The organism is Pseudomonas mucoides (assembly GCF_015461845.1).
Taxonomy (GTDB): domain Bacteria; phylum Pseudomonadota; class Gammaproteobacteria; order Pseudomonadales; family Pseudomonadaceae; genus Aquipseudomonas; species Aquipseudomonas mucoides.
The window spans coordinates 115343-230685 of sequence record NZ_JACOPW010000002.1 but is presented as its reverse complement, the minus strand read 5'-3'; the positions used below and the strand labels follow the sequence as shown (position 1 = coordinate 230685).

Genomic DNA, 115343 nt, shown 5'->3' with positions numbered 1-115343 from the left:
TGACCGCTGCGAAAACCGTCGGCTTGCCCGTGTAGCCAGGAAGCGCGGTGTTGCGCACGCAGTCGGGTCAAGCCATGACCGAAGAACCGGGCGGCCAGGCGCTTGAGCAACGGCATCTCGGCCAAGGGACGAAGTTCGGGTGGAAGATCGGGGGTGTGTTGCGGCACGCGGGCTGACTCCAGGGTGTGAGGCTGTTGCGGGCTATGGTGTCTGCATTTGCCTTTGAGTTCTAGTGAAATGCTTACAGGTCATTGGCTTATGCGATGAAGTGAAGGCTGGATGAGAAACTTTCGAGGTTATTTCACATCAATCAATTCGATGGTAATGCAGCACTTTTTACGCTTTTTATCGATGAGTGCCTGATAGATGATGCTCGCCATTAACCCCCCTTTCAGGAGACGATCATGCTCGAACTCAGACCCTTCAACTCCCTGGGCGGTGCCCATCATGGCTGGTTGGATGCTCATCACCACTTTTCGTTCGCCGAGTACCATGACCCCAAGCGCATGAACTGGGGCAATTTGCGGGTCTGGAACGATGACGTGATTGCCTCCGGCACCGGGTTTCCAAAACACCCGCACCGGGACATGGAAATCATTACCTACGTCCGTGAAGGTGCGATTACTCACGAAGACAACCTGGGCAACAAGGGCCGCACCGAAGCCGGCGACGTTCAGGTCATGAGTGCCGGCACCGGCATCGCCCACAGCGAGTACAACCTGGAAGCGACACCCACCAAGATCTTCCAGATCTGGATCATCCCCAACGAATCCGGGCTTGCGCCGTCCTGGGGAGCCAAGCCATTCCCCAAAGGTGATCGTGAAGGTTTCGTCACGTTGGCCAGCGGCAAGTCCGGCGATGATCAGAGCCTGCGCATCCGTGCTGATGCGCGGCTGGTAGCGGCGAACCTGAAGGCTGGGGAATCTGCCGAGTATCATCTGGACAATGGGCGTCGCGCCTACCTGGTTCCGGCCACGGGTGTGATTGAAGTCAATGGCTTACGTGCGCAAGCTCGAGACGGGGTTGCGGTGGCCGATGAGCAGGTGTTGCGAGTGACGGCGATTGAGGACAGCGAAATTGTCCTGGTAGACCTCGCGTGATTCAGTAAACGCCAGGCACAAAAAAGGGGCGACCGTGATGGTCGCCCCTTTTTACTGTCTGGATTACTTGGCTGCGATGGCGCCATCCACCAGCGTTTGAGCCTCTGCCACCAACTGCTTGAGGTGGTCATCGCTCACAAAGCTTTCAGCGTAGATCTTGTAGATGTCTTCAGTGCCCGACGGACGAGCCGCGAACCAGCCATTTTCGGTCATGACCTTCAGGCCGCCAATCGCCTGATCATTGCCGGGTGCGTGGCTGAGGATGCTCTGGATCGCTTCGCCCGCCAGTTGAGTCGAGGTGACCTGGTCTGGCGACAGCTTGCTCAGCAAGGCTTTCTGTTCAGGGTTGGCCTTGGCATCCACGCGCACCGAGAACGGTTCGCCGAGTTCATCGGTCAACGCGCGAAAGGCCTGGCTTGGGTCGCGACCGGTGCGAGCGGTCATTTCTGCGGCCAGCAATGCCGGGATCAGGCCGTCCTTGTCGGTACTCCAGACGCCGCCGTCCTTGCGCAGGAACGAGGCACCAGCGCTTTCTTCACCGCCAAAGCCCAGGGAACCGTCGAACAAGCCGTCGGCAAACCATTTGAAGCCCACCGGCACTTCATACAGACGACGGCCCAGACGCTTGGCCACGCGATCAATCAAGCCGCTGCTGACCACGGTTTTGCCCACGGCAGCGTCGGCGCGCCAATGCGGACGGTTCTGGAACAGGTAGTCAATCGATACCGCGAGGTAGTTGTTCGGTGCCAACAAACCACCGGACGGCGTAACGATGCCGTGACGGTCGTGATCCGGGTCGCAGCCAAACGCGACGTCGTAGCGATCTTTCAGACCGATCAAGCCTTGCATCGCGTGGGTGGACGATGGGTCCATGCGGATCTGACCATCCCAGTCGACGGTCATAAAGCGGAACGTCGGATCGACCTGTGTATTGACCACGTCGAGGTCCAGACGGTAATGCTCGGCAATCGCCGACCAGTAGCGCACCCCTGCTCCGCCCAATGGATCAACGCCCAGACGCAGCTTGGCGTCACGGATGGCGTCGAAGTCGATCACGTTGATCAGATCGGCCACGTAAGTGTTGAGGTAATCGTGGCGATGGGTTGTGCTGGCTTTCAGCGCCTGCTCGTAGCTGATGCGTTTGACGCCAGCGAGTTTGGCCGCCAGCAGCTCGTTGGCCTTGGCTTCGATCCACTTGGTGATGTGGGTATCGGCCGGACCGCCGTTGGTAGGGTTGTATTTGTAGCCACCGCTTTGCGGCGGGTTGTGCGACGGCGTAATGACGACACCGTCCGCCAGACCCGAAGTACGGCCACGGTTGTAGCAAAGGATTGCGTGGGAAATGGCCGGGGTCGGTGTGTATTCGTCCCCTTCGGCAATCATCACCGTGACGCCGTTGGCGGCCAACACTTCCAGGGCGCTGGCACCGGCTGGCGTGGACAGTGCGTGAGTGTCGATCCCGACGAACAACGGACCGGTGATTCCCTGGGCTTCACGGTACAGGCAGATCGCCTGGCTGATCGCCAAGACGTGCCACTCGTTGAAACTCAAGTCGAACGAGCTGCCCCTGTGCCCGGAAGTGCCAAAGGCTACACGCTGGGTTGAGATGGCGGCGTCAGGCTGGCCAGTGTAATAGGCCGTTACCAGTCGCGGGATATCGACCAACAATTCTGCCGGTGCCGGTTTGCCCGCAAAAGGACTGAGTGTCATGCAAAACCTCTGAAATTGAGTGGTTCAGGAATTGGATCGCAGTTTACTGGCAGTTCGACCGCAACGCGATGTTATAGATCCATGAGGCTCGCGGATGTTATCCCGCGTCGCTCAATCGATCGCTTCCAGACGCAAGGCATCCCCCAGCAAACCCAACGCTACGCCAAGGTCATGCTCACCACCAAAGGTATGGCTCAGCCGCAAATGTTGCGCATGCAGCCCGCGCAAGCTGAATAATTCCCCGGGGGCCACCACTACCTGCTGTTTGAGCAGGCGGTGGAACACGCCGCGCACATCAACCTGACGTAACGAGCGCACCCAGATCGTCGCGCCGCCCTGGGGGTCGACGAAGTGCAACGCGTCTGCCAGTCGTTCCTCCAGCAATTGGGTCATCTGTACTTTGCGCTCCTTGAGGAGCCGGCGCAGCACCAACAAGTGCTGATCGATGCGACCATTGTTGTACAGGCGCGCAATGGCTTTCTGACGGATCGGCGACAACCGGAACGAGCGCAGCAGAAAGTGTCGCTGCAGCTCACCTCGCAGTTGCCGCGAAAGCACATAGCCGTAAGGCGCTTCAGGCCCGATAACCTTCTCGAATGTGGAAAACACGATCAGTCGGTCCGGGTCCAGCAAATCGCGGAACCGTGGGCCAGCGGGTTCAAATTCTAGATCGCCGTAACAGTCGTTCTCCAGCACCCAACTGCCATGCCGCGCCAGCAACTGCACGGTTGATAGCCTGTTGCTTTCATCGACCACACTGCCGCGCGGCATGTTCAGGCCGGATGACAACATCATCAGTCGAACGGGTTCGGTCTCCAGCAGCGTTTGCAGATGGTCAAGGTCCAGGCAGCCATCCGCTTGTAACGACACCTCAATGACCTTGACGTCCAAGTCCTGCAACAACCGCAAAATCGACCAGTCGCACGGAGACTCCACCACAACCGTGGCGTCCTTGAGGCAAAGCACCGCGATCAATATTTCCAGCACACCCCGCAGATCAGCACCGATGTAGACATCGTCGGCGTGCCAGCAACGTGTCGGAGAGGAGGTATATCGCGCCGCCAGCGCTGCGCGCAGCTCCCGTTCGCCACAGGGTTGGGACGTCGGTTGCGGCTGGCGCGGATATTGGCGCAACAGTTCTCTCTCCAACAGCAATAGCGGGCTGTCCAACGGCTGCAGCAATGCGGGTTCGTCAGCGCTCATTACCAGCATTCCCGGTCGCCTGGCATTCACATAAACCGTCTCGAGCAGGTCATTGCCGCTGCACGGTGGCCGGATGAACGACACCGGAAGTGCGTAATAACCGGATTTGGCCACCGAATAGACGCGCCCTTCCTTTTCCAGCAGCGAATAGGCGTACTGAATGGTCGATATCGACACGCTCAGACGCTCCGCCAGCTGTCGTAATGACGGAAGCCGCACACGTGTGTCGCTGACCGGTTCGCTGATCAGATGAGTCAGGTAGCGATACACCGCCTGATAAGCGAAGTCGGTTTCTCGGGGGCCTTTCATGAGCGATGACTGCACACGATGGGCGCAGCCCGATGGATCCGGACGGGCGTTATCAAGCGAGGCACTTTCAACGCCCCGTTGACCGTTCGCCCGTCACGGCGTCAATCACCCTCATATCGGCTTGCAGCCCCTTGCCCGCAGTCTCGCCACTGGCCACCGGCCCCATGTGGTACAGCGTACCGATCAGGCTGACGGGCAGCCCGCTGACGTCGACCATCCATTGCAACACCTGCTCGGGCGCAGGCTTGCCCTGCATCGCGCGATGCAGTTCGGGTAGCGCCACGAGCATGCCGGGATGGCATTGACGCAGAAAATGCTCAAGCGACGCGCCTTTCTCGACAAAGGGTGCGAACAGTAAACACACCAGTTGAGCTTCGTTCAGGCAGAGGCATCTTTGGGCCTCGGCCGCCGCCAGTTCACGCTGATCTGGATTGCCATATGCCCGCAATACCTGCTCGTATGCATACTCCGGAAGGTGCTTGCGACGCATCATGACCAATTGCCGCTGAACATAGTCAACAATGCCGGCTTCATAGGTCCGACCCTGCACGAAACAGGCTTGTAGCCCACGCAGATGCGCAGAAATCGAAAAGCTCACGTATTCGTTATCACCCGACTGAGCCGTCAGCTCGTCAGGTTGAAACTTGAGGAACTCTGTGAGCAGCGGCCAGCGCTCCTCCAGATTGCTGACCAGCATGTCGTGGATGTCGATGAACGTTGCGCGGCGACACGCCTCAAAACGCTCTGCTGGACGCCATGCCGGCTGATCGTGGCCGGGGTAAAACTCGCGATAGCAGTCGCTGCCCAGCGCATCGAGCCGTGCGAAGAGCTGCTCATAGCTGGTCTCTGGCTGAGCCGACATCGCAAACCCCGCCTTCGCCGCAGCACGGTTCAATCCATCCATGAACTGCTTTTGCTGGCGAGGTGAATCGCTGCTGACCAAGGCATCGACACCGCGGTCCCAACGGGCAATTTGCCCATAGAACTCGCCGGTTGCCAGGTACCCGTCATCCCACAGGTCAAGGGGGTCGTGCCAGGTTCGACGGTGACCGACCATCAACAGATTGAGGCGATTTGATTCGCGACCGCCTTCGGAGATCGCCACGGCGTGATTGAACGGCAGGACCTCGCGGTTATCGACCATCAACACTTCAACCCGTGGATCGTCGTAGAGAAACAAGGCGCTGCAGCTGTGATGGATGTTTTCAAGCGCCGTCGAAGCGATGCTGTTCGAGCGCAAGGTCGCCACACGCAGCTGGAAGGTCGCCGGTGCGCGCCCGGCGATGCTCAATTGCGCGGCACGCAGCAACGCCAGGGTGTAACAACTGTCACGGCTCCCAGACTGGATCGTCAGCACCTTGAACTCGCCAATTCGCTCCATGCCACCGGCGGCGACCACCACGCGCTGAATCATCAACTGCAATGCAGTGCGCTCGGCCCGGGAAAAGAAACTCAGTAATCGCTGCAGTACTTGCTGATAAACATAGTTCATTGCCTGATCATGGGTATTGGTCATTATTGTCTACCTGTTACTCATAGGTTCGATGTCACGCAAACAACGCCATGCATTGCGCAATGGGTTGCCGGTCATGATTAGAGTGTTGCGCCTGATATCAAATGCTAACACTTAGTTTTTAGTCATTATTTGAAATGATTGCAGCCGACCGTTAACCCTCCTGACAACCACGCGCCTCCAAGCCCCACAAGCCGGGCACCGGGCGACGACCGGAGACATCCTAGGAAATATCCGACAACGTCCCACAGACAAGTAGCACGACAAATAAAGAAAGAAGTTACCTGTGTTTTTTCGGCAACCGATCGATAACTCATTAATAGTTGAGTTTGTATTGCCGGAGCGCATTGAAAAGTATCTGCCCGATACCTGGCCATAGCTCATTCCTTGAGATGAAAGTAATCATTCAATTATCGGGGCTTATATGATGATTAGAAGATACAGATTGAGGGCAAAAACCAGTTCAGTTGCTGAACTGACCCGTCATGAATTGACGGGAGCCTCATATTTTCGGAGGGAGAACGAAAAAGTCCGTGCAAGCACGGACTTTTATTGGGGCGTGTTACGCAGGTTCGACCTGAAGGGCAACCCGCTCGCGGCATGGGCATTCGTCCATATAGCGGTGTGCCTCGACAAACTCGGAAAACGGAAAGACCCGAGTCTTGAGCGGCAGCAGCACACGGTCAGCCGTCATCTGATTGATGTCACGCAACGCACGTTGCAGTGCGACCTCATCCTGGATGATGCCCAGTTCCGGCTTGCCGGTGAAGTTGCCGATACAGTGCACAAAGAACTGTATGTTCTTCTGGAACGCTGCACAGGCCGGGAACGGCGTCTGGTTGCCGCCTTGAAGGCCGTACAACACCAGGCTGCCACGCGGTGCGAGCACATCGCCCAGCAAGGACATCTGCGGCCCGCCCAACCCGTCGAACACCACATCCACACCGCGGTTATCGGTGATTTTGTTGATCCGCATCAGCAGATCTTCTTCTTCGGTGACGATGACTTTCTCGGCACCCAGTGCCAACAGGTTTTCGCGTTCTTCCGCCGTTTTGGTGGCGGCAATCACACGTACACCCAAGGCTTTGCCCAGTTGTACGAACGATGGTCCGGCACAATGGCTAGCGTCAGTCACCAGCACGAACTGCCCGGGTTTGATGCGTGCCAGATCGACGTAAGCGAAATAAGCGATCAACAACGGCGTGTAATGCACGGCCGCTTCGACCGGAGTCAGCACATCCGGATACCGGGTCAGTGCCGAGCGCGGCAAAACAATCTGCTCGCCGTACACGGGATAGTCGTTCGGGCTTTGAGACGGGAAGCTGGCGACCTTGTCACCGACTGCCAGGTCATCGACACCCTCACCGAGCGCCGTCACGACACCTGACATTTCCTGGCCGATGCCTGCAGGCAGACGAGCGTGGGACGACGCCAGGTTCTGGCGCCAAAGCGTGTCATACCAGCTGATGCCAATCGCCTCGACACGCACCTGCACTTCGCCCGGAGCAGGAAGTGCCGCCGCATGCTCTTCGCATTTGAGCACCTCGGCTGGACCAAACTTGTGAAAACGGATCGTGCGGGACATCGCAAACCTCGTCAAAGTAACCTCTAATGCCATGAACTCTATCTGGGCTTTCTACCCAAGACTATCAGTGGCTATTAATAGTCGACATGCCTGTCATTGATTCCGCAGCACCGGCGACATCATCAAATGTCGTGAAAATCGAAGCGGCCCTTCAGGAAAAACTGAATTACACGGTGCAGAGTAGCAGCCTTTCCCCGTAAGATTCATGCCGGCCATTGTTCTCATATGGCCGCTCTCGTCAAGCTTGATGACTCTGCCAGGACTCCAGATGAATCGTAATGACCTGCGTCGTGTCGACCTGAACCTGTTAATCGTTTTCGAAACACTGATGCACGAACGCAGCGTGACCCGCGCTGCAGAGAAGCTGTTTCTCGGCCAGCCGGCCATCAGTGCGGCGCTTTCACGCCTGCGCGGGCTGTTCGATGATCCGTTGTTCGTGCGCACAGGTCGCAGCATGGAACCGTCCGCCCGGGCGATAGAAATCTTCGCCCTGCTCTCCCCCGCGCTGGACTCGATTTCCACGGCCGTCAGCCGTGCGGCGGAGTTTGATCCGGCCACCAGCACGGCGGTGTTCCGCATTGGGCTGTCGGATGATGTCGAATTCGCTCTGTTGCCGATGCTGCTCAAGCGTTTGCGTGCCGAATCCCCCGGGATCGTGCTAGTGGTGCGCCGGGCCAATTACATCCTGATGCCGAGCCTGCTGGCGTCGGGCGAGATTTCCATCGGCGTCAGCTACACCGCCGACCTGCCGGCCAACGCCAAGCGCAAAGTGCTGCGCCGCAGCATGCCGAAGCTATTGCGCGCCGACACCGTGCCAGGGCCGTTGAGCCTGGATGACTTCTGCGCCAGGCCGCATGCATTGGTGTCGTTCGCCGGTGACCTGAGCGGCTTTATAGATGACGAACTGGAAAAGCTTGGGCGCAAACGGCATGTCGTGCTGGCGGTGCCGCAGTTCAACGGGCTGAGCACGCTCATCAGTGGCACCGACATTGTGGCGACCGTGCCGGATTACACCGCCGAAGCGTTGACAGCGGCTGGCGGTGTCCGGGCTGAAGACCCACCGCTGCCGGTGCGCAGTTTTGAATTGCACATGGCCTGGCGTGGGTCGCAGGATAATGACCCCGGTGAACGTTGGTTACGGTCGCGGATTCAGATGTTTTTTGGGGATCCGGATAGCCTCGCCTGATCTTAAGTTTGGGTTAAGGCTTCCGGCCTCTTCGCGAGCAGGCCCGCTCCCACATTGGAATGCATTGCCCTGTGGGAGCGTGGCTTGCCCGCGATGGCCACGACTCGGTTCCAAGTCTGTCCTTTGCATTCCCCGCAACACTGAATTGTCATCAATTCAATTGATCACGGATTAGCCAAAGGTGCATGCTAGAGAGCTCGCCCGAGCCTCATATCATTCCGAATGATAGTTACCTTCGCTTCATTCGATTCGTGAGATACACCCTCGCCGCTCATCATCCGTCCATTCTCAATACATTGGCGGATGCATCCATGGAACAGTCACTCAAACATTTGCGCTTCCCATTGGCCATGTTGGCCGTACTGGTGATGAGCGCCTGCGGCAAGGCGCCGGAGTCTGCCGCGACCATGCCCGCGGCGAAGGTCAGCGTCGCCAAGGTGCTGGAACAACCGATCAACGAGTGGGACGAATTCACCGGGCGCCTTGAAGCGCCGGAAACCGTAGAAATTCGTCCACGGGTCTCCGGTCAGATTGATGACGTAGCGTTTACGGAAGGCGCTCTGGTCAAGAAAGGCGACTTGCTGTTCCAGATAGACCCGCGTCCATTCCAGGCCGAGGTTCGCCGTCTCGAAGCCCTGGTTGCCCAGTCCCGCGCCAACGCCACCCGCAGTGAAAACGAAGCCCAGCGCGGCGAGCGTCTTCGCACCAGCAACGCGATCTCCGCCGAACTGGCCGATTCGCGTACCAGTGCCGCTCAAGAAGCCCGCGCCGCTGTCGGTGCCCTGCAGGCGCAACTGGACCTGGCCAAACTGAACCTGAGCTTCACCCGCGTCACCGCGCCCATCAGTGGTCGTGTCAGCCGTGCAGAAATCACTGCCGGTAACCTGGTGACTGCGGACACCACGCCGCTGACCAGCGTTGTTTCCACCGATAAGGTCTACGCCTACTTCGACGCTGACGAACGCGTATTCCTCAAGTACACCCAGCTCGCTCGCCAGGGCAAACGCGGCGCCACCACCCCGGTTTACATGGGCCTGTCCAACGAAGACGGCAACCCGCACCAGGGCGTGATGAACTTCGTCGACAACCAGGTCAACCCGAAAACCGGCACCATCCGTGGTCGCGCAGTCTTCGACAACGCAGACGGCAGCTATACCCCAGGCCTTTATGCGCGTCTGAAACTGGTCGGCAGCGGCACCTACTCCGCCGTGCTGATCAATGACGAAGCGGTCGGTACCGATCTGGGCAAAAAATTCGTACTGGTGATGGATGCCGACAACAAAACGGCGTACCGCGCCGTCGAACTGGGACCAAAGATCGAAGGTTTGCGCATCGTGCGCACCGGCCTGAACAAGGATGACACCGTCATCGTCAAGGGGCTGCAACGGGTTCGCCCTGGCTCGCCGGTCACCCCTGAAGTGATCCCGATGGCCAGCGAACAAACCCTCGCGGCCTTGGCTCAACAACGACAAGCGCTGGAAGCCAGCAACCTGCCCCAAGTCGCACCTGCCAAGGTCGCGCCGGGTGAGGTTGTGAAACTGGCTGCTGCGACTCCACGCGGTTAAGGGACAACGACTCCGATGAATTTTTCCCAATTCTTCATTTCACGGCCGATCTTCGCAGCGGTGCTCTCGCTGTTGATCCTGATCGCCGGCGCTATCTCGCTGTTCCAGTTGCCAATCAGTGAATACCCGGAGGTGGTGCCGCCGACCGTTGTGGTCCGCGCCAACTTCCCGGGTGCCAACCCTAAAGTCATCGGTGAAACGGTGGCCGCTCCGCTGGAGCAAGCCATCACCGGCGTCGAGAACATGCTGTACATGTCCTCGCAGTCCACCGCTGACGGCAAAATCACCCTGACCATCACCTTCGCGCTGGGCACTGACCTGGACAATGCGCAGGTGCAGGTACAGAACCGGGTCACCCGGACCGAGCCGAAACTTCCAGAAGAAGTGACGCGCATCGGTATCACTGTCGACAAGGCTTCGCCCGACCTGACCATGGTTGTGCACTTGACCTCGCCGGACAAACGCTACGACATGCTTTACCTGTCCAACTATGCCCTGCTCAACATCAAGGATGAGCTGGCGCGTCTGGGCGGGGTCGGTGATGTGCAATTGTTCGGCATGGGCGATTACTCGCTGCGCGTCTGGCTCGATCCGAACAAGACCGCTTCGCGTAACCTGACCGCCACCGATGTGGTGACCGCGATTCGTGAGCAGAACCGTCAAGTGGCCGCCGGTGCACTGGGCGCTCCTCCTGCGCCAAATGCCACGGCTTTCCAGCTGTCGGTCAACACTCAAGGTCGTCTGGTTTCGGAAGAAGAGTTCGAGAACATCATCATTCGCTCCGGCGATAACGGTGAAATCACTCGCCTCAAAGACATTGCCCGCGTTGAACTGGGCTCCAGCCAATACGCCCTGCGCTCGTTGCTGAACAACCAACCGGCGGTGGCGATCCCGATCTTCCAGCGCCCTGGTTCCAATGCGATCGAAATCTCCAACGAAGTGCGCGACAAGATGGCCGAGCTGAAGAAGAACTTCCCGGAAGGCATGGACTTCAGCATCGTCTACGACCCGACGATCTTCGTTCGCGGCTCCATCGAAGCCGTTGTTCACACCCTCTTCGAAGCACTGATTCTCGTTGTGTTGGTGGTGATTCTGTTCCTGCAAACCTGGCGCGCCTCGATCATTCCATTGGTAGCCGTACCGGTGTCGCTGATCGGCACGTTCGCGGTGATGCACTTGTTCGGCTTCTCGTTGAACGCCCTGTCGCTGTTCGGGTTGGTACTGGCGATCGGTATCGTGGTGGACGATGCCATCGTGGTGGTGGAGAACGTGGAGAGGCACATCGAGCTGGGAGAAACGCCCGTAGAAGCCACCAAGAAAGCCATGCGGGAGGTGACCGGGCCGATCATCGCGACGGCGCTGGTGCTGTGTGCGGTATTTATCCCGGCGGCGTTCATTTCCGGACTCACCGGCCAGTTCTACAAACAGTTTGCCCTGACCATTGCCATCTCGACCGTGATCTCGGCGTTCAACTCGCTGACACTGTCCCCTGCCCTGGCCGCCGTGCTGCTCAAGAGCCACAGTGCGCCGAAAGATCGCTTTACCAAAGTGCTTGATAAACTGTTGGGCGGTTGGCTGTTCCGTCCGTTCAACCGGTTCTTCGAACGCGCCAGCCATGGCTATGTCGGCACCGTAGCCCGGGTTATCCGCAGCAGCGGTATTGCCCTGCTGTTGTACGCAGGCCTGATGGTGCTGACCTTCTTCGGTTTCGCCCACACCCCGACCGGCTTCGTACCCGGCCAGGACAAACAATACCTGGTGGCCTTCGCGCAACTGCCGGACGCTTCGAGCCTGGACCGTACCGAAGACGTGATCAAACGCATGTCCGACCTGGCCCTGAAACAGCCTGGCGTGGAAAGCGCAGTGGCCTTCCCCGGCCTGTCGATCAACGGCTTCACCAACAGTCCTAACGCCGGCATCGTGTTCGTGACCTTGAAGCCGTTCGACGAGCGTAAAGACCCGAGCATGTCCGCCGGTGCCATTGCCGGTGCCTTGAACGGCCAGTTCGCCGGGATTCAAGAAGCCTACATGGCGATCTTCCCGCCGCCGCCAGTACAGGGTCTGGGCACCATCGGTGGTTTCCGCCTGCAGATCGAAGACAAGGGCAACCTCGGCTACGACGAGCTGTACAAAGAAACCATGAACATCATCAACAAAAGCCACAACGTGCCGGAACTGGCCGCCCTGTTCACCAGCTACACCGTGAACGTGCCGCAGGTCGATGCCGCCATCGACCGGGAAAAAGCCAAGACTCATGGCGTGGCCGTCAGTGACATCTTCGACACCCTGCAGATCTACCTGGGTTCGCTGTATGCCAACGACTTCAACCGCTTTGGTCGTACCTACCAGGTCAACGTTCAGGCTGAACAACAATTCCGTCTTGAACCGGACCAGATCGGTCAGCTGAAAGTGCGCAACAACAAAGGCGAAATGATCCCGCTGGCGACCTTCATCAAGGTCAGCGACACCTCGGGGCCGGACCGCGTGATGCACTACAACGGCTTCATCACCGCTGAAATCAACGGCGCCGCCGCCCCGGGCTACAGTTCTGGCCAGGCCGAAAAAGCCATCGAGAAACTGCTCAAGGATGAACTGCCGAACGGCATGACCTACGAATGGACCGACCTGACCTACCAGCAGATTCTGTCCGGCAACACCGCCCTGTTCGTCTTCCCGCTCTGCGTTCTGCTGGCGTTCCTGGTACTCGCGGCTCAGTACGAAAGCTGGAGCCTGCCAATGGCTGTGATCCTGATCGTACCGATGACCTTGCTGTCGGCCATCACCGGTGTGATTGCTTCGGGTGGAGACAACAACATCTTCACCCAGATCGGCTTGATCGTACTGGTGGGGCTTGCGTGTAAGAACGCGATCCTGATCGTCGAGTTTGCCAAGGACAAACAGCAGGACGAAGGCCTCAACCCGCTCGCTGCGGTGCTGGAAGCTTGCCGCTTGCGTCTGCGGCCGATCCTGATGACGTCCTTCGCGTTCATCATGGGTGTCGTGCCTCTGGTGTTCTCCAGCGGTGCCGGTGCCGAAATGCGTCACGCCATGGGTGTGGCGGTGTTCTCCGGGATGCTCGGGGTGACCTTCTTCGGTCTGTTGCTGACGCCGGTGTTCTACGTATTGATTCGCAACTTTGTGGAGCGCGGTGAAAAGCGCAAGGCGGCCAAGGCGCTGAATCTTCAAAAGCAACTGGAGTCGCAACAATGAGCTTGAAAGCCTTTCTTCCGAGCCTGCTGGTACTGGCCCTGAGTGCCTGTGCCGTCGGCCCGGACTACAAGACCCCTGCGACTGAACCGGCGCATATCACCACGGCTACCGATGGCGCTGCCGGCCAGAAAAACTTCGACCGCTCGCACTTCGAAGGCATCTGGTGGCAGCAGTTCGAGGACCCGACCCTTAATCAGTTGGTGACTCAATCGCTGCAAGGCAACCGTGATTTGCGCGTGGCCTTCGCCCGCTGGAAAGCGGCCCGGGCGATTCGCGATGACATCAGCAACGACGCCATGCCGACCATCACCAGCCGGGCCAGCAGTGAACTGGGCAAAGGGCAAATCCCTGGCCAGACCACCAAACGGGTCAACAGCGAACGCTACGACCTGGGCCTGGACATGGCGTGGGAGATCGACCTGTTTGGCCGTATCCAGCGCAACCTGGAATCGGCCAACGCCGAACAACAAGCCATCGAGGCCGATCTGTACCAACTGCAAGTCACCATGATTGCCGAACTGGTGGATTCCTACGGTCAATTGCGGGGTGCACAACTGCGCGAAAAGATCGCTTTGGCGAACCTGGAGAACCAACAGGAGTCACGCAAGATCACCATCAGCCTGCGTGATGCCGGCGTCGGTGATCAGTTGGACGTGGAGCGCGCCGATGCACGTTTGGCGTCCGTCGAAGCCAGCGTGCCGCAATTGCAGGCCGAACAGGTTCGGCAAAAAAACCGTATCGCCACCTTGCTGGGTGAGCGCCCGGACAAGCTGACGGTCGACCTGAGTCCCAAGAGCCTGCCGGCCATCGCCAAAGCGCTGCCGATTGGCGATCCGGGTCAACTGCTGCAACGTCGTCCGGACATCCTTAGCGCCGAGCGCAAACTGGCGTCTGCCACCGCCCGTATCGGCGTGGCCACGGCTGATTTGTTCCCACAGGTCAGCCTCAGCGGCTTCCTTGGTTTTACGGCAGGACGCGGTTCGCAAATTGGGTCCTCGGCAGCCAACGCCTGGGCACTGGGCCCAAGCATCACCTGGGCCGCGTTTGACCTGGGCAGTGTAAAAGCCCGTATTCGCGGTGCGGATGCGGATGCCGAAGGCGCGCTGGCCAGTTATGAGCAGCAAGTGCTGTTGGCACTGGAAGAGTCGGAAAACGCGTTCAGTGATTACGGCAAGCGTCAGCAACGCTTGATCTCTCTGATTCGTCAGAGCGAGTCGAGTCGAGCCGCCGCCGACCTCGCCGAAATTCGCTATCGCGAAGGCACGGCGGACTTCCTCGTCCTGCTGGACGCGCAACGCGAGCGACTGGCAGCGGAAGACACCCAGGCATCGGCCGAAACCGAACTGTATAGCGGCATTGTCGCGATTTACAAAGCCCTTGGCGGTGGCTGGCAACCGGAGACCGTCGCCAGCAAGTAAGTTGTTAAAGCGCTCCTTTGGTTGGCCGCAACCGACCATTTTTTTAGCCCCGCGTCTCATTCGGTCGCGGGGCTTTTTTTTGTCTGCTGATTCTTGAATCCACTCCTACAGGGGGGTTAGCGGTGATCTTGGGGGGTGCGGTTTTCGAGGACGGTTACGGTGGCAGTTGTGCCGGCGCGCAGGAGGTTTTTGCCGGCATAGTCATCATCAATCTTTATCCGAACCGGCACCCGTTGCGCCAGTTTGACCCAGGTGTAGCTGGGGTTGATGTTGGCCAGCAAGCGTCCGCCCGGCAGGTTTTCCCGGTCGGCGATGGCGAAAGCGATGCTTTGCACGGTGCCGCCAAAGGTTTCGCCGCTCATCAATTCGATGTCGACCCGGTCACCCTCTGCGATTCGCGGCAACTTGGTCTCTTCGAAGTAACCGCTGACATAAAACGAATCGCTGTCCACCAGTGCCAATAACGGGCCGCCAGCGGTGGCGTAGTCGCCTTGACGGGTCAGCAGGTTGGTGACAAAACCGGTGACCGGCGATTCAACGCGAGTGCGTTGCAAGTCCAGTTCGGACTGGGTCAATGCTGCGATGGCCAGTTGCACGTTAGCCTGAGCCAACACCAGGATGGCCTGGTTACGCAGCAGATCGGCCTGAGCCACAGCCACTTCCGTGCTGGCTTTTTCCCACTCTTCACCAGAGACGGCCGAGCGTTCCTTCAACGTACGCCGGCGTTGCTCCTCGCTCTGCCGCTGTTTGAGCAGTGCTTCGCTGGCAACGATCGCCGCCTGTGACTGCCCCAGTGAAGCTTTCGCCACTTCCACCGAGCGTTTGGAACGTTCCACGGCCAGGATGTAGCGAGCCGGATCGATTTCCAGCAGCAGCTGGCCTTTTTCAACATGCTGGTTGTCTTGTACACCCAGTTTGACGATGCGCCCCGAGACATCGGCAGACAACGTCACCACGTCAGCGCGAACCCGTGCATCCCGTGTCCAGGGAGCTCGGGTGTAATGCTCCCAGGCAAACCAGCCAAGAATGAAGGCCAACAGCACAACGACCAGTGTGGCGAGTCGGGGAAGAAATTTCTTCAAGGCATCAGGCTCCCATTACCAGAATCAACGTCGCGCACACGCAGGCATACAACGCGCCCTCGAATAAAGCTTCATGCCAGACGAAACGCAGCACACCGAGGCGGCGTAACACCCAGTCCAGCGCCAGAAAAATCGGCAGCGCCAATAACAGCGCTTGGGCGATGGGCGGCAAGTACACGCCACCCAGTTCAAAATCAATGGGCAAGGGCCGGCACTCCTGTTGCAACTACCGGTTGAAAGTATTCGCGATATCGCCGCACGAACGACTCCACGATCAGCAGCGCCACGCGCATTCGGAACACCGACCACAAGTGCTCGTGGACCATCAGGTGCAAATCGTCCAATTCGTCGCCCAGTACGCGCAATTCCCCAAGCAGCCGATCGGGGTCTGTCCCGGACCGCCCGGCCACCCATCTTGCGCAATCGCGGACCGCAGCCGACAACCGCTGCTGTTGCTCCGAACTCAACAAGGTATTGCCCTGCCCCTGTTGCCTGAGCTGGTTCAACGCAACGCCCAGGGCCATGCACCCGAGGCTGACCTGAAATAACTCGTCGGACTGCTTATCGCTGGTCGCCGGCAACAACCCCAGCATCATGGTCAGTCGATCGACCATGCGGCTTTCGAAGGCAAATTGTTGTGCATCGGTGGCCGGCGTCTTCATCAAGGCGTAGACCTGCTCCGCGTTTTCCTTGAACAGCCGGCGAATCCGCAGAACAGGCCTGAACGGGAAGATCAAGGCGAAGACACTCAATGCCAGGACCGTTGCGCTGACATAGGCTCCGGCAAACTCGAACCACTGAATCGCACTGTTCTGGCCGATCCCGACGTTTTGTGGACCTAACAACAGAAAGGTCGACAGACCAAAGCCGATGCCTGTCCCGGTGGTTGCCGGCGTGGAGAGACCCACCGCGACCGCATACAGCAATGGCGCCAACAACAAGGCCATTAGCTCGAAATTACTGATCATGGGCACCAGCATGAATTGATAAAGCGCCGACACAATCAACGCCAGGAATAGCCCCCTTGCATAGCTCTGCGCCGCCAGCAGCGGTCTGGGGAAGGTTGCCATCAGCGAACAAAGAATCCCGACCAGCACCATGCCGCCCCGCGCTCCGTCCCAGCCGGTCTCGATCCAGATCAGTCCGGCCACCAGCAATGCAATAAAGGCTCGAATGGCGTTCATCCCCGCCAGGGTGAAATCCAGATGCAGCGGATTCGCCTGTCCCCGGTAGACGCAACTGGCCTGGCGTTCCTCCTGAATGGCGTCACTCAGTTCCAGAATCTGTTCCAGTTGCTGTAACAACCGAGCCTGTTCCCAGCGCAGGGCCCACGCCAGCGATCGCAATGTGGCCGGCATTGTTTCGGTCAGTTGTTCTGCCTTGTACGCCTGATCGTCGAAACGCTGCTGCAATGCCGAAAAATGATGACGCGCATCGGCCGATAGCGAGCGGCCCTTTTGGGCCAGCTCATCGAGAAACGCCAATTCTTCGGCGCGTAAATGCTGTATTTCCAAGGGCAACTCCCCCTCCCAGCGCTCGGTCAGCAGCTCACGCTGGTGGCGCAGCGCCGTCAGCCGGGACGTCAGTAAAACCAATTGGTTTCCCAGCAGTTGCACCAGCTCATCGGCGCTGCGTAATCGTGGGGCATCGTAATAAAGGTGCCGGCGCAATCCTTCCAGAACGCTGATTTCGCCTAACAGCTGCATTTGCCTGCGATGAAAATCGGCTTCGCTTTCTTCGGTTCGAATGACCGCCGCGGCGTGAGTCGCCAACAACTTGATCACCTGATCAATCTTGGCGAAGTAGCTCCGGGCCACGGTCTCGGGTCGTGCGGTCAGGAGGCTGACGACGCAGACACACGCCACCGCCAGCAGCGTCTCGGTCAAGCGCGTCACCGCCAAAAGGAAGGTGCCGTCCTGATCAGGCACGGCCAACAGCGCCACCACCACCGCCGTGTAACCACTGAGCACAAAGGCTTGGGAACTGGTGTAGCGCAATAAGGTGCCACCAGCGGTGCACAGTGCCAGCCACAGTGCCAGGGTAATGATGAAAGGCAACGGCGCCTGGGGGAAGATCGCCATGATCACGACTGCCGCGACAGCGCCCAAGGTGGTGCCGATGACCTGCCCGAGACTGCGGGCCAGCGCCATGCCGCCCAATGGCTGGCTGACGATGACCACCGCCATGATCGACCATTTGGGCTGATCGAGGTCGAACAGGAACGCTAGGTACAGGGTTAGTAGCCCGGCTGCGATGGTTCTCAAGGCAAAAAGCAGCACACCGGGCCCGGGGTTGAGGATTGCCTTGAAGTATTGAAGCAGCGGTTGCATGGGAGCACCCTTCGATTCACCTTCAGCAAGCGTAGTCACTGCTTCAAGGCCTCGACAGGTTTCGATGTCGACGCAAGCTGTAGGCAAAATCCTCGACATTGAGCCCCCTCAGGGTTTGACTCACAGCCCCAGCTGACCGAAGCTGACGGCCTTTGCACAAGCTTGCCAGCTCCCGGATTCCTGCATGCCCCAGTCCCGCCGCTACTTGCTCATCAGTCTCTGTGTGCTGTTTGCCATTGTTATGGCCTGGTTGTTCCTGCGCAGCACAACGCCTGAGGTGCCCGAAGCGATCAAGCGCGGTTACAGCGAAGCGTTGACCCAGGCCCGTTCCGGTCAGCCGGGTGCCGCACGGGTGTTATATCAGCAACTGGGGCGACCTGATCTGTCGCCCAAGCGGCGTATCTGGTTGCTCGCCGAACTCCCCAACTACCCAAGCCCGCAGGCCTTGAAACTGGCGGATGCGGACCTGCAGCATCCGGATGAAAACGTACGGATCGCCGCCATAAAGAGCATCAGCGGCCTGGTGTCTGCCGGCCAACGCAGCTTGTTGATCGGCCCATTGCTCGATGACAGCGTAGAAAGCGTGCGATTTGCCGCCGTCAATGCACTGTTGGGACTGTCACCGGATGACCTGGGGTTATATTTCGCGCCACTGGAGCAAGCCATCGATGCCTGGGAACTGGCCCTTAACAGTCAGCCACCCAGCGCGCAAAACCAATATCAATTGGCGCGCCTGCACCTGCACAACGCCGAATTGAAAGAGGCACAAGAAGCGCTGGATCGCACATTACAGCTGGACCCCGGCAATCTGCCGGCGCTGGTAATGCAGATCGATGTGCTCGACCGCCAGGGCCAAAGCGATGCCGCACGCCAATTGCTGGCGAAACAGCTCAAAACGCAGCCCGACTCGGCCTACCTGCAACATGCCCTGGGGCTCTGGCTGCTGAATCACGGGCAAAGTGAGTTTGCCGTGCTCGGCCTTTCCAAAGCTGTGGAGCTGGAGCCCGACAACAAGGATTATCGCTATGACCTGGCGACCACCTTGCACCTTGAGCAGGAGCTGGAAGCCGCGCAGAAGCAGTTGCAAGAGATCGTCCAGCGCCACCCGGCCGACCGTAAGGCGCGTGTGCTGCTGATCAATTACTGGAAAGAAAGCGGACAGTTGCAGAACGTGCAGATCCTGTTGGCTCAGCTGGAGCAGCTCAACCCGGATGACCCCGCGTTGCAGCAAGGCTTGTAACAGCCCCCTCTGTAGCAGCTGCCGAAGGCTGCGTCCGGGTGCGTAGCGCCCGCCCGGCATCCGATAACGAGTGCTACGCACTCGAACGCAGCCTTCGGCAGCTGCCACAGGTCAGTTCTGCAAAAAGGTTGAACCGTCGTCACGGCCAAAGGTCAAGAGAAAAGGCAGTCCAAACAGGCACCTCAAGCCTGCTGCCTCGCTTCCCCTGGTCATGAGAGGGTTTTTCTTGTCTACATCAACCGAGCTGTTCAGTGCAAAAGCCGCCACCGGCATCGAAGGTCTGGATGACATCCTGGCCGGAGGCTTGTCTCGTGGACATGTATTTTTGCTGGAGGGCGAACCCGGTACCGGCAAAACCACCGTTGCTTTGCATTTCCTGTTGGCCGGCGCCCGAGCCGGCGAACGCTCGTTGTACATCACCTTGTCAGAAACCGAGCGTGAGCTGCGTCAAGGCGCCCTGTCCCATGGCTGGGAGCTGGATGAGAACATCCACATCTTCGAACTGACCCCGCCGGAAAGCCTGCTCAACGCCGAGCACCAGCAGAGTCTGCTGTACTCCTCGGACCTTGAACTGGGTGAAGCCACCAAGCAGATTTTCGAAGTGGTCGAGCGGGTCAAACCGACGCGCGTGGTGCTCGACAGCCTGTCCGAAATCCGCCTGTTGGCCCAGAGTTCACTGCGCTATCGGCGGCAGATTCTGGCGATCAAACACTACTTTGTGCGTTACGACGCTACCGTGTTGTTGCTGGATGACCTGACCACCGAATCCCTCGATAAAACCGTACACAGCGTCGCGCATGGCGTGATTCGACTCGAAGAACTCACACCCAACTATGGCGCCGAACGCCGCCGCATCCGCGTGGTGAAGTACCGCGGCCAGAAGTATCGCGGCGGCTATCACGACTTCACCATCATGGGCGACGGTGTGCACGTATTCCCGCGCCTGGTCGCGGCCGAACACCGAGGTGGCTACATCCGCCAACAGTTGACCAGCGGCATCAAAGAAATGGACGCCCTGCTCGGCGGCGGTATCGAGACCGGTTCCAGCACGCTGATTCTGGGGCCGGCCGGTACCGGCAAATCGCTGATCTCGATGATCTTCGCCGCTGCTGCCGTGGCGCGTGGCGAAAAAGCCGCGCTGTTCATTTTCGATGAAGAGCTGGGGTTACTGTTCGAGCGCATGAAAAACATGGGCATCGACCTGCAGGCCCTGCAAGACACCGGCAACCTGCTGATCGAACAAGTCGACGCCGCCGAACTGTCTCCCGGCGAGTTCTCCCACCGGGTGCGCCGCTGTGTCGATGAACGTCAAATCAAAACCGTGGTGATCGACAGCATCAATGGTTATCAGGCCGCGATGCCTGAGGAAAATGCGCTGGTACTGCACATGCACGAGTTGCTGCTGTACCTCAATCGCCGAGGCGCTGCGACGTTCATGACCGTCGCCCAACATGGGCTGGTCGGTGACATGCAAGCGCCGGTCGACATCACGTACCTGGCTGACACGGTAATCCTGTTGCGCTACTTCGAAGCCCTGGGCAAGGTTCGCCGGGCGATCTCGATCATCAAGAAACGCACCGGCAGCCACGAATCGACCATTCGCGAATACCGCATCGGCAGCCGGGGCATGACCATCGGTGAACCTTTGGATGCGTTCCAGGGCGTATTGCGCGGCGTACCGACCTATCTGGGCGCCAGCCAACCGCTGCTCCAGGACGATGTCCGGTGAGTATTGTCGAGGCGATGTCCGAGCGCGCAATCATTCTCGCGCCACTGGGACGTGACAGCCAGATTGCGCTGATGATGCTCAACGAGGCGGGATTCGAAGGCATTGTGACCCGGGATCTGGTGGCGCTGTGCGGGGAGTTGGTCAAAGGTGCCGGCCTGCTGCTGATTTCTTCGGAAGCCCTGATAGGGTGTGATCTTGACCCTCTGCGGTTGCTGATCGATCAGCAACCGGCCTGGTCCGATCTGCCGATTGTATTACTGACGCACCACGGTGGCCCGGAGCAGAACCCTGCGTCACGACTCGGCCCGCAATTAGGCAACGTCACCTTTCTTGAGCGCCCTTTTCATCCGGTGACCTTGATCAGCCTCGTCACCACCGCGTTGCGCGGTCGTCGACGACAGTATGAAGCCAGGGACCGGTTGATCGATCTGAGCCAAAGTGAACTGCGCCTGCAAAACACCCTCGAAACCCTCGAACAACAAGTCGAGGAACGCACTGCACAGTTGCGCCACAACGAAGAAGCCCTCAGACAATCCCAGAAGATGGAAGCGGTCGGCCAGCTTACCGGCGGCATTGCCCATGACTTCAATAACATGCTGACCGGCATCATCGGCAGCCTTGAGTTGTTGCGTCGGCGCCTCGCCAGAGGACGCACCGAGGACCTCGACGGGTTGATCGACCTGGGCGTGACCTCTGCCAACCGCGCCGCAGGCCTGACTCATCGGCTGCTGGCATTCTCGCGCCGTCAATCACTGGACTCCAAACCCGTGGAAATGAACACCCTCGTGGTGTCCATGGGCGAACTGCTGCAACGCAGCATCAATGAAAGTATTCATCTGGACATGCAGTTGAGCGATGACTTATGGGTGGCCGAGGCCGATCCCAATCAACTCGAGAGCGCCCTGCTCAACCTCGTGCTCAACGCCCGCGATGCCATGCCCGAAGGCGGCACGCTAGTGGTCAATACGTCCAATCAAAAGCTCGATTCGGGATTCGTTGCGGCCCACGGTAATCTGTTGCCCGGTGATTACGTGGTGCTGCGCGTGACCGACACGGGCTGTGGCATGCCCGAAAGCACGATCAGTCGTGCCTTTGACCCGTTCTTCACGACCAAGCCAATTGGTCAGGGCACCGGGTTGGGGTTGTCGATGATTTACGGGTTCAGCAAGCAGTCGAACGGTCACGTCACCATCCACAGCGAAGTGGGTCACGGCACATCAGTGAGTGTGTTTTTGCCGCGTTACAGCGGCGGGGACCAGGCCGAGGAAAACCTGATGGACATCCAGCAGGCGCCTTATGCTCAGGACGGTGAAACCGTGTTGATTGTCGAAGACGACCCGGCGGTTCGCGTGCTGGTCAGTGCCGTGTTGAGTGAGTTGGGTTATGCCTTCGTGGAGGCCGGTGATGCCGACAGTGCGGTGCCGATCCTAGATTCAGCGCAACGGATTGATCTGTTGATCAGCGATGTCGGGCTGCCGGGCATGAACGGCCGGCAACTGGCGGAAATTGGTCGGCAGTATCGGCCTGACCTGAAAGTACTGTTCATCACCGGTTATGCCGAACACGCGGCCGTGCGGGGTGGGTTTCTGGACCCCGGCATGCAGATGATCACCAAACCCTTCACCTTTGACCTGCTGACGGCCAAGGTGCGGGAGATGATCCGTATCTGATGCGCCCCGAGGGCCTATGGCAAAGAGCTCAGGACAGCATTCGCTGCATGAGCTCTTGCAGTTCATTCAGGTCGAATGGCTTGGCCAGGATCGGCGCGGTCTTGGTGATCGGGCTGTCTGTCTCGCGGATTTCCTGCGGATAACCGCTGATAAAAATCACTTTGAGTTCCGGTCGCAGTTTCACTGCAGGCTCGGCGATCTGCACGCCGGAAATCCCGCCGGGCAGACGAAAGTCGGTGATCATCATGTCCAGGTGTGGCTTGCTCGCCAGAATTTCAAAGGCCTGCTCGCCATTTTCGGCTTGCAGCACCCGGTAACCTTCACCCGACAAGTACGCGGACAGTACCATCAGAATCGAGGGGTCATCCTCGACGACAAGTACTACATCTTGTGCATCTTCACTCATGGGAAGCCTTTGTTCGGTCAATAGCTGCTGATACGACCGTGGGGTCGCTCAGAGGTTGCGTTTATCTGGCTCATTTCCTAAAGCGGCAGACAAACGCGAAATAGAGCGCCTTCGTTGATTTTGCTCTCGACGGCGATGGAACCGCCATGGGCGGCGATAATCTGCTCGGAAATAAACAGTCCAAGACCCAGCCCCGCGACCACGGTCTTGGCGGAAACACGCTCGAACTGTTGAAAAATACGCTTCTGGTTTTCTTCACTGATGCCGATCCCTTGATCCTGCACCTCGACCCGCGCCTGACCGTCCTGTACGTACACCCGCACATCAATCTGGCTTTTGCCACCATAACGCAAGGCGTTGGTGAGCAGATTTGAAATCACTTGCTCGATGCGAAATTCATCCCAGTGGCCGACCACTGGCTGCTCGGCAGTAAAGCGCGTGGAACACTCGGCGGCCTCGACTTGCGGCTTGAAGTTATCCAACAGATTGCCGACCAATTGCACCAGGTCGAACTTTGTGGGACGGATCGACAGCTTGCCGGTGCGAATGCGCGACACATCCAGCATATCTTCGATCAGGCGGATCAGGCTTTTGATCTGCCGCTCGTCACGGTCGACCATGGCGTGCATCTTGTCCAGGGTGAACGCCGAGGCGTTATCCCGGGCCAGGTGCATCTTGCGCAACTGGGTTTCAAGAATAAGGCCGTTGAGTGGCGTGCGCACTTCGTGGGCGACAATCGACATGAAGTCATCGCGCATGCGCACTGCTTGCTCCAGCTCCAGTTGAGTGCTCTGCAATTGTTTGAGCAACGCTTCCTGCTCACGACGGCTCTGCTCCAGCGCTTCAACCTGCTGTTTCATCGCTTTGCTTTGGCGGTACAGGTCGACGAACACATTGACCTTGCTCTTGACCGCGTGAATGTCCAACGGCTTGTGCAAGAAATCCACTGCACCGCTTTCGTAGCCTTTGAACGCGTAGTTCAACTCCCGGCCGGCGGCGCTGACGAACACAATCGGGATGTTTTTGGTTTTTTCCGTGCCGCGCATCAATTCAGCCAGCTCGAAGCCGTTCATGCCGGGCATCTGTACATCGAGAATCGCCATGGCGAATTCGTGCTGCAACAGCAGCGACAAGGCTTCGTCGGCGGACAAGGCCTTGTAGACCATGCGGTCTTCGCGCTTGATCAGCGCTTCGAGCGCCAGCAGGTTCTCCGGCAGATCGTCGACGATCAGCAGTTTGGCTTGGATGTTACTTAGCATGCTATTCGTTCCAGCTCGACAAGCAGACGGCCGATGCCGCCGATAGGGAGAATATGGTCCGGCTCATGAATATCCAGCGCCGCCTGGGGCATGGTTGCGACCTGGGCTTCATTCGGGTCTTGCACGATGGTCATTCCACCGCGACTTTTGACGTGGGACAAACCACGAGCACCGTCACGGTTGGCCCCGGTCAACAACACCGCGGCCAGTGCTGAACCGTAGGTGTCGCCAGCGGACTCGAACAGGTAATCGATGGCGGGTCGCGAATGGTGGACGCGCTCTTCCAGGCTCAACGAGAAACTGCGGTCATGTTCCACCGACAGGTGATAACCGGGCGTGGCGAAATACAACGTCCCGGCTTCAATCCGGGTTTTATCGCTCGCTTCCCGAACAGGCATCGAAACCCGGCGCGCAAATACTTCAGCCAACAGGCTGCGGCGCTCTTCAGGCAGGTGCAACACAACAATGATCGGCAGTGCGAAGCCTTCGCGCAGCGGGCTGAGAATAGTCAGCAACGCCTCTACGCCGCCGGCCGAAGCGCCGATCACGATGGCTTCAATAGAAGGAACAGCTGCAGCGTTGTTCATGATTTGCGGTAGATCCGTTCTTGTTTGACCAGCGGCTCGAACTGGTTGCCGAAGGCCGAAAAATCCGGGGTTTCCTTACTGCCCAACACCAGGAACCCGCGATGACACAGCGACTCATGAAACAATCCGAACGCACGATCCTGAAGTTTTTTATTAAAATAAATCAATACGTTACGACACGAAATTAATTGAGTCTCGGAAAAGACACTGTCCGTCGCCAGACTGTGGTCGGCGAAGGTCACGTTCTCGCACAGGCTCTTGTCGAAAATGGCGTAGCCATAGGCCGCCGTGTAGTAATCGGCGAACGAGCACTGGCCACCGGCCTGCTGGTAATTAGCAGTGTAGGCCCGGACATTCTCCATGGAGAAAATCCCTTGCCGGGCCTTGTCCAGCGAGTGTGGGTTGATGTCGGTGGCATAAATGATGGCGCGTTCCAGCAAGCCTTCTTCACGCAGCAGAATCGCCATCGAATAGACTTCTTCACCGGTACTGCACCCGGCAATCCAGATTTTGATCGAAGGATAGGTCTTGAGCAGCGGCACCACTTCCTTGCGGATCGCGAGGAAGTGCGAAGGGTCGCGGAACATCTCGCTGACCGGGATCGTCAGCAGTTGCAGCAACTGCATGAACGCCGTCGGGTCGTGCAGGACCTTTTCCTGCAAGGCCGAGATGGTGTTGCACTCGAACTGAACCAGCGCATGATTCACCCGACGCTTGATCGAAGCGCCGGAGTAGTCGCGAAAGTCGTAGCTGTACTTGAGGTAAATCGCCTCGATCAACAAGCGCAATTCGATGTCGCTGTTTCGCTCCACTGAATAAATGCCTTCCACTAAATGCGTTCCATCTTCGGTAACCACACGCGAATCAGCGAGAACAGACGATCCAGGTCGATAGGCTTGGCCAGGTAATCATTGGAGCCGGCCTGCAGGCAGCGCTCCTGATCGTCCTTCATGGCCTTGGCCGTCACCGCAATGATCGGCAGCTTGCGCCAGCGCGGGTCCTTGCGGATCTCGATAGTGGCTTCGAAGCCATCCATCTCCGGCATCATCACGTCCATCAACACCAGATCGATGTCCTCGACTTCATTCAACCTTTCAATCGCTTCACGACCGTTTCGGCCAATGACCACGACTGCGCCCTTTTGCTCCAGCGCACTGGTGAGGGCGAAGATGTTGCGTACATCGTCGTCCACCAGCAGCACCTTGCGACCCTCGAAGACCTTGTCGCGGCTGCGCGCGGTCTTGAGCATCCTCTGCCGTTCATGGGACAACTTCGATTCGACTTTGTGCAGAAAGAGTGTGACCTCGTCCAGCAAACGCTCAGGCGAGCGGGCGCCTTTGATGATGATCGAGCGCGAATACTTGCGCAGTTCGGTCTCTTCATCGCGGGTCAGGTTGCGCCCGGTGTAGACAATCACCGGCGGGAACGAGCAGATGTCTTCCGTGGACATGCGCTTGAGCAAGTCGTTACCGAGCATGTCCGGCAATTTCAAGTCGATGATCATGCAATCGAAAATCGTCGTGCGCAGCAGGTCCAGCGCGTCCTGAGCCAGGCCTACCGCCGTGATTTCGATGTCCTCGTCACCGATCAGCCGGGCAATGCTGTCGCGCTGCAGATCATCGTCTTCCACCAGCAACACGCGCTTGACCTTCTGGGTCAGCTTGGCTTCGAGGCGGGCGAACACATCCTTGAGTTCTTCGCGAGTCGTCGGCTTGACCGCGTAACCGATGGCGCCCATGTGCATGGCGGCCTCGACCCGGTCTTCAACGGATATCACGTGAACCGGAATGTGCCGGGTTTCGGCGTGTTCTTTCAGGCGCTGCAACACGGTCAGCCCGGAATGATCGGGCAGGCGCATGTCCAGCAGAATGGCGTCGGGAATGAACTCCTTGGCCAGGTCATACCCTTCGTCGGCCCCGTGAGCAACCAGGCACTGATAGCCCAGTTCGTGCGCGAGGTCGAAAAGAATGTTCGCAAAGTTCGGCTCATCCTCCACGATCAGAATGCACCGTGTCTTGAACGGCGCCTGGCCGCGGTCGTCGTTGAAACGAGGAATATCAACCGGGGCAACCAGTGGAGCCAACTCCGCCGGTGCCGCGCGGGGGGTGATTGCGACGGGTGAAGCCTGCATCGGCTCGACAGGCTCGTCGCCCGGCTCGACGTATTGCTGAGGCAACACCAGCGTGAACACACTGCCCTGCCCCGGCTCACTGCTGACGCTGATCGAACCACCAAGCAACGCCGCCAGGTCCCGGGAAATCGACAAGCCCAGGCCGGTGCCGCCATAGCGGCGATTAGTGGTGCCATCCGCCTGACGGAACGCTTCGAAAATGCTGTCCTGCTGGTCTTCGGCGATACCGATGCCCGAGTCGCGGATGATGAAGGCCACGCCCTCATTCGGTTGCGAGGCCACGGTAACGCTGACCGAACCCTTCTCGGTGAATTTCACCGCGTTCGACAGCAGGTTTTTGATCACCTGTTCCAGACGCTGGCGGTCGGTGAAAAGCATCTTCGGCGCACCGGGTTGCAGTTCAACGTGAAACGCGAGGTGCTTGTCAGCCGCCATCGGCTCGAACATCCCGCGCAAGCCGTCAACCAGACGCTCGACGCTGACGTTTTCCGGACGCATCTCCAGCTTGCCGGCCTCGACTTTGGAAATATCGAGAATGTCGTTGATCAGGTTGAGCAAGTCATTACCGGCGGAATAAATCGACTCGGCGAATTTCACCTGTTCAGCGCTGAGATTTTCCTGAGGGTTTTCGGCGAGCAATTTGGCCAGGATCAACGAACTGTTCAGCGGCGTGCGCAGTTCGTGGGACATGTTGGCGAGGAACTCGGACTTGTACTTGCTGGAGCGCTGCAGCTCCAGGGCGCGGTCCTCAAGCTGCACCTGGGCCAGGTTGAGCTCGGTGTTCTTCTGATCCATGGCATCGCGCTGGTCTGCGAGGATCTGCGCCTGCTCGGCGAGCTGCTCGTTGGTCTGCTCGAGTTCCACCTGCTGGGTTTCCAGGTGCGCCTGGGACTCCTTGAGAATCCGCGACTGTTCTTCGAGTTCTTCGTTGGCGGTCTTGAGCTCTTCTTGCTGCACTTGCAGCGCTTCGTTGAGCTGCTGGGTTTCGGCCAACACCTCCTGCAAACGCTGGCGATAGCGTGCAGCTTCGATGGAGGTGCCGATGTTGCCGGCAATCAACTCCAGCAACTCGATGTCACGATCAGACAACGGACGCAGGAAGCCCAGCTCGATCACACCGTTGACCCGGTCGTCGTCACTGGTCGGCACTACGAGCACGCTGTGCGGCAGGCCTTCGCCCAGGCCGGAACTGACCTTGAAGTAATTGCTCGGCACATCATCCAGACGAATCAGGCGGGCCTGGTTCGCGACCTGGCCGACGATGCCTTCATCGCTGTAGATCTGCTGATTTCGCTCTTCCTGCTCGCGAGAGAAACCGTAGGAAGCAATACGCTTAAGGCCACCGTGGTCTTCGCGAACATAAATGGCGGCGACGGCGGTGCCCAGGTACTGCGCGCAAAACTGCAGAATGTTGCGACCCAACAGATTGAGGCTCAGTTGCCCCAATACTTGTTCGGCCAGCTCGGTCTGGCCGTTACGCAGCCAGGCTTGTTGCTCCAGGCGCAAGGCGCTGGATTGCTGCGCCGCGAGGTTGGCACTGTAGATTTGCGAGAGATTGAGCAGGTCGCGTCGACCAATGAAGGCGAGCATGGCGCTGACACCGGCGACGAACAGCAGGTACAGGCCGATGCTCCAGAGCGTGGTACGGCGCACTTCGTCGCTGCGCGTGGCGCGCAGCTGCTGCTCCATGTCGACCACGTCTTCGAACTGCTTGCGGATTTCATCGGTCAGGCGCTTACCGCGCCCGGCCTTGACCGCACCGCGATAATCGCCGCTGTTACGCTGCAAATCGATCATCGATTGCGCGTAGCTCGCCCACTCGCTCTGCAACGCTTGCAGACGACGCAAGCGATCGGTTTGCGCCGGGTTGTCGGCGGTCAGTTCAAGCAAGGTATCAAGGGCCACCGCTATTCTCGGCTTGGCCGTTTCGTAGGGGTCAAGAAAGTGCTCGTCACCGGTCAGCAGGTAACCGCGCATGCCGGTTTCCAGGTCGATGGTCAACTTGGCCGCTTCATTGGCGTTATTAATCACCCGGTCGGTGTGCTCGACCCATTGGATTACCGACAACAGATAAGTGATCAGCGAAACAAAAAATACCGCGCTGATGACACCGACGCCCAATGGCAGGCTGACGTTGCGGCTCAGGAGTTTGCGGAATCGTTGCTCATCAACCGAAGACGCAGTGGTCATGGGGAGGCCTTGTCGAACTGTTCAAAAGCACGGAGTTTGCCCCAAAAGAAGCACGTTGATCCAATTTTCTGCCTTGTATCAGGGTAAATCCCGCATTTAGCTGCGCGAGCGCGAAGGGAGCGGTTATCCTTGCCATCTTGTACAGCTGTTCTTTTTTGCACAACGCTGGGAACTTGTCGGGATCCGCCACTTACTCATGCAAGAGCCCGGTGATTTCAATCGACCGGCCCCCCTGAATTCAATCTTTGCGAGTAACCATTATGTCCACCGACGCCTCCATCATTTTAGTAGTCGAAGACGATGCCATTGTGCGCATGCTGATCGTTGACGTGCTGGAGGAGCTGGAGTTCAACGTCCTTGAAGCGGATGGCAGCGAACAGGCGCTGAAGTTTCTCGAGGATAATAAAAAGGTCATCAACCTGATGATGACCGACGTCGGCCTGCCCGTGATGGACGGCCGAGAATTGGCCACCCAGGCGCGAATGCTGCGCCCTGAGTTACCCATCCTGTTTGCCAGCGGCTATGCCGAAAGCATTGAGGTGCCTGACGGCATGCAGGTGATCGGCAAACCGTTCTCGATTGATCAGTTGCGGGACAAGGTCAAGTCCATGCTCGCCTGACTTCTCAGTTCTGCTTCTCAGTACTGCCCCTCCCTATTACCCGCACCAAGGAATACCCGTTAATGAGTCAGCCCCGCGCAACCAAAGTTCTGGTTATTGGTTACGTTTGGCCCGAGCCCCGCTCTTCAGCGGCCAGCGGGCATGTCATGCAACTCCTCGATACGTTCTTGCAGCAAGGCTGGGACATCACTTTCAGCAGCCCGGCCGGCACCGGTGAACACCGGGCGGACCTGACGGCGCTGGGTATTCGTGAAGTCGCCATCGAGTTGAACAACAGCAGCTTTGACGCGTTCATCACCGAGCTGGCGCCGGATATCGTGCTGTTCGATCAGTTCATGATGGAAGAACAGTTTGGCTGGCGCGTTGAAAAGCACTGCCCCGACGCGTTGCGTGTGCTTGAGACGTCGGATTTGCAAAGTCTGCGTCATGCCCGGCATCAACGACTCAAAGACCGATTGAAAGACCGTGATGACGCCAACGACTTCAGCGAGTTGTTTGCCCCGGCATTGCGCGAAGAGTTCGAGTTGATGGCGGATACGGACCTGGCCAAACGCGAAATTGCCGCGCTGTATCGTTGCGACGTGAACCTGATGATTTCCGAGGTGGAAATCGAGTTGCTGGTCGAGCAATTCAAGTTGCCGCGCAACCTGTTGCACTGGTGCCCCCTGATGGTCGATCCGCCCAGTGCGCCACCGTTGCCGTTTGCAGACCGGGCACATTTTTTGAGTATCGGTAACTTTCGCCATGCGCCGAACTGGGATGCGGTGCTCTGGATGAAAACGGCCATCTGGCCATTGATCCGCGAACAATTGCCCAAGGCGCAGTTGCATATCTACGGCGCTTACACACCGCCCAAGGCCACGGCCCTGCACAACCCGGCGCAGGGCTTTCATGTAATGAACTGGGCTGAAGATGCCTTGCAAGTCATGTCGGCGGCACGGGTGTGTCTGGCACCGCTGCGTTTCGGTGCAGGTATCAAAGGCAAGATCGTCGACGCGATGTTGTGTGGCACGCCTACGGTCACAACGCCCATCGGCGCCGAAGCGATGCAGGGCGAACATCTCTGGCCCGGCGCAGTGACCCAGACAGCTCAGGCGTTCGCCGATAGCGCGGTTCGACTGTACAAGGATGAGACACTTTGGATAGAAGCCCAATCCCTGGGGCGGACGTTGTTGGCCGATCGCTATCAACCGTCTGTACATGGTCCAGCATTGATCGATAAATTGTTGTACTGCCAGCAACATCTGTCGCAACTTAGAAGTGATAACTTTACAGGCAGCATGTTGCGTCACCACCACCATAAAAGTACGCAGTATATGGCCCAATGGATTGAAGCAAAAAACAGAACTCCGCTATAACACTTTAACAATAAACATTTTGCATCAGCCGTATTATTGACCCCGCCCGGCATCCCCCTTCTTAATACCAAGCCGAACGTGCAAACTTTCAGTCACGTTCGGCACAGTCTTTTTATTTAATCTTTCAATGCAGGGATGCACCCCATGAATTACGCTGTTCAAAATAATGACGCGCTCAACAACTGGATGTCCGCCCATCCGGCAATTGATACATTGTCGCTCACTGAATTAACACTGCCGGGCACTCACAACGCTGGCAGCGACTGGAAAGCGTCCTGGCCATTTATTCCGGGTGCTCACTGGCTGGCCTGCCAGCATCAATCCTTTTCCGCGCAACTGAACCATGGGGCGCGAGCACTCGACATTCGTCTGATGTACGACGCGGGTGCACCCGATCCAGGGAAATTTCGCATTCACCACAATGGCTACCGCAATAACCGTACCTTGGGGAACCTTGTCACCGATGTGCAACACTTTCTTCGGGAGAACCCCGATGAGTTCATCATTCTGGACTTCCATGATTTGAAGGGGGACCCGTTTGATTACGCTTACTTCAATAATATGATCAAGCTATTTCTCGGCCATTGCCTGATCCCCAGAAAAAACCAATCCCTGAGTCTGCATCAACTCAAAAAAATCAGCCCCCTACAAAGGGTGTTGGTCGCAGCCCCATGGCATCCCGCACTTGATGAAAATTTGTTTATCCGGCAAATCGAACACCAATGGTCCGGCAGTGGCATCACCAACGCCAAGGAGTTGGAGAAACACATTGCTGACGTGTTGAAAAACCCGCCAGGAACGTGGGCACCCTGGTCGCTTTCCGCCACCAGCTACAGCGCGCTCGGCGGCCCGGTAGATATACACGAAAAACTTGATTCCTGGTTTGATCCAAAGACCAGTAATTGGGCCGAGAAGTGCAACATTATCAATGTCGACTTCATTGAAGAATCCCAACTGGTTTCTTATTGCAAAACCGTCAACCTGAAAAAAGCCGGCTGGCGCAATGCTTAGTTGCCGCGCCACTAAATCGCTATTTTTGTGCAAGTGTTTCTGTGACTGGCAATGCTGGCAGGCACTTCTACGCTGGGTCATGAGTCTCCCCCACGGATGGGGCAAATCACCGACAAGGAAACGTCATGACCTATAACACTGCAACCGCACTCGACACACAAAAATGGATGAGCAACGTACTGGACATCGGCCATTTGAAGTTGACCGATATTGTCTGGCCCGGCACGCACAACGCCGGGATGGACAAAAAGGCCCCCAACTACGAGGTCGTGGTCGGCAATTGGACGACGTGCCAGAACGATTCATTTGCCTGGCAACTGGCCAACGGCGCACGGGCATTCGATATCCGGCTCGGCTGTACCGCCGGCCCGGAAGTGCCGGTCTATTATTTTCATCACAACGGCTTTCAGTCCCACCGCATTCTTGATGAGCTGATCGAAGCGGTAGCGACATTCCTGACTCAAAACCCGGACGAATTCATCGTCCTCGATTTCCATCAGTTGGAAGATGGGCCAAAGATTTTCGACTACCGGCAATTCAATGACTTGCTGATGCGCCGCCTGGGTTCGCGCTTGATTCCCTATTCGGATGCATTCAGCACCGTGGAACAACTCAAACGTGCCAGTTCGCGGCGCCGCATCGTCTTGGCGGCGCGCGCGAAACCCGGACTGGACAATGAATATTTCTGGCCGCAGATTCCTCATAAGTGGAACGGCAACGCATTCACCGATGCCATCGATCTAAAATCACACATCGAGACCACCCTCGCGGGAGCCCCTTACGAGACCTTCCTCTGGTCGTTGCCAGCAACCTGCTATTCGCTGCTGGGTGGCCCGCAACACTTAAAAAATCAAATCAACGATTGGTTCCACAGCTCTCGCGATTGGGTCACGCGGTGCAGCATTATCAGCACCGACTTCTTTGATGAAGCGGACATCGTCCGCTATTGCTGGAGTGCCACCAGCATGAAGGCGGTATACGGGCACCGATTGCATGAGCCGGCATAAGTGATCGTCATTGCAGGCTGGCATCGCAGGTGCCAAAAGGGGCATGATCCGGTAGCGATAACAAGAAAAGCGTCCTGACATGACCCGAACAGCCCGCGTGACAGACCCCTCCTATGAACTGATGGATGACCATAACGGGTTGTCCATCATTTACCGCCAGCACGGGTTCCCCTGCCCTTTGGTGCGCTGGCATTTTCATAAGGAATACGAACTGCACCTGATCGTCGCCAGCTCCGGCAAAGTGTTCATCGGCGACTACATCGGCAACTTCTATCCGGAGACATTGTTCCTTACAGGCCCCAACCTGCCGCACAACTGGATCAGCCAGGTCGAGGAAGACGAAGTGGTGCCCAAGCGCGACATGCTGGTCAACTTCACTGACGAGTTGTTCGAAAGCGGCCATCAGGTGTTCGCCGAACTCAAGACCTTGGCGCCACTGCTGGAGCGCGCGCAGTACGGCATCGAGTTCCGATGCAAGCGCACCATCCGCCAGGCCATGACACTGATGCAACGGATCGCCGACACCCAAGGCGTGACCCGCCTCGGACACTTTTTCATTCTGCTGGAGCTGCTGGCGGCCTCCGACGATTTTCAATTGCTGTCAGGGGCAACGACGCCGCAATTGGCTGATGAGCATAATATCGATCGCACCAACCGAGCCGTGGATTACATCTTCGCCCACTACGCCCGGGAGCTGTCGCTCGAAGAAGTCGCCGAGCATTTGGGCATGAAGCCGACTTACTTCAGTCGCGTCTTCAAGCAAGCCACCGGGCGCTGCTTCATCGAATTCGTCAATCGTCTGCGCATCAGCAAGTCCTGTGAGTTGCTGGCCGATGGCGACAAACCGGTGACCGACGTGTGCTTCGAGTCGGGTTTCAACAATATTTCCAACTTCAACCGGCGCTTTCAGCAACTCAAGGGCATGACACCATCGCACTACCGGCGGCTGGCAGTGCAGCGCCTTACTGAGCAAAATCAGCACTGACACCTTGTCCGGCAGCTGCTACAGAGTGCAGCGCGTTAAATCCTGCCTTTCTCTAACCCGAGTGCAAAATAGTATCGATCCAAGTGCGATGGATGATTTGTCTCATCTTCAATTGAGGGCTGTAATCAGCGCACATTCTTCCTGCCGCAGGAAGACACAAAAACAATAACTGTCCTTCTGTAACCCTTGGGTCGCAGAAAAGGAGTGCACGATGCAACCTTCTGTAAAAGCTCTGCTTGCCCTCACCTGCATGACCCTCAGCAGCATCAGCCTCGGCGCTCAAACGCTGACCATCGCCACCGTCAACAACAGCGACATGATCCGCATGCAAAAGCTCTCGAAAACCTTCGAGGCCGAGCACCCGGACATCAAGCTCAACTGGGTGGTACTGGAAGAAAACGTCCTGCGCCAACGCCTGACCACTGACATCGCCACTCAGGGCGGACAGTTCGATGTATTGACCATAGGCATGTACGAAGCCGCACTGTGGGGTGCCAAGGGTTGGCTGGAGCCGATGAAGGACTTACCGGCGTCTTATGCCCTGGACGACGTCTTCCCGTCGGTGCGTGAGGGCCTTTCAGTCAAAGGCTCCCTGTACGCCCTGCCGTTCTACGCCGAAAGCTCGATCACCTATTACCGCACCGACCTGTTCAAGGAGGCCGGGCTGACCATGCCCGAGCGCCCGACCTGGACCCAGATCGGCGAATTCGCCAGCAAACTCACGCACAAGGATAAAGAACAGTACGGCATCTGCCTGCGCGGCAAGGCCGGCTGGGGCGAGAACATGGCGCTGATCACCACCGTCGCCAACGCCTATGGCGCACGTTGGTTCGATGAGAAATGGCAGCCGGAATTCACCGGTCCAGAGTGGAAAAACGCCCTGAACTTCTACGTCGAGACCATGAAGCAGTCTGGTCCGCCGGGCGCTTCCAGCAACGGATTCAACGAAAACCTCGCACTGTTCAACAGCGGCAAATGCGCAATCTGGGTCGATGCCAGCGTTGCCGGCTCGTTCGTCACTGACAAAACCCAAAGTAAGGTGGCCGACCACGTTGGCTTCACCTACGCCCCGCACGAAACCACCGACAAGGGTTCGGCGTGGCTCTATTCCTGGGCGCTGGCGATTCCGACCAGCTCCAAGGCCAAGGACGCCGCCAAAACGTTCAGTGCCTGGGCCACCTCCAAGGAATACGGCGCGCTGGTCGCGGAGAAAGACGGCATCGCCAACGTGCCGCCCGGCACTCGCGCCTCCACCTACAGCGAGGCCTACATGAATGCCGCGCCGTTCGCCAAGGTCACGCTGGAGTCGCTCAAGGCAGCGGACCCGAGCAAGCCGACGCTCAAGCCCGTGCCGTATATCGGTATTCAGTTGGTGACCATTCCTGAGTTCCAGGGCATTGGCACCCAGGTGGGCAAGTCGTTCTCGGCGGCGCTGATTGGGCAAACCACGGTCGATCAAGCCTTGGCTGCGGCCCAGCAAACCACCGAACGCGAGATGAAGCGCGCCGGTTATCCCAAGTAACTCTCGCAACCGATCCAGAGTGGGCTTTTGTGGCGAGGGAGCTTGCTCCCGCTCGGCTGCGCAGCAGTCGCAAAGCTATTGGGGCCGCTTCGCGACCCAGCGGGAGCAAGCTCCCTCGCCACACAAGCCCGCTCCCACATGTCGATCTTCGTATGTCTGTTCCTAATTGGTTTAATGCCATGAATATTTCAACTGCCAACGCTCAGATGGACATTCCCCAACCGGTGCGTAAAAGCCGGTTGGCCAATCCCGGCTGGTTTCTGGTCAGTCCTTCGGTCGCCCTGTTGCTGCTGTGGATGATCGTGCCGCTGGGCATGACCGTCTACTTCTCGACGATTCGCTACAACCTGCTCAATCCGGGTGAAAACGAGTTCGTCGGGCTGGAGAACTTCACTTACTTCCTGACGGATTCCGGCTTCCTGCCCGGCGCCACCAACACCTTGTTGCTGGTGGGCAGCGTGTTGCTGATCAGCGTGGTGTTCGGTGTGCTGATCAGTGCACTGCTTGAAGCCAGTGAGTTCATGGGCCGCGGCATCGTGCGGGTCATGCTGATTTCGCCGTTCTTCATCATGCCCACCGTCGGTGCGCTGATCTGGAAGAACCTGATTTTCCATCCGGTGTCGGGGATTCTCGCCTACGTCTGGAAACTGTTCGGCGCGCAACCGGTGGACTGGCTGGCGCACTACCCGCTGCTGTCGATCATCATCATTGTGTCCTGGCAATGGCTGCCCTTCGCGATCCTGATCCTGATGACCGCCATGCAGTCCCTCGACCAGGAACAGAAGGAAGCCGCACGCCTCGACGGCGCCGGGCCTGTCGCCATCTTCTGGCACCTGACCTTGCCGCACCTGGCGCGGCCAATTGCGGTGGTGGTGATGATCGAAACCATCTTCCTGCTCTCGGTGTTCGCCGAAATCTTCACCACCACCAACGGCGGCCCCGGCTACGCCTCGACCAACCTCGCCTACCTGATCTACAACCAGGCGCTGGTGCAGTTCGACGTCGGCATGGCATCCGCCGGCGGCTTGATCGCGGTGGTGATTGCCAACATCGCGGCCATCGTGCTGGTGCGCATGATCGGCAAAAACCTGACAGACAAAGCCTGAGGCCTGCGCCATGACCCTTCAACAATCCCGCCGCCTGCAAAGCCTGCTGCTCGGCACGCTGGCCTGGGCCATTGCCATCGTGATTTTCTTCCCGATCTTCTGGATGGTGCTGACCAGTTTCAAAACCGAAATCGACGCGTTCGCCACGCCACCGCAGTTCATCTTCACGCCGACGCTGGAGAACTACCTGCACATCAATGAACGCAGCGACTACTTCAGCTTCGCCTGGAACTCGGTGGTGATTTCCTTCAGTGCCACGGCGTTATGCCTGCTGATCGCCGTGCCGGCGGCCTACTCGATGGCGTTCTACGAAACCCAGCGCACCAAGGGCACGCTGCTGTGGATGCTCTCGACCAAAATGCTGCCACCGGTGGGCGTGCTGATGCCGATTTACCTGCTGGCCAAGACCTTCGGCTTGCTCGACACGCGCATCGCGCTGATCGTGATCTACACGCTGATCAACCTGCCGATTGTGGTCTGGATGATTTACACCTACTTCAAAGACATCCCCAAAGACATCCTCGAAGCCGCGCGCCTCGACGGCGCCACGCTGTGGCAGGAAATGGTCCGGGTGCTGCTGCCGATCGCCAAGGGCGGCCTGGCTTCAACCGTTTTGCTGTCGCTGATCCTGTGCTGGAACGAGGCGTTCTGGTCCTTGAACCTGACCTCATCCAAAGCCGCGCCGCTGACCGCGTTGATTGCCTCTTACTCAAGCCCTGAAGGCTTGTTCTGGGCCAAGTTGTCGGCGGTGTCGACCCTGGCTTGCGCGCCGATCCTGATCTTCGGCTGGATCAGCCAGAAACAATTGGTCCGCGGCCTGTCGTTCGGTGCCGTGAAATAGCCCTCAAAGAATAAGCACAAAAGGAGCGCCACCATGGCCAACCTGAAAATCAAGAATCTGCAAAAAGGCTTCGAAGGCTTTTCCATCATCAAAGGCATCGACCTGGAAGTGAACGACAAGGAATTCGTGGTGTTCGTCGGCCCGTCGGGTTGCGGCAAATCGACCCTGCTGCGCCTGATCGCCGGCCTGGAAGAAGTCAGCGGCGGCACCATCGAGCTCGACGGCCGCGACATCACCGAAGTCAGCCCGGCCAAGCGCGACCTGGCGATGGTGTTCCAGACCTACGCCCTGTACCCGCACATGACCGTGAAAAAGAACATGTCGTTTGCCCTCGATCTGGCCGGCGTGCCGAAAGCGGAAGTCGAGAAGAAAGTCGGCGAAGCTGCGCGCATCCTCGAACTCGGTCCAATGCTGGAACGCAAACCGAAACAGCTGTCTGGCGGCCAGCGTCAGCGCGTGGCCATCGGCCGGGCGATTGTGCGCAACCCGAAAATCTTCCTGTTTGACGAACCGCTGTCCAACCTCGACGCCGCCCTGCGGGTGCAGATGCGCCTGGAACTGCTGCGACTGCACAAAGAACTGCAAGCGACGATGATCTACGTGACCCACGATCAGGTCGAAGCCATGACCATGGCCGACAAGGTGGTGGTGCTCAACGGCGGCAAAATCGAACAGGTCGGCTCGCCGCTGGACCTGTATCACCAACCGGCCAACCTGTTTGTCGCGGGCTTTCTGGGCACGCCGAAAATGGGTTTCCTCAAGGGCAACGTCACCCGCATCGACAGCCAAAGCTGTGAAGTGCTGCTCGACGCCGGTGCTCGCATCACCCTGCCGTTGACCGGCGCCAACTTGAGCGTCGGTGGCGCAGTGACCCTGGGCATTCGTCCGGAACACCTGGAACTGGCACAACCCGGCGACTGCACGCTGCAAGTCACCGCCGACGTCAGCGAGCGTTTGGGCAGCGACACGTTCTGCCACGTCGTGACCTCCTCCGGCGAGGCCCTGACCATGCGTGTTCGCGGCGACCTCGCCAGCCGTTACGGCGAGTCGCTGAGCCTGCACCTGGACGCCGAACACTGCCATTTATTCGATGCCGACGGCGTGGCGTTGACCCGTCCGTTACGCGCTGCGGCCTGATATCGAGACTATGTGATGAAACTCAATAAACAGAATCTCCACCATCTCAAACCCGAGGTGGTCCTGCCCGCCTACGCCCTGAGCGATACGCGCCAAGGCATCGCGCACATTGGCGTCGGTGGTTTTCACCGCGCCCATCAGGCGTATTACACCGACGCGCTGATGAACACTGGCGAAGGCCTGGACTGGGCGATTTGCGGGGTCGGCCTGCGCGCCGAAGACCGGCACGCCCGGGACGATCTCAAAGAGCAGGATTACCTGTTCACCCTGTTCGAACTCGGCGATACCGATGACACCGAAGTCCGGGTGATCGGTGCGATTCGCGACATGCTGCTGGCCGAAGACGGCGCGACCGCACTGATCGAAAAACTCGCCGGCCCCGAGATCCGCATCGTCTCGCTGACTATCACCGAGGGCGGTTACTGCATCGATGACAGCAACGGCGAGTTCATGGCGCACTTGCCGCAAATCCAGCACGACCTGACGCACCCGGATGCGCCGAAAACCGTGTTCGGTTTCCTCTGCGCCGCCCTGGCCAAACGGCGCGCTGCCGGCACCCCGGCGTTCACGCTGATGTCCTGCGATAACCTGCCGCACAACGGCGCGGTGACCCGCAAAGCGCTACTGGCCTTCGCCGCGTTGCGCGATGCCGATCTGTGCGAGTGGATCGACCGCAACGTGAGTTTCCCCAACGCCATGGTTGACCGCATCACGCCGATGACCAGCACCGAACATCGCCTGCAACTGGCTGACAAACACGCGGTTGACGATGCCTGGCCCGTGGTCTGCGAACCGTTTGTGCAATGGGTGCTGGAAGACAAATTCGTCAACGGTCGCCCGGCCTGGGAAAAGGTCGGCGTGCAGTTCACGGACGACGTCACGCCTTATGAAGAGATGAAGATCAAACTGCTCAATGGCAGTCATCTGGCGCTGACGTATCTCGGGTTCTTGAAGGGATATCGCTTCGTTCACGAAACCATGAACGACCCGCTGTTTGTGCGCTACATGCGGGCTTACATGGACCTGGACGTCACGCCACAACTGTCGCCGGTGCCGGGGATTGACCTGACAGACTACAAAAACACCTTGGTTGAACGCTTCTCCAATCAGGCGATTGCCGATCAACTGGAGCGAGTGTGTTCGGACGGCTCGTCGAAATTTCCCAAATTCACGGTGCCGACGATCAACCGCTTGATTGCCGACGGTCGAGAGACCAAGCGTGCGGCGCTGGTGGTGGCGGCGTGGGCGCTGTATTTGAAGGGGGTGGATGAAAACGGTGATACCTATTCGATTCCGGACCCACGGGCGGCTTTTTTTCAGGGGCTGGTGGCGGATGATGTGTTGATTACCCAGCGGTTGCTGGCGGTCGAGGAGATTTTTGGCACCGCGATTCCGCATTCGGCCGAGTTTGTGGCGGCGTTTGAGTGGTGCTGTAACAGCTTGCGGGAGGTGGGGGTGACGCGGACGTTGGAGCGGGTGCTGGCTTAAGTACTGCGGTGAATGGACTACCGTCATCGCGAGATCGACCTGACACTCCAAGGACCTGACATGGCAAACCAACACCTTTTCCTGGGCATCGACTGCGGCACCCAAGGCACCAAAGCCATTGTCCTCGACGCAGTCAGCGGCCAAGTGCTGGGCCAGGGCGCCGCCGCCCACACCCTGATCAGCGGCGCCAACGGCCGCCGTGAGCAGGACACACATCAGTGGCTGGAAGCTTTCACCCTCGCCACCCGAAACGCCCTGCTCGCCGCCAACGTCGACGGTCAACACCTCCTCGGCATCGGCGTCTCAGGCCAGCAACACGGACTGGTCCTGCTCGACGATCAGGGCCAGGTCCTGCGCCCCGCCAAACTCTGGTGCGACACCGAAACCACAGCCGAAAACGACCGCCTGCTGGAGCACCTCGGCGGTGAAAAGGGTTCACTCGAGCGCCTCGGCGTCGTCATCGCACCCGGCTACACCGTGTCAAAACTGCTCTGGACCAAAGAACAGCATCCCGAGATTTTTTCCCGAATCACCCGCATCCTGCTGCCCCACGACTACCTGAATTACTGGCTCACCGGCCGTAGCTGCAGCGAGTATGGCGACGCCTCCGGCACCGGGTATTTCAACGTGCGCAGCCGCCAGTGGGACTTGCAGCTGCTGCGCGACATCGACCCCAGCGGGCGTCTGCAAGCCGCCCTGCCGGAGTTGATCGACGCCCATCAAGCCGTCGGCACGGTCCTGCCGAGCATCGCCGAACGCTTGGGCATCAACCCGCATGCGCTGGTTTCAAGCGGCGGCGGCGACAACATGATGGGCGCGATCGGCACCGGCAACATCAAGCCCGGCGCGATCACCATGAGCCTCGGTTCGTCAGGCACCGTTTACGCCTATGCCGATCAACCGAAAGTCAGCACGGACGCCTCGGTGGCGACCTTTTGTTCCTCCAGCGGTGGCTGGCTGCCGCTGATCTGCACGATGAACCTGACCAACGCGACGGGTGTTATTCGCGAGTTGTTCGACCTGGATATCCAGCAGTTCAACGATTTAGTCGCGCAAGCCCCCATCGGTGCCGAAGGCGTGAGCATGCTGCCGTTCCTCAACGGCGAACGCGTCCCCGCCCTGCCCCATGCTACCGGCAGCCTGCTGGGGCTGACGATGACCAACCTGACGCCGGCCAACCTGTGCCGCGCGGTGGTGGAAGGCACGACCTTCGGTTTGCGTTATGGGCTGGACCTGCTGCGCCAGAATGGCTTACAAAGCCGCAGCATCTGCCTGATCGGCGGCGGCTCGAAGAGCCCGGTGTGGCGACAGATCGTCGCCGACATCATGGATACGCCCGTAATCTGCACCGAACAAAGCGAAGCCGCCGCCCTCGGCGCGGCGATTCAAGCAGCGTGGTGCAGGTCCTGGGCGAACGGGCAGGAAGACAGTCTGGCGGACCTGTGCGAGCGCTGCGTCAAACTCGACCTGGCCAGCGAAACCTTGCCGATTGCAAAGCATGTGGCGGCCTGTCAGCAGGCCTACGAACGCTATCAACAGCATGTCGCAACCCTTTAAAGAGTGAACAATTATGTATCTGGTGTGTGGCGAAGCGCTGTTCGATTTCTTCAGTGAAGACGACGCCAGCGGCCTGGCTTCAAAAGTGAATTTCAAGGCGATTGCCGGTGGCTCGCCGTTCAATGTCGCCGTCGGTTTGCGCCGTTTGGGTGTGGACTCGGCGCTGTTTGCCGGACTGTCCACCGACTACCTCGGCCGGCGCTTGCAGCAAGTGCTATTGAACGAAGGCGTGCGCCCGGACTTCCTCGTGGACTTCGCCGCACCCACGACATTGGCGATGGTTGCGGTGGGCGCCAACGGCTCGCCGCATTACAGCTTTCGCGGTGAAGGCTGCGCGGACCGTCAGTTGAAACCGGAACACCTGCCGGAACTGGGGACTGAAGTGCGCGGCTTGCACATCGGTTCGTTCTCGTTGGTGGTGCAACCGATAGCCGACACGTTGCTGGCGCTGGTTCAGCGTGAAAGCGGTAAACGCCTGATCAGCCTCGACCCGAACGTACGGCTCAATCCTGAACCGAACATTGACCTGTGGCGTTCGCGGATCGCGACGCTGGTCGAATACGCGGACCTGATCAAAGTCAGCGATGAGGATTTGAGCCTGTTGTATCCCGAGCAGGACCCACAGCGCGTGATTGAAGGCTGGCTGCAGCATCGCTGTCAGTTGGTGTTCCTGACCCGGGGTGGCGAAGGCGCGACGGTGTTTAGCCGGGCTCATGGTTCGTGGTCGGTGCCGGCCAGTTCGGTGAAGATTGCCGACACGGTGGGGGCTGGCGATACGTTCCAGGCGGCGTTGATTACGTGGTTGACCGAGCAACAGCTGGATTCGGTGGAAGGTGTGCAATCGCTCGGCCGTGAACAGATTGACGGGATGTTGAAGTTCGCGGTGACGGCGGCGGCGTTGACGTGTAGCAAGACCGGGCCGGATTTGCCGTATCGGCAGCAACTCATCTGATAAATCGTCCCTCCGCCATAAACGGAAACTGCCGGGGGCGAGTCCTTCACGACCAGAAAACAACGATCTCAACCGGCCAGTACATACACTCTAACAGTGGCCGTCCACTGTTAGATCTGACAGTAGTCGAGCTTCATTTTTTGATATTAACTCTTCTTGCAGTGTTGCTGTTACGGACCTGAACAACAGTCTGGTTCGAGCCCACACGCTAACAAGATGGAGCAGAAAATGAAACGGAAGATCATTAAAAATCTAACGTCGCTGAACGCGATACTGGCCGCATTTGCTTTGGCGTACGGAACGGACACGATGGCCACTACTAATCTGCAAATTCGCATGGCCAAAGAGTTTTCCTCGTGCGAAGTGATCGACATCAACAACTATAAACGTGCGGTGGGTAACTGCACGGCATCCAACGGAGCGGTGATCGTCTGGAGCTCAGATAACATTACCGGTTCGATCGTCCTCCCAAGCCTTGTGCAAGGGCAGGATTGTAGAGTTCTGGGAATTGGTATCGACGGAACTGTCTCAGGCAACTGTAAAGAAACCAACGGCCTGGAATTCGGGACAATCTGGAAACCGCCCTATACCGTCGCCACTAAACTGGAGCCACTTCGCAGCATTTTTCAGGACCAGAGAAACCCGGACGATGTCAGTACAAAAGCAGTTGCCTACAACAACAGTGGGTTTGTTGTGGGGCAAAGCATCGACAAAAATGGTCGTGCCACTGCAACGATGTGGACCTCAGTAGACGCTAAAACCCCGATGACGGTGTCAACCCCCAGGGATAACTGCCAAGCGGTTGCGATCAACGATCAGATGGCACCTGACGCGCCTCGTGTCGCGCTCAACTGCCGTGATGAGGCGGGGAAAGGCGTTGCGAAAATTGCCTACAGAGATATTTCTGGCTTCATCGCCGTCAATGTAAACGTCCCGGCGAATTACTCGTCTTGCGAGATTCGAGCGGTCAATAATGCAAACCGATATGTAGGGAGTTGTGTTTCATCGAACAACAAGCCCATGGCAACCTACTGGGATGGGGAAAATTCCGAGCCCAAAGTCCTAGACTTGCATAATTTTATGTCAAGCGTTGTTGGTGTGGCCGTTAATAGCAGCGGGAACATTGCCCTCGACTACCACACTTTGGACGGCACTCCAAACCCCGGCTTTTGGCACCCTCAAGACATTGCCATCAACATTGTCACTGCGCCAAAAGGTCAGACTTACGGTCGGGTCAAACGGGTCAGCGATAATAATGTCCTGCTGCTGAAAAAAGAAAACGATGGACGCAAAGTGGTTGGCAATATCGTGGGGTCGGAGCCGCCGGAGTTCACTATGGTGGGAGGGGGTGAACCCAGTCCATTCACTGCCATTTCTCCGAATGGAGCGTTCATGGCTGAAGTCCTGCCCTGAGACGACGTCGCGAAGAGGCCCATGTTGAAACCTTCGCGCAATACAAATACTTAGGGCGCCGACACCGTAGGCTCAGGTGATACGTTCCAGGCGGGCAGTTGGAATTGCGCTGAATGTAAGGCCCTCATCGCGAGCCGGCTCGCGATGGCGGTGTAACACACACCGCCAATCTCAGGGTCACCACCCCGAAAGTCTGAAAATGACTGTCGATTCCCGGTCGCCGCAATTGCGTGACGCTGTCGTGTTCAGGAACAGATGACGAAATATGCCCCGCATTCATTGACCCATACCTTGTGCCTAAGGGTTTTCCTGATAGCACAAGGCATCCGCACGTACGCCATTTGCGCCTTGAACGAGGCCGTTTAATCCTGCACCATCCGCCCCAGCTTATCCAAAGGACGGAATTCAAGGCATGCTGGACGCTAACGCAACCCATATTTCCCTCACGCTGGAAGGTGTTTCCGCCGACCTGCAAGTCCTCAGTTTCGTCGGCCGTGAAGCCCTCAACCAGCCGTTCTGTTTCGACATCGAGCTGGTCAGCGCCCGCCCCGACCTGAAACTCGAAGACATTCTGCACAAACCAGGTTGCCTGACCTTCGGCGCAACCGGCAAAGGCCTCATCCACGGCCTGGTCTATCGAATCGAGCAAGGCGACTCGGGTAAAAAACTGACCCGCTACAGCATCAGCCTGTGCCCGCAATTGGCGTACCTGCGCCACAACCACGACCAGCAAATCTTCCAGCAGTTAAGCGTGCCGAAGATCATCGCGCAGGTCCTGGAAGCGCGCGGCATCCTCGCTGACGCGTACAGTTTTCAGCTCGGTGCGGTTTACCCGGACCGCGACTACTGCGTGCAGTACGACGAATCCGACCTGCATTTCATCCAGCGCCTGTGCGAAGAAGAAGGCATTCACTTCCACTTCCAGCACAGTGCCAGCGGCCACACGCTGGTGTTCGGCGATGACCAGACCGTTTTCCGCAAACTCTCGCCCGTGGCCTACCAGCAAGACTCCGGCATGGCCGCCGAGAAACCGGTGATCAAACGCTTCAACCTGCGCCTGGAAACCCGCACCAGCCGCGTCAGCCGCCGCGACTACGACTTTGAAAAGCCACGCATCCTGCCCGAAGGCGCCGCCAAGAGCGGCGTCGCCCCGGACCTCGAAGACTACGATTACCCCGGCCTCTTTCTCACGCGCGAACGCGGTAAACAACTGGCGACCCGTGCGCTGGAACGCCATCGCAGCGACTACAAACTCGCTGAAGGCAAAGGTGACGAACCGACGTTGGTCAGCGGCCACTTCATGGCCCTCAGCGAACACCCGCGCAGCGAATGGAACGATCTCTGGCTGCTGCTGGAAGTGGTCCACGAAGGCAAACAGCCGCAAGTGCTCGGCGAGAACATCACCAGCGACGTCACCCACAACAAAGACGATTTCCACCAGGGCTACCGCAACCGCTTCCTCGCCACGCCGTGGGACGCGCACTACCGCCCTGCCCTCGAACACCCGAAACCGCAAGTCCTCGGCAGCCAGACCGCCATCGTCACCGGCCCGCCGGGCGAAGAAATCCATTGCGACGAATACGGTCGCGTCAAAGTGCAATTCTTCTGGGACCGCGACGGCCAGGCCAACGACAAAACCAGCTGCTGGCTGCGCGTCGCCACCGGTTGGGCCGGCAGTGCCTACGGCGGCATCGCCATCCCGCGCGTCGGCATGGAAGTGCTCGTCACCTTCCTCGAAGGCGACCCCGACCAGCCATTGGTCACCGGCTGCCTGTACCACAAGGAAAACGTCGTCCCCTACGACCTGCCGGCAAACAAAACCCGCAGCACCTTCAAGACCCTCAGCTCACCGGGCGGCAAGGGCTACAACGAATTTCGCATCGAAGACAAAAAAGGCGCGGAACAGATCTACCTCCACGCCCAGCGCGACTGGGATGAAAACATCGAACACGACCAGAAAATCCGCATCGGCAACGAGCGGCACGACACGGTCGAGGCCAATGTCTTCAGCGAGTTCAAGGTTGAAGAACACCGCATCACTCACCTGGACCGCAAGACTGAAGCGCGGGCCGATGATCACCTGACGGTGGCGGCGACCCAGCATGTGAAGGTCGGCACGGCGCAGTTCGTCGAGGCGGGAGAAGAGATTCACTACAACGCTGGCGACAAGGTGGTAGTTGAAGGCGGGATGGAACTGACGGCCAAGGCTGGCGGGAGTTTCGTCAAGGTGGATGCCGGGGGCGTGACGATTAGTGGGGCTGAGGTGAAGACCAATTCGGGTGGTGCGCCGGGTTCGGGGAGCGGGATTAAGATTCTTCCGCCGATTATTCCGGGTGCAGCAGCGGCGGCCGCAGCAGGGAAACTGCTGAGTGCTCCGCCGGTTGGCAAGTTTAATGCGGTGGCTGATTTGGAGCCTAAGGCAGCACGTCCGGCTGAGGAGGAAGAGCTGGAGGAAGAGGAAGAAGAGGTTGAGCTGGAAGAAATTACGTTGCGGATTGGGATGTTCTTTGATGGTACGGGGAATAACCGTAACAATAGCGAGCGTGTTTATGGTTGCTTCGCTCCGGATGTAAACCTGCAAGATATGGCCGAGGACATCCGTCAGTTCTGCGCTTCTTTAGGCTACGACGGCAAAGGAAGTAGCCCGGACAACAGTTATGGCAATGATGTCAGTAACGTAGCCAGACTGTATGACCTTTATCAGAACCAAGTGGATGAAGCGCTGCCTATTGATGCAGAAAGGGCGAGTTTATCGATTTATGTGGATGGGATCGGCACCAGCAGTATCGAGGAGGACTCGACTTTTTCACAAGGCACAGGCATAGGTGCACAAGGTGTCCGGGCGCGGGTAGAAGAGACTCCCGAGCTATTTATTCAGGCGATCCGACTCTTTAAAAACAACAATCCTGATAAGCGTATTTCGAACATTGAGTTCGACATTTTCGGATTCAGTCGAGGCTCTGCGGCGGCAAGAGACTTTGCTAATGAAATACTAAAAGGTAGCCAAAGTATTCTCGCTAAAGCGCTGCCGGCGGGATCGCCAATGTTATCGGACAGCTTCGCATGGAAGCCAAATACCGACATCTCCATAAATTTCATCGGCGTCTACGACACAGTTGCAGCCATTGCCAACCCGCTGGTAGGAGATTGGAATGGTAATAATGCTTTTAACCCAGGGATCAATATCCATCTAGCACCAGGCGCCGCGAAGAAAGTAGTCCAATTAGTCGCTCGAAATGAGCGACGTTACAATTTTGCGTTAAACAGTCTTGGGGCTGCCGATATTATTTTGCCGGGCGTGCACTCGGACCTCGGTGGCGGCTATCTACCTAAGGCGAGAGAGCGGATACTGCTCAGCAAACCGCGTAGGAGCCCGGTAGACGAAAGGACATCTTTTGTTGAAGCTAACAGTTACAAAGTTGCCCAAGAGGACTTGAGGCGGCTACAGGATCAATTGGCCCAATATAACCTCCCATTGGAGATCCGTACGTGGGAGGTGCCGTTTCGTACTACGGGCAAAGAAAACCGCAAAGATATGAAACACGTTTATGCCGCTGTCAGCAGTCAACGAGAGGTCCGCAGTGAACTGTCCTTGATCTACTTTCGGATCATGCGCGAACTAGCCGTTGAAAATGGAGTGCCTTTTGGACAAATCCCCGAGAGCAACCCAAGACTGGCGCTACCTGCGGAGCTCATACCTATCTCCGAAAAATTGTTGTCGTACGCTCAGGGGAAAAGCAAAACAATAGGGCTGACCTCACAGGAAGAGGAACTGCTCTTCCAACGTTACGTTCATTTATCTGACAACTGGAACGCCGCTAAAAATCGAAACAATAGTGACTTGAATATAGTCTTCATCAATCGACCAGACGTAAATTCTGTACGTACGGTACATCCAAATGAGTAACTTTTTACGCGTCGCTATCGCCGCCTTTCTGCTCAGTGGATGCACGTTAGCCAACAGTGAAACGCTACCTTACAAAGCCTGGCGCCTGGGTTTCTCAGCACCTAACTACATGGACGTCTGGATCGAAACAGCTGATGTTATTGATGTCGAAGGCCAAGTATACAGACGTGCCATGAGTGGCATTGCTGCGATACAGAGTCCTCCCAATAACACGGGCGACCCTAGAGGCTGGCCGGAAAAGCCGGGGCCGGGCAAAGGTAAGAGTGTAACTGGAGCAAACTTACCCAAAAAAATCTACGTCCGATGGCAATCATTGGTTGAACCTCAAACTTATAAAATGGTTATCGAGATATCCGAGTCGACCAGGGAACTTATGCGCAAGGGTGAAAAAGCCTTTTGTGCTGCTGATGGAAAATGGATAACAGGCTACCGCGAGGTATTGGTAATAAATCTGGCACCCGGAGGGATGGCTAAAGTGTGGGTAATGGGATCGTGCCTGCCAGCGATAGAAGTGGCTAAGGTAAAAGCCGAAATTGACCCAAGAGGACCTTATGAAGGTAAGTCTGGCGGCAAGTACGACAAGCTATCCGACCAGTCCAAAGCGTACATCGAAAAGTTTGGTGTGCCCTATGATTCTTGGAAGTGACAGAGCCAAAGCAGCCTGATGAGTAATTTCTTGCGAACTACGATTTGCGCATTTTTGCTCAGTGGTTGCACATACGCCAACAGCGAGCCAATGCCTTACAAATCCTGGTACTTGGGATTCTCGGCGCCCGATTACATGGAGGTTTGGATCGAGTCAGCTGATGTGGTCGATGTAAAGGAACAGGTGTATCCCCGTGCAATGAGTGGCACCGCCGCGATACAAAGACCTCCCAACAATTCAGGTGACCCTAAAGGATGGCCTCAGAAACCTGGCATTGGAAAAGGTAAAAATGTGACTGGGGCGGATTTACCCCAAAAAATCTATGTCCGCTGGCAATCTTTGGTCGAACCCCAGACTTACCAGATGGTGATCAACTTACCCGAGGCGACTCAGGAGATCATGCGCAAGGGCGAAAAGGCTTTTTGTGCTGCCGATGGCAAGTGGATAACAGACTACCGAAACGCATTGGTTATCAATTTGGCGCCCGGTGGCATAGCCAAGGTTTGGGTACGAGGGTCATGCCTTACTCCGATCGAGGTAATTAGGGTAAAGGGCGTGATTGATCCGCGAGGCCCATATGAAGGGAAATCCGGTGGCAAGTACGATTCTCTATCTGATGAATCCAAAGCTTATGTCAAAGAGTTTGGTGTGCCCTATGGTTCTTGGTAGCGACAGAGTCGTGACGTCCTAATGAGAAAATTTTTACAATTCAGCCTCACCACGCTCTTACTCAGTGGCTGCGCATTTGCTAGCAGCAACTCAATGCCTTACAAATCCTGGTACTTGGGATTCTCGGCTCCTGACTACATGGAGGTTTGGATCGAAACCGCCGATGTTGTCGATATTCAGGACCATGTATACCCACGTGCGATGAGTGGTCTTGCCTCCATGTTAAAGCCTCCCAACAATTCTGGCGATCCGCGAGGTTGGCCGAAAAGAGCTAGCATCGGCAGCGGTAAGCATGTGACAGGGGCCGACTTGCCCAAGCAGATTTATGTCCGCTGGCAGTCGCAGGTCGAACCGCAAACCTACTTGATGGTGGTTAAAATCCCTGAGGCTACTCGGGAGATTATGCTTAAGGGTGAAAAGGTTTTCTGCGCTGCCGATGGGAAATGGATCACTGGCTATCGTCAGTCAATCGGTATAAGGCTGGTCCCCGGAGGTATTGCCAAAGTCTGGGTTGGCGGTCCATGCATGACGCCGATCGAGGTGACCACGGTAAAAGCCGTGATTGATCCGCGTGGCCCATACGAAGGTAAGTCTGGAGGTCACTACCGCCCCCTTTCCGGCGTTTCCAAAGCCTACGTTGAAAAATATGGCGTGCCTTATGATTCCTGGAAATGAAAGAGCCAACGCAGTCTGATGAGGAGTTTCTTGCGAAGTACGATTTGTGCATTTTTGCTCAGTGGTTACACTTTCGCCAACAGCGAGGCAATGCCTTACAAATCATGGCGCCTGGGCTTTTCAGCGCCGAATTACATGGAAGTGTGGATTGAATCGGCTGATGTAGTCGATATCAAAGAGCAGGTTTATCCGCGAGCGATGAGTGGCACTGCTGCCATACAGACGCCTCCTAACAACACTGGCGACCCTAGAGGGTGGCCCGAAAAGCCAGGAATCGGCAAAGGTAAGAATGTAACTGGGGCGGACTTGCCAAAAAAGATTTACGTACGCTGGCAGTCTCTTGTCGAACCGCAAACTTACCAAATGGTGATCGACGCCCCCGAGACGACAAGGGCGATAATGCGCAAGGAAGGAAAAAGCTTTTTGCGCATTTGATGGTAAGTGGATTACAGACTACCGCAACGCGTTGGTTATCAATTTGGCGCCAGGCGGGATAGCCAAAATGTGGGTGATGGGATCTCGCTGAGGAATCCAAACCCGTTGAAAAAGCCTATACGAAAGATCAGTGTCACTTACTGCAACAACAAGCCGTTGAGCGAATACTAGGCTGGATCGTGAACCAGGCCAAGACGCAAGGAACCCTTCCACTTGCACAGGCACAATTTGAAGAAGCATGCATGAGCATGAATCGATTTGGCACGAAAGCTTCGAATAATGCGGAGCAAAGCTACTGCGAAAACAGACTCAGAATGGACAATTTTATGTCGGAAGCAGTCCAACGACTTTTTGGTGACCAAAACGATGAGATGCGTGCTCGATACAAAACGCACGTAAGTTCGTTAGGCTCCCGATTAGACGGTACATGTAGTCGCGCCCAATACTATGGAAGGACTTACATACCAGGCGGGAAAGCGACGTATACCGGTGCAATCAAGTAATCTTAAGGTGAAGCAAATGCTGCGTAACTCAATTCTTTCTGCGGCACTCTTATTACTGGTGTTCGCCCCCCATGCATCCGCGGAACTTACGGCTGAGCAGCAAACGGCTAAAGATCGCGGGATCACCCTCTTCAACCAGTACAAAGCTGCTGCAACAGAATTACGCATCGCAGCGGAAGCAGGAGACGCAGAAGCTCAGTTTTATTTAGCTGAGGAGTTGCGTAAAGAAACGCAATTTCTGACCGCCGACGCCCAAAAATGGTATGAAGCTTCGGCCGCCCAGGGCGATTACTACTCTATGTTTAAACTCGCCACATCTGAAGGGGATCTGTGTGCGACAGCTAATAAATGTCCAGCCGGAAGTAAAAGTGCTGGTGCATGGTTAGAGCTGTTAATAAAAACAGCGGAGCCTCGAGCACTGAAAGGTGATGCCGAAGCAATGGCTATTATGTATCACGCAAAGTCGGATTTGACATGGCTAGAAAAATCAGCTGAAGCGGGATATGCGCCCGCACAATGGCTATTGGCAAATCGTTACTCCGAGGGCGAAGGTAGTTTCTTGCCTTGGAATCGTAAGTCAGCCGAAGAGAAATGGCTGAAAGCATCAGCCGAAGGCGGTTTCCCTAAGGCCATGATTGAATACATTTCTATTTTGTATGAGCGCGGTGACATGGAGGGAGTTCGTCACTGGCTTGAGGTTGCTGCCAATACTGGTTACCAAGACGCGGTGAGCAGTTACGGAGCTTACCTTTCTCATACCCCAGATAAAGTCGGATACCCTATTGACCTGGTAAAAGGGTTTGCCTTGGTATCGTTATTGAAAGAGCTAGACGGTGGTGGAAACGTTCAGGTTTATGTCGAAGGAAAGCTTCCTGTTATTGCGAAAAAAATGACACCTGAACAAATACTCGAAGCCAATGATTTTGCAAAAAAATGGAAAGCTACGCACCCACCACTTTCTTTCTACCCAGAAAAACTAGGCCTGTAACGTTGCGTAGTATTTCTCACGCACGCTTTAAGGTACGCAGTCGAAACTGCTGGAAATCCCTATGAAGCTTACTTGGCACACGCGCCATCACTTTACGACGTCCCACTCGATTTTGTTAAAGGGTACGCACTGACATCACTAGTCTCAGAATTTGATGGTGGCGGGAATGTTAAAACATATGTAGACGTGGTTTTGCCTGAAATCGCGGCAAAAATGAATCCTGAACAAATTGCGGAAGCTAAGATATTTGCGGAGAAGTGGAAAAGCACACATCCGCCACTGTCATTTTACCCAGACAAGCTTGGGTACTGAGTTTCACTTCTACTTTGTAGAAGCGAGAGGATATCTCGTGTATCTAACTTCTTTCGGCCACTGGATTCAGAGCGCCTTTTTTTCCTAAACAGGCCAAGCCTCCTAAGAGATCGGCCTGTTCAATGTGAGACAGCGTCAGACCGGCGCCTTCCACCCCATCATCCGCTGCTGCGCAACCGCTAACAGGTCAAACCCGTCCTGGGTCAGCAAGTAGAGCGCGTGAGTAATGTGCGGAATATCTTGAACATCGCTGTGCTTGAAACATAGGCAATGAAGCGTTTCAAGTAGCTGGGTAGAGGCTCGTACGCGCTGTAACCCGGCTTCGAATATGTCTTGGGGGTTGGCTTCGGTGTCGATCAGCAAAGGACTCGAATCGGTAACGCCGCTGTTGAGTGGACGATAGCGATCTGGAAACGGTTTGAACGTTGGCATAGTAATTACTCGATGGTTAATAAGTAACGCCAGCACCGTGACCAAACGATGGGAGGCGGCTGTGTACAGGCTTGGTCAACCGATACCATCAAATCGGTTCGCCCGAGGGCGTCCAGCACACAGCCGCCATTGCAACACACTACGAGGACTTGGATGTCCGCAGCGCGAATGATGGCACACATATGTGTGATGGCATCAGGTGACCAAACCCGATCGCTGATTTTGCAGCGAGCCCAAACAGTAATCGCTCCCCCCAGCAGGCGAAAGTCGATAAGGCGTCTAGCGCTGTAGGACCCAGCCGAGGACTCCGTAACCACTTTCCTAACGAAACATCCGTCAGACACCGCCCCTCGCGACAGGCGGCGTTCAGGCGGGTTAACCATTGCTTAACCCCGCGGTCCAAAACTTCACTGGACCGCACGCCCTCAGACTCCTCTGATGCCCAGTGCGGCAGGTTTGACGTTGATCGTCGAACTGATTTTCCGTCCGCACTGGAGATCGTCACATGAACACTCGCATGCTGCTCCTTGCCTCCGCCCTCGCCTGCACCGCGTTTGCCGGGCTTGCCCAGGCCAATGACACCTCTTCCAAACCTGTGCCTTATCACTATGGGATGCCGCTCAACGTGGATAAAGTTGTGGCGCTGACAGAGCCGACGACCAATGAATGCAAAGTGATTACCGCCGACATGAAGTACATCGATACGTCGGGCAAACCTGAAGAAATCAGCTACAGGAAACTTTCCGACGCGTGCAGTTTGCAAAACTGACGGAAAGGTCTGATTCGAAACCAAGCGGTTTTACTGTGAGGGTTCTGGCGTTATGCTTTAGCGCCTCCCTCACTGCCGCAAGGATTCGCTATGCAGTTTTCGTTTCGTACGTTATCGATATTCACCGCCGCCCTGTGTCTGGTGCTGGCGCTGGTCTGGGGTTTGATGCCGGATTGGCTGCTGGCGATTTGGGGTATTGAATACTCCTCGGCGACAGGCGTTGTTTCGCGACGCATCGCGGTGGTGTTCGCGGCGTTGGGGTTGATTTTTTATTGGGTTCGAAACGAGCCACCCTCGGTCATCCGAAGCGCATTAAGCAGCGGCTTTATGGTCGGCTGTTTCGGTCTGGCGGCACTGGGTTTCGGCGAATGGCTCAACGGCCATACCGGGCCGGGTATTTTGCTGGCGGTCCTGGTGGAGCTGGCGCTAGGCCTGGGTTTTCTTCAGACCCGGCGCCTGTCGGTGGAACTCGAAACGGTGCGTTAAAGCGCCCTTGTCGCCCGGCGTGGAGAAATGACCTCAGGATGTTGCCGGGCGCGCAGCTCGTCGATTAATTCGTTGATTTCCCGACAACCATTGAGCGCCGAGGCATCAATCCCGGTCACGTGCAGATCCAGCCGATCGGTCTGATCGTCCGCGTACACTTTTATCGTCATCAACAAATCCGGGGACAGCGTGCATTCGCAACGCTTGGGCAAAAACCTGTTTTCGATGATGTTGCGAAGTTCCAAGGCAGAAAGAAACATGGCGACCCCTCCTTTGTGAGACAGCCAATCAACAATCGACGCTGGCTCGTGTGCAGTCCCGGCCAGATTAAGAACAACTGAAGCATAAAACATGCCTTGAATTTCGCCGTGCAGTTCATCGGCAAATCAATGATTTAGCCGCAAGACTTAATGAAACCACCGTGCAATTTGCATGAAGGGACGTGAAAGGCGTTGCAAATTACGGTCTGACAGCGCCGGGTTTGCATTGGGGCCTGAGCACAGTAAGAATGGCGCCACGAATTGAATACACGCAAGGAGGCATCATGGGTTCTTTGACCTTTACTACGACTGTCGGACTAATGGTTGCCGGGCTGTCGACCATCGCCAATGCTGCAACGCTCGAAACCGTCGCCCCTTTCCCCAAGCCTGAAAGCGGTTTTACCCGCCAGGTCATTCATCTTGCCCCGCAAACGAAAGAAGACGACTTTCAAGTCGAAATCCTCGCCGGTAAAACCCTGACCGTGGACTGCAATCGCCAGCGTCTGGGTGGGATGCTTGAGGAGAAAAACCTCGAGGGTTGGGGCTACCCGTTCTACCGACTGGATAAAGTCATCGGCCCGATGAGCACGCTGATGGCCTGCCCGGATAGCAAGAGTAAAAAAGACTTCGTACCGGTGGTCGGCGACGGCTTCTTGCTGCGTTACAACAGCAAGCTGCCGATCGTGCTGTACGTGCCAAAAGACATCGAAGTGCGCTACCGGATCTGGTCAGCGTCGAGCAAGGTCGAGAAAGCCGTTCAGGAGTAACCCCTTCCTGCCTCACGCTGGGACGCCGCTGATGGCGGCGCGCTCGGCCACGTGGCGCAAACTGTCAAAGTTGATGTTGGCCCCCGAGTCGATGGCCACCAGTGTCTGGCCACGGGCACCGGTTTGCGCGACATACTTTTTGATTCCGGCCACGGCCAGCGCACCCGACGGTTCGGTGATCGAGCGGGTATCGTCGTAGATGTTCTTGATCGCGGCGCACAGTTCGTCATTGCTGACCGTCAACACGTCATCGACGCAAAACCGGCACACTTCGAAGCCATAAGCGCCGATCTGCGCCACCGCCACGCCATCGGCGAAAGTGCCGACGCTCGGCAGCACAACCCGTTCGTGCGCCTGCAGCGCTGCCGCCAAACACGCCGAATGTTCTGACTCGACGCCGATGATGCGCACTTCAGGTCGCAGGTATTTGACGTATGCGGCGATACCGGCAATCAAACCTCCACCGCCTACCGGCACAAAGATCGCGTCGATCGGGCCTTGATGCTGACGCAGGATCTCCATCGCCACGGTGCCCTGCCCGGCAATCACGTCCGGGTCGTCGAAGGGCGATACAAAGGTGCGACCGGTTTGTTCGGCCAGGTTCAGCGCATAGTCGAGGGCGAACGGAAAACTCTCGCCGTACAGCACCGCCTCCGCCCCGCGACTTCGAACCCCGAGCACTTTCAGTTCCGGCGTAGTAAGCGGCATGACGATGGTCGCGACAATCCCCAAGGTTTTCGCCGCCAGCGCCACGCCTTGGGCATGATTGCCTGCTGACGCGGTGATCACGCCGCGTGCCTTTTGCTCATCACTAAGCTGCACCAACTTGTTGTAGGCACCGCGAATCTTGAAGGAAAAGGTCGGTTGCAGGTCCTCGCGCTTGAGCAGCACCTGATTACCCAACGCCTCGGAGAGCGCCGGCGCCGCTTGCAACGGCGTGCGCACCGCCAGTTCATACACCGGCGCGGCGAGGATCTTTTTTACGTAATGCTCAAGCAAGGTCTGCTGGGCGAGCGTGCTGGTCATGGTCGTCTCCTGGCTGTGTTCGGGGCCCTGGAGACAGAAAGTAAAAACCCGCCTCTAGGGCGGGTTGGGTGCTGCAGTCGTGAGCTAGCCCGCCAGATAAGGAATGGCGGTAATAATGCTTGGCTGGCAGCGCAATACGGTGGAAGTCATGGCTGGAAATTAGCCGTGGGCGGATGGCAAGTCAATGGTCAACTGTCATCAGTTTGAAGATAGCTAGCGCGAGCAGGCTCACGCCTACAGATGATTCTTGTCATACACACAATCTGTGCCAGATGAAGATCCAGTGCAGGAGCGAGCCTGCTCGCGATAGCGGTTGATCTGCCACCCCATTCACTTAGCCAACCGCCTGAGCCCCAACACCATCACCCCCGCCCCCAGCATCATCGCGCTCAGAAACAACGGATACGACACCCACCACGGCGTGCCCGCGGTCATCATGCTGAACTCGGACATGCCGCCAATGCTGGCGATCAGGTTCAACGGCAGAAACACCACGTTGATCAGCGTCAGTTTGCGTAGCAGGTTGTTCATGCTGTTGTTCATCAGGTTGCCCCGGGCGTCGATCAGCCCGGAGAACACCGTGGAGTAGATTTCCGCCTGTTTGTAGCACTGGTTGTTTTCGATGATCAGGTCGTCGATCAGGCTGACGGCTTCGGCGCTGAAGTGTTCCTTGGCCGCGTGATTGCGCAGTCGCGTCAGGACCGCGCCGTTGCTGTGAATCGCGTTGATGTAATAGATGAGGCTCTCGCTGAGGTTGAACATCTGGATCAGGTGCTGGTTCTGCATCGAGGCGTTGAATTTTTGCTGCAACTCCCGGGCAACCAGTTTGATCACCTTCAGGTGACCCAAATAGTGATGGATGTTGTTGAACAGCAGGTCAAGCAAGACATCCAGCGGCGTGTTCAACCGCTGCCGGGTGCCGAGCCCGTGCAGCGGTGAGTCGTCGGTGGCGATCACCAGCAACCGGTGCTCGCAAAACAACAACCCACAGGACGACACTTCAAACGCCAGACTGTCGGCGCCGGAATAGTTTTCCGGGCGCTTCCAGATCAGGAACAGATTGTCGGGATGAAACTCGATGCGCGACACCTCGTCCGGGTCGAGGGCCGAAGCCAGCGCGTGTTCATCGAGTTTGAAATGGCTGTGCAGCAGATCGCGCTCGGCGGCGTCCGGGTTGCTGAACAGCATCACTTCGGCATCCAGCCGTTCGACTGATTGCAGGACGCCGTGGGAAAGTTGAAAGCTCTTGATCATCGAGCGATCACCAGGCCTGGCCGCGACGCTTGAGCTCGAGCCGGCGGACGAACTCTTCCAGCACCAACGAATACAAATCGTCTTGCAGATAGGCGTCTTCGATGCCGGCGTCCATGTTCGGGTTGTCGTTGACCTCGATCACCACCACTTTGTCGCCGGACTGTTTGAGGTCGACGCCGTACAGTCCGTCGCCAATCAGGTTGGCAGTTTTCACCGCCAGTTCCACCACCGCTCGCGGGGCTTCGTGGACGGCCAGTGTGCGGCATTCGCCGTTGATGTCCTGTCCCTTGGCCTTGTGGTTGTAGATTTGCCAATGGCCCTTGGACATGAAGTATTGGCAGGCAAAGATCGGTTTGCGATTCAGTACGCCGATGCGCCAGTCGTACTCGGTGTAGAAGAACTCCTGCGCCAGCAACAGCACCGAATGTTCGAACAGTTCGGCGGTGGCTTCCAGCAACGCCTGTTGGCTTTCAACCTTGATCACGCCCCGAGAGAAACAACCGTCGGGGATTTTCAGTACCAATGGAAAGCCCAGGCGCTCGCCGACCCGTTCGAAGTCTTCCGGTCGCTCCTTGTAGAGAATTTCGGTGGCCGGCATGCCGAGCTGATGGCTCTTGAGCAGGTCGGTCAGGTAGACCTTGTTGGTGCAGCGCAGGATCGACGCCGGATCGTCCATCACGACCAGCCCTTCGCTCTCGGCTTTCTTGGCAAAACGGTAGGTGTGGTTATCGACGCTGGTGGTCTCGCGGATCAGCAGGCCGTCGTACTCGGCGATGCGTGCGTAGTCTTTGCGCTCGATCAGCTCTACATCGATGCCCAAGGTCTTGCCGACGCGTATGAAATTATCCAGCGCCTTGGGGTTGGATGGGGGCAATGCTTCTTGGGGATCGTGGAGGATGGCCAGGTCATAACGGGCCAGACGTCGCGAGCGTGGCATTCGCCAGATCTTGCGACTGAAACTGTCCAGTGAGTGGGCGAATTGATCTTCCTGATCTTCTCGCAACTTATGCAGCGCACCGGACTTGATGCCTTCAATGTGCCAACCGTTAGTTCGACGAAACTCAACTAACAAGATCGGACAGGGGAATACTTCGAATAACTGCCGCGCCAAGTCCTGCAAGGGTTCGATATTGCTCTTGCCGAAATACAGGGTCAGGGTAAAGCCTTCGGTGTCGCTGTAAAGATGATGCGTAAGGGCTTTTTCCAGCGGCTTTTCCAAATCATCCAATGACAACCCATACAAGGACTTTTTGGTCAGCTCGCTGATGGTCCGCACCGACGGAATGACCTTGTGCCCCCGCGCTTCCGCCAGCAGCGAGCAGCGAGCAGTAATAACCGTGCCCCAGGTACTTGTAGCTGCGGCACAGGTTAATCACCTGGACCCGTTTGCCTTGCCCGTTGTCGTGGGCCTTTTCGAGGTATTCCTGGGCGGTGACGATGTCTTCACTGGGAAAGTAGGAGGCCCAGTCTTCCTTGCGTTCGACAATGATAATCAACTGGCTAGAAGTGCTGACTGCTGTATTTAAAAAAGTTGCCGCCGGCGAAGTTTGCTCGGATACTTCGCGCCAATGACCTTGTACCGCTGACATAGTGATTGATCCGTTGGAGAACAAGACCTTTCCTATTAAGCACGAACTTTTTCGAAAGTCCCGTTTCGTTACGCAACTTTTACGGCGGTCATATGAACCTTGTCTTTCGCTTGGCAGTAGTTGAAGACTTACCTGCGTTATTGGCACTTGAACAGCAATGTTTCACCACGGACCGGCTCACCAGTCGCAGCTTTCAATGGATGATCACTCGGGCCCATGGGCAGTTGCTGGTGGCTGAGCGCGACGAGCATCTGGTCGGCTACGCGGTGGTGTTGTTTCATCGGGGCACGTCGCTGGCCCGTCTCTATTCGATTGCGATTGCCGCCGAAGCGCGTGGCAGCGGATTGGGCAAGCAGCTGCTGCAACGCATCGAAGCCTGTGCGCTGCAACACGACTGTGCCTACGTTCGGCTGGAGGTGCGCATGGACAATCCGGCGGCGATTGCCCTTTATGAGTGCAACGGTTACCGGCGTTTTGCGCTGATTCATGACTATTACCAGGACCACGCCGATGCGTTGCGTCTGGAGAAACGCATTCTCCAGCACCGAGACTCAAGAAACATCAAAGTGCCGTATTACCCGCAGACCACCGATTTCACCTGCGGCCCGGCCTGCCTGCTAATGGCCATGGGCGCACTGCAAAAAGACCGGAAACTGGAACGCCGCGAAGAGCTGCAGATCTGGCGCGAGGCGACGACGGTGTTCATGACCTCGGGTCACGGAGGATGCAGCCCGCAAGGCCTGGCGTTGGCCGCCTGGAATCGTGGATTTGGCGTGCGTCTGCAACTGAGCATGACGGGGCCGTTGTTTCTCGATGGGGTGCGTAACGAGCATAAAAAAGACGTCATGCGCCTGGTGCACGAAGAGTTCACCGTGCAGTTGCAGGCCACCGATGTGAAACAGGTGATCGGCGGCCTGCTGGACTTGCCACGATTGCTGAATGACGGTGGCCAGCCGCTGGTGTTGATCAGCAGCTATCGGCTGACCCGCTCCAAATCACCGCATTGGGTCATCGTCACTGACTGCGATGAGGAGTTTGTTTATCTGCATGATCCGGATGTCGACCATAGCCAGCATCGCCAGCCTATGGATTGCCAGCATCTGCCGGTGAGCCATGGGGAGTTCGAGAAGATGAGCAGCTTTGGCCGGGGCAAGTTGCGGGCGGCGGTGATTCTCTATCCCAACGCGCAATCCTCCCTGTAGCCGCAGGCTTCGCCAGCGGCTACAGGGCCGCGCGGCGATTGGGGTTATTTCAGGCCAACCTTGTACAGCGCGCCGTCGTCTTCATCGGTCAATACATACAAGTACCCGTCCGGGCCTTGCCGCACATCGCGAATCCGCGCCTTGAGCTCACCGAGCAAGCGCTCTTCGTGAACCACTTTATCGCCATCGAACTGCAAGCGAATCAACTCCTGGCTCACCAGCGCACCGATAAACGCATTGTGCTGCCAGGCCTTGAAGCGATCCCCATCGTAGAACGCCATCCCGCTCAGTCCCGGGGACTTTTCCCAGACATGGTGCGGCGCCACGGTGCCTTCGGCGGTCTTGCCCTTGGCTTCCGGGATCGGATCGCCGGAATAGTTGATGCCGTGGGTTGCCAGTGGCCAGCCGTAATTCTTGCCGCGTTCGATGATGTTCAGCTCATCACCGCCTTGTGGCCCGTGTTCGTTCTCCCAGAGAACCCCGGTCCACGGATTGAGCGCCGCGCCTTGCGGGTTTCGTTGGCCATAAGACCAGATTTCCGGGCGTACGCCGGCCTGACCGACAAAGGGGTTGTCGTCCGGCACCTTGCCGTCCGGGTAGATCCGCACGACTTTGCCTTGCAGCTTGTCGAGGTCCTGAGCGGTTGGCCGGTCATTGTTTTCGCCGAGAGTGATGAACAGATACCCGTCACGATCGAACACCAGGCGCGAGCCGAAATGGTTGCCGACAGAGAGCTTCGGCTCCTGGCGGAAGATCACTTTGAAGTCCTTGAGGGTTTTCAGGTCTTCAGATAATTGCCCGCGACCGACCGCCGTGCCTGCCTTGTCACCCGCGCCGCCCCCTTCGGCATACGACAGATAAACCGTGCGGTCCTGCCGGAAGTCAGGGGACAGCACCACATCCAGCAAGCCGCCCTGCCCCTTGGCCCAGACCTTCGGCACCCCATCGATCGGGCCGAAGAGTTTGCCGTCGACGCTGACGACGCGCAGGTTGCCGGGCCGTTCGGTGACCAGCATGCCCTTGCGATCCGGCAGGAAGGCGACCGACCAGGGATGTTCAAGCCCCTTGGTGATCGTGGTGACTTCGAGGGTGCCCTGTTCGCTGTCCAGTTCCTGAGTCGATGCCGCGAAAACGGGCGCAGCAGCGGTGATCAATGCGCTGGCACACAGGGTGGCCAGGAGGGTTTTACGCAACATGCACGCTTCCTTTTGTCGTTCCGGCTCAACGGTTGCTAGTGCCTGTATCTCGCTGAGGTGGATTGGGAATGAATTTCGGTGGGCTAGCGGGGGCCGGCTGGCTTTGCGGATAGCGGTTGCCGATGCCGCCGTTATCCAGCGTCGGTGGGCGTGGAACCGGCATGGTGTTGGGCCCGCGAATGGCCGGGGCGCTGGATTGAGAGCCTTGCATGCTGTTCGGGTTGGCGCGACGAATCGGGCTGTTGTAAGGGTTGCTCGAGGCTCCCGTTGGGCTTTGGGCCAGCAGCCATGCTGAGGGTGGCGAAGCCTGGGCCATGCCGCTCAGCAAACCACTCAGCGCCAGCACGGTGCAGCAGCCGAGTACATATCTGTTCATGGGGCGAGCCTCTCGACGTGGATAGGGTCTTCGATAGCACGCTACGCCCGGGGTTCGGTTTTGTTAACTAAAACCTCCTTCACAAGATGTAACACAAGACGACCACGCCGCCCGGCCGGGCTCCTCAAGCGGCTGAAACTTTTGCCTCAGGCCACGGGTCACCTGATCATCACTCGCGAGAAGACGACCATGGCACGGGCAATCTGGAAAGGCGCAATCAGTTTCGGGCTGGTGCATATCCCTGTGGCGCTGGTCTCGGCGACGTCTTCCCAAGGGGTGGATTTCGATTGGCTGGACAGCCGCAGCATGGAGCCGGTCGGGTACAAACGCGTGAACAAGGTCACCGGCAAGGAAGTCACCAAGGAGCATATTGTCAAAGGCGTGCAGTATGAAAAGGGCCGGTACGTGGTCCTCACTGAAGAGGAAATCAAGTCGGCGCACCCGCTGTCCACGCAAACCATCGACATCTTTTCTTTTGTCGACAGTGAACAGATCCCCTTGCAAAACATCGATACGCCGTACTACCTCGCCCCGGATAAACGCGGCGGCAAGGTGTACGCGTTGTTGCGGGAAACGCTAAGCAAAACCAACAAAGTCGCCCTGGCCCACGTGGTGTTGCACACGCGCCAGCACTTGGCGGCCTTGATGCCGCTGGAGTCGGCGATGGTGCTGGTGATGTTGCGTTGGCCCGCGGAAGTGCGCAGCCTCGATACCCTTGAACTGGGCAGCGAAGTGACCAAACCCGAACTGGCCAAGGGTGAACTGGATATGGCCAAGCGCCTGGTGCAGGACATGAGTGCAGACTGGAAACCCGAAGACTACCGCGACAGTTTCGAAGACAAGATCATGGCGCTGGTCGAGAAAAAGGCCAATGAAGGCAAGATCGAGGATGTCGAGACGGCGACGGGTGAAGAGGAGCGCAAAACGGCGGATGTGATTGATTTGACTGAGTTGCTTAAACGTAGCCTGGGAAGTAAAGGTGCCGGGAAGGCCAAGCCGGCGGCGCAGAAAAAAGCCACGAAGCGTTCGCGTGGTTAGTTTCGAATGTTGTGGTGTTTGTTATGGCCCTATCGCGAGCAAGCTCGCTCCCACAGTTGATTTGTGCACGCCACAGATCAAACGCAGGAGTGAGCCTGCTCGGGATGGCTTAATCCGCCACACCACTAAACTCAGATCAGCACAAACACCGCCAGCAACCCGCCAAAGATCGCCCACTTTTCCAGGTAATAACGCCTGCGATTACGCTTCTTCAGCGCTTTGCCCCGCAAACGAATCTTGTAGATTCTGGTGAACAGACGGTTAATCCCCCCTGTCCTGTCGCCCTCATCATTCGGCGCCCCGGCCGCCGACATCACGTTACGGCTGAACCACCCATTAAACGCCGCCGCCCAGCCATACTTCATCGGACGCTCGACGTCACAGAACAGAATGATCCGGTTCTGTTGCGTGGTGTTCTCGGCGTAATGAATGAATGTTTCGTCGAACATCACCGCTTCGCCGTCGCGCCAGTGGTACTTCTCGCCATCGACATTGATGTAGCAACCGGCATCGTTCGGCGTCTCCAGCCCCAGGTGATAACGGTAAGAACCGGCATAAGGGTCACGGTGACGGACCAGTTTCGAACCCGGCGGCAGTTCGGCGAACATCGCGGCCTTGATCGAGCCGATGCCCTGGACCAGCTCCGTGGTACGCGGGCAGAGTTTCATTGCCGAAGGATGACTGTCGCCGTACCACTTCAGGTAAAACCGCTTCCACCCGGTCTTGAAGAACGAGTTGAAGCCAACGTCGTTGTACTGATCCGCGCGCTTGATCTCCCCCGCCTTCAGCAGGTTTTGGCCTTCAGCACGAATTTCTTGCCAATGCGCCTGCAACGGGCTCAGGTCTGGGAAATCCGCCGGATTGAGATAAGGCTTGCCCGGAATTTTCGAGAACAGATAAAGGAAGCAATTGAGCGGCGCCAGAAACGAAGAGTGATCACTCAACTGGCGCCCCAGTTTGTGGCGCACGCGACCGCGCAGGTGGACGTACGCAATGGAAACTATGTAAACAAGGGCGATGATCAGTTTCACAGAAATCGTCACACGTCTGAAGTGAACAAACTGCCTTCCCGGCCAACCCATTGGCCAAGGGTCTTGTGCAGCGTCTGAAAACCAGACAGCGAACCCGGTAGCGCGTCCTTGAGCCTGCGCCGGCTGTCGGCATCGGGTGAAAAATCGCATTTTAGCCACTCTCTGTAACAAATAGTTAGCTTGCAAATGTGAAAATCTGTCCGCTGGTACTGTCAATGCGCCCAAGCGGTCTCAACGCCCTATCGTTTAGAGAGCCAGACCAGTACAATCGCCGCCAAACATTACGCGCCCCCCTTGGTTGATGACGGGAATGAACCCCGTCTCAGCGCACTTCGACTCGGGCCAAGCGCTCCATATGCTGCTGTCCACTTATTGCCAGATGGACCTTCCGCTTCTGACCGGGATGCATTTCCCGTGGTTTGAATACCGGAAACGGGTACTGAATCGGTACTGCCGCAACCCTAGCTACTCTGAATGCTTCGCAGGAAAAACCTTTGATCTCTACAGCTAACATCACGATGCAGTTCGGCGCCAAGCCGCTATTCGAAAACGTTTCGGTCAAGTTCGGCGCGGGCAACCGCTACGGCCTGATCGGCGCCAACGGTTGCGGCAAGTCGACTTTCATGAAAATCCTCGGTGGCGACCTCGAGCCATCCGGCGGCCAGGTCATGCTCGAGCCGAACGTGCGTCTGGGTAAATTGCGCCAGGACCAGTTCGCCTACGAAGAATTCACCGTGATCGATACCGTGATCATGGGTCACGAAGAGCTGTGGAAGGTCAAGGCCGAGCGCGATCGCATCTACTCGCTGCCGGAAATGACCGAAGAAGACGGCATGGCCGTGGCCGAGCTGGAAACCGAATTCGCCGAAATGGACGGCTACACCGCCGAATCCCGTGCCGGCGAGCTGTTGCTGGGCCTGGGTATCGGCATCGAGCAGCACTTTGGCCCGATGAGCGAAGTTTCCCCAGGCTGGAAACTGCGCGTATTGCTGGCGCAGGCGCTGTTCTCCGATCCTGAAGTGCTGTTGCTCGACGAACCGACCAACCACCTGGACATCAACACCATCCGCTGGCTGGAAAACATTCTGACCCAGCGCTCCAGCCTGATGATCATCATCTCTCACGACCGTCACTTCCTGAACAGCGTGTGCACCCACATGGCTGACCTGGATTACGGCGAACTGCGTCTGTTCCCGGGCAACTACGACGAGTACATGACCGTGGCGACCCAGTCCCGCGAGCAACTGCTGTCGGACAACGCCAAGAAGAAGGCGCAGATTTCCGAGCTGCAATCGTTCGTCAGCCGCTTCTCGGCCAACGCCTCGAAAGCCAAGCAAGCGACCTCCCGCGCCAAGGCGATCGACAAGATCCAACTGGCCGAGGTCAAGCCTTCGAGCCGTGTGAGCCCGTTCATCCGTTTCGAACAAACCAAGAAGCTGCACCGTCAGGCGGTCATCGTCGAGCGCATGGCCAAAGGCTTCGACGGCAAGACCCTGTTCAAGGATTTCAGCTTCCAGGTTGAAGCCGGCGAGCGCGTGGCGATCATCGGCCCGAACGGTATCGGTAAAACCACCCTGCTGCGCACCCTGGTCAACGAACTGACCCCGGATGCCGGTACGGTGAAGTGGACCGACGCAGCGGAACTGGGCTACTACGCTCAGGACCACGCGCACGACTTCGAAGACGACTGCAACCTGTTCGACTGGATGGGTCAGTGGACTCAGGGCGGCGAGCAAATCGTTCGCGGCACCCTCGGTCGCATGCTGTTCTCCAACGACGAGATCCTCAAGTCGGTCAAGGTCATCTCCGGTGGTGAGCAAGGTCGCATGCTGTTCGGCAAGCTGATCCTGCAAAAGCCGAACGTGCTGATCATGGACGAACCGACCAACCACTTGGACATGGAATCCATCGAGGCGCTGAACCTGGCGCTGGAGAACTACCCGGGCACGCTGATCTTCGTCAGCCACGACCGTGAGTTCGTATCGTCGTTGGCGACCCGCATCATCGAGTTGAGCCCTAGTGGCGTGATCGACTTCAGCGGTACTTATGACGATTACCTGCGTAGCCAGGGTGTGGTGTTTTAAGAGCAGCGATTAGTTTCAAGCTGCAAGCGGCAAGTAAAAGCCCTGTCCATGTGACGGGGCTTTTTGCATTTCAGGGCCAAGTGGTGATCGTTCCCACGCTCTGTGTGGAGAATATAGTTAGCCTGCTTCCTTTTATTCCCAGCCCACGCCATGATGCAGCTCTCCCACCGCCGCCCGCGAACGAGCCCACATGTCTGCGCAGCAACAGCCCCCGCAAAGCTCCCTAGCGATCACCCTGCAGATCGTCTCCATCGTTTTTTATACCTTTATTGCCTTCCTCTGCATCGGCCTGCCGATTGCGGTGTTGCCAGGCTATGTTCATGAGCAACTGGGCTTCAGTGCGATCATCGCGGGGCTGACCATTGGTTCGCAATACCTGGCCACCCTGCTAAGCCGGCCGATGGCCGGGCGCATGTCGGACAGCATTGGCACCAAGCGGGCGATTGTCTACGGGTTGTCGGGGATTGTGCTGAGCGGCGTGTTGACGCTGATGTCGACGTTGCTGCAGAGCATGCCCTTGCTGAGTCTATTGATCCTGATCGCCGGTCGCTTGCTGCTCGGGATCGCCCAGGGACTGATCGGCGTCGGCACCATCAGTTGGTGCATGGGCCAGGTCGGCGCCGAGCACACCGCCCGTTCCATCTCCTGGAACGGCATCGCGTCTTACGGCGCCATCGCCATCGGCGCACCATTGGGGGTGGTGATGGTCGCCGAGTATGGTTTTGCCAGTCTGGGGATCGCGCTGTCGCTGTTGGCGCTTGCCGCGCTGCTGCTGATCCGCAACAAACCCTCAGTGCCGGTGATTCGTGGCGAGCGGCTGCCCTTTTGGGCGGTGTTCGGGCGAATCGCTCCATTTGGGGCGAGCCTGAGCCTGGCGTCCATCGGGTATGGCACGTTGACTACCTTTATTACCCTGTATTACGTCAGCCGTGGCTGGGCCGGTGCCGCGTATTGCCTCACCGTGTTCGGTGCCTGCTTCATTTTGGCCCGGCTGTTGTTCATCTCCAGCATCAGCCGTTTCGGCGGATTCACCTCGGCCATTGCCTGTATGAGCATTGAAACCGTGGGTCTGGTGCTGTTGTGGCTGGCGCCTTCGACGGGTTATGCGCTGATCGGCGCGGGCCTGACCGGTTTTGGCTTGTCGCTGGTTTATCCGGCGCTGGGGGTTGAAGCGATCAAACAGGTGCCCAATTCCAGTCGTGGCGCGGGGTTGAGTGCTTATGCGGTGTTTTTTGATCTGGCACTGGCCATCGCCGGACCATTAATGGGCGCAGTGGCGTTGAACCTGGGGTACACGTGGATTTTCTTTAGCGCGGCGTTGTTGTCGGTGACCGGATTGGCGTTGACCCTGCTACTCAAACGCCGCGCAATGGCCTAGCCAGCGGCTACAAGGGTTGTGCTTCACTGATCTGCGGTTTGCAGGCCTGCGCGGGTGGCGATGCCCAGGGTGCGAGAGAAGAATCGCCCGGCCTCGGAAATCATGTCGCGATGGATGCCCTCGCGGTCGACACCGTCGGCGTCGGTACACAGCGCCGGCATGGCGGCGATCTGCTCTTCGTTGCACGGCGCCATGAACACGAAGTGCCCGGCTCCCGCCAGCAATTTGAAATCAGGGGCAATTGGCAACTTACGCGCGAGTGCAGCGGCGTTCTTGTCGAATGCGACCAGTTTGTCGCCGTCGCCGCTATAAAGCAGCACCGGCACATGCACCTCGGACAGGGTGTGACGGCCGAACTTCAAACTCAACGGCGCCATCAACAGCAAGGCACGCACACGCGGGTCGGCCACGGGTTGAAGATCGTCACGATCCACAATCAATTCACCCTTAGTGTTGCAAGCATCGCGGTCGTCCGGGCGTTCCTCGCAATAACGACGCAGACGATCCAGATCAGGCGTGGCACCCGACAGGATCAACGCCGTCTCACCGCCCGCCGAATAGCCGATGACCCCGACCTGATTGGCATTGACGAACGGCGCAAGCATGCGATCGCCCAGGGTGGCGGTAATGGCTTCGGAAATCTGGATCGGGCGTCCGTAAAGATTGCTCAACGTACCAAGACGGCTGTGGTCTTTGGAGTTGTCGCCGGGATGGATCACCGCCACCACCACAAAACCCTTGCGCGCCAGCGAGGTGGCGAGGTCATGCAGGGCCAACGGGGTTCCGGTGTTGCCATGGGACAGCATCAGCATCGGGAAACGGCCGATAGCCACCGGGATGTCTTCACCGGCTTCGACCGTGTAGCCCTCGATTCTGCTGGTGTGTTCGCGGTCACTGGAGGGATAGAACGCGATGGCGTGCATCGGTTGCAAATCGAGAGGGTCGAGAAAACTCATCTCATGGAAGCCGACGCTCCAGTGAGGATGTGGCGCAGGCGCGGCGTGCACTGAATTCAGGCTGCTGAGCAGGCAAAACAGTAACGTTGCACAAAGACGCACCATAAGGATGCCCCACCATTTTGTTACTTGACCGGAAAGCCCGTTCTCCTCGGTTGATCGAGGCAGCGGCCTTGTACCAGCAATCGCGGCCACCAAGGTCGTTGCAGAACGGGAGCGTTAACCCCCTGTTGCATAACCTGGGCCACAACCTGAAACGGCCAGAAACAAAAAACTCCGTATCTGGCACTTGCGTGACCAGAATACAGAGTTTTTTGGGGTGTTGCCTGAGCTGTTTTGCGTTTTTACGCAAGCCTTACGCGGCGGCGAACAATTGCTCGCTGATTTGCGCTTGAGCGTCGCTCATGGCTTTGGTGCGCACTTCATCACCGTAAGCCAGGCCATGGGCACGGACGAATTCAATGTCGGTGATGCCGATGAAGCCGAACAGTACTTTCAAGTACTCTTCGTGAGCCACACCCGTGGCCTGACCGGCATGCAGGCCACCGGAAGTCGAGACGATCACGACTTTCTTGCCGCCGCACAGGCCTTCAGGGCCGGCTTCGGTGTAACGGAAGGTCTGACCGGCAACGGCGATGCGATCGATCCAGGCCTTGAGTTGGGTCGGGATGGTGAAGTTGTACATCGGTGCGGCAATCACCACGGCATCGGCGGCGAGGAATTCGGCCAGGGTAGTGGCACTCAGCTCGGCTTCGTGCTGCTGGGCGGCGTTGCGCAGTTCGGCGGTAGTGCCCGCGGCAACAAGGGTCGTGGCGGAGAAATGGCTGATGGCATCGGCGGCCAGGTCGCGGTAAGTGACCACGGCGTTTGGCTCTGCGGTTTGCCAGGCTTTGACGACTTCGCTGCTCAGCAGGCGGGAAGCCGAGTTGTCACCAAGAATGCTCGAATCGATATGCAACAGTTTCATGTGGGATCTCCAGGTGAGGACCGCCACGGGGCGATCTGATGGAGTGAATCCTACAGACGAAACCAATGGCTGATTAGACCGCAACAATGCGATAGTTCGTCCCACTGATAGAACAATCGGACTGCCGTCATGCAAGACCTCAATGATCTCTACTATTTCGCCAAGGTGGTGGAAGCCGGCGGTTTCGCGGCCGCCGGGCGTTTGCTCGGGATTCCCAAGTCGCGCCTGTCGCGGCGTATCGCCGAACTGGAAGAACGCCTCGGTGCGCGCCTGCTGCAACGCACTACCCGGCAACTCAAGCTGACCGCTGTGGGCGAGCGCTACCTGCGGCACTGTCAGGCGATGCTGCTGGAAGCGGAAATGGCCGATGAAGCGGTGGCCAGCATGTCCAGCGAACCACGTGGGCGCTTGCGAGTGTCCTGCCCCGTGGGCCTCGCGCATGAAATGTTGCCGACGGTCATCGCCCGATTTCTTGAGAAGTATCCGCAGGTGCAACTGGAAGTGATGCTGCTCAATCGCCGGGTCGACCTGGTGACTGAAGGCGTCGATGTCGCCTTGCGCGTGCGAGAGCTTGGCGACGAAGATCCGCTGCTGGTGACCCGACGCCTGCGCCAGGCACAAATGGCCATGGTCGCCACCCCGGCGTTTTTGCACGAACGTGAAATCAATCACCCCGAAGACCTGAAAACCCTGCCGGTGCTCGGCGCCCTTGAAGCCGACCGCATGGTGCATATCCGCCTGCTGGATCAACAGGGCAAAAGTGTCGATCTCAGCATGGAGGCGCGGCTGGGCATCGATGACTTTATCGTGCGCAAGGCCTGCACCCTCGCCGGCCAGGGTTTTACCCTGTTGCCGATGATGTATTGCGAGCCGGAGCTGGAAGACGGTTCGCTGGTTCAACTGTTGCCCGATTGGTCGTTGCCTGGCGGCTGGCTGCAAGCGGTCTACCCTCACCGGCGCGGGGTGATGCCGGCAGTTCGTGCCTGGCTCGACCATTTGATCGAAACATTCAACGCCTGTGGGGACCGTTTGATATGAAGGCTGGACGTATGAGCGAAGAGGATGTCGCGCAGTTCTGTCTCGCGCTGCCGGGTGCGCGGGAAGACTATAAATGGGGCGGTGTACGGGTATTTTCGATTGCCGGAAACAAGATGTTCGCGTTGCAGAACCTGCGCGGCGACTCCCTGGCCTTCAAAGTCGACAAGGACCTGTTCCTGGGACATTGCGATCGACCGGGCATCCACCCGGCTCCCTATCTGGCGAGAGCCCAGTGGATCATCATGCAAACGCCCTACCCGCTGGGCGCCGAAGAACTGCAAGGCTTATTGCAACGGTCCCACCAATTGGTGGTGAGTAAACTGCCCAAGCGCACCCAGGTGGGACTGCTGCTTTAAAACAAAGCCAACAGATTCGCGCCGAGAAACATCTGATCGATCCAGAACACCTGGTGCAGCAACACAATCAGCCAGAACAGCAGTTGATAGGAGACTTTGCGGGTCTTGTGCCGAAACACCTGCTGGGCCAGCAAGGCGCCGGGCCAGCCACCGGCCAGTTCGACCGCGTGCAAGACGTTTTCCGGCGTGCGCCAGGCGTCGGTGCGGGCCTTGCGTTTGTCGCTCCAGTACAGGAAAAACGCCAGCACACTGACGATCCCGTATGCCGCCAGCGGAATCAGCGACACCCCACGCAGCCAGAGTGACACCGACCCAAACAGCGGCAACGCGCACAGCACTGCAAAAACCAGCAGTTTGAGCCGCAGGTTCTGGATGCGCTCTCCCCCGGACCTGCGTCCGGGGTCGTGGCGCCTGCCGGCGTCACTCATGGCTTGGCCGCGGACCAGTCAACCCAGCCGAACTGCCAAGTGGCCAGAATGACCAGGCCGAACACAATGCGGTACCAGGCGAACGCTGCGTAGCTGTGGCTGGCGATGAACTTGAGCAGGCCACGGACCGCGATCATCGCGAAGATGAAGGCTGTCACGAAACCGATCGCGAACACTGGAAAATCAGCCGGCACGAACAGGTGGCGGTATTTGAACCCCGAATACACCGCCGCCGCGACCATGGTCGGCATCGCCAGGAAGAACGAGAACTCGGTAGCGGTCTTGCGCGACAGGCCGAACAGCAACCCGCCGATGATGGTCGACCCGGAACGCGATGTCCCTGGAATCATGGCCAGGCATTGGGCGAAACCGACTTTCAGCGCATCTTGCCAGGTAATCTCGTCGACGGTTTCGGCATGCACCTGATGTTGGCGTTTCTCGGCCCACAACATAATCACACCGCCCACCACCAACGCCGTCGCGACGGTAATCGGGTTGAACAGGTAATGGTGAATCAGGTCGGAGAAAATCACCCCCAATACCACCGCCGGCATGAAGGCGATCAGCAGGTTGGCGGTGAAGCGACGCGCGCTCGGTTGCGTTGGCAAACCGGTGACCACATCGAGAATCTTGCGACGAAACTCCCACACCACCGCCAGGATTGCACCCAACTGGATAATGATGTTGAACGCGATAGCCCGCTCACCACCAAAGTTGAGCAAGTCGGCGACGATGATCTGGTGCCCGGTACTGGAAATGGGCAGAAACTCTGTCAGCCCTTCTACTACGCCAAGTATCAATGCCTGAAAGGCGGTCCAAAGATCCATCAATCCCCCAAAAAGCAATGCCCCCAGGCATGCCCCGTTAGTTTTGTTTAAACGTTCATCGCGCTGAGCGTAGTTGAAGTTCCGCGCGCACAGGATCCAGACGAAACCGTAAAAATTCCGTGAAAAATCGAGCGTGGTTCAGGTTTTTCCGCGCGGGGCCGAAATCCTATCAGACAAGCCTTTAAAACGCTGCTGCGGAATAGGACTTGGGTCGCATAGGCCCGACCGGCAAAGCGTGGTTGGATGCGGGCATTGGTTTATGACAATAAAAAGAAAACTGGAGTAACCGCGTTATGAACAGCTTGCGCAGTGTGTCGATCAGCCGACGCTTGTGGCTCATCTTGATCGTGTCGGTGGTGATGCTGCTGACGTTGGGCATGTTGATGCTCAAGCAGATTCACGACGACCTTTATCAGGCCAAGGCGCTGAAAACCCAGCACGTGGTACAGACCGCCAGCGGCATTTTGAATTACTACCATGACCTGGAAACGGCCGGCACCCTCACGCGCGAGGCCGCGCAGAAACAGGCACTGACCGCGGTTCGCGGACTGCGCTACGACCAGAGCGACTATTTCTGGATCAACGACCTGACGCCGGTGATGATCATGCACCCGGCCAACCCCAAGCTGGACGGCCAGAACCTCTCGGCCATCCGCGACCCGGATGGTTTTGCGGTGTTTAACGAAATGGTCGCCGTGGCCAAGGCCAAGGGCGCCGGCATGGTCAACTACCGCTGGCCGAAACCGGGCGCCAGTGCCCCGGTGGAAAAAACCTCTTACGTCAAACTCTTCGAGCCTTGGGGCTGGGTGATTGGCTCGGGCGTGTACATCGACGACACGCAGGCCGAATTTAACGGCCAGGTATGGAAGGCCACTTTCCTCGGCGTGGTCATCGCGCTGGTGATGGCGCTGTTGGTGATCCTGATTGCCCGCAGTATTGTGCGCCCGCTCCAAGACACCGTGAACGCCATGGCCAATATCGCCAGCGGTGAAAGTGACCTGACCCGCAGCCTCGATACCCACGGCCGGGACGAAGTGGCGCAACTGGCACGACACTTCAACGCGTTTACCACCAAGCTGCGCCTGGTGATCACCGAGCTGCAGGTGTCCGCCAGTGCGTTGGGTCAGTCGTCCAGTGAGTTGGGTAATGACGCTGCCCAGGCTCAGCAACGCAGCCAGCAACAGTCGCAGCAGATGGAACTGGTGGCCACGGCGATTAATGAAGTGACCTATGGCGTGCAGGATGTGGCGAAGAACGCCGAGCATGCGGCCAGCGAAATGCGCGATGCCGAATCCCAGGCGCAGCAAGGCCAGATCAACATCGACGGCAGCTTGCAGCAGATCGACAAACTGTCCGGCACCATCGATCAGGCAGTCGAGGTGATTCGTACCCTGGCAACGGAAAGCACGCAGATCGGCAGCGTCCTGGAGGTGATCCGCTCCATCGCCGAGCAAACCAACCTGCTCGCCCTCAACGCCGCCATCGAAGCGGCCCGGGCCGGTGAGCAGGGTCGCGGGTTCGCGGTGGTGGCCGATGAAGTGCGCCTGCTGGCCCAGCGCACGCAGAAGTCCACGGCGGAAATCCAGTCGATGATCGAACGCCTGCAAAGCCATTCGGAGGCGGCGGTCAAGGTCATCGGCGACAGCAGCCGCGCCTCCCAACTGACCATCGAACAAGCCGGTCTGGCCGGTGCGAGCCTGAATGCGATTGGCCAGGCGTTACGCAACCTCAACGGGCTGAACGCGTCTATCGCCAGCGCGACGTTGCAGCAGGCCCATGTGGTGGAAGACATCAATCAGAACGTGACCCAGGCCGCGGGCTTGTCCCACAGCACCGCGTTGGCAGCGGAGCAATCGAGTGTGGCCAGTGTTCGGCTGAAAGACCTGAGCGAGCAGTTGAACGGTTTGCTCAAGCAATTTCGCGTGTAGCCCCCCTGTAGCAGCTGTCGAACAACGCGAGGCTGCGTTCGGCGACGAAGTCGTCGTGAATTCAGGCAGCGCGTTGTTTCAGTCAGGCCGCGTGTACAGGGTTTACGACAGCTGCGCTGCCGAACGCAGCCTCGCGCTGCTCGACAGCTGCTACTAGCCTGCAGGTTCTACTTGGCGGCGGCTGCCGGTACAATCCGCCCCCCACTTCGCTCTCCCCAAGGAACCTCCATGTCCGGGCTTGAACTGTTTGCCGCTGCCCTCGGTGTGATCGCCGTCTGGTTGACGGTCAAACAGAACCCCTGGTGTTGGCCAATTGGCCTGGTCATGGTCCTGCTGTACAGCTGGATCTTTTTTGAGGTGAAGCTCTATTCGGACATGCTCCTGCAAGTGATCTACGCCGCGCTGCAACTCTATGGCTGGTGGCAATGGACCCGTGCAGGCGAAGCGAATACCGGTCGGCAGGTCAGCCGGCTTGACTCGAAATCAGTCGCTTTGGGCCTCGCGGTCGGCGCGCTGGGCAGTGTGCTGTTGGGCGCCGCCATGGCGCACTGGACCGATGCCGCCCAGCCATGGCTCGACGCTGCACTCACGGGGTTCAGCCTGGTCGCGCAACTGTGGATGGCGCAAAAACGCGTGCAATGCTGGCCGCTGTGGATCGCCGTCGATGTCATTTTCGTCGGGCTGTTCATCTACAAAGGCATGTACCTCACGTCGGCCCTCTATGCGCTGTTCCTGCTGCTGGCCGTGCAAGGCTGGCGTGAATGGCGTGCCGACCCGGTACTGCGCGCATGAAGGTGCTGGTGCTCACGGGGCCCGAATCCAGTGGCAAGAGCTGGCTGGCGGCTGAGTTACAGGGGCATTTCGGCGGTGTGCGGGTTGATGAATACGTGCGCTGGTTCATTGAGCAGAACCCACGCGACACCTGCCTGGGGGATATTTCCGACATCGCCCGCGGCCAGTTGCAATGGGAAGATGAAGCCCGCTCCCGGCAGCCCCGGCTGTTGATTCTCGACACTCATTTGCTGAGCAATATCCTCTGGAGCCAGACCTTGTTTGGCGACTGCCCTGAATGGCTTGAGCCGGCATTATTGGCTCGCCATTACGATTTTCACCTGCTGCTATCGCCGGAGCACGTCGACTGGACAGATGACGGCCAGCGCTGTCAGCCCGAACTGAGTGAGCGCCTGGAATTTTTCAAGGCAACTCACCTTTGGCTCGAACAGCACCGCCAACCGTTTCAGGTCCTGCGGGGAAGCTGGGAAAACCGCCGGGGGCAGGCCTTTGATGCGGTCACCCGACTGCTGGTTTCCTGAGCCGATTTTGGGTCGATTTCCCCAGCCATTTCCCCTGCTTTGGGGCAAGAGTGTCCATTCGTGAAACACTCATCTACCCGCAAACAGGCCATTTCAGCGCCCTTCATCATCTTGTCATGACTCTTGTTAAGCGCTTGAAACACATCCTCGCAAACCCTTGTTCCAGAGCTTTGCGTCGCGATTGTTCAGCCAAACCCTGTCGAGCTTGTCTCAGCCATGAAACAGCGGACGTATCGCGCGCTTTTCACAAAAAGTTAACCCGTTGAATTAAAACGACAATTCAAAAGCGGCACAGCTTTCGCTCTCTCCTTCCCAACGCTGACAAGGGCCAGCCCACAAAAGAAGGAATTGCTGCCGTGGGGACTTTCAATAAAGGCATGACTTGCCTACTGCTGATCGGATGTGCCGCTACGTCGGTACTCAGCCTCAACGCTCAGGCTGATGGCAATGGCGTCATCGTTCTCACACGTGATGTCCAACCCGTCCCAATTGGCCGCACTGGCGGCAAAGACCCCTACCCGACCACCGTCAATGCCAACCCTTCAGCACGCATCACGTCGACCATGAGCAACACCGAGTTGACTGACGGTGATTTCGCCAGCATTGCCAGCGGCTCGACCATCAGCGGCAACATCAATCCAAACTCAACCGGTGGCAGCATGCCAGGCCTCAATGTCGTGACCAATCCCAACGGGATGCCTGGCATGAGCGCCGGCCACGGTGGCGGCAGCGGTGCCGCGATTTCCGGAACCATCAATCGGGCCATGAGTTCCGGCATGGCCCCACTGACCAGAATGGCCGGAGGTCAATGACATGAATCGTAGCCTTATCTTTCTCGCCTTGTTCGCCAGTGCCAGCGCCATGGCCGACTCCGGTGTTCCAACCGTGAACAACGCCACCATCCAGGATGCCGGCGTTCAGTACAAAGGCAACTTGAACGTCAACCAGGCGGCCGGCGATCAACAACAACAAACCAACGTTCGCGCCATCGCAATCGGTACCAATGCCGGGGCGAGCACCAAGATTCACCAGTCAATCGACACCTCCGCCAATCCGTCCATGAATGCGACGGCCACCATCGGCGGAACCTCTTTCAGTAATGGCAACGGTGTACTGGGCGTCAACCAGAGCGCCGGGGCCAACAACCAGATGGCCAACGCTGCGCGGATCAGCATCAGTGCTGGACCGCAGAGCGTCGACGATAGCGCCCTTTCTCAACAGAACGTGGCGTTGCTACCAAGCTCAGGAGCAACTGGGTCCCAAACCGGCAGTCGCCAGGTCGTTACCAGCGACCAGGCCTTCACCGGCAGCCGAGGGATTATCCAGGTGAACCAGAGTGCCGGGGTGGGGAACCGAATGGCTAACACCCTGAGCATCCGGGTCGCTGACTGACCCAAACGCAGTGCGATTAGAAAGTACCAACACTTAACCAACTAATAAGCACGGAGAAACACCATGAAACCTACAATGGCTCTCAAACCACTGGTTTTCGCTCTCGCAGCAGTGATGGCAATCGCAGCACAAGCAGGCGGTCGTGATGATGATCACGGTCATGGCAATGGTCACGGAAACGGGCATGGCAGTCATCAGCCTAAAGGCCCAACCCTGGATCAAATTCTTTCAATTACGGCTGGCGCCGGCGCTACTGTTCTGGATACACAGAACAGCGATGGCAACACAGTGCTGAACCAGGGCACCCAAAACGGTGCAGCAGCCGACAACTCGCTCAATGGTTCCAACGGTAATATGGGCGCTAACGTGGCCGCCGGCGACGGCAACCAACAAGACAACGCCGCCGCACTGGCTACTGCTGACGAAAGCTTCATTTTCGGTTCTGCAGTGGCGGCTTCCAGCGCCACACAAAACAACACCAACAACGCCGTTAACAACTACTCTAATACCAACACCGCCACGCTCACCAATGCAGGCAACAATGGTTCCGGCAACATCGGGATGAACGTGACCGCTGGCAACTTCAACCAACAGAAAAACAACCTGGCGATTGCTGTATCGGGTGGCCGTGTAGCCGCAGCAGCCGCATCGGCTGACCAAAGCTCCAGTGGTCTGCAAGTGGCCAACAACGGCACTCAGACCTACAAAACCGACACCCTCAGAGGCACCTTCACTGCTGCTGGCGCGTTTGTAGCAGCGGGTAAAGCAGTGTCTACTCCTGCTGACGATGATCATGGCCACGGTGGCTATGGCAACGACAACAGAGGTGGTGGTCATGGCGGCCATGACGATGGCAAAGTCAATTCCGACTTCGTTGCAGTTGGCGTCTTCGGTCTGGCTGGCGTAACCACTCAGCAATACCTGACTCCAGATGGCTGGAAAAACCCTGTGACCAACACTGCTGTAATGCAAAACTCGATGAACAACTTCTCCGGCAACGGCGGAGCCAACGTATCGTCTGGTTCTGGCAACCAACAAAGCAACTCGCTGTCCATCGCCGCAGGTTGCAAAGCCTGCCTGTAATCGCGATCGAAATGAAAGCCCCGGCAACGGGGCTTTTCCACAGTCCGCCAAGGCGTATCGATCATGCGTAAGACTGCCCTTTTCGCCCTCCTCTGCCTGTCTGGCCTGACTCAGGCCGCACAGATGCCAGTTGCCGCCCTGCCTGGCGGCGTGCTGGTCTATAAGCAGGTGCAGAGTTTGCGTGAGCGCAAGTTTGCCGACATTGTCGAACAGAAAACCGACTTCAGCTGTGGCGCTGCCGCGCTGGCGACGGTGTTACGCCAGGCCTATTGGCTCGACGTCGATGAGGAGCACATCATCAAAGGCATGCTGGTCAACGCTGACCAGAACCTTGTTCGTACGCAAGGTTTCTCCATGCTGGACATGAAGCGCTACATAGAAAGCATCGGCATGCGCGCCAGGGGCTACAAGATCCCACCTGAAAAGCTGGATGCTGTAACGATTCCGGTGGTGGTACTGATGGAAATTCGCGGTTACAAGCACTTCGTGGTGTTGCAGCGTGCTGACAAGAACTGGGTCTATATCGGCGACCCGGTACTCGGACACAAACGCTACTCCCACGATGACTTTGTCAAAGGTTGGAACGGCATTGTCTTCGCTATCGTAGGTCCCGGTTATGACAAAACCAATGCATTGCGCAGTCCACCGGTACCACTGACGGCCAAGAACAAGCTGGATACTTTCAATCCTGTCAGAGACGCTGAATTGATGGATTTTGGTTTCATACAGAGCGACTTCTTTTAATCGCCAAAAGATGATAGTGGGGCAGGATGCTCCGGGAGCAGCAGATGAAAAGTTCATACTGGCTGGCCGTTGCCTGTCTGGCAGCGAGCGCATCAGGCTATGCCAATGGATTCAAACCCATCGAAATAAAGGATCAGGAACTGGCCCAGTTGCGCGGCCGTTATGTAATGCCCGGCCGGATTATCAGCTTCGGCGTGGTCATGAGCAGTACCTGGCGCAACGCCAGCGGAGACGTCATCGGCGCAACGTCGTCCATGCAGATCCAGGCAACAACGATCAAACCCGAATTCTACGTATCAACCATCAAGATCGACGGCAATGGCACTACGCCTGACCAAGGCGCCGGCAGTGTGATTGGTGGAGCAGGCCTGGCGACCAGCCAAGGCGTTACCCAAAGTGTTCGCGCCGCCGGGGACGGCAACACCGCCTACAACAACGTCTCGATCGACGTGAAGGAAGCCAACCAGGCTCCTGCGCTTGTGCCAGGTCAAGGACAAGCCCTGATGGCCGGACAAACCATCACCGGCAGCAACGCCGCCGGCAGTGTCGCCGTGTCAGCCACCGGGGGTGGCATACAAATGGCTATTCAGGCCAGCGGCAACCAAGGCACTGCACTGCAACAAGTCGCCCAGGGCGGATTGCTGCAGAACACCCGATTGCTGGGCAACAGCAACATGGTCAATAACCTCACTCAACTCAACGTGGTGCTCAATAATAATGGCCCGAGTGCTGGCGCATTGGACTGCAACCTGACCCAACTTAACGCCCTACGCACCTTAGGATATTGAACTACGCTGACTCTCGACCATTGGGCTTTAAGGGACGGCTAATTCATGTATCGATCAGTGTCACTGCGCGCAGTAGTTTGTTTGAGCACTCTGTTTCCGGCGGCGATGTTGCAAGCAGCACCCAACGCCGACGTAGAGGCCCTGAAACAGGAACTTCTGGAGCTAAAGCAACGATACGAAGTACAACAAAAAGCCCTGGCGGTACTCGAACAACGGGTCCGCCAGGTAGAGGACCAACCCGTAGCTCCCCCACCAAAACGCCTGGCCAAGTCGCCAGCCGACATGAAAGGGAACGCGGGGACCGCGGTAGCCACAGGGACTGGCGCCGCAGCCGCATCGGGGGGAGCCGCAGGGGGCAGTGGCAGTTCTTATGGCCAATCGCTGGCTGACGATTCACAACCGGCACAGAGCGTTTCCAACCTGTACGACGAAGCCAGCGGGTTCTTCGGCGGCGGCAAATTCAGCGTCGAAACCGGGCTCACTTACTCCCGATACGACACCCGCCAGCTGATCCTCAACGGCTTTCTCGCACTGGACTCGATCTTCCTTGGCAACATCAACCTCGATCGGATCAAGGCTGATACCTGGACGCTCGACCTCACCGGTCGCTACAACTTCAACAACCGCTGGCAGTTCGACCTGAACGTGCCAGTCATTTACCGCGAGTCGACGTACCAGTCCGGTGGCGGCAATCAGGGCGCGGCTAACGTCACCACTGAAGCGACTGTCACCCAGGATCCGGAAATTGGTGACGTGAACTTTGGTGTCGCCTACAAGTTTATGGACGAGTCGGTGAACACCCCGGATGCCGTGTTCACCTTCAGGGTCAAGGCGCCTACGGGCAAGGATCCGTTCGGGATCAAACTTCGCCAGACCGACGCCAATACCAACCTGTTCGTACCTGACTCCCTGCCAACCGGTAACGGCGTATGGTCCGTCACCCCGGGCATTTCGCTGGTCAAAACCTTTGACCCTGCGGTGTTGTTCGGCAGCTTGTCTTACACGCACAACTTCGAAGAATCCTTCGACGACATCAGCGCGACGGTCAACCAGAAAACCCCGGGCAAGGTGCAAATCGGCGACAGCTTCCAGATCGGCGCGGGTATTGCGTTTGCCCTGAACGAAAAGATGAGTATGTCGTTCTCGGTGTCTGACCTGGTGCAACGCAAAAGCAAGCTGAAACAGGATGGCGGGGACTGGGAATCCGTGGTCTCCAGCGATGCAAACGCCGGCTACTTCAACATCGGCATGACCATTGCGGCCACCGACAACCTCACAATTGTTCCCAACCTGTCCATGGGTATGACCGACGATGCCCCGGACTTCCAGTTCAGCCTGAAATTCCCTTACTACTTCTAACCCCTGACAAGGAATGGAAAAGGCCCGCTGCGATGCAAGTCGCAGCGGGCCTTTTCGTTTTGCCGCGCCCTAGCGGATCTGATGTTTGTGCAGCAATCGGTAGAACGTCGGGCGTGAAACACCCAATACTCTGGCGGCGACACTGAGGTTGTCACTGTGCCGATTCAGTACATCGCACAACGCCTGGCGCTCGGCGCGCGTCTTGTAGTCTTCGAGCGTGCCCATGGGCGTAGCGAAGGCTTGCTGGCTGATCAACCCAAGATCCCGCGCTTCGATTTGCCGCCCTTCGGCCAACACCAGTCCACGCCGTACCCGGTTGGCCAGTTCGCGGACATTGCCCGGCCAATCATGCTTGCCCATGGCAATCAGCGCGTCCTCACTGAAACTGCGCGGACGGCGGCCGGTTTCATGGCTATAGAAATGGGAAAAGTGGTTGGCCAGCATCGACAGATCGCCGTGGCGTTCACGCAACGGCGCGGTGACCACCTGAAGCACGTTCAGGCGGTAGTACAAATCTTCACGGAAGCGTTTCTTCTCGATGGCGGCCTCAAGGTCGACGTGTGTTGCTGCCAATACTCGCACGTCCACCGGAATCGGCTGACTGCCGCCTACACGTTCAATGTGTTTTTCCTGTAGGAAGCGCAACAGATTGGCTTGCAGTTCCAGCGGCAAATCGCCGATTTCATCGAGGAACAACGTGCCGCCGTTCGCCGCTTCGATCCGCCCGACCTTGCGTTGATGGGCGCCGGTGAAGGCGCCCTTCTCATGGCCGAACAACTCGGACTGAATCAGGTGTTCGGGAATCGCGCCGCAATTGATCGCCACAAAAGGTTTGCTGTGGCGTTGGGATTGTCGGTGCAGGGTGCGGGCGACCAACTCCTTGCCGGTGCCGCTTTCGCCGCGGATCAAGACCGGAGATTCGGTGGGCGCCAGTTTACTCAACAACTTGCGCAGTTCGCGGATCGGTTTGCTGTCGCCCAGTAATTCGTGCTCAGGCTGATCGATGTGAATCGTGCCCTGGCCACGCAGGCGCGCCATACCGAAGGCCCGCCCCAGGGTGACCTGAACCCGGGAGACGTCAAACGGCAACGTGTGAAAATCGAAAAACCATTCACAAACGAAGTCCCCGACATTCTGCAAACGCAGGACTTCCTGATTGAGTACGGCGATCCACTCGGTGCCGCTGCGGCTGATGAGCTCTTTGACGGCTTCCGGGCGTTCCAGGTGGAAAGGTTGTAATCGCAGGAGGCCAACGTCGCAGGTTTTATCGCCGGCATTCTCCAGAGAACAGCTATCAACATCCCAACCCACAGAACGTAAACCCGGTAACAGACGATGGCAGTCGTCACAGGGGTCTACTACTAACAGACGTCGTAACGCGGGCGTTTCGATCATGACTGTTCCTTGGCGCCAAATATTAGGAAATATTAGTAAAAACAGTCATTTGGCGGACCTGGCTGTAACATTAGCAAGAATTTGACACGGCCTTGTATCGATTGACTATAGAGCAGCCACTTAATAAGTTATAAGCAACGACTTGCTTAGTTACCTAACGAGTTGAACCTTTCATTTAGCTTTCAGAAGAAGCCCCTGCTATTGAGTATATGAAAGAAAGTTGAAATTTCTTTTGTTTGGGTGTGACCTGACCCCCTATTGGGGGCATCAGTACAAGTAACCAGCCGAACGGTAAGCCCAACCGACGGCACATCACTTGATTGGGCATACAGAGAGAAGACCCCATGACCGCCCCGCTCCGTATCAACGAAGCTCTTTTGATTGCCGACCGCGCATTTCAACCTTTCCAATGCGTTGCCTGGGCTCAACAAGACGGCAACGGCGAGCTCTGCATCACCGTCATCGACCGCACCAAAACCCATATCGGCCGCACCCAGATCCCTTGCAGCGCCTATACCGATCCTGCACAACTCGAACACCTGCTGGAGCAGGCCCGTGCCGAACTGAGCCAGGAAGGTTATAAACTGCAATCGTGGTCCATGCCGCATTAAGGGTGTTTGCGGATTACTTTCGGGTCATCCGCCCTTCCCCCGTTTATCTGGCTGATTGCGACAGTAACAGCCCACTTAATACTTCAACTTCCTCGCCACGTATTACTTGGCTGCCTTGTCAGTGGTTCGAAAAGACACTGTTCTGGCACACAGTGACCCTCCGTCTGTTAGTTATGACAGTTGTGCGATCGCTCATTCAGGGATTGAATGTTTCGCAGGCAGTTGCCCTCCCGCATCCGGGTTTCGGTCAGCTCGCAAGGAGATGCGCGAATGCCACACCAGACGGCTTTTGCCCTACCAACGCAGAACATCGCTGGCGACCTCGATAAAGGTTTTGCCGCCAACGGCAAAGCCCAAGTGTATTTCGCAGGCAGTACCTCAAGCATCGCCAACAGCGTGGAAATCGACTCGAATGGTCGTGTGCTGGTGGCGGCAACCGTCGGCATGCGAGACGGCAATTGCTTTGGCCTGGCCCGCTTACTGGAGGACGGCTCGGCAGACTTGGCATTCGGCCTTGACGGCAGCGTTATCGGGCAATTCCAGCGCGGTCACGAGGCCATGGCGGGCAAAGTCCACGTCCTCGCCAACGGACACCTGCTGGTGGCCGGTCTGCACTATGAAAACGCTCACCGAACGCTACCCGCGCTGGCACTGTTCGACTCGCAAGGTCACCCCGTCGAACATTTCGGTGACAACGGGCGCTGTGTCGTCCGCCTGCCGGGAAACCTGTCCCAAGGCATGCGCGACCTCTGGCTGCCTCCGGGGGTTCCGGGGGCCGAAGCCTGCGACGTCCAGGTCCAGGCAGACGGCCGGATTCTGCTGCTGGCCAACCATCATTTTGAACTGGCCGATCACGTCGGTCTGCTGATACGTCTCACCCGCCAAGGTGAACTGGACACGTCCTTCAACGGCCGGGGCTTTGTCATCGTCCGGCATTTATTGATGAACTCCTGGCTCAGCAGCCTGATGGTGCAACGTGACGGCCGGATCATGGTGGGTGGGTCGATCAATTTTCCCGAAGAAGGCTTGCTCGCCCGTTACCTCCCCGATGGCCGCCTCGATGACACGTTCGCCGTGGATGGTTTTATGACGTTCAAGGCCGAGGAACGTGGCGCTCAGGTCAGCCAGATCATCGAGCAGGACAATGGCGACTTGCAGTGTTTCGGCAGCAGCCGCGACCCCATGCATTGCCTCGCCTTCAAAGTACACAGCAACGGCCGCCCGGACGCCCATTGCAACAGCGGCCATACCCAACTATTGAAAATCGGCCGTAGCGGGTGCCAATGGACAGCCGCCCGGCGCCTGAGCGACGGACGTGTATTAGCGGTCGGCGCCACGATCGGTGGGGTTGAAGCCGACTTTCTGTTAGCCCGGTACTTACCGGGTGGACAGCTGGACCCAGGGTTTGCCGAAGGCAGCTGCTGGGTTCGCACGCGTCTGGGCCGCAGCCTGGACACGGCCACGTCGGTGGCCGCTCAGGCTGACGGAAGAATCGTCGTCGGCGGTTATTCGCTGGATGGCAACTATAAGGCCATTGTCGTGCGACACTTGGGCTAGACCGGCATTTCCGCACTTGATATTCCCATCTTGTTACGGCAAGTTGCGCGCTTCTTAATACAAGGAGTAGCCGATGTCCGGTTCAATGGCCCAGGCGTTCGCGCATAACTTTCTCGGCCACTCACCTCGCTGGTACAAGGCGAGCATTCTCGGTTTCCTGATTCTCAACGCACTGGTGCTTTGGACCGTAGGTCCGGTCGTGGCCGGTTGGTTGCTGGTGCTGGAATTCATCTTCACCCTGGCCATGGCGCTCAAGTGCTACCCACTGATGCCTGGCGGGCTGCTGCTGATCGAAGCCCTGCTGCTGAAAATGACCACACCGCAGGCACTGTATGACGAACTGGTGCACAACTTTCCGGTGATCCTGCTGCTGATGTTCATGGTGGCCGGCATCTACTTCATGAAAGACCTGCTACTGTTTCTGTTTTCGCGCTTGTTGCTGGGGGTTCGCTCCAAAGCGCTGCTGGCGTTGATGTTCTGCTTCCTCTCGGCATTCCTGTCGGCATTCCTCGATGCCTTGACCGTGACGGCGGTGATTATCAGCGCGGCCGTGGGGTTTTATTCGGTGTATCACCGCGTCGCCTCGGGCAATGATCCCCGCCAGGACAGCGAGTTCAGCGATGACCAGCACCTGCCGCAACTCCACCATGAAGACCTCGAACAGTTCCGCGCCTTCCTGCGCAGCCTGTTGATGCACGGTGCCGTGGGCACGGCGTTAGGCGGTGTATGCACGTTAGTGGGTGAGCCGCAGAACCTGCTGATCGGCCATGAGATGGGCTGGCACTTCGCCGAATTCTTTTTGAAAGTGGCCCCGGTTTCGCTGCCAGTGCTGGTGGCCGGCCTGGTGACCTGTGTGTTGCTGGAGAAACTGCGCTGGTTCGGTTACGGCACTCTCCTGCCGGACAACGTGCGTACCGTGCTGGCCAACTATGCCGCCGAAGACAACGCCGAACGTACCCCACGCCAGCGCGCCGCCTTATTGGTCCAGGGCGCCGCGGCGTTGATCCTGATTGCAGGGTTGGCGTTTCATATCGCGGAGGTCGGCCTGATCGGGCTGATGGTGATCATCTTGATCACTGCATTCACCGGCATCACCGACGAGCACCGGATCGGCAATGCGTTCAAGGACGCCATGCCGTTCACCGCGTTGCTGGTGGTGTTTTTTGCGGTGGTGGCGGTGATTCATGATCAGCAACTGTTCACGCCGCTGATCCAGTGGGTCCTGGCGCTGCCGGCCGACCAGCAACCGGGCATGTTGTATATCGCCAACGGCTTGCTGTCGGCTATCAGCGACAACGTGTTTGTGGCGACCATTTACATCACGGAAGTGAAACGGGCGTTCATTGCCGGTCATATGTCCCGCGAGCACTTCGAGACGCTGGCCATTGCGATCAATACCGGGACGAACCTGCCCAGCGTGGCGACCCCCAATGGCCAGGCAGCATTTCTGTTTCTGCTGACCTCGGCGATTGCGCCGCTGATTCGCTTGTCGTATGGGCGGATGGTGTGGATGGCGTTGCCGTACACAGTGGTGATGGGTGTGTTGGGCTGGTATGCGGTCAGCTACTGGCTGTAACCCTGACCAAAAACTGCAGGAGTGAGCCTGCTCGCGATAGCGGTCATACATTCAACGATGATGTTGACTGATAGGGCCTCATCGCGAGCAGGCTCACTCCTGCAAGGGGGATTTATGTGGGTTGGCGAGGGAGGATGTATTGCTCGATCGCCTGGGCCGCACCGTCTTCGGTGTTTGCGCCAGTCACCACGTCGGCCTGACGCTTGACCGCCTCTTCCGCCTGCCCCATGGCAATCGACAGCCCGGCGCGATGAAACATCGCCGGGTCGTTGCCACCATCGCCCAGCGCGGCGGTCTGTTCCAGCGCAACCCCGAGGTACTCGGCCAGTGTTGCCAGCGCCGCGCCCTTGTTCGCCTGCATCGCCGTCACGTCCAGGTACACCGGCTGTGAACGCGAGACCTGGGCCTGCCCCTCAACCTTGGGCAGTAATTGCGCCTCCAGCTCGATCAGCAACCCGGTGTTATGGCTGGCCGCGACAATTTTGTCGATGCGTTCCAGGTACGGTTCGAAACTCTCAACCACCACTGGCGGATACCCCAGGCCATGCTGCTCCCGGGGAACCATCGGGCCATTGGCGTCCTTCAACAGCCAGTCGCCACCGCTGAACACCCAGACTTCAATGTCCGGCAGATCGGCGAACTGCGTCAGGGTGATGAGCGCAGCGGTGGCCGGCAAGTAATGGGCCACCAGCAAGCTACCGTCCGGGTTGACGATCGTGCCGCCATTGAACGCCGCCGTCGGCACATCGACGCCTAATGCTTCGATCTGCTGCAACATCGCTTTCGGCGGGCGCCCGGTGGCCAGGCTGAACAGCACGCCCGCCTCGCGCAACGAACGGACCGCGGCAATGGTGCGCTGACTGAGCGTGTGATCAGGCAGCAACAAAGTGCCGTCCATGTCACTGAGCAGAAAACGGATGGGCTGTTGCGTGGCGCCTGTCATCCGAGGCTGTGCCAGACGCGACCGTCACGGGTCAGCAGCTTGTCGGCGTCGACCGGGCCGTCCTCACCTGCCGCGTATGACTGAACCGTTGCGTCCTGCTGCCAGGCATCAAGGAACGGCTGGACGGCGCGCCAGCCGTTTTCGATGTTGTCGGCGCGCTGGAACAGCGTCTGGTCGCCGGTCAGGCAGTCATAGATCAGCGTTTCGTAGCCGGTAGACGGCTGCATCTCGAAGAAGTCCTTGTAGGCAAAACCCAGTTCGATATTGGCCATCTTCAACGCCGGGCCAGGCCGTTTGGCCAACAAGTCGAACCACATGCCTTCGTTGGGCTGAATCTGGATGCGCAGGTAGGTCGGTTGCAACTCGTCGACCTCGGTGTCGCGGAACTGCGCATACGGCGCCGGCTTGAAGCAGATCACAATCTCGGTATCGCGCACGCTCATGCGTTTGCCGGTACGCAGGTAAAACGGCACGCCGACCCAACGCCAGTTGTCGATCATGACTTTGAGCGCCACGTAGGTTTCGGTCGTGCTGTCGGGTGCCACGTTGTTTTCCTGGCGATAACCCGGCAGCGGGTTGCCGTCGACTTCGCCGGCGGCATATTGACCGCGGACCGAGTTGGCCCGAGCCTCTTCGGTGGACCAGGGACGAATGGCCCCCACCACCTTGGCCTTCTCCCCACGTACCGCATCGGCGCCAAACGCGGCCGGCGGTTCCATTGCCACCATCGCCAGTAACTGGAACAGGTGATTGGGCACCATGTCCCGCAGGGCGCCGGTGTGTTCATAAAAACTGCCACGGGTTTCGACGCCGACGGTTTCGGCGGCGGTAATCTGCACGTGGTCGATGTAATGGTTGTTCCAGAAGGCTTCGAACAGGCTGTTTGAAAACCGGCTGATCAGAATGTTCTGCACGGTCTCCTTGCCCAGGTAGTGATCGATCCGGTAGATCTGGTTTTCCGTCATCACCTTGAGTAAACACGCATTCAAGGCTTCGGCGGTTTGCAGGTCGGAGCCGAACGGTTTTTCGATGACCACCCTTCGGAACGATTCAGGCGTTTCCTGCAGCAAACCCGCCGCGCCTAGCCGACGCACCACTTCGCTGAAGAAACGTGGCGCGGTCGCCAGGTAGAAGACCGCATTGCCGGTGCCGCTGTCGGCGATTTTGGCCGCCAGCGCTTGATAAGTGCTGTCGTCCAGGAAGTCGCCCTGGACGTAGCTGATGCCTTGGGCCAGTTTGTCCCACACCTGCGGATCAAGGGCTTGATCGCCCTTGCCGACCTTGGCGGCCACTTCGGTTCGAATGAAGTCTTCGAGCTTGCGGGCAAAGGCATCGTCAGTGATGGCGTTGTGGTCAACGCCGATGATCCGCAATCCATCCCCCAGCAGACCGTCGCGACTCAGGTTGTACAGCGCCGGCATCAGCAAGCGCTTGACCAGGTCACCGTGGGCACCGAACAGGAACAGCGTGGTCGGTGGTGCGGGTTCTGCCTTGGATTTATTGCGGATCAGACGGGTCATTTTTTCGAAGTCTCCACATGGCCGCCGAAGCCGAAGCGCTGGGCAGAGAGAATCTTGTCGCCAAAGGTACCTTGACCGCGCGAACGGTAGCGCGAGAACAGCGAGTTCGACAGCACCGGTACCGGCACCGACTGTTCCATGGCGGCCTCGATGGTCCAGCGACCTTCACCGCTGTCAGCCACCGAGCCGGAATAGCCATCGAGTTTCGGATCGCTGGCCAGTGCGTCGGCGGTCAGGTCGAGCAACCAGGACGAGACCACGCTGCCACGACGCCAGACTTCGGCGATGTCGGCGACGTTCAGGTCAAAGCGCTGGTCTTCCGGCAGGTTGGTGCTGGCCTTGGTCTTGAGAATGTCGAAACCTTCGGCGAAGGCCTGCATCATTCCGTATTCGATGCCGTTGTGAATCATCTTCACGAAATGCCCCGAACCTGCAGGGCCGGCGTGGATGTAGCCACGCTCGGCGCGATCGTCATCGGACTTGCGGTCCTTGGTGCGCGGGATGTCACCCATGCCTGGCGCCAGGCTGGCGAACAGCGGGTCAAGGCGTTGAACCTCTTTGGCATCGCCGCCAATCATCATGCAGTAGCCGCGCTCCAGGCCCCACACGCCGCCGGAGGTGCCGACGTCGATGTAGTGCAGGCCTTTTTCCGACAAGGTCTTGGCCCGGCGGATGTCGTCCTTATAGAAGGTGTTGCCGCCGTCGATGATGGTATCGCCAGCTTCGAGCAGGTTGCTCAGGGTCTCGATGGTGTCTTCGGTCGGTGCGCCGGCTGGCAGCATGACCCAGACCGCTCGCGGTTTGGCCAGGCCGGCGACCAGGGCCGGCAAGTCTGCGACGCCCGTGGCGCCCTCGGCAGCCAGGGTATCGATAAAGGCGGTATTGCGGTCGTAAACGACAGTGGTATGCCCATTGAGCATCAGGCGCCGCGCAATATTGCCGCCCATGCGGCCCAGTCCAATGATCCCGAGTTGCATGTGCTGATGCTCCCTACTACAAATAATGTGTGTCAAAGGTTATAGCCCAACGTGAGTCATGGGGGGTTAGTCCAGAGCGTTGGCACATAGTTTCCGGGCATTGTGCCCGATCCTGATTGATAACGTCGGTAATCGCGCCGAAGACACAACGACCATGAAAAATAAAAAAGTTCCCTTGTGAGGCAAAAGAAATCAAAATCAGCGCCGATAGTAGATCAGCACCCGCTTGCAAGGGGCGGTTCTACAGTTGAGACAACCATTTGCGAGGTGAGCAATGGGCACAGTACACGCAGCACGGCCAGCACAGACCCTTTACGTTACGATTCGTCGGGATGAATTGCGTCAATTGAAAGAAGAGCGCGACCTCTTGAAGCAGGAACTCGCGCAACTGCGCCAGCTGACTCAAGGCACTCAATCGCCCTCCTTGCCCGTTACCCAACGCGCACCTCACGCCTGATTTTTCAGGTGAATCGGAGACAGCCTTGCGCTGTTTCCGACCTCGTTTTGCCCCCGCGATCTCTGCCAGTTCACAAATTTTTCACAAATGCTGACTGATAATTCCTTCCATTATGGCCACTCGGTTCTCGTGTGGTTTCCGTTCGTCGGCAAGGGATGGCACGACGTCGAAGTGATTTCTGGCTGGAGCGTTGAATGGCTTTGTTTAAACGCAGCACTGCGTCTGCGAAAGGTTTCGATTGGGCAGGATTCCTCTGGCTATTCCTGTTCTTCTGGTATTTTTCCGGCATCACCCAATTACTCATTCAACTGACTGGCACCTCGGGCTTTACCGGGTTCCGCCAGGCGTTTGTGATGAGCGCCATCTGGCTTGCGCCGATGCTGTTGTTCCCTAAACAGACGCGCGTGATGGCGGCGGTGATCGGTGTCGTGCTGTGGGCCTGCTCGATGGCCAGCCTGGGTTACTTCTTTATTTACCAGCAGGAGTTTTCCCAAAGCGTCATCTTCATCATGTTCGAGTCGAACATCTCTGAAGCTGGCGAGTACATGACCCAGTATTTCGCCTGGTGGATGGTCGCGGCGTTCCTCGCCCACACACTGTTCGCTTATTTCCTGTGGACTCGCTTGCGCCCGGTCGTATTGCCGCGCGGGCAGGCACTGGTTGCCGCGACGGCCATTGTGATTGCCGTGGTCGGCTACCCGCTGGCCAAACAGACCGCGCGCACCGGCAGTTTTGCAGAAGGTTTCGACAAGTTCGAAACCCGCATCGAGCCTGCCGTGCCTTGGCAGATGGCCGTGGCCTATCACCGCTATCTGGAAACCCTGGCGGGCATGCAAGACATGCTGCACAGCGCGAGCAAGATTGCACCGCTGAAAAACCTGACGGACACCATGGCCAACCAGCCGGCGACCCTGGTGCTGGTGATCGGCGAGTCCACCAACCGTCAGCGCATGAGCCTCTACGGCTATCCGCGTGAAACCACACCGGAACTGGACAAGCTCAAGGATCAACTGACGGTCTTCGACAACGTCATCACCCCGCGCCCTTACACCATCGAGGCGTTGCAGCAGGTGCTGACCTTCGCTGACGAAGAAAATCCGGACCTTTACCTGTCCACTCCATCGCTGGTCAGCATGATGAAACAGGCGGGCTACAAGACGTTCTGGATCACCAACCAGCAAACCATGACCAAGCGCAACACCATGCTGACGACCTTCTCCGAGCAGGCCGACGAGCAGGTGTACCTGAACAACAACCGTAACCAGAACGCTGCGCAGTACGACGGCGACGTGGTCGAGCCGTTCAACAAGGCACTGGCCGATGCCGCGCCGCGCAAGTTGATCGTGGTGCATTTGCTCGGCACACACATGAGCTACCAGTACCGTTACCCGCCGACGTTCGACAAGTTCACCGACCGTAAAGGCGTGCCGGACGGCGTGCGCGACGACCAGGTGCCGACATACAACAGCTATGACAATGCAGTCCTGTACAACGACTTCGTGGTATCGAGCCTGATCAAGGACTACGCCAAGTCCGATCCGAACGGCTTCCTGCTGTACCTCTCCGACCACGGCGAAGACGTGTTCGACTCCGTCGGCCACACCACCCTCGGCCGTAACGAGAACAAGCCGACCGCACCGATGTACACCATCCCGTTCATGGCCTGGGCATCGCCGAAATGGCGCGAAAACCATGACTGGAGTTTTGCCGCAGACCTGAGCCGGCCTTACAGCAGCTCGCAGCTGATTCACACCTGGGCTGACCTCGCCGGTTTGAGCGCTGATGAACTGGACCGCAGCAAGAGCCTGGTCAGCGCCAACTTCAAGCCGCGCCCATTGATGATCGGCAACCCTTATGAGCGCCAGGTGCGCCCTCTGATCGACTTCAGCCTGATGAAGCCGAAAGTTGATTCGAAAATCGTTCAACAGTAGATCCATTCAGGGGCCGATTCCGGCCCCTTTTGTTGCGCCCTGCGCAAAACCTCCCCTCTTCGATACACTTTAAAACGAGATTAATTCTCGTTTATTGCTAAATCCCCTCTCCTCTCTTCGTCTTTGAACAAACGGAAATTTTCCATTGACGACAAGGAGTCGGCTGCGATGTTCGCGCCCATCACCCGTTCCATGACTTTGACCTTCGGCCTGTGCAGCGCCGCACTCAGCCCTGATGTGCTGGCCGAGACTGATCCCGACAAACAGCCCGCCACCCTTGAACTGGCCGCCACCAGCATTTCCGCCGACAGCCTGGGAAGCACCACCGAAAACACCGAGTCGTACACCACCGGCGCCATGAGCACCGCGACGCGCTTGAACCTGTCGATCAAGGACACGCCGCAATCGGTGTCCGTCGTCACCCGTCAGCAAATGGACGATTTCAAACTCGGCACGCTGTCCGAAGCCATGGGCCAGACCACCGGCATCGTGGTCCAGCACAATGACTCGGACCGGGTCAGCTATTCGTCCCGTGGGTATTCGATCACCAACTTCCAGATCGACGGGATGCTCAATACTTTCAGCTACATGAAGTCGGATTCGGACACCATCATCTACGACCGCATCGAAGTGGTTCGCGGCGCGACCGGCCTGACCACCGGCGCCGGTGATCCGTCGGCAACGATCAACATGGTACGCAAACGACCGACCGCGCAGTGGGAAGCGCTGAGCGGGGTCAGCGCTGGCAGCTATGACGACTACTACAGTTACGTGGACGTCGGCGGGCCGCTGGCCTTCGATGGCCGCTTGCGCGGGCGCAGCGTGATGGCGTATCGCGACAGCCATTCCTACCGTGACAAGTACCAACTGCAACGGGAAGTCGGCTACGGCATTATTGAAGCCGACCTGACCGACGACACCCTGCTTGCGGTGGGTTACGACTATCAGGACAAACAGGTGCAAGGCACGTCCTGGGGCACGGTCCCGTACTGGAACGCCGACGGCAGCAAAGCCCATCTGGGCCGTTCCACCAACATGGCCACGCCGTGGAGTTCCTGGCCGCTGAAGGACAAGACAGCATTCGCCACGCTGGAGCAGCAACTCGGCGCGGGCTGGCACTTCAAGGCGGCCTACACCCATCGCGAGAGTGACACTGACGGCAAGATTTACTACGCCGGTGGCGGTTTCCCCGAGGCGGATCGCAGCGGCATGGTCGCCAACGTCAGCCACATGGTCGGCACGCAAAAGATGGACGTGTATGACTTCAACGTGGCCGGGCCTTACTCACTGTTCGGGCGTGAACACGAAATGATGATCGGCTATGGCGAGTCGCAACGCAGTGAAGACAATCCTTACACGGTGGATGGCGCACGGCGGTCGGATTACGAAAATGTGCCTGACTGGAAATACATGGGCGGCATTCCCAAATTCCCCGACACCGTCACCAGCCTGCAAGGCGCTCATGAAAAGACCCGACAAAAAGCCGGCTACCTGGCCACGCGCCTGACCCTGGCCGACGACCTGCACGCGGTACTGGGCAGTCGTTATGGCACGTGGGAAATCTCGAAAAAGTCCAACAGTTACGACAACAACCTGCAACTGGCCGGCGTCGAAACCACCCGCCAGCAGCACAACGACATGTGGACGCCCTACGCCGGTCTGCTTTACGACATCACGCCTGAGTACACCGCTTACGTCAGCTACACCGACATCTTCAAGCCGCAAGACGCCCGCGACAGCAACCGCAAATACCTGGAACCGGTAGTGGGCAGCAACTATGAACTGGGGCTCAAGGGCAGCCTGCTGGAAGAACGCCTGAACCTGGCCACGGCGCTGTTCTGGAGCAAGCAAGATAACGTCGCCGAACTCGACGACTCTGTACCGCCGGACCCGGTCACCGGCGAGGAGTTTTTCAAATCCGGCGGCAAAGGCAACAAGGTCCAGGGGTTTGAAGCCGAGGTCTCGGGCGAGCTCATGGCGGGCTGGAACATGACGGCCGGCTACACCTACACCCACTCGGTCAATGGTGAAAAGCAACGCACCAACACCCCTCAACCGCTGAATATGGTGCGGCTGTCCACGGCGTATCGCCTGCCCGGCGAATGGCAGGCCCTGACCGTCGGTGGCGCGGTGAACTGGCAAAGTGACGTCTACCGCGCGGCCAGGCGCCCGATCGGACGGAGCGCCAATGATGAAGTGATCACCACCAGCGCGAACATCCGCCAGGAGGCCTACAGCGTGGTGAAGTTGATGTCGCGGTATGAGTTCGACCGGCACCTCTCGGCATCGCTGAACGTCGATAACCTGTTCGACACGAAGTACTACGACAACGTCGGGTTCTACAACGGCGTGTTTTGGGGTGACCCGCGCACCGTCACGTTAAGCCTGGACTGGAAGCTCTAGCGTGCTCATTCCCATTTGGCGGAATCGGCAGATAATGTCCCTGCGACATTGCTTCATGGACGAAAGGCCCTTAACCCGTAATGGGAGGCACCCATGAAATGTACGACCCTGATCGTTGCTGGCCTGATGATGTTCGGCTCAGTCTCTGCCTTTGCAGAATACGGCTCCGAACGCATGCGGTATTACTACGAGACGCTGCATCTCGCCCAGCAAAAGGCAAATGGCTTCGAGATCAAAAATATTGAACTGCGTGTTCCGAGCGATCAAACCGCACAAGTGACCGAAAACTACAAACCGAAGTAATCGAAGCCAGCCGGGCGTCCTGAGGGGCGCCCTTTTTTATGCCTGAGCAGTTAAAGCGCCTTGGTCCAGAACAGCATGCGGCCATGGGCCGGATCGAACATGCCGGCGGCAAACCCGAACTTGCCGTAGGACGCCTGTGCGACCGCATTGCCTTCGAGGACTTCCAGGGTGATCTTGCAGCAACCCCGCTGACGGGCAATGTCTTCAACCTTTTGCAGCATCTTCTGGCTCAGCCCCAAACCGCGGAACTGCGGGACCACCGACACGTCATGCACGTTGACCAGTGGCCGACAGGCAAAGGTCGAGAAACCTTCGAAGCAATTGACCAACCCGGCCGGCGCGCCGTCGACGAAGGCCAGTACACTGAACGCGTGGGGACGTTTGGCCAGCTCTCCGGGCAACTGCTGCAGGGTATCTTCGGGCAGTGCATGCCCGCCGCCCATCGGGTCCTGGGCATAGGCATTGAGCACCACGCCAATCGCCTCGGCGTGCACCGGGTTGGTATAGCTGGCCTGAAGTACCAGAATGTCTGCGGATTCCATTTCCATCGTTGCTATCCCGTCGAGTTATCCCGGCGCGTCACTCGCGCCGCGAAGTCGAAGGACATTAGCGTGAGTCGCCATCGCCGACAACCCGATCCTGCCTCAAACACCCCAGATCAGCGTCTCGGTCCAGCCCAGTTCGGCAAAATCCGCCGCCCGCAAACCCGACTCGCCAGAGCAGAAAAACTCATCCAGTTGCGGCGGTGCCACCGAGGTGCCGCTGAGCATGGCATGGACCTGGCCACGATGATGAAGCTGGTGTTCGAACAGATGGGACAGCAGACGTAAACGGCTGTCATGTTGCGGCGTGTCCCGGGCGATGGTGACGATTCGTCCCAGGTCTGTATCGCGCAATTGCTCGCAGTAGGCAATCAACCGATTGTCCACCAGCGATTGCTCGCGCTTGAGGTCTGCACCGACGCTGCATGGCTCGTCTTCCTTGAAAAAAACGTAGCAGTCGGGGTGTGGATCATCACCACGCAACTCGCGCTCCAACGCGTCCACGTAAAACCAGTCGCAGGTCAGGATGTGATTGAGGGTGGCGACGAGGCTGGGGAAGAAACTGACTCGCGGGGCCGCGAGCTCGGCCGGGGTCAACTGGCTCCAGGCCTTGGCCAGTCGGTAATTGGCCCAGGCGTTTTGATACGCCATGGTCAGCAAATGGTGAGACAGGGGCTGATTCATGTTCACGGCTCCCGAAAATCAGGCTTCAGCAAAGCGTTGCAGCTGCATTTCCTTCAAACGGCTTAACGTGCGACGGAACGGGAATTCCAGATAACCCTCGGTGTACAGGGCCTCCATCGGCACCTGCGCTTCGAGGTACAGCGGCACTTTGCGGTCGTAGCACTCGTCCACCAGCGCGATGAAGCGCCGCACGCCATCGTCGTGCACGGACAGCTGCGGCAGCTCGCGGTCTCCCGCAACGACGTGTTCGGCCGCATCTTCGGTGCCTCGGGCGATGCGCCCTTCGCGTTTTTGTGCGCTGAGGTTGGGCACTTCACTCAACAGAATAGCGCTGTAGGTGTCGCACAGGGCCATGAAGTCCATGGCCGAGAAAGGTTGTTCGCACAGGTCGGCATAACGGCACCACAGCACGCCAGCGCTGGCCTGCAGGACATTGACGTGGCGGTAGCCGACGGTCACCGGATCGCGGGACACGGACTGGCCCACGGTCAAGGCCTTGAACACGTCCCCCAGTGCATCGGGATGCGCGGCGTCGCTCACCCAGTAGCGCTGCAACGCGGTGCCCGGATGCAGGCGGTGGTCTTCGCCGCCCTCCACCGCGATCACCTGCATGTGCCGCTTGATCGCCTCGATCGCGGGCATAAAGCGGTCGCGATTGAAGCCATCGGCGTAGAGCTGATCCGGCGGCAGGTTGGAGGTGCATACCACCACCACGCCCTGCTCGAACATCACCTGAAACAAGCGCCCGAGAATGATCGCGTCACCGATGTCGTTGACGAACAACTCGTCGAAACACAGGACGCGCACGTCCTCACTCAACTCCCGCGCCAACGCCTTCAAGGGGTCGGCGGTGCCGGTCAGTTGAAACGAACGCTGATGCACCCAGCCCATGAAGTGGTGGAAATGCTGACGCCGGGCCGGCACGCGCAGGGTTTGATAGAACTGATCCATCAACCAGGTCTTGCCCCGCCCGACCGGTCCCCACAGGTAGACGCCGGTGATCGGCGTTCGCCCTTCATGCAAGGCTTCGTGGCATTTTTGCAGTGCCCACACAGCGTGTTCCTGGGCTTCGTCCTGGACGAAACCCTTGGTTTCAATGGCGTGTTGCCAGGCGCTTAACGGAGAGTCGACATTCATGCGCGGGAGTATACGTCCGAACTGTCGCCACCGCCTCAGGGCTGCATCAGGACCGTAGCAACTGTCGAGCACCGCGAGGCTGCGGCTGCGTGCGAACGCAAGCTGCTACAAGATCGGGGTTGGATTGAGCTACAGCGAGATGTCCAGTCGGGCGATCTTCCCCTGTTCGTTGAGGCGGAACATGTAGCGCAGTTCCAGCGGGCTACCGGGAAAGGTGCCGGAGATCAGGTTGTGCACCAGCACCTTGCCGGTGCGTTGCTGAACATTCAGCACCTCGACCCGGGGCTGATAGCGCTGCGCGGTCTCTTCCATCCATTGGGCGATTGCGCGGGTGCCGATCTGGTGCTGGCCTTCATCGAACACATTGGCATCCTCGGCGAAAAAACTGGCGACCCTGGAGGTGTCGCGAGCATTGGCGGCGGCAATGTAGGCGGCGATCGCGGGGGCCAGTAAAGAGGCGGGATTGGACATGGTTGCGGCTCCTTGTTTATTGATTCTGCACCCATGCTAAGACAAGCCTGTGTCAATTCTTGTCAGGAGTGAAACGCCCCGCTTCATCCAGTTGCATCTGTTTGCGCCAGACCCGTAACAAGTCGCTGCGCCGCCCCGGATAACGCTCGCCCGGCTCATTGGCGGCGCAAATCCGGTCGGTGCGAAAGGTCCGGTAGGCACTGCGCAATTCGCACCAGGCAACAATGATCCGCACTTCATTGAGAAAACCCAACGCCAGTGGCCAGATCAGCCGCTGGCTGGGCACTTTGTTGGCGTCGGCGTAGTCGATGTTCAGCTTGGACTGGTCGCGGATAGCCTGGCGAAACACGCTCAACGGCACCACATTTTCCGGATAGCCATAACCGGGTGGCCCGGGCAGCACCGTCGGGTTGCGCAACGCGTCCTGGGCTTCAGGCGCCAACACGGCGGCAATCTTGGCCAATGCGTCGGCCGCCGCTTTGCTCAACACCTCGTCGCCACGCTGATCGACGTAGCGCAAACCCAACACGATGGCCTCGGTCTCGTCGGCATTGAGCATCAAGGGCGGCAAAAACAGACCGCTGCGCAGCACGTAACCCACCCCCGCTTCGCCGAAGATCGGCGCGCCGAGTGCGGTGAGTTCGGCGATGTCGCGGTACAGCGTGCGTTCGGAAATCTCCAGTTCACTGGCGAGCGTGGCGGCGGTCACCGGACGACTCTTGCCCCGCAGCACTTGCAACAACGTGAGTAAACGAGTGGTTCGCGACACGATGGACTGGCTCTGTCTGAAAAAGTTGTAGGGGCTTAATTGTCGGAGCTTAGCAGAGGCCCCTGTCAGAAAGTGGCAGCAGCGAAACGTCCGGTGGTCGCCTGTCTTGCCACTTCAGGAAAAGCGCATTGACGGCATAGATTATCAGCATCATATTTAATACATGTTGATAAACATCTATATTCAATCCCGACGTCTTTTTTCAGGAGTCACTCCATGCATTACAAAGTGTTCGGCCGCAAAACCGGCTTGCGGGTTTCGGAACTGGCACTGGGCGCCGGCAATTTCGGCACGGGTTGGGGGCATGGCGCCGAGCGTGACGAAGCGAAGCGTATTTTCGATGGTTATCTGGAGGCCGGCGGCAACTTCATCGACACCGCCAACGGGTATCAGGCAGGTCAGTCGGAAGTCATGCTCAGCGAATTTATCGCGGCAGAGCGCGATCGCCTGGTCATCGCCACTAAGTACACCTTGGGGACGACACCGTCCGCGAGCATTTCCCACACCGGCAACAACCGCAAAAACATGGTTCGCGCCGTGGAAGAAAGCTTGACCCGGCTCAAGACCGATCACCTGGACCTGTTCTGGGCGCACATGAGCGATGGCGTGACGCCCATGGAAGAAATCCTGCGCGGCTTCGATGATCTGGTGCGCGCCGGCAAGATCCATTACGCGGGGCTGTCGAATTTCCCCGCGTGGCGTATCGCCCGTGCCGACGTGTTGGCCGAGGTGCGTGGTTTTTCGCCGATTGCAGCGATTCAGGTGGAATACAGCCTGGCGGAACGCACGGCCGAACGTGAACAACTGCCGATGGCCGAAGCCTTGGGCCTGGCCGCCACATTATGGTCGCCATTGGGTGGCGGTTTTCTCACTGGCAAGTACCGATCCAGCGATGGCGACAATCGCGCGACCAAACTCGGCATGTTGATTCATGCGGAAAAAGGCGCCCGGGAAACGGCCCTTCTTGACACCCTGCTCGCCGTTGCAGCCGAACTGGAAGCGAGCGCGACGCACGTGGCCATTGCCTGGTTGCGGGCAAAAGCCCAGCGCTCGAGCACTGCGCTGATTCCGATTCTGGGCTCGCGCACCCGTGAGCAACTGGATGCGACGCTGGGGGCATTGAACGTGCAGTTGAACGCGGATCAGTTATCACGACTCGATGGCGCCAGCGATGTGGCCAAAGGCGTGCCGCACGAAACGCTTGCCGGCTCTTTTTCGCGGTTTAGCGGTGACCATACCCTCGACCTGCCGATCATCCCGGTGGCCTGACACCCATCAGAATGTGGGAGCGAGCCGGCTCGCGAAAGCAGACTGACATTCAACCTCAATATTGAATGTGATGGCTTCTTCGCGAGCAGGCTCACGCCTTCAGGTTTTACGGTATTTACCGGTCGACCCTGTGGCGGGCGGCATAGAGGCACAGCATTTCCATGGCCAATGTCGCCGCCGCCAGCGAGGTAATGTCTGCGTGGTCATAGGCCGGTGCGACTTCCACCACGTCCATGCCCACCAGATTGATCCCGCGTAACCCACCCAGAATCTCCAACGCCTGCACGGTGCTCAAGCCCCCGCAAACCGGTGTCCCGGTGCCGGGTGCAAAAGCCGGGTCGAGGCAATCGATGTCGAACGTCAGGTACACCGGGTTATCCCCTACCCTCGCCCGGATCGCTTCGACAATCGCCTCGCAACCCTCACGATGCACCTGCCGCGCATCCAGCACCTGGAACCCCCGGTGATCGTCATTAGTGGTGCGCAAACCGATCTGCACCGAACGCGCCGGATCCACCAGCCCTTCCTTCGCCGCGTGCCAGAACATGGTGCCGTGGTCGACCCGCTTGCCCTCTTCATCCGGCCAGGTGTCGCTGTGGGCGTCGAAGTGGATCAGCGACAACGCACCATGTTTACGCGCATGGGCCTTGAGCAGCGGGTAGGTAATAAAGTGGTCGCCGCCGAAGGTCAGCATCGCGCTGCCGCTGTTCAGGATGTGTTCGGCGTGGGCCTCAATACTTTCTGGCACCGTGTGTGGCGAACCGTAATCGAAGTCGCAATCGCCGTAGTCGATGACGGCCAAATGATCGAACGGATCAAACGTCCACGGCCAGTGGCGTTCCCAGGCAATTGCGGTGGACGCGGCGCGTATTCCACGTGGCCCGAAACGTGCGCCGGGACGGTTGCTGGTGGCGGTGTCGAACGGCACGCCGCTGACCGCGACGTCGACCCCGCGCAAGTCACGGCTGTAGCGACGGCGCATGAAACTGGTGATACCGGCGTAGGTGCTTTCGGCGGCAGTCCCGTAGAGGCTGTCGCGGGTCATGGCCTGATCGTTTTGCATCGGGACGTCCATGGTGATCTCCTTTTTAATTATTGGCGGCTACGGAATGTGGTCCACAGGCGCGTGCGCGACCGCAGGTCCTTGAGGCTCATGCTTTGGTCGGCGTACAGGCGTGCGCGCATGTCGGGCAGTGGAAAGATGTCCGGGTCGGTGCGCACGGCTTCATCCACCAGCGGAGTTGCCGCCTGGTTGGCCGTGGCGAAGAACAGCGTGTTGGTCAACGCCGCAACGGATTCGGGGCGCAACATGAACTCGATGAAGGCCCGGGCTTCTTCGGGGTGCGGCGCGTCCTTGGGAATCGCCAGGTTGTCTTGCCAGACCAGCGTGCCTTCCTGGGGAATCCGGTACGCCACCTCAAACGGCTTGTTGGCCTTGCGTGCCTGATCAGCGGCCATGCTCGCATCACCGTTGTAGGTCAGCGCCAGGCATATGCTGCCATTGGCCAGGTCGTTGATCTGCCGGCCGGAGGCGACGTACAGCACATTTGGCTGCAGCTTATGTAATAACGCCTCGGCGGCTGTCAGATCGGCTTTATCGGTGCTGTAGGGATCTTTACCCAGATAGTGCAGCGCCAGGCCGATGACTTCCTGCGGCGAATCGAGAATCGCGATGCCGCAGTCTTTCAGCTTGCTGGCGTATTCCGGCTTGAACAGCAGGTCGAGGCTGTTGAGCGGTACATTCGGCAGACGCTTCTGCACCGCTTCGACGTTCATCCCCAAACCCAGCGTGCCCCAGGTATAGGGCACGCCATAGCGATTGCCGGGATCGACGGCGGCCAGTTTTTCCAGCAGGTCCGGGTCAAGATTGGCGTAACCCTTGAGCCCTTCATGGGAAATTTCCTTCAGCGCACCCGCCACCAGACCACGGGCGAGCACGCTGGACGACGGCACCACCACGTCATACCCGCTGCCGCCCGTCAGCAGTTTGGTTTCCAGCACTTCCGAAGAGTCGAACGTGTCGTAGCGCACGTGAATCCCGGTTTCCTTTTCGAACGCCTGCAAGGTTTCGGGCGCCACGTAGTCGGACCAGCTGTAGAGGTTGACGGTCTTTTCCTGCGCCTGAGCCGACACCGCCATGGCGAGGAACAACGTGGGGAAACACAGCTTGAACATGGGAGCCATGACGAACACCTGACCAGAGAAGTGGTTGCAGGTTGCGCGCTCGGTTACATTGACGAAATATCAAGTTTGTTAACCTGACTTTATGGCGGAGTAATGTTTGATGCTCGGGCAACTACACGACCTCGACCTGCAACTGCTGCGCCTGTTTGTCCGTGTGGTCGAGTGCGGCGGCTTCAGCGCGGCCCAGGGTGAACTGGGCCTGAGCCAATCCAGCATCAGCCAGCAAATGGCCAAGCTGGAAACCCGGCTCGGTTATCGCCTGTGCAGTCGCGGCAAGGGTGGATTCAAGATTACGCCCAAGGGCGAGCAGCTATTGACCGCGACACGCGGACTGTTTGAATCCATCGAAGCGTTTCGACATCAATCCAACGGTGTGGCCGGCAGATTGATTGGCGAAGTGCGCCTGGGGCTGTCCGAAGCCCTTGATCAATCGGTGCTGCAACAGGTGGCCGATGCGATCCGGCGTTTTCGCGAACGGGACGAGTCGGTGCGCATCGAACTGATCAGTGCCATGCCCGGCGAAATGGAACGCTTGCTGCTGCAGCAACGGCTGGACCTGGCCATCGGCTATTTCTCCCAGGTGCAAAGCGCGTTTGACTATCGCGAACTGTTCACTGAAACCCAGCACCTGTATTGCGCTCCCGGTCACCCATTGTTCACGGATGACGCGCCGACCGACGAGGCGCTGCAAGCCTGCGACCGGGTCGATCACCCTTACCGTTTCCTGCGCAGTGACGAGCCGTTCCAGGGCAAATTATGTTCGGCGCGCTCGGAACAGGTCGAAGGCACCCTTGCCTTCATTCTGTCCGGCAAGCATGTCGGTTATTTGCCCAATCACTTCGCCCGCAGTTGGGAAGACAAAGGTTTATTGCGTGCCGTGCGCCAGAGCGATATGAGTTTTGAAGTGGCGTTTCATCTCGCACGGCATCGCGCTCAAGTGCCGGGGGATGCGCAGAAGGCGTTTGAGCAGGATTTGCTCGCAGCCTTCAGTAAAACCTGACCTTTCAGGCAGTTATTGTTCGTTGCCCTCAGTGCCCACTGCTGGCATTCTGCGCCTCCATTTTCTGACCCGGCCCGCCGTTTGGCACGCAACCCACCATGACCGCCTCTGAAAAAGCCCCCGTTTTGCGCAACAACGACCTGATTTACGGCCTCAACGACCGCCCGCACCTGACCGCCACCGTCTTCGCCGCCCTGCAGCATGTATTGGCGAGTTTTGTCGGCATCATCACCCCGACCCTGATCATGGGTGGCGCCCTCGGCCTGCAAAGCGAAATACCGTACCTGATCAGCATGGCGTTGTTCGTTTCCGGCCTGGGCACCTTTGTTCAAGCCCGGCGCTTTGGCCCGGTCGGTTCTGGTTTGCTGTGCCTGCAAGGCACCAGTTTTTCCTTTATCAGTGTGATTCTCAGTGCCGGGTTCATGGTCAAGGCTCGCGGTGGCGGCACCGATGAAATCCTCTCGACGATCTTTGGCGTGTGCTTTTTTGCGGCGTTCATTGAAGTCGCGCTGAGCCAGTTCATCGGCAAGTTGCGGATGCTGATCACCCCGGTGGTCACCGGCACGATCATCACGTTGATGGGCCTGTCGTTGGTCAAAGTGGCCATGACTGACATTGCTGGCGGCTTCGGTGCGGCGGACCTTGGCGCGGCCAGTCATCTGGCGCTGGCGGCTTTGGTGCTCGGCACGATTGTGCTGCTGAACCGGGTCGATGTGCCGTTTCTACGCCTCGGCGCCATCGTCATCGGCCTGACCCTGGGTTACGTCGTGGCGTGGCTGATGGGCGACGTCAATTTCGCCAGCCTGCCCGACGTACCGCTGATGAGCGTGCCGGTGCCGTTCAAGTACGGCTTTAACTTCGATTGGGTCGCGTTTGTGCCGATCGCGGTGATTTTTCTCGTCTCGCCACTGGAAGCTGCGGGTGATCTGACCGCCAACTCGATGATTTCCCGGCAACCGGTCAAGGGCCCGATTTACATTCGCCGGATCAAGTCCGGCCTGCTCGCCGACGGCCTCAACTCCGCCATGGCCGCCGTGTTCAACAGCATGCCGATGGTCACGTTTGCGCAGAACAACGGCGTGATCCAGCTCACCGGCGTGGCCAGTCGTTACGTGGCGTTCTTCATTGCCGGTTTGCTGGTGCTGCTGGGGTTGTTCCCGATGATCGGCGCGGTGCTGCAACTGATGCCAAAACCGGTGCTTGGCGGCGCCGAACTGGTGATGTTCGGCACCGTCGCGGTAGCCGGGATCAAGATCCTCGCCGAAGCCGGCCTGCATCGCCGCAACATGCTGATCGTGGCGATTTCCCTCGGCCTGGGCCTGGGCGTGGCGGCGGTGCCTGAGGTGCTGCGCGAGTTGCCGCTGGCACTGCACAACATTTTTGAATCGCCCATTACCGTCGGGGCGTTGTGCGCTATCGTGCTGAACATCTTCCTGCCCGAGGAGTTCATGGCACTGGAAGAAGACGATTTCGATCCGGAAGCCTCGATCCTGCAGGTCATGGAAAACCCTGATGTACCGGCCAAGGCTGAACCCGCAACGCCTGGGGCTGTCGCACCGTTGGACCGCCCGTAAGGCTCAAGGGCTTAATCTTGAGCGGTTCAGCCCTTTTCTTTTCGAGAGTTTTTATGCGCCGCGTTCACGCCATCATCCTTTCCCTGCTGTTGTTGTCTCTGAGCGCCTGCGCCCTGCTCCCCAATCGTGATCCATTGAACATCAATGTGGTGGGCATCGAACCGCTGCAAAGCCAGGGCATGGAAATTCGTTTTGCGGTGAAAATCCGCGTGCAGAACCCCAATGACAGCTCCATCGACTACAACGGCGTGGCGCTGGACCTGGAGGTCAATGGACAGCCGCTGGCTTCGGGGGTGAGCGATCAGTCGGGGTCGATTGCGCGCTTCTCTGAAACGGTGCTGACGGTGCCGGTCAGCGTTTCGGCGTTTTCGGTGCTGCGCCAAACCCTCGGGCTGAGCCAGACGCAATCGCTGAATGACTTGCCTTACGTGTTGCGCGGCAAGCTGGCTGGCGGATTGTTCGGCACGATGCGTTTCACGGACACGGGCAAACTCAGCCTGCCGGGAGCGGCGGCAATCCCCCGGCAAACCCCGCAATCGTAAACACCACAATTCTCCTGTAGGAGTGAGCCTGCTCGCGATGGCGTCGTTTGAGGTAATACACTTGTCGACTGCTACACCGCTATCGCGGGCAGGCTCACTCCTACAGGGGGGTTATGTGTTGAAGCGGACACCGGGTTTGGCGCGCTCATCCACCGTCAGCTCAAACACATCCGGCCGCGCATAATGCCCCACCACGTCGTAGTCATACCGCGCACGAATCAAAGCGTCCGTGTCGATTTCCGCCGTGAGCAGACCTGCGCCGTCACGCAACGGCCCCGCCAATACGTCACCCATCGGCCCGACAATCACACTCCCGCCAGCAATCAACGGCCGATCCGCCGGCCAGTTGGCAATCTCCACACCCAAGGCCTGGGGTGAGTCCTGAACCTGGCAGGCGCTCACCACAAAGCAGCGTCCTTCATGGGCGATGTGACGCATGCTGACCTGCCACATCTCGCGCTCGTCTACCGTCGGCGCGCACCACACTTCAATGCCTTTGGCGTACATCGCGGTGCGCAGCAGCGGCATCATGTTTTCCCAACAAATCACCGCACCGATACGCCCGACCTGACTGTCGATCACAGGCAACGTCGAGCCATCGCCCTTGCCCCAGATCAACCGTTCGGTGCCAGTGGGCATCAGCTTGCGGTGTTTGGCGACCAGTCCGGCCTGCGGGTCGAAGTACAGCGCCGTGCAGTGCAGCGTGCTGCCCGCACGTTCGATCACGCCAATCACCAGGTTGGCCCCGGTCCGTGCCGACAACCCGGCCAGGGCTTCAGTCTCGGCGCCGGGTACATCGATGGCGTTGGCGAAATACCGGGCAAACGCTTCACGCCCTTCCGGCAGTCGATAACCCAGTTGCGTACCAAATCCTTCGCCCTTGGGGTAACCGCCGAGCAATGCTTCGGGCATTACTACCAATTGGGCGTTGGATTCAGTAATGGCTTTTTCCCAGGCAAGAATCTGTTCCAGAGTGTCAGCCTTGCCACCGGGCAAGGCACCGATTTGCAGCGCAGCAACGATTGATTTGGGCATCGCAGTGACTCCATTGGCATCAGGTATTGCTCATTCTCCGGCGCCGCGGGATCATGAATAAAGCCCGATTCGTTGCTGAATGATATGAACACTATGAATATCGCCAACGTCGACCTCAACCTGCTCAAAGTCTTCGAAGCCCTGCATGAAGAGTCCAGCGCCAGCCGAGCGGCCTTGCGTCTGGGCGTGACGCAATCGGCAGTCAGTGCCGCCTTGCGCAGGTTGCGCGAGGTCTATGGCGATCAGCTATTCGTGCGCACCGGCCGCGGACTGGCACCGACGCTCAAGGCCAATCAATTGAAACCGGTGGTCAGCGATGCGCTGAACAAATGCCGCCAGAGCCTGGCGATGGTCGATCCGGCGGCCCATCAGTACGATGGCCGTTCAGTGTCGGTGGGGATGTCGGACGATTTCGAGATCGCCTATGGTCGGCGATTGATCGATGAAATCGCGCGGACTGCGCCAAAGCTGCGGCTGATCTTCCGCCAAACCCACAGCCAGATCGTCGGCCATGCCTTGATGGAGCGCAGCATCGATCTGGCGGTCACCGCCGGTGGATTTGCCGAGCGTTTGCTCAGCCGTCAAGTATTGGGAGAAGGCGGATATCTGTGTCTGGTGGATCGCGCCAGCCTCGCCGAAGCACAACAAACCCTCAGCCTTGAAGAATTCGTCGCACGCGAACACCTCCTGGTCTCGTCCGGTGGTTTTATCGGCATCACCGATGAAGGGCTGGCGGCGCTGGGCTTGAGTCGTCGGGTGTGTGCGTCGACCACGCATTTTGCCGCGCTGCCGCACTTGCTCAAAGGCAGTCAGGCGGTGGCGACCATTCCCGCGCATGCCGCTCAGAGCATTGCGGCGCTCAGTGGTCTGGCGCTGCTGCCCTGCCCTTTGGCCTTGCCGCGTTACCCGATCGAACTGGGCTGGCGCACCAGCACCCAACTCGACCCGGTGGTATTGAAAGTGCGCGAAGCAATTGTCGCGTGTTTCGCCTGAAGCCCCGCCTTACTTGTTGGCCGCCATGAGGCGATTGACTTCACTGCGCACCATGTTGGCGTATTCCGGCGGCGACATTGCGTCGAGTTCGGCGCGGACCCATTCGGACCACTTGCCTTTGCGTTTGGCGCGTTCACCAAATAGCCGCGCGGCTTCGCCCTTGGATTTGCCCAGGTTGCTTTGCCAGAGGTCGAACAGACGGGATTTTTCATCTTCCAGCGCCGCGCGCTCGGCGAGGGGTTTATCGGCCAGATTGAAGCTCATTGGAATGTCCTGCTGCGTAAAATAGGCGACATCTTACACTGTAGGACGAAACGTCCGACTCAGGAATTTTCTGTCCGGCAGGCTCGACGGGGAAATCCACTGCAACTTTTTCACCCGCGCCAGACTCCATTGTTCACTGCCTACTTACCTGCAAGGAGTACCTCAATGGCTCGCAAAACCGCTGCACAAACCGCCGAAGACCAAATCAAGGATCTGGCATTCAGCGAGCTGACCACGCTGATCGAAGAATCGGAAAAACTGCTGAACAGCAGCGCCGCGCTGGTCGGCGAGGAAGCAGAAACCCTGCGTGAGCAAATCGCCCAGAAACTCCAGCAGGCACGGGATTCGGTCAGCAGCGTGCGTGACCGCACAAAACCTGCCGTCGAAGCCACCGAAACCTACATCGGCGGTCATCCATGGCAAACCGTGGCCATTTCTGCCGGATTCGGGCTGGTGGTCGGGTTGTTGCTGGGTCGGCGCTAAGCCTCCCCGCTTTGCACAGTAAAAAGGCGAGCCATTGGCTCGCCTTTTTCATACCCGCCTAACACCGACTCGTAGCAGCTGCCGAAGGCTACACAGGCTTGTGTTACTGCGCGAGTGCCCGCAGGTTCGCCAGCGTCTCGGTGTCGAGCGCAATACCTTGAGCCGCGGACTTGGCCCGTTGCGAATGGCGGCGATCACCCGGCAGGCGCTTGAGCCCCACGCCGTGCATCTGCCGCACCAGTTCCTGGCTGCGCTCGGCAAAGTTTTGCCCGGCGGCCTTGCTCGGGTCGATGACGATCAACAGTTGGCCAGTCCATGGTGTCTTGGCGCCGGGATGGTTCGACCAGTCGAACTCAAAGGAAAAATTGCCGCCGGTCAGCGCCGCCGCCAACAATTCCACCATCATCGACAGGGCAGAACCTTTGTGCCCGCCAAACGGCAGCAGTGCGCCACCCTCGAGAATCGCTTTCGGGTCCTGTGTCGGCTGGCCGAGGCTGTCCACACCCATGCCTTCCGGCAAACGCTCGCCCTTGCGGGCCGCGATCTGCACATCGCCATGGGCAATGGCGCTGGTGGCCAGGTCAAAGACAATCGGCTCGCCATCCGCGCGCGGGGCGGCGAACGCGATCGGGTTGGTGCCGAACAACGGACGATCGGCACCGTGCGGCACCACGCAAGTCATGCTGTTGACCACGCTGAGCGCCACCAGCCCTTCGTAGGCAAAGGGCTCGACGTCTGGCCACAAGGCGGCGAAATGGTGCGAGTTGCGAATCGCCAGCACCGCAATGCCGGCGCTGCGCGCCTTTTCCATCAACAGGGAGCGTGCGGCCGCCAGGGCCGGTTGGGCAAAACCATTGCCGGCGTCGACGCGCACGAATCCTGAGGCCACGTCTTCGACCACTGGCACGGCCTGGCCATTGACCCAGCCGCTGTTCAGGGTCGAGACATAACCCGGAATGCGGAACACGCCATGGCTGTGAGCACCGTCGCGTTCGGCGCCGGCACAGTTGAGGGCCAGGGTTTTGGCGACGTCGGCAGAGGTGCCATGACGTAGAAAAATCTGTTCGAGCAATTGAACGAGCGCGTCGAAATCGAGCGTTTGGGTGTTCGAACTGACGGCCATTTCGGGCGATGCGGTCATCTGAAGCTCCAGTTTTATTATTGGGTGCGGGCAACAGGGTGAAGCGAGGTTGCAAGGCAACCTGAAAAGAGTCGCCGATTAAGCGCTGTTGTACCGGCGTCCTGTCAAGTCTCGGCAGCCAGATTGGCTCAAGCAATATGTACCGCACATGAGCCAGATAGCGGCCGTACCGTTATTCCTCGACTTAACGACTGCGACCTGCGGATCCCCGCACATCGAGGACATCATGACCGCTCCTTCAATGCCGTATTTTTTCGACGAGGCACAAACTGCCTCCAGTGCCCGAGAACCCGGTAACCGCGAAAAGGCGCTGAACTTCACGCTGGATGACCTGCAATGGCTCAAGAACGTTTACCTGGCCACCGAAGTAGCCCGCACCGCGCATAACAACCCCATGCACGTCTCCCGGTTGTGGCTGACCGTGCCGGACACGGCGGACGTCCCACTGGCCGGCGCTTTCGCCATGGGCCGCCCCAAGGATGGAGAAGTCACGCTCTACACGCCATGGAAAGGCTTGATCAAGTTTGCGGACATGAACGAGCTGAAACGCAAGCTCAAGGAGTGGTTGGCGTCGCCGACCGACAAGGTTGCTCTGCTGCGTTTCCTCTCCATTGAACAACGTAGCGCTATAGCCGTTGCCACAGTGCCTGACATTTGCACAACAACAATCGAAGGCGCGGTGTTCCAGGACCAGCAGCTCACCCTTGATACCAATCAAGCTCAAAACATCAAGACGATGATGGGCGAGCTGCTCAAGATGCCCACGCTGCAGTCTATGCTCAACGACACCCTGAAAAACGCGTTGTACAAGCCGTTTCCAGCACTGGACCAGCGCCTGACTCGACTGAAGACGTTTATCAGTACAGTGTCAGCCTTCGACGGGGGTGACTATGAGCACACGACCTCTTCGCTTTCACTGGGCGATGCCCTCCTGCACTTTTACCTGACCAACCAGTGGCCCCCCGGCGACTCCAGGGTCTTTGAGCATCCCGGTCACGGCGTGAGCAGTGACGCCGATAACCAGGCCTGGGAAAGCGCAGTCAAAGAAATCGCCCAAAGTTTCACCCCTCACTTGTACAGCCTGCTCGACATGTTCTGGAACACCGCCATGAGCAATGGGATGCCACGCCTGGCGTTTTTCAGCGAGGGCCTGCGCGATACGTTCCAACTGAAACTTCTGCTCCAGCGCCAGGACGGCATTTTGACCACGCAGGAGTATCTGCAACTGATGAAGGTCTGCCAAGAACCCGGGGATGCGACGTTGCGCATCGAAAAAGTCAGGGTGACGGCCCCGTTCAAGCATTTCGTGGAACTGGCCTCGACCTTGATGATCGGGGGCGCCGACACCTTGGGGTTTCTATACACCCCCTCCCGAGGTATCGAAGCGACTGACAATTTGTCAGCGGTCAAAAAGATCGTACTGCAGATGATGAACAGTGAAGGTCACGAAGATGCGCTGCTCAACTTCATGTCGCTGGATGAACGTCTCACCCTTCTGGGCATGGAGCCGCAGGAGCGCCTGATTGAAGGCAGTCCCCTCGTCGGCCCGGTATTTGACCAAGTCATGACCGACATCCTTCACAAGCAACAGGACAACCTCAGTCATGCCTTGAGTCGTTACCGTGAAAGTGAAGGCACGCTCTCCCCACATGCCCTGCTGGATAATGCTCTGGACGTGCGTGGTCTTATTGATGGTCGACTGCTGGCCACCGCTTCCACAGGCCGCTGGAGTACACGGGTCGATCAGCGCATTAGCGGGCAACCGGCAACGGTGCGAGCCGATTCAGCCAAAGAGCAGATGACACTGCTCGATTCGGTTGGGCAGGCGCTCGATCAACGGCGTAAACAACACCCGGTCATTCCCGTCGGCGTCAATACACTCGCTCGAGTAGAAAGCCTCCTCGACTCATCCGTGGCGGACTTGCAATCGAGTTTTACGCATACCCTGTCAACGGCATTGCGCAGCGAATTGAAGCTACACACGGTGACACGCACCTTGGGCGCGACCGAGCAGGCAATCATCAAAACGGTGCTCGATAGCCCGATACACCTGCAGCGAGCGGCGTTAAACGGTTTCTTGCCAGACGTATTTTCCCTGGCATTGAAGGCCGGCGACGTGACGACCCCATTGAAGCTGGCGAGTTGTTTTGTGCTGACTGAACGAGGAGGCCTGGACCTGAAGCACTCGGGCAAGGCGATTTTGTGGACGCCGGCATCGGGATTCGAAGCGTTCAAGACACTGTCACAGTTGCAGACCGAACTTGATCAGCGCCTCAAGGATGACACTCTGCGTTTAACCCTTCTGGAAAACCTTGGTCGTAGCGAGCGAATGGCCGGCAGGACGTATGTGCTGGCGCCACTGCAGCGGATACACGGGCACTTTCTCGATCACCTCCAAAAGCCTTACGTCCATCTGGACCAGGCATGCATTACCCGCGCATTGGCCACGCCACTCCCCCCCGCGCGGCTGCCTGATCTTCTGAATCTGGTGGCGCTACGTGAGCCGCTGACAGGGTTAGGTCGCGCGTCGGACATTGCCCAGTCCCTGACGACGCAGCAAAAACTTCCGGCATGGCTCGCCAAAGCGTCCATTGAAGATCTGGTGCTGCATGGCGAACTGCTTCAGCAATACCTCGACAACGTCAAAGACGACGAGGATTACCTGAGCGGCCTGCGATCACTGCAGCGTACGGCTCACGCAGCGCTTGAAAAACAACTCAAGGCGGACGCCTTCAACATTGATCCGGACAAGGTCCAGGTCCAGATCAGCGCACGTCTGACGTCGCCGGCCCGGACTCAAACCCTGACCGACTTCGCATTGACGGCTATGAAGGAGCTGGATCAGGCCCGATTCAAACTGCAATCGCTGGATACCAGTGTCATTCCCGAGGGGATGAACGAACAGTACATCAAAGACCTGATACGAAATCTTAAGCCGGGGGAGCATCAGCAGAAAATACTGAGTGAAGCCCTTGCTGATACCCCGGCCAACGCCGATCGCAGAAAGTGCTTTTACAGACAATTGCCTTGGCAACTGATGCATTACGCTCACACGGAAAAACTGCAGGAACGCCTGAGCGAAAAAGGCTTTGATCTGATCCGGCAAATCATGGACATGCCCGACGCCATCGCTCGCGCGGCGGTCGAAGGTGCCCATGCCATTATCCGCCCGCTCGAGCTCTTGGGGATCAAGAGCGCACAGACGATCAAAGTGCCCGGTGTCTACCTGATCGGCTCAGCCACCGATAGCGCAGCCCCCCACGTCCTTGTCGCACCGCACAGTCCCCGTCATGGGATAAAGGAATATGAAAGTGAAGTTCAGTTACTGACAGAGTTGAAGACTCGCGGACCGCTGCTTGACTGGATCCTCATGAACCTGACGCCGTCTGACCGGACGGTGCTTGAAAACCGGATGGCGACCACTCACAACCGCGTTACTCGAGCCGTAACGGCTACTTCCGACAAGCCGCCTCAAGAAGTCACATTGGCGTCCAGTCCGATCAAGGGCCACCTCTTCAGCCAGTTGTTCAAAGACAACGCTGCGCTACTGGGCCGACTGCTCGGTTGTCAGTCCGACGACAAAAACCAGGGCGAATGGGAAACCATCAAACACGTACTGGGCGAAGACCTGCACGAGGCTTATTCGTTTTTCATGGGGAAACTCGCTTACCCCATGACCGTGTGGCGCAGTTACCGCGACATCAAGCAATCTGCCGAAGACCTTCAAACCCATAAATGGGGGGCTGCAATAAGTGCCTTCATCGACGGTATTGCTCAACTGGCTTCGTTGCGGCAATTAGCAGGCGATCAAGTGCAATTACCCGCAGTAACGGGGGCAGCGCCTCCGACGTCGTCCGCTAACCGATTTAGCTGGCATGAGGTCAATACCACCGCCCTCGAACGCACGCAGTTAAAGCGCCATGAAAGCATCGACGTCGATCTCAATTCACTGACCTCCGACTCGACACTTGGGCTCTACACTCATCCAGCCTCCGGAAAACACTACGCGCCCGTTGAAGGAAACGTCTATCCGGTCGTCAAGCTTGACACCCGTTGGCGCATTGCAGGCAGCCAAAAAAGTGTGCCTTTTCTGCGCCAAAACACCGTAAAACAATGGGTCCTGGACCGCCAGAGGCTGGCGTCCCGCTTCAACCTTATCGACCGATTGGACACCGTAATGGCCGTTTGGGGAGGCATGAACGTCGATGCCCGCGGGATGGCACAGATCCGGCGATTGTTTCCGTACAAGGCACGTCAGATCGATGAAGCACTGGACCTGGCAACCACCTATGCCTGGAACAGCTTTCGAAACCTGCAATTACTAAAGACTACCGACACTGCGGTGACCCCGGTGCACCAACTCATCACCGACTTTATAGGCGTGTCGCAAGTTCTGCCCGCGCATGTGGAGCAGCTTGAAAAAGTCGTGGAGGAAATATTTTCAGCGTTGCTCGACCCGACGCTCAGAACGGCCAACTCCAGTCGATTTACGATCGGCAGGGTGATCGAGGATGCAGAAAACACCTTCGGCTTCATTACGCCGAAAGACCCAAAACGCAAAATTTACCTGGCGGAAAAATTTTTCGCTTCCAGCTACGAACACTACCGCTCGCACCTCAGCGACGTGCACTTCCCCATCGGCGCCCATAGCCGTTCGATGACCCTCATTCATGAGCTCTCACACATCGTCTGTAAAACCCTCGATATTTCATACCTCGACACCGGCCGCCCATTCGCAGACCTGATCGGAACAGTGACACAGGATGCCAAACAGCTCAAAAGCGCGTTGACCACGCTTCAAGACACCGCACTGTCCATAAAGACGCCCTATACCCAACTGTTCATGGCGCAAAACCCTGACACTGGTGAGTGGGAAGACCTGGGTCATACAGCCAGTGAAGACACTGACCTGATCAAAGAACACGTTTTGACGCTGACCGGCGCAGAAAACCTGAGCGAGGCCCGCCACACGTTTAAAAGGGACCCACTGATCAGGTTGAAAGTACTACTTGGCAACGCCGACAGCGTCGCCTGGTTGATCGGTCATTTGGGACGGCAACTGCACGCCAGTACCCCTTGAACTTAAAAAAAGGCGTGTTTGATAGTTAATTGCCATGACGGCTGTTCTCGCCAGCTTCCTCGCAAGGTTAGAATGCCGGAAATCAGGATGAGTCAATGACCGACAATTCTCTATCGCCAGCCGACTATGATGCGATCACCGATGCCGCAGCGCATTGGTGCATGCGCCTGCATGCAGTCGACTGCACGGCTGAAGAACGTGTAGCTTTCGAACGATGGCATGACGCCCATCCGCTGCATGCATTCGAATATGAAGCCATGCTGGAGATCTGGGAGGTTGCCGGGGATCTGCCGCGTCCTGAACCCGTCAATCACGGTGCGCGCCTCAAATCCACTACGCCTTGGCGCAGTCTCGGCATTGCCGCTGCGGTGTGCACCCTGGCGTTGCCACTGGCGGCATACAGTGGGTGGAGTTTGGGTTGGTTACCCAACTCGTACCAACACTTTGAAGCCCGTGATACGGTCCGTCAGGTCACCCTGAGCGACGGCAGCCAGATTGAACTGAATCTTGGCAGTGAGCTGACATTCAGCAACTACAAGGATCAGCGGCGGGTGACGCTGAAAAAAGGCGAAGCCTTCTTCAGCGTCAGCCATGACACGACTCACCCTTTTGTCGTCAAGGCCGCCAGCGGCAGTATCCGGGTCACCGGGACCCGATTCAACGTCTGGATGTACGAGGACCAGGTTCGTGTGAACCTGATCGAAGGGTCGGTGCTGGTCACCAGCAACGACGACCTCCCCGGCGATGGCGTACGTCTAGGCCCCGCCATGCAGGCGCGCTTTAAACAGGGTGACTACACGCCACAAATCAGTCAGACCTACGCCAACGATAATTCGCTGGCCTGGCGCAGTGGCAAACTGGTGCTTGATAACCTGGCACTCATCGATGCCCTGCCGTTGATCAATCGTTACCTGAGCAAACCCGTGATGGTGGCCGATCACAGTACCGGTCAGATCCGTCTCGGCGGAATCTACAACATCAAAGAGCTCAACAACCTGGTGGCGTCCTTGCCCAAGGTGCTGCCGGTTTACCTGACCCGCAACAAGGACGGCAATCCGGTCCTCAACTCCATTCCGCTAACCCCCCCTAAAAGCTGAAGGCCGCAACCCTTGTGGGGTGCGGCCTTCGTTTTTGATCCAAGTGCCTTTGCTGTTACTGCGCAGCCACCGTCCCGGCGTTTCCATCCTGCTCGCGAATTGTCTGCGCCTGGTACTGCGGGTCTGACGTGATCTGCTGCTCGGTAAACGGCAGCACACTCAACTGTTTCTTCGAAAAAGCCAGCGTCTGATCCCGCGCGTACTTCGAACCCGGATCGCTGGACAACGAGAACGCCAGCAAACCTTGAGCGTGTGGCCCCTCGTCATCGAAGGTCACTACCTGCAAGTAGCTCGTGCCACTGACCACTTCAAGTTTGCCGTCTGTTCTCGGCACGCTTTGTATGGCGTTGTAGACGCCCAACGTGCCGGGTCCACCATGGATCGGCGTTTGCTGGCCGCCGCTGCTGGCCACCTGAATATCGCCCCAGCGTACGTCTGGCTTCAACCCTTGGGCTTTTACCTGTTCAACCGAAACGAGCATGGCCTCGCGAAGAGCCTTGGCGACATCCGCCCGGTCAATGGCCAGACCACGCGGGGTGTTTTGCGGATCTTTGGGATCAAATGCCACGCGCCAGATACCGGGGTTTTGCTGCAACGGTTCCATGACATTCTGGAAGTGGACAAAGCCCAGCCCGCTGTCCAGATTCGCCCGGCGATCCCACGCCTTTAAATGGCCGCACAGCGGCGTCAGCGCCGCGGCATCGGCGCCAAGGTTACCGGCACAAAACTGCAGCAGATCCGGCATCACCTGTGCGGCCAGGTACACCTGATCGTCCATGACCA

Annotated in this window: 97 protein-coding genes and 3 pseudogenes (2 of these 100 running past the window's edge); 60 read left to right on the top strand and 40 right to left on the bottom strand. The window is 58.1% G+C overall.

From position 1 onward, the window contains the following. Nucleotides 1–167: the beginning of a UvrD-helicase domain-containing protein gene (locus H8F22_RS09680; RefSeq protein WP_194940021.1), read on the bottom strand. The gene continues 2305 nt to the left of window position 1, outside the view; 167 of the gene's 2472 nt are visible here — the first part of the coding sequence; the start codon lies at nt 165–167; its stop codon lies beyond the left edge, outside the window. Between the two features lie 237 nt (nt 168–404). Between H8F22_RS09680 and H8F22_RS09675 the strand changes: the two genes are divergently transcribed. Continuing rightward, the gene (locus H8F22_RS09675; RefSeq protein ID WP_027923221.1) at nt 405–1100 is read left to right on the top strand and encodes a pirin family protein; all 696 of its coding nucleotides are present in this window, start codon (nt 405–407) and stop codon (nt 1098–1100) included. 63 nt (nt 1101–1163) lie between these two features. Here the strand turns inward: H8F22_RS09675 and pgm are convergent, their stop codons facing one another. The 4 genes from pgm to H8F22_RS09655 all read right to left on the bottom strand — a co-directional run bounded on the left by pgm (nt 1164) and on the right by H8F22_RS09655 (nt 7420). Further along, complete coding sequence (gene pgm, locus H8F22_RS09670) at nt 1164–2810, bottom strand: phosphoglucomutase (alpha-D-glucose-1,6-bisphosphate-dependent) (RefSeq protein WP_194940020.1); 1647 nt, start codon at nt 2808–2810, stop codon at nt 1164–1166. 111 nt (nt 2811–2921) lie between these two features. After that, nucleotides 2922–4322: an aminotransferase-like domain-containing protein gene (locus H8F22_RS09665; protein WP_194940019.1), complete on the bottom strand. Its 1401-nt coding sequence runs from the start codon at nt 4320–4322 to the stop codon at nt 2922–2924. Between the two features lie 67 nt (nt 4323–4389). Continuing rightward, nucleotides 4390–5838 (bottom strand): hypothetical protein, encoded by a 1449-nt coding sequence (locus H8F22_RS09660; protein WP_032833481.1) that lies wholly within the window; start codon nt 5836–5838, stop codon nt 4390–4392. Between the two features lie 559 nt (nt 5839–6397). Beyond that, nucleotides 6398–7420 carry a zinc-dependent alcohol dehydrogenase family protein gene (locus tag H8F22_RS09655; RefSeq protein WP_027923225.1) on the bottom strand — a complete coding sequence of 341 codons (1023 nt, stop codon included), beginning with the start codon at nt 7418–7420 and terminating at the stop codon, nt 6398–6400. 268 nt (nt 7421–7688) lie between these two features. Here H8F22_RS09655 and H8F22_RS09650 point away from each other — a divergent pair, with 268 nt between their 5' ends. From H8F22_RS09650 to H8F22_RS09635, 4 genes are all read left to right on the top strand, one after another. Then, the gene (locus tag H8F22_RS09650; RefSeq protein WP_059182990.1) at nt 7689–8606 is read left to right on the top strand and encodes a LysR family transcriptional regulator; all 918 of its coding nucleotides are present in this window, start codon (nt 7689–7691) and stop codon (nt 8604–8606) included. Between the two features lie 311 nt (nt 8607–8917). Continuing rightward, on the top strand, nt 8918–10171 hold the full coding sequence (mexE, locus tag H8F22_RS09645) for a multidrug efflux RND transporter periplasmic adaptor subunit MexE (protein WP_027923227.1): 1254 nt from the start codon (nt 8918–8920) through the stop codon (nt 10169–10171). A 15-nt stretch (nt 10172–10186) separates the two neighbouring features. Further along, nucleotides 10187–13381: an efflux RND transporter permease subunit gene (locus H8F22_RS09640; protein WP_027923228.1), complete on the top strand. Its 3195-nt coding sequence runs from the start codon at nt 10187–10189 to the stop codon at nt 13379–13381. Then, nucleotides 13378–14799: an efflux transporter outer membrane subunit gene (locus tag H8F22_RS09635; RefSeq protein ID WP_027923229.1), complete on the top strand. Its 1422-nt coding sequence runs from the start codon at nt 13378–13380 to the stop codon at nt 14797–14799. The genes H8F22_RS09640 and H8F22_RS09635 overlap by 4 nt, the downstream gene beginning before the upstream one ends. Before the next feature lie 116 nt (nt 14800–14915). Here the strand turns inward: H8F22_RS09635 and H8F22_RS09630 are convergent, their stop codons facing one another. Genes H8F22_RS09630 through H8F22_RS09620 form a run of 3 tightly spaced genes read right to left on the bottom strand, consistent with a single transcriptional unit; the run spans nt 14916 to nt 18211 of the window. Continuing rightward, the gene (locus tag H8F22_RS09630) at nt 14916–15881 is read right to left on the bottom strand and encodes an HlyD family efflux transporter periplasmic adaptor subunit (RefSeq protein ID WP_027923230.1); all 966 of its coding nucleotides are present in this window, start codon (nt 15879–15881) and stop codon (nt 14916–14918) included. 4 nt (nt 15882–15885) lie between these two features. Continuing rightward, the gene (locus H8F22_RS09625) at nt 15886–16086 is read right to left on the bottom strand and encodes a DUF1656 domain-containing protein (protein WP_027923231.1); all 201 of its coding nucleotides are present in this window, start codon (nt 16084–16086) and stop codon (nt 15886–15888) included. Next, nucleotides 16076–18211 carry an FUSC family protein gene (locus H8F22_RS09620; protein ID WP_027923232.1) on the bottom strand — a complete coding sequence of 712 codons (2136 nt, stop codon included), beginning with the start codon at nt 18209–18211 and terminating at the stop codon, nt 16076–16078. The genes H8F22_RS09625 and H8F22_RS09620 overlap by 11 nt, the downstream gene beginning before the upstream one ends. Nucleotides 18212–18395: 184 nt before the next feature. Between H8F22_RS09620 and H8F22_RS09615 the strand changes: the two genes are divergently transcribed. The 3 genes from H8F22_RS09615 (at nt 18396) to H8F22_RS09605 (ending at nt 22850) form a co-directional block, all read left to right on the top strand. Continuing rightward, nucleotides 18396–19451, top strand: coding sequence for a HEAT repeat domain-containing protein (locus H8F22_RS09615; protein ID WP_027923233.1), 1056 nt, complete (start codon nt 18396–18398; stop codon nt 19449–19451). A 226-nt stretch (nt 19452–19677) separates the two neighbouring features. After that, the gene (locus tag H8F22_RS09610) at nt 19678–21180 is read left to right on the top strand and encodes an ATPase domain-containing protein (RefSeq protein WP_027923234.1); all 1503 of its coding nucleotides are present in this window, start codon (nt 19678–19680) and stop codon (nt 21178–21180) included. A gap of 14 nt (nt 21181–21194) precedes the next feature. Next, nucleotides 21195–22850, top strand: coding sequence for an ATP-binding protein (locus H8F22_RS09605; protein ID WP_228758775.1), 1656 nt, complete (start codon nt 21195–21197; stop codon nt 22848–22850). Between the two features lie 28 nt (nt 22851–22878). Here the strand turns inward: H8F22_RS09605 and H8F22_RS09600 are convergent, their stop codons facing one another. The 5 genes from H8F22_RS09600 to H8F22_RS09580 all read right to left on the bottom strand — a co-directional run bounded on the left by H8F22_RS09600 (nt 22879) and on the right by H8F22_RS09580 (nt 29423). Continuing rightward, on the bottom strand, nt 22879–23256 hold the full coding sequence (locus H8F22_RS09600; RefSeq protein WP_027923236.1) for a response regulator: 378 nt from the start codon (nt 23254–23256) through the stop codon (nt 22879–22881). A gap of 77 nt (nt 23257–23333) precedes the next feature. Next, entirely contained in the window at nt 23334–24515 is a 1182-nt protein-coding gene (locus H8F22_RS09595; RefSeq protein WP_059182994.1) for a hybrid sensor histidine kinase/response regulator, read from the bottom strand. Next, complete coding sequence (locus tag H8F22_RS09590) at nt 24509–25102, bottom strand: chemotaxis protein CheB (protein WP_059182995.1); 594 nt, start codon at nt 25100–25102, stop codon at nt 24509–24511. Before H8F22_RS09590 ends, H8F22_RS09595 begins: the two co-directional genes overlap by 7 nt. Next, nucleotides 25099–25932 carry a CheR family methyltransferase gene (locus H8F22_RS09585; protein WP_027923239.1) on the bottom strand — a complete coding sequence of 278 codons (834 nt, stop codon included), beginning with the start codon at nt 25930–25932 and terminating at the stop codon, nt 25099–25101. The genes H8F22_RS09590 and H8F22_RS09585 overlap by 4 nt, the downstream gene beginning before the upstream one ends. Further along, the gene (locus tag H8F22_RS09580; protein WP_194940017.1) at nt 25932–29423 is read right to left on the bottom strand and encodes a response regulator; all 3492 of its coding nucleotides are present in this window, start codon (nt 29421–29423) and stop codon (nt 25932–25934) included. Before H8F22_RS09580 ends, H8F22_RS09585 begins: the two co-directional genes overlap by 1 nt. A 260-nt stretch (nt 29424–29683) precedes the next feature. Between H8F22_RS09580 and H8F22_RS09575 the strand changes: the two genes are divergently transcribed. The 19 genes and pseudogenes from H8F22_RS09575 to H8F22_RS09485 all read left to right on the top strand — a co-directional run bounded on the left by H8F22_RS09575 (nt 29684) and on the right by H8F22_RS09485 (nt 52243). Continuing rightward, nucleotides 29684–30043 (top strand): response regulator, encoded by a 360-nt coding sequence (locus H8F22_RS09575; RefSeq protein WP_027923241.1) that lies wholly within the window; start codon nt 29684–29686, stop codon nt 30041–30043. Nucleotides 30044–30105: 62 nt separating this feature from the next. Next, on the top strand, nt 30106–31401 hold the full coding sequence (locus tag H8F22_RS09570) for a glycosyltransferase (RefSeq protein WP_027923242.1): 1296 nt from the start codon (nt 30106–30108) through the stop codon (nt 31399–31401). 144 nt (nt 31402–31545) lie between these two features. Beyond that, complete coding sequence (locus H8F22_RS09565; RefSeq protein ID WP_027923243.1) at nt 31546–32412, top strand: PI-PLC domain-containing protein; 867 nt, start codon at nt 31546–31548, stop codon at nt 32410–32412. 125 nt (nt 32413–32537) lie between these two features. Beyond that, nucleotides 32538–33419, top strand: coding sequence for a PI-PLC domain-containing protein (locus tag H8F22_RS09560; protein ID WP_027923244.1), 882 nt, complete (start codon nt 32538–32540; stop codon nt 33417–33419). Nucleotides 33420–33498: 79 nt separating this feature from the next. Then, nucleotides 33499–34404, top strand: coding sequence for an AraC family transcriptional regulator (locus H8F22_RS09555; RefSeq protein ID WP_027923245.1), 906 nt, complete (start codon nt 33499–33501; stop codon nt 34402–34404). 211 nt (nt 34405–34615) lie between these two features. Beyond that, entirely contained in the window at nt 34616–35926 is a 1311-nt protein-coding gene (locus H8F22_RS09550) for an ABC transporter substrate-binding protein (protein WP_027923246.1), read from the top strand. Nucleotides 35927–36132: 206 nt separating this feature from the next. Further along, entirely contained in the window at nt 36133–37032 is a 900-nt protein-coding gene (locus H8F22_RS09545) for a carbohydrate ABC transporter permease (RefSeq protein ID WP_228758773.1), read from the top strand. A gap of 10 nt (nt 37033–37042) precedes the next feature. Then, nucleotides 37043–37873: a carbohydrate ABC transporter permease gene (locus H8F22_RS09540; protein WP_027923248.1), complete on the top strand. Its 831-nt coding sequence runs from the start codon at nt 37043–37045 to the stop codon at nt 37871–37873. 33 nt (nt 37874–37906) lie between these two features. Then, a complete protein-coding gene (locus tag H8F22_RS09535) occupies nt 37907–39010 on the top strand; it encodes an ABC transporter ATP-binding protein (RefSeq protein ID WP_059182997.1) in 1104 nt (367 codons plus the stop codon). A gap of 15 nt (nt 39011–39025) precedes the next feature. Next, complete coding sequence (locus H8F22_RS09530) at nt 39026–40498, top strand: mannitol dehydrogenase family protein (RefSeq protein WP_194940015.1); 1473 nt, start codon at nt 39026–39028, stop codon at nt 40496–40498. Between the two features lie 60 nt (nt 40499–40558). Then, on the top strand, nt 40559–42055 hold the full coding sequence (xylB, locus tag H8F22_RS09525) for a xylulokinase (protein WP_194940014.1): 1497 nt from the start codon (nt 40559–40561) through the stop codon (nt 42053–42055). 13 nt (nt 42056–42068) lie between these two features. Further along, entirely contained in the window at nt 42069–43007 is a 939-nt protein-coding gene (locus H8F22_RS09520; protein ID WP_027923252.1) for a carbohydrate kinase family protein, read from the top strand. Nucleotides 43008–43235: 228 nt separating this feature from the next. Beyond that, entirely contained in the window at nt 43236–44420 is a 1185-nt protein-coding gene (locus H8F22_RS09515) for a hypothetical protein (protein WP_027923253.1), read from the top strand. 412 nt (nt 44421–44832) lie between these two features. Then, on the top strand, nt 44833–48327 hold the full coding sequence (tssI, locus tag H8F22_RS09510; protein ID WP_194940013.1) for a type VI secretion system tip protein TssI/VgrG: 3495 nt from the start codon (nt 44833–44835) through the stop codon (nt 48325–48327). Further along, nucleotides 48320–48973: a DUF2931 family protein gene (locus H8F22_RS09505; RefSeq protein WP_027923552.1), complete on the top strand. Its 654-nt coding sequence runs from the start codon at nt 48320–48322 to the stop codon at nt 48971–48973. The genes tssI and H8F22_RS09505 overlap by 8 nt, the downstream gene beginning before the upstream one ends. Before the next feature lie 18 nt (nt 48974–48991). Beyond that, a complete protein-coding gene (locus tag H8F22_RS09500) occupies nt 48992–49642 on the top strand; it encodes a DUF2931 family protein (protein WP_027923551.1) in 651 nt (216 codons plus the stop codon). Nucleotides 49643–49663: 21 nt separating this feature from the next. Further along, nucleotides 49664–50317 (top strand): DUF2931 family protein, encoded by a 654-nt coding sequence (locus H8F22_RS09495; protein WP_027923550.1) that lies wholly within the window; start codon nt 49664–49666, stop codon nt 50315–50317. Nucleotides 50318–50335: 18 nt separating this feature from the next. Then, a pseudogene (locus tag H8F22_RS09490) lies at nt 50336–50834 on the top strand (DUF2931 family protein); the annotation flags it as partial. 437 nt (nt 50835–51271) lie between these two features. After that, nucleotides 51272–52243, top strand: coding sequence for a tetratricopeptide repeat protein (locus H8F22_RS09485; RefSeq protein ID WP_027923549.1), 972 nt, complete (start codon nt 51272–51274; stop codon nt 52241–52243). 447 nt (nt 52244–52690) lie between these two features. Here the strand turns inward: H8F22_RS09485 and H8F22_RS09480 are convergent, their stop codons facing one another. After that, nucleotides 52691–52987, bottom strand: a complete 297-nt coding sequence (locus H8F22_RS09480; protein ID WP_027923548.1) for a hypothetical protein — start codon at nt 52985–52987, stop codon at nt 52691–52693. 505 nt (nt 52988–53492) lie between these two features. Here H8F22_RS09480 and H8F22_RS09475 point away from each other — a divergent pair. Together H8F22_RS09475 and H8F22_RS09470 are read left to right on the top strand one after the other, a co-directional pair. Further along, nucleotides 53493–53756, top strand: a complete 264-nt coding sequence (locus tag H8F22_RS09475) for a DUF2790 domain-containing protein (RefSeq protein ID WP_027923547.1) — start codon at nt 53493–53495, stop codon at nt 53754–53756. Between the two features lie 90 nt (nt 53757–53846). Then, nucleotides 53847–54242, top strand: a complete 396-nt coding sequence (locus H8F22_RS09470) for a hypothetical protein (protein WP_027923546.1) — start codon at nt 53847–53849, stop codon at nt 54240–54242. On the opposite strand, the gene H8F22_RS09465 is transcribed toward H8F22_RS09470, so the two are convergent. After that, nucleotides 54239–54502: a DUF1652 domain-containing protein gene (locus tag H8F22_RS09465; RefSeq protein ID WP_194940012.1), complete on the bottom strand. Its 264-nt coding sequence runs from the start codon at nt 54500–54502 to the stop codon at nt 54239–54241. The genes H8F22_RS09470 and H8F22_RS09465 overlap by 4 nt on opposite strands. Nucleotides 54503–54786: 284 nt before the next feature. Here H8F22_RS09465 and eco point away from each other — a divergent pair, with 284 nt between their 5' ends. Then, nucleotides 54787–55269 carry a serine protease inhibitor ecotin gene (gene eco / locus H8F22_RS09460; RefSeq protein WP_027923544.1) on the top strand — a complete coding sequence of 161 codons (483 nt, stop codon included), beginning with the start codon at nt 54787–54789 and terminating at the stop codon, nt 55267–55269. Nucleotides 55270–55299: 30 nt separating this feature from the next. Here eco and ilvA read toward each other — a convergent pair. The 3 genes and pseudogenes from ilvA to H8F22_RS09445 form a co-directional block, all read right to left on the bottom strand. Further along, nucleotides 55300–56295, bottom strand: a pseudogene (gene ilvA, locus H8F22_RS09455) (threonine ammonia-lyase, biosynthetic); the annotation flags it as partial. 330 nt (nt 56296–56625) lie between these two features. Beyond that, the gene (locus H8F22_RS09450) at nt 56626–57549 is read right to left on the bottom strand and encodes a magnesium transporter CorA family protein (protein WP_194940010.1); all 924 of its coding nucleotides are present in this window, start codon (nt 57547–57549) and stop codon (nt 56626–56628) included. Nucleotides 57550–57556: 7 nt separating this feature from the next. Next, a pseudogene (locus H8F22_RS09445) lies at nt 57557–59138 on the bottom strand (RimK family protein). Nucleotides 59139–59230: 92 nt separating this feature from the next. Here H8F22_RS09445 and H8F22_RS09440 point away from each other — a divergent pair. Further along, nucleotides 59231–60340: a GNAT family N-acetyltransferase/peptidase C39 family protein gene (locus H8F22_RS09440; protein WP_059183008.1), complete on the top strand. Its 1110-nt coding sequence runs from the start codon at nt 59231–59233 to the stop codon at nt 60338–60340. 44 nt (nt 60341–60384) lie between these two features. Here the strand turns inward: H8F22_RS09440 and H8F22_RS09435 are convergent, their stop codons facing one another. Next, entirely contained in the window at nt 60385–61536 is a 1152-nt protein-coding gene (locus H8F22_RS09435) for a PQQ-dependent sugar dehydrogenase (RefSeq protein WP_194940009.1), read from the bottom strand. A 25-nt stretch (nt 61537–61561) separates the two neighbouring features. Continuing rightward, nucleotides 61562–61912, bottom strand: a complete 351-nt coding sequence (locus tag H8F22_RS09430) for a hypothetical protein (RefSeq protein WP_059183009.1) — start codon at nt 61910–61912, stop codon at nt 61562–61564. 189 nt (nt 61913–62101) lie between these two features. Between H8F22_RS09430 and ku the strand changes: the two genes are divergently transcribed. After that, nucleotides 62102–62950 (top strand): non-homologous end joining protein Ku, encoded by an 849-nt coding sequence (gene ku, locus H8F22_RS09425; protein WP_194940008.1) that lies wholly within the window; start codon nt 62102–62104, stop codon nt 62948–62950. 131 nt (nt 62951–63081) lie between these two features. Here the strand turns inward: ku and lpxO are convergent, their stop codons facing one another. Then, nucleotides 63082–63981 (bottom strand): lipid A hydroxylase LpxO, encoded by a 900-nt coding sequence (gene lpxO / locus H8F22_RS09420; RefSeq protein WP_194940007.1) that lies wholly within the window; start codon nt 63979–63981, stop codon nt 63082–63084. A gap of 494 nt (nt 63982–64475) precedes the next feature. On the opposite strand from lpxO, the gene H8F22_RS09415 reads away from it, so the two are divergent. After that, nucleotides 64476–66065: an ABC-F family ATPase gene (locus H8F22_RS09415; protein ID WP_080943075.1), complete on the top strand. Its 1590-nt coding sequence runs from the start codon at nt 64476–64478 to the stop codon at nt 66063–66065. Nucleotides 66066–66255: 190 nt separating this feature from the next. After that, complete coding sequence (locus tag H8F22_RS09410; RefSeq protein WP_027923535.1) at nt 66256–67443, top strand: MFS transporter; 1188 nt, start codon at nt 66256–66258, stop codon at nt 67441–67443. A 23-nt stretch (nt 67444–67466) separates the two neighbouring features. On the opposite strand, the gene H8F22_RS09405 is transcribed toward H8F22_RS09410, so the two are convergent. Both H8F22_RS09405 and H8F22_RS09400 read right to left on the bottom strand, forming a co-directional pair. Further along, entirely contained in the window at nt 67467–68504 is a 1038-nt protein-coding gene (locus tag H8F22_RS09405; protein ID WP_027923534.1) for an alpha/beta hydrolase family protein, read from the bottom strand. A gap of 250 nt (nt 68505–68754) precedes the next feature. Beyond that, entirely contained in the window at nt 68755–69366 is a 612-nt protein-coding gene (locus tag H8F22_RS09400) for an FMN-dependent NADH-azoreductase (protein WP_007949372.1), read from the bottom strand. Between the two features lie 129 nt (nt 69367–69495). Here H8F22_RS09400 and H8F22_RS09395 point away from each other — a divergent pair, with 129 nt between their 5' ends. Together H8F22_RS09395 and H8F22_RS09390 are read left to right on the top strand one after the other, a co-directional pair. Continuing rightward, nucleotides 69496–70404, top strand: coding sequence for a LysR substrate-binding domain-containing protein (locus tag H8F22_RS09395; RefSeq protein WP_194940006.1), 909 nt, complete (start codon nt 69496–69498; stop codon nt 70402–70404). Continuing rightward, on the top strand, nt 70401–70760 hold the full coding sequence (locus H8F22_RS09390; RefSeq protein WP_046033107.1) for an MmcQ/YjbR family DNA-binding protein: 360 nt from the start codon (nt 70401–70403) through the stop codon (nt 70758–70760). Before H8F22_RS09395 ends, H8F22_RS09390 begins: the two co-directional genes overlap by 4 nt. Here the strand turns inward: H8F22_RS09390 and H8F22_RS09385 are convergent. Both H8F22_RS09385 and H8F22_RS09380 read right to left on the bottom strand, forming a co-directional pair. After that, a complete protein-coding gene (locus H8F22_RS09385) occupies nt 70757–71188 on the bottom strand; it encodes a DUF1294 domain-containing protein (protein WP_027923531.1) in 432 nt (143 codons plus the stop codon). The genes H8F22_RS09390 and H8F22_RS09385 overlap by 4 nt on opposite strands. Continuing rightward, nucleotides 71185–72015: an undecaprenyl-diphosphate phosphatase gene (locus H8F22_RS09380; protein WP_027923530.1), complete on the bottom strand. Its 831-nt coding sequence runs from the start codon at nt 72013–72015 to the stop codon at nt 71185–71187. Before H8F22_RS09380 ends, H8F22_RS09385 begins: the two co-directional genes overlap by 4 nt. Nucleotides 72016–72308: 293 nt before the next feature. Between H8F22_RS09380 and H8F22_RS09375 the strand changes: the two genes are divergently transcribed. From H8F22_RS09375 to H8F22_RS09335, 9 genes are all read left to right on the top strand, one after another. Further along, a complete protein-coding gene (locus tag H8F22_RS09375; RefSeq protein WP_027923529.1) occupies nt 72309–73943 on the top strand; it encodes a methyl-accepting chemotaxis protein in 1635 nt (544 codons plus the stop codon). Between the two features lie 228 nt (nt 73944–74171). Further along, nucleotides 74172–74735, top strand: a complete 564-nt coding sequence (gene pnuC, locus H8F22_RS09370) for a nicotinamide riboside transporter PnuC (RefSeq protein WP_027923528.1) — start codon at nt 74172–74174, stop codon at nt 74733–74735. Beyond that, complete coding sequence (locus tag H8F22_RS09365; protein WP_194940382.1) at nt 74732–75256, top strand: AAA family ATPase; 525 nt, start codon at nt 74732–74734, stop codon at nt 75254–75256. Before pnuC ends, H8F22_RS09365 begins: the two co-directional genes overlap by 4 nt. A gap of 356 nt (nt 75257–75612) precedes the next feature. Continuing rightward, nucleotides 75613–76068 carry a hypothetical protein gene (locus H8F22_RS09360; RefSeq protein ID WP_027923526.1) on the top strand — a complete coding sequence of 152 codons (456 nt, stop codon included), beginning with the start codon at nt 75613–75615 and terminating at the stop codon, nt 76066–76068. 1 nt (nt 76069) lies between these two features. Further along, a complete protein-coding gene (locus H8F22_RS09355) occupies nt 76070–76648 on the top strand; it encodes a hypothetical protein (RefSeq protein ID WP_027923525.1) in 579 nt (192 codons plus the stop codon). A 63-nt stretch (nt 76649–76711) separates the two neighbouring features. Then, a complete protein-coding gene (locus H8F22_RS09350; protein ID WP_194940005.1) occupies nt 76712–77731 on the top strand; it encodes a heme utilization protein in 1020 nt (339 codons plus the stop codon). A gap of 63 nt (nt 77732–77794) precedes the next feature. Continuing rightward, entirely contained in the window at nt 77795–78475 is a 681-nt protein-coding gene (locus tag H8F22_RS09345) for a C39 family peptidase (RefSeq protein ID WP_027923523.1), read from the top strand. Between the two features lie 44 nt (nt 78476–78519). Then, entirely contained in the window at nt 78520–79263 is a 744-nt protein-coding gene (locus tag H8F22_RS09340) for a hypothetical protein (protein ID WP_027923522.1), read from the top strand. Between the two features lie 45 nt (nt 79264–79308). Further along, a complete protein-coding gene (locus H8F22_RS09335; protein ID WP_027923521.1) occupies nt 79309–80622 on the top strand; it encodes a transporter in 1314 nt (437 codons plus the stop codon). 69 nt (nt 80623–80691) lie between these two features. Here the strand turns inward: H8F22_RS09335 and H8F22_RS09330 are convergent, their stop codons facing one another. Next, nucleotides 80692–82017 (bottom strand): sigma-54 dependent transcriptional regulator, encoded by a 1326-nt coding sequence (locus tag H8F22_RS09330; protein WP_194940004.1) that lies wholly within the window; start codon nt 82015–82017, stop codon nt 80692–80694. 344 nt (nt 82018–82361) lie between these two features. Here H8F22_RS09330 and H8F22_RS09325 point away from each other — a divergent pair, with 344 nt between their 5' ends. The 3 genes from H8F22_RS09325 to nhaB all read left to right on the top strand — a co-directional run bounded on the left by H8F22_RS09325 (nt 82362) and on the right by nhaB (nt 85761). Further along, a complete protein-coding gene (locus H8F22_RS09325) occupies nt 82362–82628 on the top strand; it encodes a hypothetical protein (protein ID WP_027923519.1) in 267 nt (88 codons plus the stop codon). A 270-nt stretch (nt 82629–82898) separates the two neighbouring features. Continuing rightward, entirely contained in the window at nt 82899–84185 is a 1287-nt protein-coding gene (locus tag H8F22_RS09320) for an NHL repeat-containing protein (RefSeq protein WP_194940003.1), read from the top strand. Nucleotides 84186–84258: 73 nt separating this feature from the next. Continuing rightward, a complete protein-coding gene (gene nhaB, locus H8F22_RS09315) occupies nt 84259–85761 on the top strand; it encodes a sodium/proton antiporter NhaB (RefSeq protein WP_027923517.1) in 1503 nt (500 codons plus the stop codon). Between the two features lie 112 nt (nt 85762–85873). Here the strand turns inward: nhaB and H8F22_RS09310 are convergent, their stop codons facing one another. From H8F22_RS09310 to gnd, 3 genes are read right to left on the bottom strand one after another with little or no spacing between them, the layout of a single operon-like run. Continuing rightward, nucleotides 85874–86704, bottom strand: coding sequence for a Cof-type HAD-IIB family hydrolase (locus H8F22_RS09310; RefSeq protein ID WP_027923516.1), 831 nt, complete (start codon nt 86702–86704; stop codon nt 85874–85876). After that, a complete protein-coding gene (gene zwf, locus H8F22_RS09305; protein WP_194940002.1) occupies nt 86701–88224 on the bottom strand; it encodes a glucose-6-phosphate dehydrogenase in 1524 nt (507 codons plus the stop codon). The genes H8F22_RS09310 and zwf overlap by 4 nt, the downstream gene beginning before the upstream one ends. Then, complete coding sequence (gene gnd, locus H8F22_RS09300) at nt 88221–89201, bottom strand: phosphogluconate dehydrogenase (NAD(+)-dependent, decarboxylating) (protein WP_027923514.1); 981 nt, start codon at nt 89199–89201, stop codon at nt 88221–88223. The genes zwf and gnd overlap by 4 nt, the downstream gene beginning before the upstream one ends. A 274-nt stretch (nt 89202–89475) precedes the next feature. On the opposite strand from gnd, the gene H8F22_RS09295 reads away from it, so the two are divergent. From H8F22_RS09295 to H8F22_RS09280, 4 genes are all read left to right on the top strand, one after another. Next, nucleotides 89476–89658: a DUF6026 family protein gene (locus H8F22_RS09295; RefSeq protein WP_081743948.1), complete on the top strand. Its 183-nt coding sequence runs from the start codon at nt 89476–89478 to the stop codon at nt 89656–89658. Between the two features lie 194 nt (nt 89659–89852). After that, nucleotides 89853–91589, top strand: coding sequence for a phosphoethanolamine transferase CptA (locus tag H8F22_RS09290; RefSeq protein WP_027923513.1), 1737 nt, complete (start codon nt 89853–89855; stop codon nt 91587–91589). A 168-nt stretch (nt 91590–91757) separates the two neighbouring features. After that, on the top strand, nt 91758–93992 hold the full coding sequence (locus H8F22_RS09285; protein ID WP_194940001.1) for a TonB-dependent siderophore receptor: 2235 nt from the start codon (nt 91758–91760) through the stop codon (nt 93990–93992). A gap of 93 nt (nt 93993–94085) precedes the next feature. Next, nucleotides 94086–94295 carry a hypothetical protein gene (locus H8F22_RS09280; protein ID WP_027923511.1) on the top strand — a complete coding sequence of 70 codons (210 nt, stop codon included), beginning with the start codon at nt 94086–94088 and terminating at the stop codon, nt 94293–94295. A gap of 50 nt (nt 94296–94345) precedes the next feature. Here H8F22_RS09280 and H8F22_RS09275 read toward each other — a convergent pair whose 3' ends face one another. The 5 genes from H8F22_RS09275 to H8F22_RS09255 all read right to left on the bottom strand — a co-directional run bounded on the left by H8F22_RS09275 (nt 94346) and on the right by H8F22_RS09255 (nt 97898). Next, a complete protein-coding gene (locus tag H8F22_RS09275; protein WP_027923510.1) occupies nt 94346–94837 on the bottom strand; it encodes a GNAT family N-acetyltransferase in 492 nt (163 codons plus the stop codon). Between the two features lie 102 nt (nt 94838–94939). Beyond that, nucleotides 94940–95521, bottom strand: a complete 582-nt coding sequence (locus H8F22_RS09270; protein WP_027923509.1) for a DinB family protein — start codon at nt 95519–95521, stop codon at nt 94940–94942. Nucleotides 95522–95539: 18 nt separating this feature from the next. Continuing rightward, nucleotides 95540–96658, bottom strand: coding sequence for a cell division protein ZapE (zapE, locus tag H8F22_RS09265; protein WP_027923508.1), 1119 nt, complete (start codon nt 96656–96658; stop codon nt 95540–95542). Nucleotides 96659–96787: 129 nt separating this feature from the next. Next, entirely contained in the window at nt 96788–97129 is a 342-nt protein-coding gene (locus H8F22_RS09260) for a nuclear transport factor 2 family protein (protein WP_027923507.1), read from the bottom strand. Nucleotides 97130–97181: 52 nt separating this feature from the next. Next, a complete protein-coding gene (locus tag H8F22_RS09255) occupies nt 97182–97898 on the bottom strand; it encodes a helix-turn-helix transcriptional regulator (RefSeq protein ID WP_059180908.1) in 717 nt (238 codons plus the stop codon). 216 nt (nt 97899–98114) lie between these two features. Here H8F22_RS09255 and H8F22_RS09250 point away from each other — a divergent pair, with 216 nt between their 5' ends. Beyond that, nucleotides 98115–99167: an aldo/keto reductase gene (locus tag H8F22_RS09250; RefSeq protein ID WP_059180909.1), complete on the top strand. Its 1053-nt coding sequence runs from the start codon at nt 98115–98117 to the stop codon at nt 99165–99167. A gap of 115 nt (nt 99168–99282) precedes the next feature. On the opposite strand, the gene speB is transcribed toward H8F22_RS09250, so the two are convergent. Both speB and H8F22_RS09240 read right to left on the bottom strand, forming a co-directional pair. Further along, entirely contained in the window at nt 99283–100242 is a 960-nt protein-coding gene (speB, locus tag H8F22_RS09245) for an agmatinase (protein WP_027923504.1), read from the bottom strand. A gap of 17 nt (nt 100243–100259) precedes the next feature. Beyond that, nucleotides 100260–101351 carry a polyamine ABC transporter substrate-binding protein gene (locus tag H8F22_RS09240; RefSeq protein WP_027923503.1) on the bottom strand — a complete coding sequence of 364 codons (1092 nt, stop codon included), beginning with the start codon at nt 101349–101351 and terminating at the stop codon, nt 100260–100262. Nucleotides 101352–101451: 100 nt separating this feature from the next. Between H8F22_RS09240 and H8F22_RS09235 the strand changes: the two genes are divergently transcribed. The 3 genes from H8F22_RS09235 to H8F22_RS09225 all read left to right on the top strand — a co-directional run bounded on the left by H8F22_RS09235 (nt 101452) and on the right by H8F22_RS09225 (nt 104467). Continuing rightward, nucleotides 101452–102351 (top strand): LysR family transcriptional regulator, encoded by a 900-nt coding sequence (locus tag H8F22_RS09235; RefSeq protein WP_027923502.1) that lies wholly within the window; start codon nt 101452–101454, stop codon nt 102349–102351. Between the two features lie 98 nt (nt 102352–102449). Continuing rightward, nucleotides 102450–103925, top strand: a complete 1476-nt coding sequence (locus H8F22_RS09230) for a nucleobase:cation symporter-2 family protein (protein ID WP_027923501.1) — start codon at nt 102450–102452, stop codon at nt 103923–103925. A gap of 53 nt (nt 103926–103978) precedes the next feature. Then, nucleotides 103979–104467 (top strand): LEA type 2 family protein, encoded by a 489-nt coding sequence (locus H8F22_RS09225; RefSeq protein WP_027923500.1) that lies wholly within the window; start codon nt 103979–103981, stop codon nt 104465–104467. Nucleotides 104468–104578: 111 nt separating this feature from the next. Here H8F22_RS09225 and H8F22_RS09220 read toward each other — a convergent pair whose 3' ends face one another. Then, nucleotides 104579–105502 (bottom strand): carbon-nitrogen hydrolase family protein, encoded by a 924-nt coding sequence (locus H8F22_RS09220; protein ID WP_194940000.1) that lies wholly within the window; start codon nt 105500–105502, stop codon nt 104579–104581. An 84-nt stretch (nt 105503–105586) separates the two neighbouring features. On the opposite strand from H8F22_RS09220, the gene H8F22_RS09215 reads away from it, so the two are divergent. Next, on the top strand, nt 105587–106495 hold the full coding sequence (locus tag H8F22_RS09215; protein WP_194939999.1) for a LysR family transcriptional regulator: 909 nt from the start codon (nt 105587–105589) through the stop codon (nt 106493–106495). 9 nt (nt 106496–106504) lie between these two features. On the opposite strand, the gene H8F22_RS09210 is transcribed toward H8F22_RS09215, so the two are convergent. Further along, the gene (locus H8F22_RS09210; RefSeq protein ID WP_027923497.1) at nt 106505–106759 is read right to left on the bottom strand and encodes a hypothetical protein; all 255 of its coding nucleotides are present in this window, start codon (nt 106757–106759) and stop codon (nt 106505–106507) included. A gap of 165 nt (nt 106760–106924) precedes the next feature. Here H8F22_RS09210 and H8F22_RS09205 point away from each other — a divergent pair, with 165 nt between their 5' ends. Beyond that, nucleotides 106925–107242 (top strand): DUF883 family protein, encoded by a 318-nt coding sequence (locus tag H8F22_RS09205; protein ID WP_027923496.1) that lies wholly within the window; start codon nt 106925–106927, stop codon nt 107240–107242. Between the two features lie 103 nt (nt 107243–107345). Here the strand turns inward: H8F22_RS09205 and H8F22_RS09200 are convergent, their stop codons facing one another. Next, nucleotides 107346–108383, bottom strand: a complete 1038-nt coding sequence (locus H8F22_RS09200) for an Ldh family oxidoreductase (protein WP_059180913.1) — start codon at nt 108381–108383, stop codon at nt 107346–107348. 226 nt (nt 108384–108609) lie between these two features. Between H8F22_RS09200 and H8F22_RS09195 the strand changes: the two genes are divergently transcribed. Then, complete coding sequence (locus tag H8F22_RS09195) at nt 108610–113463, top strand: dermonecrotic toxin domain-containing protein (RefSeq protein ID WP_194939998.1); 4854 nt, start codon at nt 108610–108612, stop codon at nt 113461–113463. A gap of 95 nt (nt 113464–113558) precedes the next feature. Continuing rightward, nucleotides 113559–114560 (top strand): FecR family protein, encoded by a 1002-nt coding sequence (locus H8F22_RS09190; protein WP_194939997.1) that lies wholly within the window; start codon nt 113559–113561, stop codon nt 114558–114560. Between the two features lie 55 nt (nt 114561–114615). Here H8F22_RS09190 and pvdQ read toward each other — a convergent pair whose 3' ends face one another. Next, nucleotides 114616–115343 carry the 3' portion of a bifunctional acylase PvdQ gene (pvdQ, locus tag H8F22_RS09185; RefSeq protein ID WP_194939996.1) on the bottom strand. 1618 nt of this gene lie beyond the right edge of the window, so the window shows 728 of its 2346 coding nt (coding positions 1619–2346); its start codon lies off the right edge, out of view; its stop codon occupies nt 114616–114618.

Bases quoted from the DNA above. Each gene is read 5' to 3' on its own strand.
- H8F22_RS09345 (WP_027923523.1), top strand. From the start codon at position 77,795: ATGCGTAAGACTGCCCTTTTCGCCCTCCTCTGCCTGTCTGGCCTGACT.
- H8F22_RS09275 (WP_027923510.1), bottom strand. From the start codon at position 94,837: ATGGAATCCGCAGACATTCTGGTACTTCAGGCCAGCTATACCAACCCG.
- H8F22_RS09200 (WP_059180913.1), bottom strand. From the start codon at position 108,383: ATGACCGCATCGCCCGAAATGGCCGTCAGTTCGAACACCCAAACGCTC.
- H8F22_RS09385 (WP_027923531.1), bottom strand. From the start codon at position 71,188: ATGAGTGACGCCGGCAGGCGCCACGACCCCGGACGCAGGTCCGGGGGA.
- H8F22_RS09575 (WP_027923241.1), top strand. From the start codon at position 29,684: ATGTCCACCGACGCCTCCATCATTTTAGTAGTCGAAGACGATGCCATT.
- H8F22_RS09535 (WP_059182997.1), top strand. From the start codon at position 37,907: ATGGCCAACCTGAAAATCAAGAATCTGCAAAAAGGCTTCGAAGGCTTT.
- H8F22_RS09505 (WP_027923552.1), top strand. From the start codon at position 48,320: ATGAGTAACTTTTTACGCGTCGCTATCGCCGCCTTTCTGCTCAGTGGA.
- H8F22_RS09375 (WP_027923529.1), top strand. From the start codon at position 72,309: ATGAACAGCTTGCGCAGTGTGTCGATCAGCCGACGCTTGTGGCTCATC.
- H8F22_RS09220 (WP_194940000.1), bottom strand. From the start codon at position 105,502: ATGCCCAAATCAATCGTTGCTGCGCTGCAAATCGGTGCCTTGCCCGGT.
- H8F22_RS09235 (WP_027923502.1), top strand. From the start codon at position 101,452: ATGCTCGGGCAACTACACGACCTCGACCTGCAACTGCTGCGCCTGTTT.
- H8F22_RS09400 (WP_007949372.1), bottom strand. From the start codon at position 69,366: ATGAAACTGTTGCATATCGATTCGAGCATTCTTGGTGACAACTCGGCT.
- H8F22_RS09250 (WP_059180909.1), top strand. From the start codon at position 98,115: ATGCATTACAAAGTGTTCGGCCGCAAAACCGGCTTGCGGGTTTCGGAA.
- H8F22_RS09660 (WP_032833481.1), bottom strand. From the start codon at position 5,838: ATGACCAATACCCATGATCAGGCAATGAACTATGTTTATCAGCAAGTA.
- H8F22_RS09335 (WP_027923521.1), top strand. From the start codon at position 79,309: ATGTATCGATCAGTGTCACTGCGCGCAGTAGTTTGTTTGAGCACTCTG.
- H8F22_RS09395 (WP_194940006.1), top strand. From the start codon at position 69,496: ATGCAAGACCTCAATGATCTCTACTATTTCGCCAAGGTGGTGGAAGCC.
- H8F22_RS09565 (WP_027923243.1), top strand. From the start codon at position 31,546: ATGAATTACGCTGTTCAAAATAATGACGCGCTCAACAACTGGATGTCC.
- H8F22_RS09440 (WP_059183008.1), top strand. From the start codon at position 59,231: ATGAACCTTGTCTTTCGCTTGGCAGTAGTTGAAGACTTACCTGCGTTA.
- tssI (WP_194940013.1), top strand. From the start codon at position 44,833: ATGCTGGACGCTAACGCAACCCATATTTCCCTCACGCTGGAAGGTGTT.
- H8F22_RS09520 (WP_027923252.1), top strand. From the start codon at position 42,069: ATGTATCTGGTGTGTGGCGAAGCGCTGTTCGATTTCTTCAGTGAAGAC.
- H8F22_RS09620 (WP_027923232.1), bottom strand. From the start codon at position 18,211: ATGCAACCGCTGCTTCAATACTTCAAGGCAATCCTCAACCCCGGGCCC.
- H8F22_RS09580 (WP_194940017.1), bottom strand. From the start codon at position 29,423: ATGACCACTGCGTCTTCGGTTGATGAGCAACGATTCCGCAAACTCCTG.
- H8F22_RS09480 (WP_027923548.1), bottom strand. From the start codon at position 52,987: ATGCCAACGTTCAAACCGTTTCCAGATCGCTATCGTCCACTCAACAGC.
- H8F22_RS09280 (WP_027923511.1), top strand. From the start codon at position 94,086: ATGAAATGTACGACCCTGATCGTTGCTGGCCTGATGATGTTCGGCTCA.
- pgm (WP_194940020.1), bottom strand. From the start codon at position 2,810: ATGACACTCAGTCCTTTTGCGGGCAAACCGGCACCGGCAGAATTGTTG.
- H8F22_RS09435 (WP_194940009.1), bottom strand. From the start codon at position 61,536: ATGTTGCGTAAAACCCTCCTGGCCACCCTGTGTGCCAGCGCATTGATC.
- H8F22_RS09270 (WP_027923509.1), bottom strand. From the start codon at position 95,521: ATGAATCAGCCCCTGTCTCACCATTTGCTGACCATGGCGTATCAAAAC.
- H8F22_RS09225 (WP_027923500.1), top strand. From the start codon at position 103,979: ATGCGCCGCGTTCACGCCATCATCCTTTCCCTGCTGTTGTTGTCTCTG.
- H8F22_RS09320 (WP_194940003.1), top strand. From the start codon at position 82,899: ATGCCACACCAGACGGCTTTTGCCCTACCAACGCAGAACATCGCTGGC.
- eco (WP_027923544.1), top strand. From the start codon at position 54,787: ATGGGTTCTTTGACCTTTACTACGACTGTCGGACTAATGGTTGCCGGG.
- H8F22_RS09555 (WP_027923245.1), top strand. From the start codon at position 33,499: ATGACCCGAACAGCCCGCGTGACAGACCCCTCCTATGAACTGATGGAT.
- xylB (WP_194940014.1), top strand. From the start codon at position 40,559: ATGGCAAACCAACACCTTTTCCTGGGCATCGACTGCGGCACCCAAGGC.
- H8F22_RS09390 (WP_046033107.1), top strand. From the start codon at position 70,401: ATGAAGGCTGGACGTATGAGCGAAGAGGATGTCGCGCAGTTCTGTCTC.
- H8F22_RS09285 (WP_194940001.1), top strand. From the start codon at position 91,758: ATGTTCGCGCCCATCACCCGTTCCATGACTTTGACCTTCGGCCTGTGC.
- H8F22_RS09600 (WP_027923236.1), bottom strand. From the start codon at position 23,256: ATGAGTGAAGATGCACAAGATGTAGTACTTGTCGTCGAGGATGACCCC.
- mexE (WP_027923227.1), top strand. From the start codon at position 8,918: ATGGAACAGTCACTCAAACATTTGCGCTTCCCATTGGCCATGTTGGCC.
- H8F22_RS09190 (WP_194939997.1), top strand. From the start codon at position 113,559: ATGACCGACAATTCTCTATCGCCAGCCGACTATGATGCGATCACCGAT.
- H8F22_RS09230 (WP_027923501.1), top strand. From the start codon at position 102,450: ATGACCGCCTCTGAAAAAGCCCCCGTTTTGCGCAACAACGACCTGATT.
- H8F22_RS09530 (WP_194940015.1), top strand. From the start codon at position 39,026: ATGAAACTCAATAAACAGAATCTCCACCATCTCAAACCCGAGGTGGTC.
- H8F22_RS09675 (WP_027923221.1), top strand. From the start codon at position 405: ATGCTCGAACTCAGACCCTTCAACTCCCTGGGCGGTGCCCATCATGGC.
- H8F22_RS09325 (WP_027923519.1), top strand. From the start codon at position 82,362: ATGACCGCCCCGCTCCGTATCAACGAAGCTCTTTTGATTGCCGACCGC.
- H8F22_RS09570 (WP_027923242.1), top strand. From the start codon at position 30,106: ATGAGTCAGCCCCGCGCAACCAAAGTTCTGGTTATTGGTTACGTTTGG.
- pnuC (WP_027923528.1), top strand. From the start codon at position 74,172: ATGTCCGGGCTTGAACTGTTTGCCGCTGCCCTCGGTGTGATCGCCGTC.
- H8F22_RS09495 (WP_027923550.1), top strand. From the start codon at position 49,664: ATGAGAAAATTTTTACAATTCAGCCTCACCACGCTCTTACTCAGTGGC.
- H8F22_RS09500 (WP_027923551.1), top strand. From the start codon at position 48,992: ATGAGTAATTTCTTGCGAACTACGATTTGCGCATTTTTGCTCAGTGGT.
- H8F22_RS09410 (WP_027923535.1), top strand. From the start codon at position 66,256: ATGTCTGCGCAGCAACAGCCCCCGCAAAGCTCCCTAGCGATCACCCTG.
- nhaB (WP_027923517.1), top strand. From the start codon at position 84,259: ATGTCCGGTTCAATGGCCCAGGCGTTCGCGCATAACTTTCTCGGCCAC.
- speB (WP_027923504.1), bottom strand. From the start codon at position 100,242: ATGGACGTCCCGATGCAAAACGATCAGGCCATGACCCGCGACAGCCTC.
- zwf (WP_194940002.1), bottom strand. From the start codon at position 88,224: ATGACCCGTCTGATCCGCAATAAATCCAAGGCAGAACCCGCACCACCG.
- H8F22_RS09295 (WP_081743948.1), top strand. From the start codon at position 89,476: ATGGGCACAGTACACGCAGCACGGCCAGCACAGACCCTTTACGTTACG.
- H8F22_RS09380 (WP_027923530.1), bottom strand. From the start codon at position 72,015: ATGGATCTTTGGACCGCCTTTCAGGCATTGATACTTGGCGTAGTAGAA.
- H8F22_RS09470 (WP_027923546.1), top strand. From the start codon at position 53,847: ATGCAGTTTTCGTTTCGTACGTTATCGATATTCACCGCCGCCCTGTGT.
- H8F22_RS09290 (WP_027923513.1), top strand. From the start codon at position 89,853: ATGGCTTTGTTTAAACGCAGCACTGCGTCTGCGAAAGGTTTCGATTGG.
- H8F22_RS09605 (WP_228758775.1), top strand. From the start codon at position 21,195: ATGTCCGAGCGCGCAATCATTCTCGCGCCACTGGGACGTGACAGCCAG.
- H8F22_RS09195 (WP_194939998.1), top strand. From the start codon at position 108,610: ATGACCGCTCCTTCAATGCCGTATTTTTTCGACGAGGCACAAACTGCC.
- H8F22_RS09560 (WP_027923244.1), top strand. From the start codon at position 32,538: ATGACCTATAACACTGCAACCGCACTCGACACACAAAAATGGATGAGC.
- H8F22_RS09365 (WP_194940382.1), top strand. From the start codon at position 74,732: ATGAAGGTGCTGGTGCTCACGGGGCCCGAATCCAGTGGCAAGAGCTGG.
- H8F22_RS09350 (WP_194940005.1), top strand. From the start codon at position 76,712: ATGAAACCTACAATGGCTCTCAAACCACTGGTTTTCGCTCTCGCAGCA.
- H8F22_RS09205 (WP_027923496.1), top strand. From the start codon at position 106,925: ATGGCTCGCAAAACCGCTGCACAAACCGCCGAAGACCAAATCAAGGAT.
- H8F22_RS09515 (WP_027923253.1), top strand. From the start codon at position 43,236: ATGAAACGGAAGATCATTAAAAATCTAACGTCGCTGAACGCGATACTG.
- H8F22_RS09640 (WP_027923228.1), top strand. From the start codon at position 10,187: ATGAATTTTTCCCAATTCTTCATTTCACGGCCGATCTTCGCAGCGGTG.
- H8F22_RS09405 (WP_027923534.1), bottom strand. From the start codon at position 68,504: ATGGTGCGTCTTTGTGCAACGTTACTGTTTTGCCTGCTCAGCAGCCTG.
- H8F22_RS09355 (WP_027923525.1), top strand. From the start codon at position 76,070: ATGAATCGTAGCCTTATCTTTCTCGCCTTGTTCGCCAGTGCCAGCGCC.
- H8F22_RS09665 (WP_194940019.1), bottom strand. From the start codon at position 4,322: ATGAAAGGCCCCCGAGAAACCGACTTCGCTTATCAGGCGGTGTATCGC.
- H8F22_RS09450 (WP_194940010.1), bottom strand. From the start codon at position 57,549: ATGATCAAGAGCTTTCAACTTTCCCACGGCGTCCTGCAATCAGTCGAA.
- H8F22_RS09340 (WP_027923522.1), top strand. From the start codon at position 78,520: ATGAAAAGTTCATACTGGCTGGCCGTTGCCTGTCTGGCAGCGAGCGCA.
- H8F22_RS09590 (WP_059182995.1), bottom strand. From the start codon at position 25,102: ATGAACAACGCTGCAGCTGTTCCTTCTATTGAAGCCATCGTGATCGGC.
- H8F22_RS09215 (WP_194939999.1), top strand. From the start codon at position 105,587: ATGAACACTATGAATATCGCCAACGTCGACCTCAACCTGCTCAAAGTC.
- H8F22_RS09595 (WP_059182994.1), bottom strand. From the start codon at position 24,515: ATGCTAAGTAACATCCAAGCCAAACTGCTGATCGTCGACGATCTGCCG.
- zapE (WP_027923508.1), bottom strand. From the start codon at position 96,658: ATGAATGTCGACTCTCCGTTAAGCGCCTGGCAACACGCCATTGAAACC.
- H8F22_RS09540 (WP_027923248.1), top strand. From the start codon at position 37,043: ATGACCCTTCAACAATCCCGCCGCCTGCAAAGCCTGCTGCTCGGCACG.
- H8F22_RS09210 (WP_027923497.1), bottom strand. From the start codon at position 106,759: ATGAGCTTCAATCTGGCCGATAAACCCCTCGCCGAGCGCGCGGCGCTG.
- H8F22_RS09330 (WP_194940004.1), bottom strand. From the start codon at position 82,017: ATGATCGAAACGCCCGCGTTACGACGTCTGTTAGTAGTAGACCCCTGT.
- H8F22_RS09475 (WP_027923547.1), top strand. From the start codon at position 53,493: ATGAACACTCGCATGCTGCTCCTTGCCTCCGCCCTCGCCTGCACCGCG.
- H8F22_RS09485 (WP_027923549.1), top strand. From the start codon at position 51,272: ATGCTGCGTAACTCAATTCTTTCTGCGGCACTCTTATTACTGGTGTTC.
- H8F22_RS09545 (WP_228758773.1), top strand. From the start codon at position 36,133: ATGGACATTCCCCAACCGGTGCGTAAAAGCCGGTTGGCCAATCCCGGC.
- ku (WP_194940008.1), top strand. From the start codon at position 62,102: ATGGCACGGGCAATCTGGAAAGGCGCAATCAGTTTCGGGCTGGTGCAT.
- H8F22_RS09635 (WP_027923229.1), top strand. From the start codon at position 13,378: ATGAGCTTGAAAGCCTTTCTTCCGAGCCTGCTGGTACTGGCCCTGAGT.
- H8F22_RS09615 (WP_027923233.1), top strand. From the start codon at position 18,396: ATGCCCCAGTCCCGCCGCTACTTGCTCATCAGTCTCTGTGTGCTGTTT.
- H8F22_RS09550 (WP_027923246.1), top strand. From the start codon at position 34,616: ATGCAACCTTCTGTAAAAGCTCTGCTTGCCCTCACCTGCATGACCCTC.
- H8F22_RS09650 (WP_059182990.1), top strand. From the start codon at position 7,689: ATGAATCGTAATGACCTGCGTCGTGTCGACCTGAACCTGTTAATCGTT.
- H8F22_RS09430 (WP_059183009.1), bottom strand. From the start codon at position 61,912: ATGAACAGATATGTACTCGGCTGCTGCACCGTGCTGGCGCTGAGTGGT.
- H8F22_RS09465 (WP_194940012.1), bottom strand. From the start codon at position 54,502: ATGTTTCTTTCTGCCTTGGAACTTCGCAACATCATCGAAAACAGGTTT.
- gnd (WP_027923514.1), bottom strand. From the start codon at position 89,201: ATGCAACTCGGGATCATTGGACTGGGCCGCATGGGCGGCAATATTGCG.
- H8F22_RS09260 (WP_027923507.1), bottom strand. From the start codon at position 97,129: ATGTCCAATCCCGCCTCTTTACTGGCCCCCGCGATCGCCGCCTACATT.
- H8F22_RS09655 (WP_027923225.1), bottom strand. From the start codon at position 7,420: ATGTCCCGCACGATCCGTTTTCACAAGTTTGGTCCAGCCGAGGTGCTC.
- H8F22_RS09310 (WP_027923516.1), bottom strand. From the start codon at position 86,704: ATGACAGGCGCCACGCAACAGCCCATCCGTTTTCTGCTCAGTGACATG.
- H8F22_RS09240 (WP_027923503.1), bottom strand. From the start codon at position 101,351: ATGGCTCCCATGTTCAAGCTGTGTTTCCCCACGTTGTTCCTCGCCATG.